The sequence below is a fragment of the Vibrio pacinii DSM 19139 genome (assembly GCF_000711795.1).
GTDB lineage: Bacteria > Pseudomonadota > Gammaproteobacteria > Enterobacterales > Vibrionaceae > Vibrio > Vibrio pacinii.
Map to the genome: position 1 here is coordinate 115,343 of NZ_JONH01000011.1, position 115,343 is coordinate 230,685.

Consider the following 115,343-nt stretch of genomic DNA (forward strand, 5'->3'; position numbering starts at 1 on the left):
GCAAAACCCATGTTAGTCAAATCTGGGATAACTAAACCTGCGGTGTAGGTCTGTTTAGACTTCAATGCCCGAGCGTAACTACTGGGCGAGTAGTTATTCGCCTTCGCAATAGCTTGCACTTTTTTGACGGTTTCTTCATTAATGCGATGCTTTTGGGCATGACCGTTGAGCACAAAACTAACCGTAGACTTGGAAACGCCTGCAAGCTCTGCGATATCTGCTAGCTTAACCTTTTTTATTGTCATTATTTTCCTGCGTTATCGCTCGTTATTTGGGTAATGATGGCGTTGCTCTTCTGCATTATTCTACTGCCATTAGGCAAGAATTCTAATGCTTTAAAAACTCAATAGCGCGTCCGCTGCAAACCAAATTAAAAAAGATCGCTTTGGATCACAACTTGTCGCTCGCTCAGAGATTATAGCGTCGATCTTGTAGCAGGCTAAACCGTTTTAGCTCTATAATTAGCTTATTGTTATTGAACATTAGAGGCAACCACATGAACAAAGTTTGGGTTACTGGCGACGCAGTCGTCGACTTAATTCCACAGTCACCATCGACTTATTTAAAATGTCCGGGGGGTGCGCCAGCAAATGTTGCGGTCGCAGTCGCAAGGCTCAGTGGGCAGAGCGCCTTTTTTGGTCGTGTGGGGCAAGACCCACTTGGGCGCTTCATGCAACAAACTCTGCGTGAAGAAAACGTCGATACACAGTTTATGTTACTCGACGACGCGCAACGCACTTCGACGGTGATCGTTGATTTAGATGACAATGGTGAACGCAGTTTTACTTTCATGGTTAAACCCAGCGCTGATCAATTTTTGGTTGAACAAGACATTCCACCTTTTAAAACTGGTCAGTGGCTACATGTCTGTTCAATCGCACTGGCTAATGAACCAAGCCGAAGCACGACACTAGAAGCCATGCGTCGCATCAAGTCAGCGGGCGGCTATGTCAGCTTTGACCCAAATCTGCGTGAAGAAGTCTGGGCTGAGCCACAGCAGTTAAAGTCGGTTGTGCATCAAGCGATTGAACTGGCTGATGTGATTAAGTTTTCTGACGATGAACTGATGTACCTTACTGATACTCATTCATTAGACGCTGGGCTTGCGGCTATCGAACCGTACCGCAACACCTTAGTGCTTGTCACTCAAGGAGCTAAAGGCGCATTGGTTGTGTACAACAACACCCAGCGCCTGATCTCAGGCCAACCAGTCAAGCCGGTTGATACCACAGGTGCTGGCGATGCCTTTGTAGGCGGCTTGCTGGCGCAATTGTCTCAATCCGACGAGTGGAAAAACGACGCAACAATCGAATTGGCCGTTCAATGGGCCAACGGCTGCGGTGCGTTAGCGACCACACAAAAAGGCGCAATGACAGCACTGCCAACTCAAGCAGAGCTCAAAGCTTATATTTAACCGCTCAGCAAAAGCCCCACGAATAATCTGGGGCTCATTGACGGTTGCATTCATGCTGGTTGTAAAGATCTAATTACTAGATTAAAGGTTAAGGTGTAACTCTTTTAACCAAATTGCCGCCTCAACGTTACAGGCAATAATCTCTTGTTCATTGACGCCGAGTTGGTGGCGAATGTGTTCTATTTCTTGCCATTGTGAGGCTTCAATTGACTGACTTAGAGCCAATAGTTCACCTAACATACCTTCACCTTGCAGTAGCGCCTGTTTAATGCTGCTATCAAGTTTAATCTTATTTAACGCGGTTTTAAGATCAACGTCGAGAATCGCATCGATCAACGATAATAATCCACACAAATAAGCGCTGTTGACTAACTCAGGCCCCTTAAGGTAAGCCATCATCAATTGAAACATCTTCGCTCGATGAAGTGACAGCAAGTAGAGGGCACTCGGCTTACCTGGTGCAAATGAAGAGATCACAGCGTAGGAGGCGAACTTCTTCAGTTTGTCTTCACCCAAATACGCTACCGCTTGTTTGAGCGACTTTATCGGCGTATTGAGAGCGCTGCACGCGTTGACAAAATTGAGTAATTGATGAGAGAGCACCGGATTGCGCGAGACAATAACACTGACTTCATCAAAATCAATTTTCGGCTCGGCCAAACATTGGGTTAAGCGGACCAGATCATTAAATGAGGTATTAATTTTTCGGTTCTTGATTATCTCGGGCTTAGTAAAAAAGTAACCCTGAAACAATTCAAAGCCAAAATCTTTAGCACGTTGAAATTCTTGATTCGTTTCGACTTTTTCAGCTAAAAAGCAGATATCGTGATCAACCAGTTTATCCATTAATCCTCGTGCCTTGAGCAATGAAGTTTGCTGGATATCAATCTTAATGATATCAACTAGTGGATAGAAACGATGCCAATCTGAGCTCTCAATATGATCATCAAGTGCGATGGTATATCCCGCTTGCTTTAGCTCAATTAATGCAGCAAACAATTTGTCATCTGGTGCGCAGGTTTCAAGCACCTCGACAACCAGCGCATCGCTTGGAAAATCGAATGGAATTCCCTCAATCAAGCAGTCATAGCTGAAATTGACAAACCCTCGGCACTCGCCAAGAACTTTTGACTGGTAACCCAACAACTGCTCAGCGAGAAGCTTTCTGGTGGCTTGGCTGCTACTGATGTCGACGGGAAAAGCGTTTTTTTCTCCATCACGATACAAAAGCTCAAACGCAATTAACTCTTGCTGCTGATCTAATATTGGCTGGCGCGCGACAAATGAGAACGCGATATTCTCTTGGTCGACAGGCTTGTGTAAGCGGGCTGTTGCCATAAGACCCTTTACCTCTTAAATTCACACCACTGGCAAAGAAAATGGCTCAGTGGATTTATTGATAGCTCGAATTTGAGCGATTCTCGGTACACCTATCAATGAAATCCCTGTTGAAGATGGTTCAACAAATACTCTCGAGGTCATGACCGCTTCTCCCTCGTTGACAAACACTTCTATTGATGAAGTATCGGCCAAGATACGCAGTTGAACACGATCACTGGCTAAATGCAATTCACGTAATTTGTCACCCGTTCTGTTTAACGTTTGCGAGCGATCTAACACTAAAAGCCGACTTTTGACTTGTGCTTCGAGGGTAAGCTGTTGATTATCTCCGGCAAACAGACAAAGTTTATCGCCCCACTCTAGCTCAATGGTCATATCAAATGCGTTGTTCACTAATCGGTGACGTTTCTCGCTGAGCAAAATCGTTTGGGCTGGTTGGTATAATCGCTCTATCTCCTTTGCAGGCCATTGAATAAGCTTACCTCGCTTTAAGGTTAGCTCCCGCATTGCGGTAAGTTGGTGTAACCAACCACTTTCTACTGACGGCTGGTCAATTTCATCTGGTAACCCCATCCAGGCACACATTATACGTCGTCCATCTGGCGTCAATAACGTCTGAGGTGCATAAAAATCAAAACCATGATCGAGATGCTCAAACTCCGTCAGGCTAAAGTGAGTATCATTATCCCACTTAGCCTTAGCAATGCCATTGTGATGAGGAACATGATGGTGCTTTGAAGGAGAGTCAATACCTTGAGGACCAATGACAACCATGGTTTGCCCGTCCAGTTCGAACATATCTGGACACTCCCACATATAGCCAAACGACCCGAACTCATCGCCATATAGGCCATCAAACTGCCATTGATGTAAGTCATCTGAGCGATATACGGCCAAACGACCATTGAGTGCAGAGGTTTGAGCACCGAGTAGCATCATCCACTGGTCATGGTTTCGTAGCACTTTTGGATCGCGAATGTGCGCCGTAACTCCTAAAGGAGGGGCATCAATCACCGGACCAAGTTTCGTAAACTGACGGCCATCGGTTGATGTAGCTAAACATTGAGTGGTGTGTCGCTCTCTCTGCTGACCAATACGCACATTGCCTGTATAAAATAGCATCAGTTCACCATTGTGACTCAGCGCATGACCGGAAAAAACACCATGAGAGTCAAACCAATCTGATGGTGTCAACGCCACTGACTGCCAATGCCAATTAACTAAATCTAAACTGGTTAAGTGCACCCAATGTTTATCTTTGTGCTCGCACGCGTATGGGTACCATTGGTAGAAAAGATGGTACTCACCATTATGGTAGATAAAACCATTCGGATCATTTAGGAGGCCTTGTGGTGGGGAAACATGCCAGTTAGGTCGGTACGGGCACGCCTGCGCTGGTAAACAAGGAGCCAAATGCTTTCGCTGTTGAGATTCAATAAGACGCCCGATCGATAACAGTTCATCAGCCCCAACGGTATTGGGCCGAATAAAAGTGACCTGATCCTCACCTAATACATTCTCAAGTAATACAATCGATTCACTATCGCTAACTAAGCGGTAATCTCGCACTGTAAAAATCAATGTGTCTTGCGGCGCTAATACGCGCTGAATATTGCTTATACCACCACAGATAGAAATATATCGTTCAACAGACATTGCCACTCACCTAAAAAATTGGGAACGTTTGCAAAAATACTCTATCTGTTTTTCAACTACAAGCTAAAACCACATCCTGCTCTTCAGTCTCGCGATCAAACCAACAAAAAAAACCTGACACATTGGTCAGGTTTTACTCAACATTAAAGGAGTACTCAGCACGTCTCGCGGTTAATATTTTGGAAAGTGAGAACGACTTTACTCATCACAGCAGGAGTACCATCAATGAGGTCCAATAGTATCTTAGCAGCACTTTCTCCTGCTTTATCAAAGGCATAATTAAATGTAGAAAGACCTGGCGAGTTGATGTAACCGAGCTCGTCATTGCCCACTCCCAACACTTTAACGCCTTGTCCAACATCAATATCCGCTTCTTTGAGAGCTTTGATAGCCCCGACCGCGATTCTATCTGTGGCACAAAACACACCGTCTACTTGCGGGTAATCTTCAAGTAGACGCCTCATATTGGCATAACCCGACTCGATACTGAATTCACCATGACAATGGAATAGTAGATCGCACTTCCCTTCCATTTCTAACGCTTGTTTAAGGCCTTCAGAGCGAAGCTTATCGACGGCTAAATCTTCGTCGTTGACACCAATAAAACCAATCTGACGACATCCAGCCGCCAACAAACGATTACCCGCTTCAAAACCGACCCTTAGGTCATCATGGACAATACTGGGGATATTAAACAACGACCCATCTTGGCCAACCAAGACGACCGGGGCTTGAGATTGATTAATGGCTTTGACTAATGCTTTGTCAATATGCGTTGCGTATAAGACAATTCCTTCAACACGCTTCTGATTAAATAATTGAATATATTGAATTTCTTTGTCATCTGATTGTTGAGTGCTGGCGAGGAGCACTTGTTTGTTAGCGTACTCAAAGATTCGACTTAGGCCATCGACACCTTGCGCTGTTGCGTGCGACGAAACACGTGGAACGATGACTCCGACCAAATTTGTTTTTTGTGATTTAAGATCCTTGGCAACTTGGTTGACCACATAGCCCACTTCCTCTACCGCCTTCATTACTTTGACTTTGGTCGCCTTTTTAACCCCATATTCATCGTTGATAACGCGAGAAACGGTCGATTTTGACACGCCTGCCAATTTAGCCACATCGTGTAAACTAGCCATAGTAGACTCATGATAAGTTATTGGGATTGTTTGCAAAAATAGCATATCCCTCAACAAAATCCACTTTGCTCAAACGGTTTAGCAAAAAAGATTAGCAGATCAATCTCACATAATTTCCCACTATTCTTTGACTGAATAGCGAGATTGGCGAAAAATCAATCTTGCAAACGTTCCCAACAAAATAAGAGCGTTAATCATCTAACATAATTAAACCTAACAACTGGGGTTTGGAATGAACTATCCAATAATTGCAAAAGAGCTGCTAGCGCTGCTTGGAGGTAAAGATAACCTTCAAGCGCTTGCCCACTGTGCGACACGTTTACGTCTTGCGCTTAAAGATGACAGTATTGTCGATGAAGATGCGATCAGCGATCTAGACGGTGTTAAAGGCCAATTTAAAGTGGCAGGTCAATATCAGATTATTTTTGGTTCTGGCATCGTCAATCAAGTTCACGCCGAAATGGCAAAGCTGACTGGCATGAGTGACATGTCGACTAACGATGTCGCAAGCGCTGGAGCACAAAAACAAAACATAGTCCAACGCGCGGTGAAAGGTCTGTCTGATATTTTCGTACCTATCATTCCTGCGATCGTTGCCGGTGGTCTGTTAATGGGTATCTTTAACCTATTAACCGCGCAAGGCTTATTTATTGACGGTCAATCGCTAATCGAGGCAAATCCTGGCCTAGCCGACCTCGCAAGTATGATTAACACTTTTGCAAACGCACCTTTTGTCTACTTGCCTGTGCTACTGGCGTTCTCAGCCAGTAAAAAATTTGGCGGTAATCCATTCCTAGGGGCTGCACTGGGTATGTTAATGGTTCACCCAGACTTACTTAATGGCTGGGGATTTGGTGGCGCAAGCGTTGCTGGCACCATTCCAACCTGGAACATTTTCGGTTTTGAGATCCAGAAAGTCGGTTATCAAGGTTCGGTTCTACCAGTACTCGTTTCTGCTTTCATCTTAGCGAAAGTCGAAAATGGTCTGCGTACGTTTATCCCTTCTGTGCTCGATAACCTGCTTACTCCAATGCTGGCAATTTTTATCGCCGGTTTTCTCACTTTTACGCTTGTAGGCCCTATTACTCGTGATATCGGTTTCCTACTTGGCGACGGCTTGAGCTGGTTGTATGACTCAGCAGGCTTTGTCGGTGGTGCGCTGTTTGGTTTTATCTACGCACCTTTCGTGATCACTGGTATGCACCATAGTTTTATTGCTATCGAAACACAGCTATTGGCTGATATCGCTGTCACGGGCGGTACGTTTATCTTCCCGATTGCAGCTATGTCGAACGTTGCTCAAGGTGCTGCTGCTCTCGCGGTTGCTTTCACCACCAAAGACACCAAACTAAAAGGAATTGCAATGCCTTCCGGAGTCACTGCCCTACTTGGTATCACTGAGCCTGCAATGTTCGGGGTTAACTTAAAACTTCGTTATCCATTTATTGCCGCTATCATTGGCGCGGCTTCAGCGAGTGCATTTATCACCCTATTTAATGTTAAAGCCCAAGCGCTCGGCGCAGCAGGTCTACCTGGTGTAATTTCCATAACTCCAGACAAAATTGCCTATTATGTCGCTGGCATGGCGATTTCATTCGCTGTCGCGTTTGGCCTAACCTTAGTATTCGGTGCTCGTGAACGAGTGAAAGCGAGTAAAGCGGCGACTGCATAACGGCACAGAAAAACTTCCCCCTCGTCGAAACATCGTTTTGACTCCTGCCCCACCTTTTGGTGGGGCTTTTTTTGGTTCATCGCGGATTCAGGTAAAAGTCTCAAAATCGAGCCAGATACCAATTAACAAGAACAAATTAACAAGAAAATAAATAAAAAAACCCGCTAAAGAGCGGGTCACTGGTACAACTAAAACCAATAAATTGACAAGAATATAATTAAACCCCGACTTAAGAAAATAAATCTAATACGATCAATTAACTAAAAACTATGGATTATTAGTTCAAAAACATTTAGATTCTCGGGATACAAAAGAAACTTACACATCACATTAAAATAAATCAAAGAAATTTATTTTAATGAAACACAACCATGAATCATGTCACGTTTAATTGGCTATTAGATGATAGATAAGATAATAAAACTTATAACTGAAAGTAAGCATGACACAGGTGGTATCAAACTCCTTTCTCAGGAAATGGGCATAAAGTATAGCACCCTTTACAGTTTGTATTCTGGCAAGAACAATAACCCCACCATTGAAACCGTTGGAAAGATTTGTGATTACTACAACATCACCTTTTCTGATCTCTCCGATGCAACAGAAGTCCCGCATCGTTTTGACACCCTGAACGCAGAAATCATCGCACTTTCTCAACGTCATGATATTGATATATTCATTACAAACAATAACTTAATTGATAATTTACCCAAATGCAGCCAGCTGATTTTTGAAAAATTTGTCTCACCTTTGAAAAACAAAAATCACTATATTTGCACCACAGAATCAGATGGTATTGTATTAAGAAAAGCGATTAAAGAAGACAATAAAGTCATATTAATATCTTCAAATCGGATTATTCACGAAAATGACAAACCAATAATGCAACTTAAGAATGTCAAAATTTAAATTATTTAAAATCAGAAAGAAAGAATCACAACTATATTCTATCGATGGATTAGTTGGCTTTATTGATAAAGAGATGTTTAGACACGCCCACATCGATAAACACGACATCAAGCTTCATCGTGGCAAGTATTTCATCTCAGACAAACGTATTCATACAATAAATATTAAGGAAAAGACCATAGAAATGGAAATTTCAGATATTCCTGTCACGGTAACGATGAAAAGCCTACTTCGTCCTGCGATCAGGCAGAAGCTAAAAATCAGTAACGAAAATTTTGTCGCTATTTATCGCCAAATGGAGCAATAAGTAATGAACGTACTAGAAAAATCGACCATGCTTGCAACTCTTGGGCTGTTCTGCTTCCTAACTGCGTCGAATATGGCCTCTGCCAAAGCGGTCGAGTTCTTTGGTATCCATCTTACGGCTGGTTTTTTTACTTATCCTTTCGTTTATCTGTTCTCTTCTGTGATTATGGCGACGCGTCCACCTGACGTCTATTTCAAGTGCATTACTTTTGCCTATTTCGCTTATCTGTCGTTCATCAGCCTTATGTACATTGCGGCAACCTTACCGGGTGTCAACGCGGAATCGAATTACAACCAGAGCTTTGATCTCGTCTACAACCTTAGTAACTACCGAGTTTACTTGGCATCACTTTGCGCCTACTTCGTCTCTATGCTCTCGTTTGGCGTGCTATTTAACTCTCTCAAAATTGACAGTGTTGCCACCAAAATCACTCTGGCTACGTTTTTTGTCGCGCTGGCCGATGTGAATCTGTTTCTCTTGTTGGCTTTCTGGGGGGTTAAAGATAGCAATCTACTCTTCGATATCATGTTTTGGGCCAGCATTAAAAAATTGGTTGCACAGCTTATATTGCTTGGACCAACCATCTTAGTCATTAACCTGATCAGGAACCGAAATGAGTACTGTGTTTCAAATTAGCGATTGTCATTTAAGTGATGAGTCTAGTTTTTATAACCTTAACAAGGCACTAATTCACGCAAATGCGGATGAGACTTGTGACACGATATTGTTGACTGGCGATATCTGTTGTAATCCGAAGCCAGGTGATTACAACAAGCTGCTGATTTTTATTGCCCGCCAAATCGAGAATAAAAAGGTGTTCGCAATCGCTGGTAACCACGATGACCTTGCTTTAATGAAAACAGAGCTCAAAGGATCATTGATTCGAGTCGTCGATAAATGCCGAATTGCTGGGCGCAACTTTATTTTCCTCGATTCAAGTCATAAAAACATCGACTCAAGACACCCGCTTGGCTCAGGCAGGGTCGACAACCGCGGTATCGCCCATCTAAAAAAACAGGTCCGTAAAATGACGCAACCGATTGTTGTTGTTCATCACCCGGTCATCCGTGTTGGCTCCGAATGGATGCAAGCCATCTGTTTGGAGAACGACCACAAAATATTCAATATTCTTAAACGTTCAGGTGTCACAGACGTGATTTGTGGTCACGGTCATGACTACATTACCTGTACCAAAGAGGGGGTAACGCAATATATGGCACCAGCGACCTCTTATGGATTTGATCATTCAATTGCTCAATACAACAGAAATGATCATATCGGCATGAACAAAATTACGCTTTCAAAACAAACAATAACTGTAAATAAGGTTGTACTATGAGGTTAAACTTGGTTCTTGATATTTCAAAAGCCGTCATCGCGATGTATGTGGGTTTATTCTGCGTACTGGTTAGCTATAACAATATGATTGACTACAATACCAACTTCCAATTTGTAGAACATGTTCTAGCGATGGATCAAATGAAGTCATTCTTCACCGGTGACAATTTGTATGGACGTGCGATCACCTCTCCAACGCTTCACTCTATGTTTTACCATTTGATTATCGCCCTTGAGTTTTTAGCCGGTGCTTTGTGTGTAATCGGTGCCGTTATCATGTTTTTCAAACGTGAAAGCGTAGGGTTTTCCAAAGGTCAGGCTTTTTATGTGTTGGGAGCGACTGTCGCACTGGGTGTTTGGTACTTCGGTTTCGGCGTGATCGGGGCAGAATGGTTTTCTATGTGGGCCAATTCGTGGAACGGTCAAATGAAGGCCTATACTTTTGCTATCTTCATCATATTGACTTTGATTTACGTCTTAATGCCTAGGCCAAACAACGACTAAAGACAGTATGTTGCAATAAAAAAAACCTGCCGATTTGGCAGGTTTTTTAGTCTAAAGCAGTGCGTTTATCGCGTGACCTTAGTCGCGCAATGCAGCGCCAAATTTTTCAGACACGTGAGCAACAATAGCATCGACCGCACCAGCGATGTCTGCATCTTCTAGCGTACGCTCAACTGACTGTAACGTCAGTGCGATCGCTAAGCTCTTCTTACCGTCTTCAACGCCTTTACCAACGTAAACGTCGAACAGTTTCGCGCCTTTTAGGAATTCGCCACCTTGCTCAAGACACGCTGCAACGATGTCGCCACAAGCAACTGCTTCATCAACAACCACTGCGATGTCACGACGGTTTGATGGGAACTTAGACAGCTGTACCGCTTCTGGAATCACTTTAGTGTTGATTGCTGACCATTCCACTTCGAACACGATAGTACGGCCATTGAGACCAAACTTACGCTCAAGCTCTGGGTGAACCGTACCGATCACACCAACTTGCTTACCATCAACGATGATAGCCGCTGATTGACCAGGATGAAGCGCAGGGTTCGCCGCTTTTTCTTCAGCAGAAAGTGCGGCAAATGAGTAAGCCGCTTCGTTTGCTGTTAGCTCAAGAACCGCCTCAAGGTCGCCTTTAAGGTCAAAGAAATCAACTGTGTTGGTTTCAATGTCCCAGTGCTCTTCGCTGCGAGTACCAGCGATAACACCCGCAAGCATAGGCTCTTGGCGCATACCGTTTTCAGCCGACTCACAAGGGATGAAACGTAGACCGTATTCGAATAGACGAACACGTGGCTGCTGACGTTTCTGGTTGTGAACCACAGTGTTTAATAGACCTTGGATTAGGCCTAGGCGCATTGCTGACATATCCGCAGAGATTGGGAATGGCAGGATTAGTGGCTCAACACCTGGAACAACCAGTTTTTGCTGCTCTGGTTCAACGAAGCTATAAGTGATCGCTTCTTGATAACCACGGTCAACCAGTAGGTTGCGAACGCGTTTTAGCGGAATGTTCGCTTCAACGTGGTCATGCATCTTAAGTGCAGCTGCTGGACTTTGGTTAGGAATGTTATCGTAACCGTAGATGCGACCGACTTCTTCAATGAGGTCTTGCTCGATAGCAATGTCAAAACGCCATGTTGGCGCAGTCGCTGTCCAACCTGCCTCGGTTGTTTCAACCGTTAGGCCAAGACGCTCTAGGATTTCAACAACATCGCTGTCTGCAATGTGGTGACCTAGTAGGCTGTCTAGCTTAGTGCGACGAAGCGCAACTGTGTTTGCTTTTGGTAGGTCAGCTTCAGACTCTACTGCAACAACAGGTGCTACTTCACCGCCACAGATCTCAACAAGAAGCTCTGTTGCACGCTCCATTGCGCTCGTTTGTAGGGCGAAATCGACACCACGCTCAAAACGCATTGAAGAATCCGTGTGTAGACCGTAGCTACGGGCGCGGCCACGGATGTGATCTGGGGCGAAGAATGCACACTCAAGTAGTACGTCTTTCGTCTCAGAGGTTACACCAGACTCTTCACCACCAAAGATACCGGCGATAGCCAGTGCTTTATTGTGGTCAGCGACAACTAGAGTATCTGCGTTTAGCTCAGCTTCGTTGCCGTCTAGAAGAGTGATCTTCTCGCCCTGCTCTGCCATACGAACCACGATGCCGCCTTCAATCTTAGCAAGATCAAATGCGTGCATTGGCTGGCCTTGCTCTAGAAGAACAAAGTTAGTGATATCAACCACTGGGTCGATAGAGCGAATACCACAGCGGCGCAGTTTTTCTTGCATCCAAAGTGGTGTTTCAGCTTGTACATTAACGTTCTTAACCACGCGACCAAGGTAACGTGGACATGCTGCAGTCGCTTTCACTTCGATAGAAACAGTGTCGTCGATAGCTGGTGCTACTGCGTTTACCGCAGGCTCAGTGACGTCAGCACGGTTTAGAACGCCAACTTCACGCGCCATACCACGGATACTAAAACAGTCCGCGCGGTTCGCTGTTAAGTCTACGTCCACGGTGACATCGTCAAGACCTAGGAATTCGCGGAAATCAGTACCGATTGCTGCGTCTTGTGCTAGCTCCATGATGCCATCAGATTCAACGTCGATACCTAGCTCAGAGAATGAACACAGCATGCCGTGAGATGGTTGACCACGTAGTTTGGCTTTCTTAATTTTGAAGTCACCTGGAAGAACCGCGCCCACTGTTGCAACGGCAACCTTAATGCCAAGACGACAGTTAGAAGCGCCACAAACGATGTCGAGAAGTTCTTCGCCGCCGATATCTACTTTTGTTACACGCAGTTTATCAGCATCTGGATGTTGACCACACTCAACCACTTTACCAACTTTAACGCCAGTGAAAGAGCCAGCAACTGGTAGTACGTCGTCTACTTCTAGACCCGCCATTGTGATTTGGTGTGTAAGCTCGTCAGTCGATACCGCAGGGTTTACCCACTCACGAAGCCATGATTCGCTAAATTTCATAGTGATGTATCCCTTGGATTACTTGAACTGTTTTAGGAAACGAAGGTCGTTCTCGAAGAACGCACGAAGATCGTTTACGCCGTAACGAAGCATAGTTAGGCGCTCAACGCCCATACCAAATGCAAAACCAGAGTATTTCTCAGGATCGATACCTACGCTGCGAAGTACGTTCGGGTGAACCATGCCACAACCTAAAACTTCAAGCCATTTGCCGTTTTTACCTTTTACATCCACTTCTGCTGAAGGCTCAGTGAATGGGAAGTAAGAAGGACGGAAGCGAACTTCAACTTCTTCTTCAAAGAAGTTACATAGGAAGTCGTGCAGGATACCTTTTAGCTGAGCAAAGTTTACGTTTTCGTCAACCAGCATGCCTTCCACTTGGTGGAACATTGGCGTGTGCGTTTGGTCGTAGTCGTTACGGTAAACACGGCCCGGCGCGATAAAACGAAATGGCGGTTTGCCATTTTCCATCGTACGGATCTGAACACCAGACGTGTGTGTACGTAGCATTAGATCTGGATTAAAGAAGAAGGTGTCGTGATCAGTACGTGCTGGGTGATCTTCTGCGATATTTAGTGCATCAAAATTGTGAAATGCATCTTCAATCTCAGGACCAGATTCAGTGTTAAAGCCTAACTCACCAAAGAACTGTTCAATTCGCTCAACAGTACGAGTAACAGGGTGCAGACCACCGTTCTCGATACGACGTCCTGGCAGAGTAACGTCGATAGTTTCTGCGGCTAGCTTCGCTTCAAGCTCTGCACGCTGTAGTGCATCTTTACGCGCAGCAATAGCTTGCTGAACCACACCCTTCGCTTTATTGATCTCTTGACCAGCTTCACGGCGCTCTTCTGGTGGTAGTTTACCTAGGCTCTGAAGTTGAGTCGTTAGCTCACCTTTCTTACCTAGATACTGAACACGCACTTCATCAAGTGCGACTAACGAACTGGCCGCTTGAATCGCAGCATTCGCGTTAGCAATGATCTCTTCTAGATGTTGCATCGTTTCCTCATCTACCTATACCTACATGCAAGGCATAAGTGGTAGTGTCCATTATGGGCAAGTTGCTCACAGCAACTACCCGACGGGGATCTTTGGTCTATAGATAGCTGTACATAGTAACGAATGACAAGATCAAATCCAAACTGAAATCAGCTTATTTACCGCCTTTGGGTAAAATTTCACCTCAACACTTGATAATTATGTTTTTTGCACCAAGTTAATCAGTATTCATACGTTGTAAAAGGAATAGTAATGACAGTCAACATAGAGCCGATCCAGTCACAGCAAGACGAAGCGATCTGCGCAATTATTAAAGCCGTTGGCGCAGAATTCGGTGCAGTAGGCGAAGGGTTTGGCCCTTCCGACCCTGAAGTGCTCGCGATGAGTCAACACTACTCGCAAGATAACAAAAGTCTTTATTTAGTCGCGACACTGAACGGAAACATCGTCGGGGGATGTGGCATTGCACCATTTGCTCAATCCAAGCAAACATGTGAATTAAAAAAACTGTTCTTGCTACCACAAAGTCGTGGTTTAGGGTTGGGAAAAGCCCTCGCCGAGCAATGCTTAGACTTCGCCAAGCAACAGGGCTATGTTCAATGCTATTTGGATACACTCACCTCAATGGCATCAGCGATCCTGTTATACGAAAAGCTCGGTTTTAACCACTTAGATAAACCACTCGATGGAACTGAACACAGCCGTTGCGATGTTTGGATGCTAAAAATTCTCTAGGGTGATGTTGTTCTCTGCTAATACGACTTTATTACGACCTTGAGCCTTAGCTTCAAAAACGGCGTTGTCGGCCGCTTTGATAAGGTCGTTATAATTTTTCATCACTGGCAACCGCTCTGCTACACCCACACTGATGCTACCGCGCCACACACTGTCTCCTACGGGGACTAACATCTGATTGACTTTATCTCGGGTCATTTCCGCAATATGAGCCCCACCTTGTAAATCGGTGTTTGGGCAAATAACAAAGAATTCATCACCCCCTAAGCGGCACACTAAGTCATCGCTGCGAAACGAGTGCTGTAATGTCTGAGCTAAATCGATGAGCAATTTGTCACCAGCATCGTGACCAGCGCTATCATTGACCTGCTTAAAGTAATCTGCATCGATCATGATACAAACAAGTGGTTCATTGCTGTGTAATGACTCTGTCCAATAAGCTTTAAGTTTACGAATCGCACAACGTCTGTTAGGCAACTTAGTGAGAGAGTCCGTCAGTGATAGCTCTTCAAGTTGTTTATTGGCTTTTGATAACTGCTTGGTGCGCTCAAGCACTTTGTCTTCCAAGCTCTGGTTAAGCTCTAACAGCTCTTTATTGCGCTCCGAGACTTGCTCAAACAAACCATTTAGCGCTTTAAGCAGAGGCTCTGTCGACTTGTCTTGCTTGGTCTGTTCATTTTGCCACGCAACTTTCGCATCTACACCTTGCTTAATCTGCTTAACTTGACGTGACATATTCTGGTCAATACCGAGAATATGATAGGCCAACCAATGAATCAGGAAATTTAATAAATGTTCTGACGATTTCTTATTTTCTTCGCTGATAAACGCCTGCATGCTAACAATATCAGCCATAAAAGTACGATGGACTTGAATATGTTCGTCGATGTGGCCTTGATAAACACCCACTTCACGCATTAAATTCTCTTCTTCCTTAAAGTGGAACTCGGCGTAACGGGACATCTCAAACAACGCCATACGGATATCATGCATAGAAATGTTGTTCTGCGCGATCAGTCCACCGTAACGATTGATCACTTCTACTAAATATTGGTGTTGCTCATCGACATCATCTAACCCCGTCTCGTAACAACTATCCCACTCGAATGAATTCATTAACCCCAGTCCATATTTCACTGCCACCTAGGTCAAATAGTCGCAATGTATAATTACCATTAATTTAATAATGATTTTACATGCATTATTAGTGATTGCTAAGTGATCAAGCAAATAATAGGGAGCTAGATCAGCCCCCATGCACATACCTTGATCGATCACCCTATCGTGCCGTTGTTCTTACATCGCATTGAGTTTTCTTTTTGATCATCTCATGCACTTTGTGCATAGAACATTTATGACCGCGGTAAATGACTTAATCTGCTAATCTGTTTTATACACGTGACAAGGAAATAACGATGAATAAACTGCTGTTCGGGTTACTGCTTGGCTTAGCCTGCCAAGTTTCGGCTTCCACGCATTGGCGTGCTGAGCCTATTGTCTCGGGGTTAACTATTCCGTGGGGGCTGAGTGCAATTGATGCAAACCGCGTGCTGGTGAGTGAGAAAAGTGGTGATATTGGTATTTTGGACCTCTCTTCAGCCTCTTACACTCGCATCGCGAAAGTTCCAAATGCGATCGAGTATGGTCAAGGAGGACTACTCGACATTGCAGCTTCACCATTCAATCCGCAGAAAATCTACGTGTCTTACTCGAAGTCTTCGGGCAAAGCGATAGAAACAACGCTAGCGGCGGCAACTTACGATAATAATCAACTGTCACAATGGCAGGAACTGTTAGTGACTCGCTCTGGATCCGATACTGGCCGACATTTTGGCAGTCGGATAACCTTTGACTCAAAGTACTTGTACCTTAGCATAGGAGATAGAGGGAAAAGAGAAAACGGGCAAAATCTCACAACCCACGCTGGCAGTATTCTTCGAGTTGATACAAATGGACTCCCTCCAGCTGACAACCCTTTTGTCGATAATGAAAATGTGCTTGATGAGATCTGGAGCTATGGGCATAGAAACCCTCAAGGCCTCTATTTTGACAATCAGACGCAGCAGCTTTGGTCAGTTGAACACGGTCCGCGAGGGGGAGACGAAATTAACTTAATAGTCAAAGGTGGCAACTACGGCTGGCCTATCACCTCCCATGGTAAAGAGTATTGGGGGCCAATTGATGTCGGTGAGTCTGAAGAAAAAGAAGGGATTGTCTCGCCAAAGAAAGTCTATATACCATCAATAGCCCCGAGTTCATTGATTCTATATCGGGGCCAAGAGCACCCCGAACTGTCCGGTAAACTGCTCGCTGGTGCATTAAAACTTACCCACATCAACATTTTGACAATAGAAGATAATCAGGTGGTTGGTGAAGAAAGGATTCTTGAAATGCTTGGCGAGCGGATCAGGGACATTGAAGCCCTACCTGACGGTAAAATTCTATTTAGTACCGATAGCGGAAAAATCTATCAGCTGTTAAAAGGCAATTAGATACCGATAAAAACTAAGCATATTAGGCTGAGGCAATGGTATAAAACTGTACATAACGGCCATTGATAAGCAGGTTGTACCATCAAGTCATTTTTTAAAAATTGTAGGCAAACTTGATCATTGGACCAAAAAAGCGATAGTCGACTTTGAGTTGGGTATGTTCAGCTTCATACCCTACGCCTAGGTCATAATAATTGAAGGAGGAAGTCACACTAAAGTCCTTTGTAATGTAATAACGAGCCGCCATCTCTAGCTCATACATCCATCCCGAAATTTCACCGTAAGACATGTAAAAGGCGTGAACATGACTTTTTAACAAAATATCATTACGAATTCGATGTTCAATCAAAAAACCCACGTTGGGTAAAGGCGCCGTTACACCAGTATCAAACTGTGCAGAGCCCACCTCACCTTTGGCTAGTGGTGTTTTGTCGAAATCAACATCGATCTTTCCTGACATTCCGAACTTTAAGTGCGTGACATGAAAACCTGACAAAAAATGCACATCTAATTTTTCTGATTGAAAAAAACGATAACCGTACCCCAAACGCATTATGTCAATATTCAATGTCGTATCTAAGTCCGCCTCGCCACCGATAGTATAGATACTATTATTAATTTTTAGCTGAAAAGGTCTTGCGACATAAGCTTGATGTCCCAAACGATCCAGTTTTCGCCAATCAAAATACACTTGATGGTTATCTTTAAACCTATATTCAAGGTCAAAATACGGCAATATCTCTCTATCTGGTAGATTTAACTCAGACTCAAAACTAAGATCAATGAACTTGTTGTGAAAAGGGTCATAGACTTCAATACTTGTTCCGGCACTTGCAAAATAGGCACCTACCTCAACTTCTAGGCCGTTGCTTGCTAAAGCAGGGTTAAACATTGTGAAACCCATCAATGCGGCCAAACGATGTAACAGTCTAAAATGTATCATACGCATAAACCTTCAATAAACATGACCGAAACGCCAATTCTATAACCAAATAACCTATTGTTAGACACGTTTGTAAGGTGCAATAGTTACAATTTATGTCTTATTTACAGTCCATTAAACGCCAAAAAGCCCCGACCAGTTAAGGCCGGGGCTTATATTTGGAGCGACACACGAGGTTCGAACTCGTGACCTCAACCTTGGCAAGGTTGCGCTCTACCAACTGAGCTAGTGTCGCATTAGATGGTGCCCCGGGCCGGACTTGAACCGGCACAGCGCGAACGCCGAGGGATTTTAAATCCCTTGTGTCTACCAATTCCACCACCAGGGCACACAAATCTAAATTTGTGATGGAGACACCATCTAGATACCGATTCAATTGAATCACTATCAAAAATATTTTGGAGCGACACACGAGGTTCGAACTCGTGACCTCAACCTTGGCAAGGTTGCGCTCTACCAACTGAGCTAGTGTCGCAAGTGGAGGCGCCTCCCGGAGTCGAACCGAGGTCCACGGATTTGCAATCCGCTGCATAGCCACTCTGCCAAGGCGCCTCAATATCCCTTAAGGCTCGCGCTGATTTCTCTGCGTTCCTCTTGGGTACGGGTTGCATTCTACGGATTCGAACTTGTTCGTCAACACTATTTTTAATTTTTTAAATCGTTTGTCTAATTTACCGCCAAAACGAACAAAAATCGTTATTTCTCATCACTCAATGATGCTAGCAACACTTAATTACCCCAACAAACCTAGGCAACAGATCGTTCTATATCGAGGTAACATCGCCCTTTCAAACTAGGATTATGCGCCTATCAATCATATCGCAAAGATTAATCTTCATTTTGTGAGCTTAACTGAAGGCGTTGAATATGAAAAAGCCCATCGGTGATGGGCTTTTTCATTAATGATGCTGTTTATCGAGCAAATCGTCTTTGGCCGCTAACAAGTATTGCGCCATCGACCAGTAGGTTAATACGGTCGCTGCATACAATGCCACGTAGCCTAACCAAATCATCCAGTCATCGTAACGCCAAATGAGTACCCACAGTGCAAACATCTGACTAACGGTCTTGACTTTACCAACCCATGAAACAGCCACACTCGCACGTTTGCCAATCTCAGCCATCCACTCACGCAGTGCAGAGATAATAATTTCTCGCGCTATCATGGTCACGGCGGGAATCGTTATCCAGATAGAATGGTAATGCTCGGTAATCAAAATCAGTGCCGTGGCTACTAACACTTTATCAGCTACTGGATCAATAAACGCACCAAAGCGAGAAGTTTGCCCCAACTTCCTAGCCAACATGCCATCTAACCAATCGGTAAAGCCGGCGACCCAAAATACCATGGCTGCGGCGAAAGGAGACCAGCTGTAAGGTAGATAAAACACAACGACAAAGACTGGAATTAAGAATAGTCGCAACAAAGATAAAAGGTTGGGGATATTTAAACGCATATTTTTTAAGGCTCTTTTGTTTGCGTATGGCTCGGTTGGCTGCTTCCAAGCAGCGTCTTATGTTGCGGGATTTTTGCTATTGTTTCAATGCTTGATAGATGTTTTCTGCCAAAGATAGACTGATTCCAGGTACTTTGGCGATTTCTTCAACACTCGCCCGCTTAAGTTCTTGTAAACCGCCCATATACTTAAGCAGCGCTTGACGACGTTTTGGCCCAACACCTTCAATACCTTCTAGTGCACTGGTTCTACGGGTTTTTCCGCGCTTGGCTCTGTGACCTGCAATCGCGTGATTGTGGCTTTCATCGCGAATATGCTGCATCAGATGCAGCGCGGGCGCGTCACTGGGTAAGTTGAACTCATCCCCTTCTAGGGTAATCAATGTTTCCAAACCTGGCTTACGTGTCACGCCTTTAGCGATACCAATCAATACTGGGCGCTTTGGCCAGTCATTCCAGTAGCGCGCGATAATCTCATGAGCGCGATTAAGCTGCCCTTTACCACCATCAATGAAAACGATGTCTGGGATTTTTTCAACATCTAACTGTTTTGAATAACGTCGCTCAAGCACCTGCCCCATTGCGGCGTAGTCATCCCCTCCGGTAATACCTGAGATGTTGTAGCGACGATATTCTTGTTTGACCGGACCTTCTTGATTAAACACCACACATGACGCAATCGTACTCTCGCCCATGGTGTGTGAGATATCAAAACACTCCATACGTAGAATATTTTCTAGACCCAACAGTTGTCGAAGCTCTTTAAAACGCTGCGAAATGGTCATCTTGTGATTAATCTTGGTCGTGATGGCGGTCAGTGCATTGGTATTGGCCAACTTAAGATATCGCCCACGTGTACCGGTTGGATTGACCTGAAATGTGACTCGGCGCCCTGCTATCTCAGACAACGCATCAGCAATAGGCTGCGTTTCGTCGGTCAACTCTTGATTTAAAATGATCCGAGTCGGAATCGTGCGCGCTTCGTTATGACTCAAATAATACTGACTAAGGAAGCTATAAAACACTTCTTGCGATGTAGTATTACTCGGAATTTTAGGAAAGTGGCTACGACTCCCCAGCACTTTGCCCTGCCGTATCATTAGAATATGAATACACGCAATGCCGTTCTCCTGAGCAAAACCGAGTACATCCATATCATCCATTGAGTCTTCAGAGACAAACTGCTGCTCTTGAACACGGCGAATTGCTTGAATTTGATCGCGAAATTTGGCGGCTTGCTCAAAGTGCAGGTTTTGACTTGCCTGCTCCATCTTTTCTACCAACGAAGCCAGCACTTGTTTGTCTTTACCTTGTAAAAACAGCCGCACATAACCCACCAACTCATCATAGTCGGAGTCGGAAATAATCGTGCTAACACAGGGGGCTGCGCAGCGGCCAATTTGGTACATCAAACAAGGACGAGTACGGTTACTGTAAACTGTATCTTCACACTGCCTTACTGGAAATATTTTCTGAATAAGGTGAAGCGTTTCACGCACCGCACCAGAATCTGGGTAAGGTCCGAAGTACTCTCCCTTGCGCTTTTTCGCCCCTCGATGCATCGATAATCTGGGGTGTTTGTGAGCGCTGATAAAGATATACGGGTAGGATTTATCATCACGTAACAGCACATTGTACTTAGGTAAGTACTGTTTTATGTAATTGTGCTCTAAGATCAAAGCTTCTGTCTCGGTGTGCGTCACCGTGACATCAATTTTAGTAATATTACTGACTAAGGCTCGCGTCTTCTCGCCGTCAACTTTAGCGCGAAAGTAACTCGAAAGACGCTTTTTAAGATCTTTAGCTTTACCAACATAGATCACCACAGCATCGGCGTTATACATACGATAAACGCCGGGCTGATTAGTGACAGTTCTCAAGAAAGAAGCAGAGTCAAATCGCGGCATGGTTATACTTTCAACAGGACCATAAAAAACATTTGGGGACTAGCCCCTTAGAGAGTCTCAGTATCTATCATGCCATGACGAATCGCGAGATGAGTCAACTCAACGTCACCACTAATATCGAGTTTGTTGAACAAACGGTAGCGATAGCTGTTGACGGTTTTGGGGCTGAGGCTCAGCTGCTCAGAGATGTCCGTCACCTTCTGACCTCTCGTAATCATCAACATAATTTGTAGTTCGCGCTCAGACAGATCAGCAAATGGGTTTTCCGATGCCGGAGAAAATTGACTTAACGCCATCTGTTGTGCGATTTCAGGTGAGATATAGCGTTGTCCGCTGTTCACCATTCGGATAGCGTTGACCATTTCATCTGGACCCGCGCCTTTAGTCAGGTAGCCTGCGGCGCCTGCTTGCATCACTTTAGTTGGAAACGGATTTTCCGTATGAACCGTTAACACGATGATTCTAACATCTGGATTAAAACGCAGAATTTTCTTGGTTGCCTCTAAGCCACCAATACCTGGCATGTTCATATCCCTTAAAATGACGTCTGCGTGGTTACTACGACACCATTTTACTGCTTCTTCACCGCTGTCAGCTTCCCCTGCTACGTTCATTCCACGGACGTCTTCAATAATACGTCGTATCCCTGTGCGAACCAGCTCGTGATCATCTACAAGGAAAACATTTATCAAACTTGTATCTCCACACTTTCTAATTGGCCCTGCACCCACAAAATGTGGTTTACAGCATAGCTGCCTAGTTTATCTAAAAAATTAAAATTTAGCTTCATCTGAATATGTGCTGAAACGCAAACTTTAGCAAGTACTTATTTTCAGAACTGACGCTTAATACGATATTAACATACCAATCAATACTTTAGTGGAAAACTTCCACCAAACATCTGATTGAAAGGGTGTCACATCTAGTCAGATTTTCACTTATTAAATGCATTGGTTTATATGTATTGATTGTCGCAGGCAATGAGCTAACGGCTTACGCTACCTATAAGCGATCAGTGGCCTGCGATAGAGTCATCGGGTGCTTATACTACTAGTCGTCAATATGTTAGACTCAAAAAGCGAAACACTGTGTTAGAATTTCGCTTTTATTTTACAGTAACTAAATGAAAATTAACCAAGGCTTCTTACTTACTCGTCAAGCACGTGATGTTTCGGCTACCACTCAAATTGATTTATGGCTTATCACTGAGCAAGGGCCAGCTCAACTGATCATTGAGGGAGAAAAACCGGTTTTTTTCATCGCACAAAGTGCACAGGCGCAAGCTCAGTTTATCGCTCAACAGCAAGGTATTGCTGCCACCTTTGTGGCACTCGAACTAAAAGACTTTGACGCAACGCCATTGACGGCGTGTTATACGACCTCAATTAGACAATCTCAATCGTTAAGCCAGCAACTCAAACAACACCATATTGTCGTTCTTGAAGATGACATTCGCTTGGCTGATCGCTTTTTGATGGAGCGCTTCATTAAGGGAAGCCTTGAATTTACTGGCAACACGCAAAATCGTTCTGGCTATACGCGAATCACCCAGCCTAAATGCCGTAGTGGCGATTTCACCCCACAACTCAACGTTGTTTCGCTCGATATAGAATGCTCCGAGAAAGGCGTGCTTTACTCGATTGGTCTCGATAGTCCGATGGACAGCAGAGTGATCATGATTGGTAGCCCACAACACGTCGACGACACTCCTATCCAATGGGTCACCGATGAGAAAGCTCTCTTGCTGGCTCTTGTGGACTGGTTTGCTCAATTTGACCCAGATGTCATCATTGGCTGGAACGTCATTGATTTTGATTTCCGATTACTGCATAAACGTGCTGAGTGGAATCAAGTTAAGCTGGCAATTGGTCGTGCAAAGCAAAACAGCTTTTTCCGCGCCTCTAAATCAACTCAGCAAGCATTTATCACCATTCCCGGCCGAGTGGTGATGGATGGCATCGACACGTTAAAAACTGCGACTTATCATTTTCGAAGTTGGTCACTGGAGTCGGTTTCTCAACAATTGCTTGGTGAAGGAAAACAAATTCATAACGTGCATGACCGCATGGACGAAATCAATCATATGTATCGTCACGACAAGCCTGCACTAGCGAAATACAATCTGCAGGACTGTGTGTTGGTCAATCGAATTTTTGATCATACCCACTTACTCGAATTTGCAATTCAACGTTCTAAACTTACCGGCGTCGAGCTCGATCGTATTGGCGGCTCAGTCGCCGCATTTACTAACTTGTATTTGCCACAGATTCATCGCGCAGGTTACGTTGCCCCGAACCTAGAGTCTGAGAACTGGGTAGCGAGCCCCGGCGGTTATGTAATGGACTCGATCCCTAACTTATACGATTCAGTGTTAGTGCTAGATTTCAAAAGCCTTTACCCCTCTATCATACGCAGTTTTTTAATTGATCCTATGGGCCTTATTGAAGGGCTACAGCTAGAGATTGGAAAAGAAGAGAATCAAGCAGTACCAGGGTTTCGTGGCGGTCAGTTTCATCGCCAACACCATTTCTTGCCGCAGATGATCGAAACCTTATGGGCGGCAAGAGATGTGGCGAAGAAGAACAACGAGAAGGCTTTTTCCCAAGCGATAAAAATCATCATGAATTCATTTTATGGTGTGCTAGGCTCATCTGGCTGCCGCTTCTTTGATACACGTTTGGCGTCGAGTATCACGATGCGGGGTCACGAAATCATGAAACAAACCAAACAACTTATTGAGCAGCGTGGCTATCAAGTGATTTACGGCGACACTGATTCAACATTTGTGTCTCTTGGCGGCGAATACTCGCAACAACAAGCTGACGCGGTTGGCAATGAATTGGTCGACTATATCAACCATTGGTGGACGACTCATTTAGCCGACATGTACAGCCTTAAATCGATATTAGAGATCGAGTATGAAACGCACTATAAGAAATTTTTAATGCCGACCATACGGGGCCAAGAGACGGGGTCAAAAAAACGTTATGCCGGGCTTATTGGTGAAGGCGCATCTGAACGGATCGTGTTTAAGGGCCTCGAAAGCGCTCGCACCGACTGGACACCGCTGGCGCAAGAGTTTCAACAAAAGCTCTACTCGATGATATTTCACGACCAAAACCCAAGTGATTATGTTCGCGAATTTGTTGAGCGGACAAAAACAGGCGAATTTGATCACAAGCTCATCTATCAAAAACGTTTGCGTCGACGATTGCATGAATATCAAAAGAACATTCCGCCGCAAGTGCGCGCCGCACGCATGGCCGATGAAATCAATGCGCAACTTGGACGACCACTGCAATACCAAAATAAAGGACGTATTGAGTATGTCATCACGATCTCAGGACCAGAGCCAAGTGAATATCAAAAAAGTGCTATCGACTATCAACATTACATCGACAAACAACTCAAACCCGTTGCCGAAGCGATCTTGCCCTTCATCGGTATAGACTTTACAACCTTAACTGAGCCACAACTCGGGCTGTTCTAATCCAGTAACGGTATAAATTAAAAACAAAATGAATACTAGCCGATTCTAAATTCTGTTTTTTTATATTGCTTAACTAACCAGTCACCAAAGCCATCCAAAATTCCTATCACCGAGCGTTTGGCGACTAGCCGCCCTGACAACAAAATGGCTAAGCGATCCACCTCGACCTTTTTGTCAGGGTAGTAGCGCAAAAAAACTTGGCCACACTCGATGGGATTTTCAAACCAACGTTTATCTTTGTACATCACTAAAGAATAGCTGGCTCTGAGTAGCTTCTTGGCGATGATTTTTTGCGCTTTAATCTGATCTTCAGGCTTATCTGCTCGAGCAATTCGATTGCGATACACCGCGACCCAATCTTCCACATCCATATTCCATTGCTTAGCAATCTCCCAACTAGGCTCATAATCACCAAAACATTCAGAAAGATCCTCACCATAGATACAGACCGCACAGTGGCGCAGTTGAAACCCCCACGAAAAAATACTATCGAGACTCGCGACTTCACTGACCAAGGCTGTTTTAAAACTAACTTCGGTGACAAAAGGATACGCTTTTTGAAAACGCCAACGAATCGAGTTGAACAAGGTGGTTTTTATGTCGCTGAAACCACCTTGAGTTACCACGATCACATCTAGGTTCGATTGACCAGGTCGAGCGGTTTTACGCGCGACGCTGCCATACAAATATAAACTATGTAGATTATCCCCCAACCCACTCACCATAAAGCTCACCAAGGCGTCAATCACTGGTTGGTACTGAGGTTGAAAGGCTTCATTGGTGTCGATGGTGGATAGATGCATTTGATTGTTAACAAATTAATCGGGAATACGTGCTTTTATGTTCGCTCAGCGCGATTGATCAATCAAGATATTCCTTCCGTTATTGTCTCGATATATAATACTCAGACTAACTCACATACGAAGGAAATTGTTCATGCCAAAGGCGAGTGAACTGAAAAAAGGTTTTGCGATTGAATCAAACGGCAAAACGCTACTAATCAAAGATATTGAAGTGACGACTCCTGGTGGCCGTGGCGGCGCAAAAATCTATAAGCTTCGCTGCACTGATTTAACGACTGGTGCGCGCGTTGATGAACGTTACAAATCTGACGATGTGGTCGACACCGTGGATATGTTTAAACGTGCATCGGCTTTCTCTTACGTTGATGGTGACGAATACATCTTTATGGACAATGAAGACTTCACACAATACACCTTCAAACAAGATGAAATTTCCGACGATTTAATGTTTATTACCGAAGAGATTCAAGGCCTTCACATTATCTTGGTTGACGGCAAGGCTGTCGGTCTTGAGTTGCCTGCTTCTGTAGAGCTGGTAATTGAAGAGACCGACCCTTCAATTAAAGGCGCTTCAGCTTCTGCTCGTACCAAGCCTGCGCGCTTTTCAACGGGCCTGACGGTACAAGTCCCTGAGTATATTGCTACTGGTGATCGTGTCATTATCAATACCACAGAACGTAAATACATGAGCCGAGCATAACGATGGCGGAATTGATCTCTTACGACGAAGCCATTGATACGGCTTACGATATCTTCTTGGAGATGGCACCGGACAACCTAGAACCTGCTGATGTTATTCTTTTCACCGCGCAGTTCGAAGAGCGTGGCGCTGCAGAGTTAGTCGAAACTGGCGATGACTGGCAAGAGCAGGTGGGCTTCGAGGTCAACAAAGAGACCTATGCTGAAGTTCGTGTAGGTTTGGTTAATGAACAAGATGATGTCTTGGATGATGTTTTTGCACGTCTGCTGATTAGCCGTGACCCAGAGAATAAATTCTGCCATGCACTTTGGAAGCGTGACTAGCCGTCAAGGTGTTAGATAGCAAAACGCCCCGGCAATAGCTGGGGCGTTTAAGTATCTAGCAGGTTTGCCGTCAAAGATTAACAAACAAACCTGTCACGTTGAGAATCGTTAGTCATTAATCTCAATGTTCTCAACGCGAGCTTTCAATTTTTGACCTGGGCGAAAGGTCACAACGCGACGAGCGCTGATTGGAATGTCTTCACCGGTCTTAGGATTTCGACCTGGGCGTTCATTTTTATCGCGAAGGTCAAAGTTACCAAAACCAGACAGTTTTACCTGTTCGCCACTTTCTAGTGCTTTACGAATTTCTTCGAAAAACGCCTCAACCGTATCCTTGGCATCCCGTTTACTGTAACCAAGCTTTTCAAACAGGTTTTCAGCCAAATCGGCCTTTGTGAGCGCCATAAAACTTTCCTCAAAGCTGTGTTAAACATTGTCACCTCAAGGCGACACCCTAACTTTCGCTAAGCCAATCAACAACATATCGGCTTTACTCTGGAAAGTGTATGACAAGCTTATGATTTTCGCCAACTTTTTTATACAATGAGCACTATTTCGCTATAAAAACAAAAGGATAGTTCACTATTAAAGCAGGATTTTAAGCGATTAGCACAATAACGAAACTTAAAAACCAGAACTTTAGTGCGCTAATGATAAAATAGTCGATACATTCTTCCAAAAAATAGTGATCATGCGAATAAGGCCTTGATGTGGAATAGAAAACTCAACTTACGCCTGACAACCCAATCACCATACAACAAGTCTAAAGAATAGAAAATAGCCGGAGAAACTTCACTTCTTCAATCTACCTACTAAAACTATTCTAGCCTCAAGTAAAAAACTGAGAATGACGAAAATATGTGCATCACATCACTGATATAAATATTGGCCTTATCAAAGTGATTCTTTTATAGAAACAGAGTTGCATAAAAACGGTTCTCCATGAATACTAACCACCTAAATTATAAAAACTTACTAACAACAGATGTATGGCTAGATTCAATAATTCAACCTCAGCTGAATACGGGGTCAAGAATGAGCAGTATGCTCTATTCGAGCAAATTGAAACACTTTTCGGTGTAGACAGTAACCACTTTTTCAAACATGTGTTGAATGAGCGCCTGTCTCAGGTTTGTGTGAAAAACAGCTCACTTCGCTCTAAAAACATCGCGACGCAACTCAAATCCCCTCATTATTACGCCTGTGTTGACCACCCATTAGTAAATACACCGACTCAATGGCACCACTTGGAAATAAGCGCTTTAAAGCTGTTCGACGATTGGGCACAAGCTTGGTGTGCTTTCAGCATATGGCAAATTGAGAAAAAATATCAACAGCAGCCTAACGCTTTACGGCTAAACGCCACACCTGATTTTAGTCAAAGTGAAGGGGATTACGTTGACTGCGTCATTGAAGAAATAGAGAACCACACAAACCTGTATTATACCCTTCACTGTCAATACGCCTTGGAATTGCCTGATGCAGCGATGCTCATTAATCTCAGTACTTTTGTTTGGGAACAACATTGGTATGAGATGCTTTACGAAATAGATGTGTCTGCACGCGGGACTCATTTTGTACTCGCACAAATGATTGCCAAACTGCCATTACCTGTGATTGTTTCAACCGCCAAAGTAAATCAGAACACTGACGCTAACAATTGGCTCTATTTCTCACCGTTCTTTCAAACCAATTGCTGGCAATTAATTAATCAAGATAGTGTAAAAAATCGATTAGTTGAGCTTAACCTCTTGTCTTCAGCAGCTTATATACCGGATACTTCCTCTGCCAATTATGAAAATGCTTTGTGGCAAAATGTCACTGACCATGAAAAATGCTGTGAGATCATCAGACTCACCGTCAGTGGCAAACAAAATCACAAAATATTCTACCTGTATTTATCGCAAAAAAGATTGATGGCGCAACTACAAACTCTCGGCTTCCAGATCGCTTTCGTTGTAATTGAACAACCACTTATGGTGCATTACTACCAGAGCATACAAGAATGCGCTTACTTGCCATTAAGCTACAGCGAAACATCGGATTCAGGTTTTGCAGCCTTTAAAGGCCTTTGGTTTATCGAGCAACTTAACCAAGCGCTATCTGAATGTAATTACCGCAATTATAAAACGGGTGCAATTACTCAACTGAAGCGACATCGCCAACATAGACAAGAGCTTAATTATGCTTAGTTACCTTGCTGAACAACTATTTTATCCTAAAGCAATCGTCTTGCTCCTAACCGCAATACTTGTCTTTGTCTGGGCTGGATACTTCTGCACGGCGTTGGCCAAAAAACAGGGAATTAATAGCTTACAGCAATATCGACACTATATTTCCTATACTCTAGGGCTCTCTATCTGGATATTGAGCAATGCGTATTTCCATACTGGACTACTTGTTGAGTGGGGGGCAGAGGTCGGCGCAAAAATGGCGATTGTGGCTAACTTGTCTGCACTGCTCGCGTTTAGCTCCGCGTATTATTTTTCTATTAAGTTGAAAAATCATTACACGAGTAAACGTTCAAGTTTTTGGCAACATGTCATCGCCGGATCAACCATACTCTTTTGTGTCGCGATTAATTTTGTTCCTGATCTTATGATCCGAGGCGTAATCATCAACGGCCCAAGTCAATTCATATTGGAATTTGGTGAATATACAAGGCCCTTTTTTATCGGACTCACGACACTGTTCGGTATGACTTTTATTAACCTTCTCTCAATTAAACAAAGTAGTAACCGCATTAGACGTACACGAATCAACTACATGATTCTTGGAATGACCATTTTCATGGCTTCCACAGCCGTCATCCAGATGGGCTTTACCTACTTCTTCAATAATTTTTCGCTGACATGGTTACCGCCCGCTTTGTCGGTGAGCGAAATGCTGTTTATGGGTTACGCGATTTTGGCTTCTCGCTTTTATAGCTTAAGGTACCTATCTCTCATTTCTCTGTCTCTGCTGATAACAGCCGCGGCTTACACCCTTGCTGTCGGGCTGTTTGTCCCACTAAATTATATCAATACTACCGCGATAGTACTGACTATCATGGCGATTGGCTTGTCTTGGCCGTATACATCAAAAATGGTTAGAACATGCCTAAGTTGTGCTCTATATGGGTCAAGAGTCTCTCCAACAGAAAAAATTGCTCAATTGGAAGATGAATTCCAAAAGTCCCCCAGCAGGGCAATGGAGTCTCTTGCAACGTACTTAGGGGTACCCAGTGACAAACTAAAGCTATTGGACGACTATCAAGGCGCGAACATATATCGCTCTTACTTTGAAAGCCACAGAACACCACTCGTTATTGACGAGCTAGAAGACGCCATCGAGCAAACGCGCAACCAAGAACTTTCTACTTTGCATAAAAACATGAACCAAATGGAATCTGCCTTAGTTCTGCCGATCTATGAAGGAAAGAACAAGTTATCTCATGTATTGGTTTCTAGTCACAAACAAGGCGGAGTTAATTTCTCATTCGAAGAACTCAAAGCCATGGAGCGTGTACTCGAAAAGGTACAAGTTCACATCAACTACGAGAGAAAAGTTCGCCAATCACAGGCATTGGCCAATTCGATCGCTCATGAAATGAGAAACCCACTCGCGCAAGTTCAATTTGAATTTGAATCACTTCACCAAAAGCTGCTATCGCCAAATAACGCCGACAACTTGCTGCAACACGTCAGTAAAGGCAAACAGGCCGTTAAACGTGGTCGCCAGCTGATTGATATTATTCTTCGGGAAGTAAATAGTTCATCTCTCGACCAAGAGCCGTCAGAAGCGACATCGATTGCTCACGCAATTAATACCGCGATCAATCAATATGGCTTCGATAATGATGATGATCTTAAGCGTATATCCATATTGACTGAACAAGACTTCGTGGTAAAAATCAATGACACCCTATTCAACTTCGTTCTGTTTAACTTACTGCGTAACGCCATTTACTATTTTGATTCCTATCCAAACAGTAAAATAGAAATTTATACAAAAAAAGCGCAGTACGAAAACTATGTAGTGTTCCGTGATTCAGGCCCTGGCATCCCTGAAAACTTACTGACTCGAATATTCGATGATTTTTTCAGCCACAACAAAAGCGGCGGTAGTGGTTTAGGGTTGGGCTATTGCCAACGTGTCATGAATGCCTTTGGTGGCTCTATCAGTTGCGAGTCCGAGCCTAACAAATATACCGAATTTACCTTGTCGTTCCCTGCAACCAATATGAGTTTGGACCAAGTCGCCCCCTTTGAACCAATCACTTATTCAAAGTCGGTCGAGAACGCCTGCATAACGCCTACTACAGTTGCAGCGCAGCCAACAAAACCAAACCTAGCCTTATCACCAATTATATTGGTGGTTGACGATAAAGAAATTCAACGCGCTCTGGTTAAGCTCTATCTGGGACAGCTAGGTTATGGTGTAATATTGGCTAACAACGGTAAAGTGGCGATTGAAATCATTCACAACAACCCTATTGATCTCGTTTTTATGGATATCCAAATGCCTGTAATGGATGGTTTTGAAGCCGCAAGTATCATCAAACAAAACTATCCAACCATTCCTATTATCGCCCTTTCTGGAGAATCGGCCGCGAAAGATATTCAACGAATGAGCGAACTTATGGATGGACGGTTGAGCAAACCAACCACCAAGCAAGCTTTGAATTCAATACTCGAGTCAATCTTCACTCTAGAAACTGATTAAAGTCAAAATCGTGGCATTTTGGGCCTCATTTTGCCACTCAAGTTGAGTCTGTCGACGAAAGAAAGCGTCCCTTGCCAAACTCTTTCTTTCGCAAGACATTGTATTTTCGAACTAAAATTAAAAGCCAATTGAGTATCACAACGTCATTATTAGAATGGCATCAAATATGCTTTAGTCATAGCTATCAAACATTAGCGGCAAACTAACAAACGGCCGCGGCATGAGAGGTACGTTATGGAAGTTCAACGCCACACCTATTACCGACTTATCCATCACGGTATTAAAAGCTTACTCGTCGAACGTGTCGGCCACTTCACTGAATTGGAATACCATCAATATCTTAGTGGTATGACGGGCAAATCAAGCTGTTTTTCGATGAGCGATGAAGAGTTACAATTTACAGTAGATAGCTTACGCGATGAGGGTTACCTAGAAGACTGCAAGCGTATCTTGAACTTTTCATCCAACTAACTCGCCATTTAAGATCAGTGAGCCCTTTGTCAATCCATACGTTTTGGTTAGACTAAGGGCTGCTTTCCTCACGTTGACCTTCACCATGAAACAACTGCTCGACTTTATACCGTTAATTATTTTTTTCGTATTGTACAAAATGCACGATATCTATGCCGCAACTGGTGCTCTTATCGTTGCAACGGCAATTCAACTTATCATCACTTATTTGATCTATAAAAAAGTCGAAAAAATGCAATTAGTCACTTTTGTGATGGTAGCAATTTTTGGTGGTATGACCTTGTTTCTACACGACGATAACTTTATCAAATGGAAAGTGACCATCATTTATTTGGTCTTTGCCTTCGGTCTGGCTATCAGTCACCTGATCGGAAAGTCTGTAGTTAAAAGCATGCTTGGTAAGGAGTTAACCCTCCCCGATGTCGTTTGGGCCAAGGTAACTTGGGCTTGGGTTGTATTCTTCACTCTATGCGCAGGGCTTAACGTCTATGTCGCTTTCGAACTTCCTCTTGATGTTTGGGTAAATTTCAAAGTATTTGGCTTACTTGCCGCTACCTTCGGCTGGACACTGGTCACGGGCATTTATATCTACCGACATATGCCTAAGCAGGACAACGAGGCTAGCTCTAGCGATTAAACTCACTTTTTTGCTACAATCTTATTTTTCTAGCGGCCAACTTAGTCGCTGTATTCTTATCGCGGATGTCAATATGAACCAAGAAAAGCAGACCCCCAAAGGACAACTACTACTACGAACCCTCGCCATGCCCGCAGATACCAATGCCAATGGCGATATATTTGGTGGGTGGATCATGTCACAACTCGATCTTGCTGGTGGCATTCTGGCTAAAGAAATATCATCAGGCCGAATCGTGACTGTCTCTGTTTCAAGCATCACGTTTAAAAAGCCTGTGCGTGTTGGCGATGTGGTATGTTGTTACGGCGAATGTACTAAAATTGGTCGCACATCGATGAGCATTGATCTTGAGGTGTGGGTTAAACCTGTCAAAGAAAACGGACTGGAAGATCGTTATATGGTCTGCGACGCAACGTTTAATTATGTCGCGATCGATAGCGATGGTAGACCAAGGCCAATCGTGTAAACCCTTAACGTTATCGCAACATCTAACGTTCAGCGCTTTTCAATCGCGTCGATTAGGGTAAAGTAATCATACAGTCACTAGTATTAGTAAAAAGGAAGTCACCTATGTGGTACGTCATCTTTTCCCAAGACGTAGAAAACTCTCTTGAAAAGCGTCTTAGTGTACGCTCAGCTCACTTAGCTCGTTTGCAAGATCTGCAAAATGAAGGTCGTTTATTAACTGCGGGGCCTATGCCAGCTATTGATTCCGACAACCCTGGGGAAGCCGGTTTTACTGGTTCAACGGTAATCGCCGAATTTGATTCACTCAAGCAAGCACAAGCGTGGGCCGATGCAGACCCTTATATTGAAGCAGGTGTTTATCAAAGTGTTATCGTAAAACCATTTAAGAAAGTATTCTAATGATCAGTTCCTCAGTCAAAACATCAGCACTATTAGCCATACTCGTCACTCTTCTCGCAGGATGTTCATCTACAGAGATGGAGAAACAACACCACCTTTCAATGGTTGCAGAAAATCGCGCCAGTTTACTCGCTTCGGAATTACCGATTGAAGCGGGCCCTCTGTCGATTCTTAGAGCAACAGCTAACCAAACAACCATTGAAATTATGATGGTATATAATCAGGAAGCTAAAGGGGCGAAACCGATCGATCAAGTACTTAAAACAAGTATTCGTGCTTACTGCGACAATCCTGAAACTAAGAAAAACCTCGACGTGGGTTTAAGTTATCGCATCAAGATGCGTAATAGCCGTGGTCAACTGATGGCCGATGAGCTCATTACGTCTCAACGATGTAGCCAACAAAGTCAGTAAGCTGTAAATAGAGAATCCTAATAGAAACCTTGTCGCGACAAGGTTTTTCTTTATTTGATAGTAAAAACATTAAAGAACAATATATTACTATTGCTTTTTAACCTCGATTTAACATTGACTCTATACTACCAAAGTAAGCTATCATAAGCATATGCTGACTAACTCTCAGCTAATCAATACAACTTCGGAGTTATTATGAAAAAGATTCTTACTGCAGTGGCTATCACAACAGCGTTAAGCTCTTCGTTTGCTATCGCCGCAACACCCGTTATGTTTTCATCACTTAACGATTTCAATGCGCCTGATAACACTCAAGTGGCAGGCGTTCGTCTATCGGCTCTTCACGGCAAAGTAGACAGTGTTAAAGGTGTCGATTTCTCTATTATTGGTTTATCTGAAACCAATACCACGACAGGTGTTAATTTTGGCCTTTTCTTAGGTGCTTCAAAAGTCAATCAAGAGATGACTGGTGCGTCTCTCGGACTACTGAACTGGAACGAAGGCCTAACAACCGGTGTCAACTTGGGAGCCGTTAACCTCACCAAAGACGTTAAAGGTGCAAACGTGAGTTTTGTTAATTATTCTGAAGGCAACACTATGGTTGACGTTGGCGCCGTAAACTTATCTAGTGAATCAACAGTACAAGTTGGTGTTTTCAATAAAACAACCAAAATTGAAGGCGTTCAAATCGGTTTAATCAACTGTGCTGACAATGGCTTCTTACCATGCTTCCCAATCATTAACTTCGGTATGTAGTCCCAACAGCGCCTCGTACAGCGAGGCGTTATTGCAACACCACTTTGTGAATTTTTTATTTCATTGTGTTACCCACCCCATCAACACAATCCTCGTCAAATCAAAACGATAGATTTCAAATTATTTCGACTGTGAATTTTTGTAACTGTCTTTTATGTCAAATTGCTCACTTTTTACTCAAAACACATTGACGCCTGCGGGTTCAACTCCTAACTTTTCATATTAGTGTCACAACTAGGAGGATCACTGCATGAAACGCGCAAGCAACTCGTACCGTCTACAAATGATTAAAGAAGTCGCCACTCGCCAACAACGGCTCAAAGGCACGGATCAGATGGCGAGTTATATTCAACACCTTCTCGATGATGAACGGCACGATGTTAAAACCAGCGAGCTCAATCACCGATTTTCTGGTTGTCACTTTGATGAACACGCTGGTGGTTGGGTCAGTGACCATTGGGGACTTAAATAAGTTGAGTAAAATCTATCGCGATGAGAGGTTCTTGCTCAAGACGAAACAGAATCTCTCTACGTTGATGCTCTGGTAGTTTATACCACTGATAACGCTCCTCTCTTGATCGACCGCAGCCAATACACATCCCCGAGCTATTCGTTTGACATACCCCAATGCAAGGGTTGTCACATGAACTTGGTATCGTCATAGTAAACCTACCAATAAAGTACACGATAATTAAGCTATAGCTAATAGAGAGGAAAGTGTAAACCTTTTGATTTTAAAAAAGATCTTGTTGCGGGTTATCATCAAGGTTAGGTGGTATGTTTTCAGCACGCTGTTGTTTTATTTTACGCAAATAACGCTGTCGACAGAGTTTAATCACATGCAGTTGCTGTGTTGGGGTCATTGCTAGCCAGTTAAAGCGCTCTTCCCGTTTGCGCATGCAACCCTGACAATAACCTTTGTCATCGACGGTACAGACGCCAACACAGGGGCTAGGGACGGTGAAAAACTCTAATTGTTCCAAACAATTTCTCACTATAGGTTGATGCGATAAAAACACTCTACGTCATGTATAACTTCATGTTTATCAATAAGTTTTAATATGTGACCCAGACCAAACTATGACTTGCTATTGACAAAAATACACTTTTATTCACTATACTGCTGTCACTGCGCCATCCATAGTGGTGTGTTTATCAATTTATTGGAGTTGACAATATGAAGCTTAGCCCAAAAATATTACTTGCCGCAATTAGCCTCCCTTGGGTTGTTACTGCGTGTACCTCGAACGGTGACAACACCCCTCAAATTACGGCACAGGACCTCCAACATCATAATTGGGAGCTAGTGAGTATTAATGGTAACCCGATTAAACTGACAGAAAACCAGACTGCGCCACGTTTAGAGGTCGGCGAAAAAATGACCGCCAATGGCAATGCAGGTTGTAATAACTTCTTCGGTCAAGCGGAACTGAATGAAAATAAATTTCGCATCGAAAAAATGGGCATGACAATGAAGATGTGCGTCGGCGATCTGATGGATGTTGAGCAAGCTTTTTCACAAACACTGTCTAACTGGAGTGATATGTCACTGACCAAGGATAGCATGGTGCTTAAAAACGACATCCATACACTGACTTTTAAACTTAACGACTGGAAAAACTGATCGTTATAAATCTCGTTTTGAAGCAGCCCAAGTGGCTGCTTTTTTGTATTCATTCATCTCTGTGCAAACATCTCTACAACATTCCTCTCAAATCTATAATAAATCACTCTTTTTTAAGTCATAATGAATAGATAACTAAACTACCCCGGTCTAGTAACCTAACCGATATAAATAACTCAATTAACAGGGACGATTATGACAAGGCTGATCACTTTACTCTCTTCCATTGCACTCTCCTTCTCTGCCATAGCAGCAGAAAGTTGGCAGCAAACGCTTGACGAAGCCAAAGGGCAAACTGTCTACTTTCACGCATGGGGAGGCAGTCAAGAAATCAATCGTTACATTCAATGGGCTGGTCAAGAGATTAAAGCCAACTATGGCGTTGAACTTAAACATGTAAAAGTCACCGATATCGCCGAAACAACCACTCGCCTAATTGCCGAAAAAGCCGCAGGAAAAAATCGCGGTGGCAGCGTTGATATGGTTTGGATTAATGGTGAAAACTTTAAATCAATGAAGGATAACCAACTATTGTTTGGCCCTTTCGTTGCAAACCTGCCTAGCTGGCAATATGTCGATAAATCACTACCTGTAGACGTCGATTTCACCGAGCCGACACAAGGGCTAGAAGCACCATGGGGGGTAGGTCAGCTGGTATTTATTCACGATAAGCTATCGCTTAATAACCCACCACGTTCGTTTTCTGAAATGCTCAGCTATGCCAAAGCGTACCCAAACCGTCTAAGCTACCCACGTCCACCTGAGTTTCATGGCACCAGTTTTCTCAAAGCGCTCCTCATTGAACTAACGGACTATGACCAAGCACTTTCAGAACCCGTTGACCCCGAGCGCTTCCAACAAGTGACGGAGCCTTTGTGGAACTACCTTAATCAGTTTCACACTGTCGCATGGCGTGGCGGTAAGCAGTTTCCAGCCGGTACATCAGAGTCAATACAACTGCTCGATGATGGTCAAATTGATCTCGCGCTCACTTTCAACCCTAACTCCGTCTACTCCGCACAAGCAAACGGAACACTGGCACCGAGCACTCAAGTCTACGCTATGGAGCAAGGAGCATTGTCGAATATTCACTTCCTTGCCATACCATGGAATACCAACGCTGCCGCGGGTGCTCAAGTCGCGATTAACTTTTTACTCAGTCCTGAAGCCCAGTCACGTAAAGGTGACCTCAATATTTGGGGAGATCCATCAGTATTGAGTAGTCAATACTTAACGGGTTCGGCGAAAGAGACGCAGCAATTCAAGTCTATTGACGAACCGCACCCAAGCTGGCAAGCCGCTCTTGAGAAAGAGTGGTTGAAACGCTACGGAAGCTAGCTCATACCATGTTAAGAACGTTGTATTGGATTCTTATCGCCGTTTGCATCCTTCCGACCATCCCGGGATTACTCGGGGTGGTTTTCTCTGCACTGGGTTACATTCCCCCGGTTGGGTTAAACCAATTCTCTTTTGACGGCTTTTATGCCGTATTCGATTGGCAAGGGGTAGAAAAATCCATTGCCATAACAATATATACCACCCTAGTGAGTTGCTACCTTGCCTGTATGATCACATTCGCTGTCTTACAGGCGACTTGGCACAGCAAGTTTTGGCGCAAAGTAGAAGTGAGCTTGGCACCACTTCTCGCCATGCCACACGTCGCGTTTGCTATTGGATTTGCGTTTCTGTTTGCCCCGACAGGCATGGGGATTCGAACCCTTAGCCAATTGTTCGATTATGACCCAAATACTCAATCCGTTGAGCAGTTAGCATGGCTAGTTAAAGATCCCATTGGCGTTGGTTTGATCGTTATGCTCGCACTCAAGGAAGTGCCATTTTTGCTATTGATGAGTATTCCTATCTTAAACCAGTTAAATGTTGATAAATATGAGAAGCTGAGTCACTCATTGGGTTACAGTCACGCTCAAACTTGGTGGAAATGCATTTTCCCTCAATGGTTGGCTAAACTTCGCTTTCCGCTATTTGCTGTGATCGCTTATAGCCTCTCGGTAGTAGACGTCGCGTTAATTATTGGACCAACAAATCCACCTACCTTTGCCGTTCTCGTTTGGCAGTGGTTTAACGATCCAGACTTATCACTGCTGCCTCGTGCTGCCTCCGGCGCTGTGGTTTTGTTTCTAATAGCCTCAATACTGATTGGTTTTACTCGCTCGGTGGAGTGGTTTATCACCAAAAGATGGCGAAGTTGGCAAACCTCTGGTCGTGGCGGCATCGCCTTACCAGGCAAGAGTCTATTTAGTATCATTACGTTATTAACGTTACTCATGGCACCGCTATTAATTATATGGAGCTTTGCCCAGCGTTGGCGTTTTCCAGATTTACTCCCAAGCCAGTACAGTTTACGCTTTTGGCAGTACGAATGGCACAGTGTCGCAAGTACCGTACAGCAAAGCATGCTGATCGCGATGATGAGTGCCAGCATCGCGTTAATACTCGGATTGGTTGCTCATGAATACCACCTTCGTCACCGTTGGCGTATACCCAGCTATGTCATTGCTATCCCCATGTTAATTCCACAACTATCGGTTTTGTTTGGTATGCAAGTCGCGACCTTGTATGTCAGTAGTGGCAACTATTTATTTTGGGTTATTTGGTCGCATGTTTTCTTCGCCTTCCCATTTGTCTATTTATCGCTTGATGGGCCATGGCGAAGTTTTGATAACGGCTTAACTCGCGTGGCTTTAAGTTTGGGCAAATCTCCACTTCAAGTCTGGTTTAACATCAAATTGCCACTGCTACTCCCTGCCGTTGCCTTTGCGTGGGCGGTTGGTATCAGTGTTAGTTTGGCACAATACCTCCCGACCCTAATGTTGGGCGCAGGACGCATCAGCACCATTACAACCGAAGCGGTTGCGTTATCAAGCGGTTTTGATCGACGTGTCACCGCCATTTACGCTCTGTGGCAAGCGTTGTTGCCTCTGCTGTTTTTCTCATTTGCGATTTTGCTTAGCCGTTTACAGGCCAAATATCGCCGATTGTCTATAAAAGGTTTACTGTCCAATGAGTCTGTGTCTCGAAAACCTCACCATCCATAAAATCAATGGTGACCCATTATTCCCTGCATTGAATATCACAGTGCCACCAGGAGAAATTGTGACCTTAATGGGGCCAAGTGGCTGCGGAAAATCAACCTTATTGGATACGATTGCAGGTCATCTGAGTGCTGAATTTCGCTATTCGGGCGCAATCACGCTGAACGACATCAAGCTAGATAGTGTTCCGGCACACAAACGTGAAGTAGGAATACTGTTTCAAGACGATTTACTTTTCCCACACTTATCGGTTTGGGAGAACCTCGCATTCGCTTTACCAGACTCCGTGAAAGGCGCCGAACGCCAACAACGGGCAACACAAGCACTCAAGAACATTAATTTAACCAAGCTTGCTTACTCGTACCCCGAACAAATTTCTGGCGGTCAACGTGCGCGAATTGCATTAACACGCATGCTATTGGCAGAACCAAAAGCGGCCTTACTTGATGAGCCATACAGTAAATTGGACAAAGATCTCAGGGTTCAATTTCGAACTTGGGTGGTAGAACAACTCAAACAAGCCAATATCCCAACGTTAATGGTCACTCACGATGAAGCCGATATTGCTCATGGCAGCCGCTGCTTAACGTGGCCATGGGAGAATAACCATGCTTGATAGAGTGAGTATCAAACTAATTCGTGCTCCCCTTGCTTTGACTGCTAAAGGACTCAACCGTTTAGGGGCTACCGCCAACCAAACCACACTGTTTGGTTTTGCACTCGGGGTATGCGCTTTTCCAGCTGTGGTCACGGAACACTATCTCGTCGCTTTGTTGTTTATCGTCTTAAACAGAATCTGTGATGGGCTGGATGGCGCTCTGGCCCGCATTCAAGGCATCACCGACGCAGGCGGATTCCTCGATATTTGCCTCGATTTCCTATTTTACTCTCTGATCCCGTTTGGTTTTGCTTTAGCCAATCCAGAGCAGAATGCGGTCGCGAGCGCGTTTTTGATTTTCTCTTTTATTGGCACAGGTTGTAGTTTCCTCGCGTTTGCGGTGATGGCAGGTAAACGCGGCATTGAAAACCCTGTGTATAAAAATAAATCACTTTATTACATGAGCGGTCTGACGGAAGGAACAGAAACCATTGGTTGTTTTGTGTTTTTCTGCCTATTTCCACACCACTTTGCCCTCATCGCCTATCTGTTTGGCGCCGCGTGCTGGTTTACCACCTTCACTCGCATCTACTCAGGGTTTCATACTCTCAACTCATAAATTTGTAGAGCGGTCAGTTTCATCTGAGCTGACCGCTCTATTTAGACCAGCAAGTTATTGATAACAAGCGTCATCAGCAACCCAGCAACAAAACTTGGCAAATGCCAACGGCTTTGCTTATGGCGATATACCTGCGTGGGCATCTCTTCTTGATAGCTCTTTACTGCTAGCTCTTTTATATAGGTATTGTGCATTTACCCTCTCCTATTGGACCTCAATAAGACCAAGATAAAAGCTCAAGTTAAGTTGAGGTCAATAGAGAATGTAGATTAATTGCCATTGATTAGGTTTATTCATCAGTATCGGCACACAAACCATTGATCGTCGTCAACCAAACATCAAACTAAATTCCATTTTGATGTTCAAATGACATCAGCTTGATAGCATAACACCATTGCTTATCAGCCAAGGATTGTCATGTCGCCCACTCTAGACCACGTTCTGCTCAATATCGCTCTTAACCTCAATTCCAGTCGTTCACACGATCAGCAATACCAGAGTTTGATTGATGGCGTTACGCAAGTCTTTCCCTGTGATGCCAGTTGTTTGTTCATTTTTGACCAAGATGGCTTTTTAACTCCAGTGGCAGTCAAAGGGCTATCCAAAGCCGTATTGGGTCGACGCTTCTTTCCTAAAGCTCACCCACGACTCGAGGCGATCATTCAAAGCCACCAGCCTGTACGTTTTGATGCGAACTCTCCTCTGCCCGACCCTTTCGATGGCAGCTTAGTCAGCCATGACACCTGTATCGATGTGCATGACTGTATGGGTTTTAGTTTATTTGTTGAAGGACAGTTAGTTGGGGCTTTAACCATAGATGCCCTTACTGTTGGTGCCTTCGATAACCTTGACCCAACGATTATCGATACCTTCGCGGCACTCGCGGCGGCGACACTGCGTAATATTTCACAAGTGAAAGCACTGAAGGCGCAGCATCGTCAGCAAAAAAACGTTACTCAGACCTTAATTCAGCAAGCTCGTTCAAAGCACAGCGAAATGGTGGGCTTAAGTCCGCAAATCAATCAGCTGCGCAACAATATTGCCACAGTTGCTAAGTCCGATTATGCCGTGCTGATCACCGGCGAGACCGGCACCGGCAAAGAGTTAGTCGCCCATGCCGTACACGCCCAATCCCATCGCAGCGATAAACCGATGATTTACGTCAATTGCGCCGCACTGCCAGAGGGCTTAGCAGAAAGCGAGCTGTTCGGACACGTAAAAGGGGCATTTACCGGAGCCAATAGTCATCGAACAGGAAAGTTTGAACTGGCCAATGGTGGCACAATATTTCTCGATGAAGTGGGAGAACTGCCGCTATTGCTTCAAGCCAAGTTATTGCGAGTCATTCAGCAAGGTGAACTGCAACGGGTCGGGAGCGACCAACATCTGTTAGTCGATGTGCGAATTATCGCTGCGACTAACCGTCAATTAGAGCAAGAAGTCGAGTCAGGCCGTTTTCGCGCAGACCTGTTTCACCGTTTAAATGTATTTCCGATCCATGTGCCAGCGCTACGACATCGTGAAGGTGACATCGAGGTGCTCGCAGGCTATTTATTGGAAAAAGTGCGCGCACAATTTAATGCGCCCAACCTCCACGTCCATCCTAAGGTGTTGAACCAGCTCGAATCACTGCCTTGGTATGGCAATGTTCGCGAGCTTGAACACACCTTAACCCGCGCGGCGTTATATGCAATTCAGCAAGACGCCAATACCATCATGCTCAATCATTTTGATACCTCGCTGACGGTCAATGATGTAAAAAACACATCAAAGCACTTACCGACGCAAAGCCAACCGATGCGTGAGTTGGTTGAATGCTATCAACGCGATTTAATTGAGCATGCCCTAAAGCAAGCTGACGGAGTCTGGGCGAAAGCCGCTGAGTTTTTGCAGATGGACCGAGGCAACCTTTATCGCATGGGTAAAAAGCTCGGGATTAAGGCCTAGCCTAGCGACTGCTCTCACCGCACCTGATTCACCATGCAGTAACAATCAACACGGATTATCGTCAACAACGCGACATATTGGCGATAATCCTTTTTAATCAGTGGCTAACAAACGCTCCATCAATATGAAAGACAACTGTCTGCTTTATCGCCAAGCTTGATTTGCGCGATGTATTATTGACATCAAGGCCGTTGTAAAAATACATCAACTCACCAAAAATAATTAAAAAAGATTATATTTTTCAACAAGATAAAACCTGGCACATAACCTGCTATCCAGTGACCCACAAACAACTAATACCACAACCACTGGAGAACCCAATATGTTCTGTATTCAATGTGAACAGACAATCCAAACCCCGACAGTTAAAGGCTGCTCTTTTACTCAAGGCATGTGTGGCAAAACATCTGAAGTTTCTGATCTACAAGACGTGTTGGTCTATACGCTGCAAGGGGTTTCTTTTTGGGCATCGAAAGCACTCGACTTTAATATCGTCAATGATGAAATTAATCAATGGGCACCAAAAGCCTTCTTCTCAACGTTGACCAACGTTAACTTTGACCCTCAGCGTGTGCTTGAATTCACTTCTATCGCAGAGACTTATAAAGCAGCGCTCAAGCAGCAAGTCATCAGCGCGGCAACGCTGAACGACGAGACACTTGGGACACTTCCTGCGGTTGCGCTATTTGAACTTCCTGCAGATGCTGAGCAAATTTTAACGATAGCACCTCAAGTAGCCGTCAATCGTGGTAAAGACCAAGTTCATGAAGATGTGATTGGTCTGCGCCTACTGTGTTTATATGGTTTGAAAGGCGCAGCGGCTTACATGGAGCATGCACGCGTCTTAGAGCAAACTGACAATGACATCTATGCCGAGTACCATGAAATTATGGCGTGGCTTGGCACCGATCCACAAGATCTTGGCCAGTTACTTGATTGTTCAATGCGTATCGGTCTGATGAACTACAAAGTGATGGAAATGCTCGATCACGGCGAAACCGCGACTTTTGGTCACCCAGAGCCGAGCACGGTTAACGTCAAGCCGGTAAAAGGCAAGTGTATTCTTGTTTCCGGTCACGACCTACACGACCTCGAGAAAATCCTTCAGCAAACCGAAGGCAAAGGTATTAATGTCTATACCAATGGTGAGATGCTTCCTGCGCACGGCTACCCTGAGTTGAAAAAATACTCTCATTTGGTGGGCAACTACGGTAGCGCTTGGCAAAACCAGCAAAAAGAGTTTGCTAACTTCCCTGGTGCGATTGTTATGACCTCGAACTGTTTGCTTAATCCTAATCTTGGCCAGTACGCAGATCGTTTATTTACACGCAGTATTGTTGGCTGGCCGGGCGTGGCTCATATCGAGGGTGACGATTTCAGCCAAGTGGTTGAATGCGCGCTCGACTTACCGGGCTTCCAACACGACGAAATTGAGCATCACATCACCGTTGGCTTTGGTCGCAACGCCCTAATGAATGCCGCCCCTGCCGTGATTGATCAAGTCAAACAAGGCAACATCAAGCACTTCTTCTTGGTCGGTGGCTGTGATGGCGACAAAGCAGAACGAAGCTACTACACAGACTTCACAGCGCAAGCTCCTGAAGATACACTGATTCTGACTTTGGCCTGTGGTAAGTTCCGCTTCAACAAGAACACATTTGGTGAGATCAACGGGATTCCACGTCTATTAGATGTCGGCCAATGTAATGACGCTTATTCTGCCATCCAACTGGCACTGGCACTCGCCAAAGAGTTCGACTGCGACATCAACGATCTTCCGCTGACATTGGTGCTGTCATGGTTTGAGCAAAAAGCGATCGTCATACTACTTACCCTATTTGCCCTAGGCGTAAAAGGCATCTATACCGGCCCGACAGCACCGGCCTTCTTAACACCGAACTTGCTAGCGATTATTCAAGACAAGTTTGATATGCGCAGCATTGGCAATGTAGAAGAGGATTTAAAAACCATCCTAGCCGCATAACACCATAGGTTGTACGCCCCCCTAATCTCAAACTGGGGGGCGATAGATAAAACCAGCAAAGAGATCCTTATGTTTTTTCAATGGCAAGACCATCACCCTGTCACACTGATCTGTATCGACAAGTACTACGAGACTAACGATGCAGTCAGTATCAAGCTGGCAGATTTATCTGAGTCGCTTCTATTTGAGTTCAAAGCCGGACAATTTATTACTCTTGGCGTCGACATCGACGGCAAGACAGAGTTTCGTGCCTATTCACTCTGCTCGCAATCAGGCGATGACCACCTCCAACTCACGATCAAACGAGTAGAGGGTGGTAAAGTCTCTAACTTCATCCTTGATAAGTTGATGGTCGGAGATACACTGCAAGTCCTTCCACCGAAGGGGGATTTTAACTGTATCGATCACCCTCCTTGCGTTCACCAAGGGCAAAAGAAAGCTTTATTAATTAGCGCTGGATGCGGCATCACCCCCGTTATGGCAATGGCAAAGCAATGGTTAAACAGTGATGAGTTGGTGGATATTGAGTTCCTGCATATTGCCCGCTCACAACAAGAGACAATTTACTTCGATTTGATCGAAACCTATCACGCTGCCTACGATCATTTTCACCTGCGCTTGCTATTGAAAAATCGCGAAGCGACGGACTACCCTGAAGGACGCTTAAACGCCGTCTGGTTACAACAGCTTGTGCCAGACTTTAAACAGCGGACGATCTATCTGTGTGGTCCAAACCAGTTTATGCAAGATGTGCGACGTTATTTCACTGATCTCGATTTCGACATGAGGCACTTTTTCCAAGAGAGTTTCACACCAACACAACAGACGCAACAAGAGGTCAGTAGTGAACAGGTCATGGTTCAAGTACCTGACTTGGCTACGTCAATTGAAGCCAATAAAGGCGATCTGCTAGCGGATGTATTGGAGAATGCTGGACTGCCTTTGATTGTAGCTTGTCGCAGCGGGATCTGCGGCTCGTGTAAATGCAAAGTCAGCCAAGGTGCGGTGACATCAACCAGTCAAGAGACACTGACTGAGCAAGAACTTGAACAAGGGTACGTATTAGCTTGCTCATCATCACTTGAATCCGATGTCAAAGTGCAACTTGGCTAGTTAAGTTTAAACGCAATAAAAAAGCGCCCTGAGGCGCCTTAATTATTTGAAACGCAACACCTTAAGCGCCGCTTCGCTGTCAATATCCGCAAACTCTGGCGGATTGTCTAAGCGTTCGACAAAACTCAGTTGAGGCGCTTCTTCTTGCATACTCTCAATCAAAAAGTCACTCGTCACCTGAGGCGAATTCACGCACGCGATCACTTCCCCACCATCGCAGAGCAACTCTGGAAGGCGACGCAGTATCCGTTTGTAATCCTTAGTTAAAGCGAAACTGCCTTTTTGAAACGAGGGTGGATCGATGATGATTAAATCATACGGCCCTAAACGCTTGATCTTGCCCCATGAACGGAAAATATCGTAAGCCAAAAACTTCACTTGGTTAAGGTTATGCTGGTTTAAATGATGATTGTCACGCCCTTTGCTCAACGACGAGCGCGCCATATCAACGTTGACGACCTGATCCGCACCACCGTCAATGGCGGCAACCGAAAACCCGCACGTGTAAGCAAACAGGTTCAAAACATTTTTTTGGCTCGCATTCACTTTGACCCAATCGCGTCCAAAGCGCATATCAAGAAACAAACCGAAGTTTTGATTGCGACCAATATCAAGCTGGTACTTAAGCCCTGACTCTTCGACGACCGGACGATTGTCAAGCTCACCCCAGATGATTTCAGAGGGCGCACCTTGTGCATATCGATGTTGTACAACAATCGCACGACCATTTTTTTCCTGCCATAGGCTGGATTGAGTCAGCTGATCAAGACCTTGTTTCAGCGCGGTAACGAATGTCTCGTCAACGCCTTTAAATACATTGACGATCAATTGGCCTTGAATCCAATCACAGGTCAATTGTTCTAATCCTGCAAAACGGCGGCCACGCCCATGAAACAAGCGGCGCACCTCATTGGGCGCAATGGCGAGTTGCTGAGTCAACTGTTGAAAAAAAAGTGGTAATTGTGACGCTTGCATTGCGTATTCAGCGTCTATTTGTTTATCGTCGGCCATGATAACTCCCATGGTTTAAGCCAGGTTTCAATGCTCTGACTGGTATTTTCTTGATGCCATTTTTCGCCCAGATCAGCATAGTTGCGAGGATCACAAACAAAACAGTACTCTTGTTGCTGATATTGAAAACGCAGCACGAAGGCGTGTAGGTAACCACGATCGGCAATATTTGACGGGTTATAAATCGGATCGCCTACAATCGCAGAGCCCACCGACTTCAGTGCGACTCGTATTTGATGAGTCTTGCCAGTATGGGGCTTACATAAAAAAAGCCTTTCTCCCGGCTCAGATGCCAAAGAGAAAAACTGTGTCACAGCAGGATTGTCATGAGAGTTGATAAGCTTCCAAGCAGAGCGGCGAGAGCGTTGCATATCGCCACTCACTAGCCCTTGCTTTTTCTTCGGTTTTTTACTGCCGATCGCCAGATAAAACTTGGCGACCTGCCGCTTGGCAAACTGCTCGCTCAATTCTCGCGCTGCTTTGTTATTGCGACCAAGTAACAAAATTCCCGAGGTCATTTTATCTAAGCGATGAATCAAATAAAGCTGCTGATCGCCGCTCTCTTTGGCGACTTCCTGCAGCAACATCGTTTCGCCATCATCTTTGTGTACTGAAACATTAGGATGTTTATTAATGACCAAAAAATCGCGGTGAGTGTGTAAAATATCAAACATTGGCATGGCTCCGTTTCGGAGGCAAGAGTATACCGTTTCTCACGCTGAAAACCAGTTCACGCTGAGGGCAACTCAGCAAAATACATCTTACTAGCGCCCATAAAAAAGCCTCCAACGAAGGAGGCTTTCGGTAACATTTTACTTGGCGAATTATAGCTTCTTAGAGAAGATACCCGCTAAAGCGATAATGCCGATACCCAGTAACATGATTTCGCCTTTACCGCTGTCGAAACCAGACTTGATCCCCATAAAGGCAACAATTGCGATTGCCACAGGAATGATGTACTTAACTAGGCTGTACCATAGACCAAAGAGTGGGAAAGAAACTTCACCATCATTGGTCACTTCTTTCTCAAGCTCAGAGCGAGATAGACGCCAGCCAGCAAAAATACATACCAACATACCGCCAACAGCTAGGAAGATCTTATCCGTCAGTAGGTCGAAGATATCAAACGCACCAGTACCAAATAAGGTAGGGCCAACACCGCCAAGCGATAGAGAAGCAAACACACACAGTGATGCCATCACAGCGCTAGCACTGATAACCGCTGTCGAACGCTTAAGACCTTTCTCATCAATTAAGTAAGAGACCACAACTTCCAACAGTGACACTGAAGAGGTCAACGCCGCTACTGTCAAACCGATGAAGAACATCAGAGCCAATAGTAGACCAATAACGCCACCCATCTCAGCAAACAGTTGTGGAACCACTACGAAGACGAGACCTGGGCCTGCCGCAGGCTCCATGCCAAATGCGAACATTGCAGGGAACATTGCCACACCAGCAAGGATAGCGACACCGGTATCCATTGCCGTCACCATACCCGTCGTTTGGACTAGGTTCTCTTTCTTCTTCAGGTAAGAACCGTAGGTCATCATACAACCCATACCAAGAGAGAGAGAGAAGAAGGCTTGGCCAAGCGCCGCTAGAACCACGTTGCTGTCAACTTTAGAGAAATCCGGCATGAATAGGAATTCTAAACCTGCCATCGCGCCCGGAAGCATCAAACCCTTGACTGATACCACGATCAGGATCAAGAACAGCAGTGGCATTAGGATCTTACCCGCTTTTTCGATACCGCCTGAAATACCTTTCATAACGATAGCGATGTTAAGCATCAAGTAAATACCCATCCACATCAGTGGTTGAACTGGATCAGAGATAAAGCCGCCAAAGCTATCACCAATCGCTTCAGGGGTACTTAATAAACCGCCGCCCACTTTGAAGATATAAGCGAGAGCCCAACCACCTACCACTGGGTAAAAACCCATAATCAGTAGGCCACTGAGAACCCCCATCACACCAGTAAATGTCCAACGACGATCGGTCGATTTAAAGGCACCTACTGCTGATAGACCTGTCTTACGACCAATAGCGAACTCTGTCAACATCACGCTAAAGCCGATAAAAATTACAAAAATGAGGTAGATTGCAACGAACGCGCCGCCGCCACTTTCACCTGCTGTGTAAGGAAATTTCCATATATTGCCCAAACCAACAGCAGAACCTGCTGCGGCCATAACGAAGCCTAATTTAGACCCCCACGTATCACGGGGCTGTGCACTTGTACTTGTAGCCACGGTTACTCCATTAAATCGTTTTTTTAAGTTGTGTTTGCTTCTGTTAGGCGTCTAAAAAATGTGCGTATAATTATTTTTACACTTAATAGAATTATCAACGACGCTAACGTTATGGCAAGTAAACCAGTTTAGGATTAAAATTGGAAGCCCATTTAGTGCATTTTCCCACCACAAATGTAATTATTATGTTTAAATGCTGCTTTTTTGGCCTTTAACATCCACTATGCACCATCATTTACATTCCTATAACATTATTGTTCTTTTTGCAGACAATTGCACTTACTGACCTTGTTCTTACAAATCATGCTTGTTCTCACCCTCTCTCGGTTCTAAGATTGAGGAGCATATTTTTATCTAGGTTACTGAATGGAAAAGTTTTATCACTTTCTAACACTGGCAAGCATTGGTTTTTACTGGATACTGGTCGCTGGGGTGACTATTCGCGTAGTGCTCAAACGACGGGCTGTCAGCGTATCTTTAGCTTGGCTGATGATCATCTACATCATCCCGATCGTCGGTGTCGCTTGCTACTTCTTGTTTGGTGAACTGAATCTTGGCCGAACCCGAGCAGAGCGCGCCAAAGAGATGCTCGCACCATTTGCGGAGTGGTTTTCCAACCTAAATGATTGCAACGCGCACTCACCCGAAAGCTTTGGTCGGCATATTTATCGTATTGATGAGCTGTGTAACAACCGTTTAGGTTTACCGGCACTGTCCGGTAATTCATTGTCACTGCAAAACTCACCTGAACAAATTCTCCACTCAATCATTCAAGATATCGAAAATGCTCAATCGAGTATTCGCATGGTCTTTTATATTTGGCACCCAGGCGGGCTTGCAGATTCAGTTGCATCCGCCCTTATTCAAGCCTCTAAAAGAGGTGTCAACGTTAAGTTATTACTCGACTCCGCTGGCAGCCCGCGCTTTTTTCGCAGTGAATGGTACAAAATGATGCGCGGTGCGGGTATTGAAGTGGTGCAAGCGCTGGAAGTAAGTCCATTGCGTATTTTTCTGCGTAGGCTCGATCTGCGCCAGCATCGAAAAATCATTGTGATTGATGAAGAAATTGCCTATACCGGCTCAATGAATATGGTTGATCCTGCCTACTTCAAGCAAAACTCAGGTGTGGGTCAGTGGATTGATATCATGGTACGGATCACAGGACCGACGGTGAACGTACTCTCGGCCATTCACTGCTGGGATTGGGAGGTCGAGACGGGCTCGCGCACTTTTCCTAAATTGCCAGAGTGTCAGATTGAAACCAATCAACCTAAACAGCCAGTACAGGTGGTTCCATCAGGACCAGGAATGCCTGAGCACCTTATTTCTCAGGTATTGACCTTAGCGATCAATCAAGCCAACCACTCGGTACGCATCACGACACCGTACTTTGTACCAAGTTCTGACTTATTGGAAACCTTAAAGATGACCGCCCAGCGGGGAATCGAGGTTGAATTGATCATTCCGCACAAAAATGACTCCATGATGGTTCAATGGGCATCACGCGCTTTTTACAGTGAACTACTCACTGCAGGAGTAAAAATCTATGAATTCTATGGTGGTCTGCTACACACTAAATCGGTGGTGATCGACAAAGAATTTTGCCTAGTCGGCACGGTTAATATGGATATGCGCAGTCTGTGGCTCAATTTTGAACTGACATTGGCGATTGACGACCCAGCATTTACCAAAGAGATGTATTGGCTACAGCAAAGTTATATTGATCAAGCTCACCCTGTCGAGCTAGCTCAATGGAAACAACGCACCATCTTTTCACGCTTCTTCGAGCGAGTCTTCTATCTATTTAATCCACTGCTGTGATCCCTCTTGCTATTGACGCGTTGCCATGTTTTAAATAAGGCAACGCGTTATTAGATAAGGACTTCCAATGTCACAAAGTAAGCAAACTAAGTATGTCACCGCAGGTCGCGACAAAAAGTGGACCAACGGTGTGGTTAACCCACCCGTGCAAAGAGCCTCAACCGTGGTTTTCGATACGGTGGCAGAAAAGCATCACGCCACCGTCAATCGTGCCAATAAAACGCTCTTTTATGGTCGCCGTGGCACCCATACTCATTTTGCCTTCCAAGACGCCATGACTGAAGTTGAAGGTGGCGCTGGCTGTGCCCTTTACCCTTGTGGTACTGCGGCTATTTCAAATGCTATTTTGGCCTTTGTTGAAAGTGGCGATCACGTATTGATGGTCGATACGTGCTATGAACCTACCCGTGATTTTTGCGAAATCATGCTGAAAAAAATCGGCGTGGAGACGACTTATTACGACCCAACGATCGGTGAAGGCATCCGCGAGCTGATTCAAGACAATACCAAAGTGCTGTTTCTTGAATCTCCGGGGTCAATTACCATGGAAGTTCAAGATGTCCCAACCTTAGCCAGTATCGCTCATGAGCATGATATTATCGTCATGCTAGATAACACTTGGGCGGCCGGCGTGAATTTTTCTCCATTCGATCACGGAGTCGATATCTCGATACAAGCAGCAACCAAATACATTGTCGGTCACTCTGATGTCATGCTTGGCACCGCGGTGGCAAGTGAACCTTATTGGGAGCAATTACGCGAGCAAAGTTATTTAATGGGTCAGTGCGTCTCACCAGACGACGCTTACCTTGGCTTGCGTGGTATTCGAACCCTCGATGTGCGCTTACGTCAGCATGCAGAAAGCAGTCTCAAGATCGCTCAATGGCTACAGAGCCGTCCAGAAGTTGACCATGTCCGTCATCCTGCTCTTGAAACGTGTCCCGGTCATGAGTTTTTTGTCCGTGACTTTACTGGTGGTAATGGCTTGTTTTCGTTCGTACTTAAAACCAGTTATCCACGTGCAACTACCGCTTTGTTAGACAGCATGCAACATTTCAGTATGGGTTATTCTTGGGGGGGATTCGAGAGTTTGATTTTGGCTAACGAACCAAAAAGCTTCACAAGTCTTCGTACTGTCGCCAATCCAAACTTTGATGGAACCCTAATTCGCTTACATATCGGCCTAGAAAACGTTGACGATCTGATCGCTGACCTCAAAGCGGGCCTAGAGCGATATAATGCCGTGATGCTAGAAAAACCCGTTAGCGTTTAACAAAGCTTATAAATCATCAGCCTCGCCTCGCGAGGCTGTTATTGCCACAATCCGCAACACCTCATCCACGTTCATGTTCAATATTGCTGTTGAATTTTGACACAAACTCATTATTTAACATCTTATTAACGCTTACTATTTCTTATCTCTCCTTTTTTCTTCTAGTTTTTAACTCTCAACAAGAGGTCTAACCAGAGGAACCTGCTTTGAAACTCACCTACTCACTTATACTTAGCTGTACACTGCTTTTGGCCCAGCCTTTTATGGCGCTTCAGGCCCACGCTGGTAATTATACGCAAACCCAATACCCGATTGTGTTAGTTCATGGCTTATTTGGTTTTGATAAGCTCGCAGGAGTCGATTATTTCTATGGTATCCCTCATGCGCTCACCAAGGATGGAGCAACGGTCTATGTCGCTCAGGTGTCTGGAACCAACAGTAGCGAAGTGCGCGGCGAGCAACTGCTATCGCAAGTAGAAACAATACTCGCAGCCACCGGTGAGGAAAAAGTCAACTTGATTGGGCATAGTCATGGTGGGCCGACAGCGCGTTATGTGGCCTCTGTCAGACCTGATCTCGTCGCGTCAGTAACGAGCATCGGCGGAGTGCATAAAGGCTCTAAGCTCGCCGACTTAGTGCGAACCAATGTTCGTGAAGGCTCTGGGCTAGAAGCGCTCGGTGTCAAACTTGCCGACGGACTCACTTCATTGATTAACCTGCTCTCTGGCGGCCAAGGCTTAGAACAAGATGCTTTGGCATCCCTTGACGCTCTAACCACTCAAGGCTCATTGGCGTTTAATCAACATTACCCTGAAGGTGTGCCAACCAGTACCTGTGGTGATGGCGATTGGCTCGCAAGTAATGGGGTTTATTATTACTCATGGACGGGAGCCGCTACGTTTACCAATTTACTTGATCCAACCGATGGAGCCATGACAGTGCTAGGATTGGCTTTTGATGAGCCTAATGATGGCCTAGTCGGCACATGCAGTACCCATTTAGGCAAGGTGATTCGCGATGACTATCGCATGAATCATCTTGATGAGATTAATGGTCTACTCGGCATTCACCACTTGTTTGAAACGGATCCGGTCACCTTGTATCGACAGCACGCTAATCGCTTAAAGCTGCAAGGCTTGTAGAGCGTTGATAATGAAAAAGATCGCATTGGTTAGCCTAGTGATTGCGCTGAGTGTTTACTTCAGCGCGATCGCCTTCTTTACTGAAGAACCACTTGTCTCAGCCCCCATCACACTTGCACCCTCTCAGTATGATATCGAACCCGATACCAGTTCTGAGAAATCTTTTTATGACTACGCATTGTCAAGCCTTGGTGAACGCAATATTGAACAAATACAACAGCATGTCAGTCAACAAGCCAACAACAATGACATGGTTTCCATTACACCCGAGCTATTTACGCTTTATTTAGACTATAAAAGTGCTTTGATGCAACTTGACCCATTGCCCTCTGACTCAATTAACGCGCTTGCACTTGAGCAGTTGGATATTGGTATCCTGACACTGCAACGCCAATTTTTTACTCCGCAACAAATAGCCTTATTGTTTACCGATGAGAACCATTTACGCCAATTGGCGATTGAAAAAGCGTGGGCGGCTGAGAGCAGTTTGAGTAATGAACAGCAACAGCAACTGCTAGAAGATAAGCTATTAACAATGCCCGACTACATTCAACGGGCCGAAAGCAATACTCAACTGTTAACTCAGTTAAATCGTTTACCTGAGCACAACAATCAACAGCGTTATACCACAAGCATCGAATTAGTCGGCCAACAAGGCGCTGAACGCTTAGCCGCTCTTGATAAACAGCGCGCAACATTCCAAACCGAGCTGACGCACTACCTGGCGATCAGGCAACAATTACTCACCAGTGCATCAATCACGGATCCATCACTTCAAGTTCAGTTAAACGAGCTTAGACAGCAACACTTCGCCACTAAACAACTCAAGCGTGTGGAAGCATTGGAGCGACTTTACGACCAAGGTTTACTCGAGGCACCTTAAGATGACTTTTTAGGGCATGTCACTAAGTGGTCATCAACCATCCCGACTGCTTGCATAAAGGCGTAACAGATGGTTTCGCCGACAAACTTAAAGCCGTTTTTCTTAAGGAACTTGCTCATCGCCTTTGACTGCTCAGTTGAGGTCGGCACATCACTCATCTTTGACCAATGATTGATCACAGGCTTGTGATCAACAAACTGCCACAACGCCTTGGATAAGCTGCCATATTGCTCGATTAACGCCTGCGCTGCACGCGCATTACTAAACACAGAGGCAATCTTACCTTTGTGTTTAACCACATCAAAACTCTCAATAATAGGCATAACCTGCGACTCATCGTACGTGGCTAACTTGGCTAAATCATACCCTTCGAACGCCGCGTGATAACCCGCTCTTTTTTTGAGAATGGTGATCCAACTCAACCCTGCTTGAGCTCCTTCAAGGGTGATAAACTCAAATAACACCTTATCATCATATACAGGCACTCCCCACTCGCTATCATGGTAGCTGCGCTCTAATGGATGATTCATTGCCCATGCACAAGTGTGGTCTTGGCTCATACTGACTCTCCTGAAAAAACGCCCCCGACAAAGTCAGAGGCGTAATCGTAGTAACTTGATTTAATTAGGTACTTTCACTTTGTGAAATAGACCATACAACACAGGCACGACAATAAGTGTCAGGACAGTAGCAAAGCCAAGACCAAACATGATTGTCACCGCCATCGGTTTAAAGAAGATATCGGGTAATAGTGGCACCATACCCAACACCGTCGTAATCGCCGCCATACAAACAGGTCGCACACGGCTGAGCGCAGCATCCACAACGGCTATATAAGGATCTTTGCCGGAGTGCATTTCTATTTCAATCTGATCGAGTAACACGATGCCGTTTTTAAGTAACATCCCCGATAAGCTTAAGAAACCCAACAGCGCCATAAAGCCAAATGGCGTATCTAAGACCAATAATCCCGTCGTCACACCAATAATCGCTAAAGGCACGGTAAGCCAGACAATGATTGGCTCTTTAACCGAATTAAACAGAAACACAGTTACTAGGAACATAAACAAGTAACCCATCGGCATGGTGGTAAACAGAGATTCTTGAGCGTCACTAGACGACTCATACTCTCCGCCCCACTCCAATGAATAACCTGGTGGAAGTTCTATCGCCTCTATCAATGGCATCAAGCGTTTTTGCAGTGTCGCTGCGGTTTCTTCACCAAGAATATCCGGATCCGCCATAATAGTCAGTGTACGTTTACGGTTCTTACGCACAATAATCGGGTCTTCCCAACGTAAGTCGTAACCTAAGGTAATTTGTTGCAGCGGAATGTATTCACTTAATGCCGGGCTCCAGATCTTCATTCCTTCAATGTTACGAATATCAATTCGCTCATCTTCAGGCAATCGCGCCACGATCGGCATTAAGGTGGTACCATCACGATAGACACCCACGGTTTTGCCCGAGAAAGACATGGCTAAGAACTCGTCGACATCGGATTTAGTGATGCCGTAACGTCGAGCTTGGCTCTCGTTAAATTGAGGCTCTAAGATCTTAGTACGCTCGCGCCAGTCGTGACGAATATTGGTCGCGCCTGGGTCTGCATGCATAATATCTTCCACTTGGCGCGCAATACCACGCAGCACCGTAGGGTCCGAGCCTATGACTCGAGCTTCGATTTTTGCTCCACCACCTGGACCGAGTTCAATCTTTTTCAGCTTGTAATTTAACTCAGGAAAGCCCTGTTCTAGGTGCTGCCTGAAATCACTCATTAAACGATCCAATTGCTCATAATTGGTCACTCGGGTCGTGATTTCACCATAGGCGGCGTAGCTTTTCTCTGGCGCGTAAGTCAGCATAAAGCGTTGCAAGCCTTTACCAGCCGTTGTGGTGATATGTTCAACGCCGTCTTGATCAGACAACCAAGACGCCAGCGCTTTAAGCTTGGTGTTGGTCGCGCGAATATCGGTTCCCTCAGGCAACCAGATATCCGTTTGAAAAATCGGCGTTGTTGACGAAGGGAAGAAAGACTGTTTGACTTGAGTAAAGCCACCAATACTGGCAGCTAAGCCTAAAACTAATACAATCACAGTCAGCCAAGCGCGCTTCATGCAAAACTCTAGGAAGTTCTTGTAGACAACAAAGATCATCCCGTTGTAAGGATCGCTCTCTTCACCAGTTTGCTTAAACTTTTGTCCTTTAAAGAAAATATCGGCAAAAAACGGGGTAAGCGAGATTGCGGTAAACCAGCTAAGCATTAAAGAGATCAGCAGCACAGTAAATAAAGTGCCACAATATTCGCCTGTCGCATCTTCAGACAGACCAATTGGCGCAAAGGCAGTCACCGCAATCACCGTTGCCCCCAAAAGCGGCCATTTGGTTTGCGTAACAATGTCAGTTGCCGCTTGCATCCTAGTACGGCCTTTCTGGGTACCTATCAATATGCCTTCGACCACCACAATGGCATTGTCTACCAACATACCTAGCGCAATAACCAATGCGCCCAACGATATACGCTGCAAATCGATGGCAAAATACTTCATGAAAATGAAGGTACCCAACACGGTAAGCAGTAAGATGAGCCCGATCAATAGCCCAGAACGTAAACCCATAAAAAACAGTAATACGATAATCACAATCGCAACCGCTTGAGCTAAGCTGACAACAAAGCCACTGACGGATTTGTCGACCTCTTTTGGCTGACTGTAGATTTCTGCAATATCAACACCCACTGGCTGCTGATACTTCAACTCGGCAAGACGTCGATCAAATCGCTTGCCGACTTCGACTACGTTCACGCCTTGCGCGAACGACACGCCCATATTCAAGGTCAGCTTGCCATTGAAAGTGATGATGTTGCTCGGTACTTCAACGTAGCCACGCTTGATTTCTGCCACATCTTTTAAATAGATCAGTCCTTGAGCACCACTCTCAGTAATGATTAAATCACCCAGTTTATCGACGCTTTGGAACTCGCCTGTTGGGTGGATACGTATGTATTCATCACCAATTCGAATCGCTCCGGCACTCGATACTACGTTTTGTGTCGACAGCAAATTAAACACCGTTTGCGGCGCAAGCCCTAAACTACTCAAGCGTTTCATCGAAATTTCAATGAACACTTGCTCTTGCTGCTGCCCAGAAACTGACACTTTACTGACGCCATCAACGAGTTCAAGTTCACGGCGCAAGTAATCCACATAATCGAGCAACTCTTTGTAGCTGTAGCCCTGCCCCGTGACCGCAAGCAAAATACCGTACACATCGCCAAAATCATCAATAACTTGTGGCGAGTTGACTCCCGGAGGCAGCTGACCTTTAAGGTCATTGACCTTCCTACGCAGCTCATCCCATATCTGGGGAAGATCATCTGGCCCGAAATTGTTTTTCATCGTAACGGTGATTTGCGACAGACCCCGACTTGAAATCGAGTTGACTTCATCGACATAGGTCAACTGTTGAATCGCTTTCTCTATTGGGTAGGTAACCTCTTCTTCTACCTGTTGAGGTGTCGCACCAGGATAAGAGGTGACCACCATGGCATCTTTGATAGTAAATGCTGGATCTTCTAGTTGGCCTAATCCAAAAAACGCCGCAGTACCACCAATCAAGAAAATCAGTGAAATCATCCAACTAATCACGCGGTTGCGGATGAAATAAGCCGCTATGCCGGTAATGTTGTCATCACTTTGAGGCGAATTGGTCTGTTGCTCACTCATTGTCTGCCTCCTGGTTTACGATTTGCACTTTCATTCCTTCCCTTAGCGGTGAGATTCCGGCAATCACGATTTTCTGATCTGGCTTTAAGCCATCCAGTATCTGCACTACATTTTGACTCACATTGCCAGTCACGACTTTTCGCTTGGTCACCGTATTGTCGGGATTAACCAGCCAGACGAACTTGTTTTCTCGCTCGATTGATGCGCCGTCATCGTTAAATAACGCCCCAACTGGCACTTGTACACCTTGCGTGAAATTGATGTCAGCTTGGCCACCTTTCGCTGTAACCTCGACCGCCATACCGTCCAGAATAAACTCTTGCTCTGGCATTGGCAGTGACAGCGTTACAGTGAAAGTACCTGTCGCAGGGTCTGGTTCGGTGGTGTATTCCTTGACGGTAGCTGGGTACACGTTACCGCTTGGCACTTTAACAAAGGTCTCGAGAGCTTCCATCTCTTGATGGCTGGGCTGACTAGTGTATAAGCGATCGGGTAGTTGGATGAGTACTTCGACGTTTTCAATACTATGGATATTGACCACTTGCTGACCAACTTGAATATTTTCAAATTGGTCAACGCTGACGCGAGAAATAATGCCATCGACTGGGGCATAAAGCTTGGTAAATGAGAGGCGCAACTTCGAGAGCTCAAGTTCAGCAAGCGCAATTTGTCGATTGGCATCAATCTCATCAAATTGAGATTTGGCTAACAGACCTTTATCAACCAAAGGTTTAGATCGCTTAAATTGACTGTCTACGACACTAAAGCGCGCCGCGGCATTATCGACCTGAAGACGATAATCAGTTGGGTCTATCTCAGCAATAAGAGTGCCTTTGGTTAAGCGTTGACCTTCTTTCACATAGATATTATTGATCTCTCCTGCGACACGAAAGCTAAGGTGCGAACGTTCCGCCGCATTCGCAACGGCAGGGAAGTAGAGTTTGTCTAACCTTTCTTCGCTGTTAGAAAGATCAACAACTTTGACTTTTGGCAAACCAAAGTCGATGTAGTCAGGCTCTCCGCCACAACCTACGATAAGCGCCGCAGTCGAGAGAGCGCAGAGTTTAAACCATTGCTTCATTTTACAATCCTCGCTCTTTGATCCACTCTCGCACTTTGATTCCCGGCTCGATACCTTCAACGCCAGAGATGATGATTTGGTCACCCTCTTCTAAGCCGCTACTCACCTCTCCTTTCTCATTAAGAGTTATCTGCGCTTTACTGACCATTCCTTGTAAATCAACACGCCAAACGTAATAGGCACCATCTTGCTCCATTAATGCTGATGGCGGTATCTTAGTTGCCCCCGTTGATTCAACAGTCACATTGACCGTTCCTGCCATGCCAGGCAAGATCCCCACATCATTCGGTCTTTCCATGATCATCGTCACTTTATAAGAACCAGTCTTTGGATCAGCTTCTGTATCGACTTCTTGAAATAACAGCTCATATTGATGATTCGGAAAGGCATCAAACGTCATCATTGCGGTTAAGTTAACCCCGCGAGAAAAACGATTCAAAAGATGGTCAGGAAGCAAAAACATGATTTTCATCAATTGGTTGGTTTGAATGTTCATCACCCCTTGCTTGGCGGCGATGTACTCATAATTCTCCGCCGGGATTAACGATATCGTGCCATCATACGGCGCAACTAATTGTGTGTATTTCAGGTTCGCCTGAGCTTGCTCAAGCGTGGCTTTAGCGGAATTATGATTGGCTTTCGCTTGGTCAAAGTCTTGCTCTGACACAACTTTATCTGCGCGCAACTTTGTATAGCGTTGATATTGGACATCGGCTAAGCGAAATTGTGCTTCGGCTTGTTTGGCTAGCAGTGAATACTCATCAGGATTGAGCTTCGCCAATACCTCTCCCTTTTGAACCTGTTGACCAGCAAGTACTTCAATAGACTGCATTTGGCCAGGCACACGAAAAGCCAAAATAACTTTATCTCCGGCTTCTGAATTCGCAGGAAAGCTGCGTTGAAATTGTGAATTGCCGAGAGAAACCGTAAACAGTTTGGCAGGACGCGAGTCAGGCTCAGGGACGGGAGGAAGTTCCTTGCCACAACCGCTCAGAGCGGCGCTTGTGGCAAGTAACAAGGCCAGTTTGTACATAGTGATTCATCCAATGGTAATGATTAGTTACAACATAGATGAATGGGCTCAGGAGTTCCACTAAACGTACGACAAATTAGTATGCAAATTAGTCATTTGCCCTTGTTCTGAGTGAAAAGTCGCATTTTTAGAACCAGCGATTATAGTGATTTAAACTCTCGGTCAACCTTAAACCTGTCCGACGTAACGTACGCCTCTAGATCACGGACTTGTCCCTCTAACTGATGAAAGTCTTTTTCTATCGTGTTAAGCAGTGAATCTGGCGTTTGACCTTGCTGCCATGGTTTGTTCTTTAGTTTATGCTCCTGCTGCACTTTAATCGACTCAACATAATTGGCTGGTTGTTTTTCAATCATTAATGTCATCGCCGCATACGTCAACAAGACTAAAAAACTGCCGCCAAGCAGAAATGCCGAGATGAACAAGATACGTACCAACCACACCTCTATCGCAAAATAGTTAGCCAACCCGGCGCAAACCCCGGAAATCTTGCCATTAATGGGGTCACGGTACAGCTCTGTTCTATTCATAGCGTCGCCTCCATGTCGGTGTTTCTGCATCTAAAATACGTTCTAAGGTGTCGACTCGCTGTTGCATCTGTTCTGCTTTTTTCGATAAAGATTCTAACCGCTCTAGATCATCTTGCGATAGGCCTGTACTGGCGTGCTTTTTACTTCGATAGTGCAAAAACACCCACAGCGGCGCGACGAAAATCATAAAGACGCTCAACGGAACGGCGATAAGAAATGAGGACATATTTGACTCCTTTAACAGACAGATAGCCATGCTCCCCGCAAGCTATCTGCCCAACTAAACTAACAAAAATTAGTGACCAACAACTGACCCAAATGGTTATTTCTTATCTTCCATTTGTTGTTTTAGTTTTGCTAGTTCTTTTTCAATTTCATCTTGTGCTTGTAAGTCAGCAAACTCTTGATCCAGTGACTTTGCATTACCGCTTTGAGCATAGACATCGGCTTCCGCTTCCATTTCATCAATTTTACGCGAGTATTGCTCAAACTTCGCCATCGCTTCACTGGTACGAGAAGTATGTAAGTGCTTTTGCACATCACGACGATTAGACGCACTTTGACCACGAATCGCTAAAGCTTGTTGCTTGGCACGAGTCTCGGTAATTTTGGTTTCTAACTTACCAATTTCTCCGGTCAACTTATCGATCGTCTCTTCAACTAGCGTTTGTTCGGTGTGCAGCCCTTTGAGCATATCTTGCAGCTTTTGCTTCTCGATTAATGCCGAGCGAGCCAGATCTTCACGCTGCTTGGTCAGTGCCAATGTCGCTTTTTGCTGCCATTCATCAATCGCGTGTTCGATTGACTCAACTTTGCGCGCCAACTCTTTCTTGTCTGCAATCGCTTTTGCTGAATTGGTCCGCACCTCGACCAAGGTGTCTTCCATTTCCTGAATAATAAGACGAATCATTTTTTCAGGATCTTCGGCTTTGTCCAAGAGAGCACTGATGTTTGAATTTACGATATCTGCGAATCGAGAGAAAATACCCATAGTGAGGCTCCTTTGTTGCTTCCCCGAGGATGGACACTTCCACCCTCATAAATTGAATCACCCTTAATTCATTTCAAGTAGCGTGCCAATTTAAAAGAACTTAAAAATCAGACATTTAAATAAATTGGCATTGCTTTTATGATTAATGTGTGATGAATTTGACCAAGGGTTGGTAAATTTCACCACGGAGTGCTTGATGCAACAAAATCTGATTGGCGAGTCGCCGCTGTTTCTATCGGTGCTCGATAAAGTTTCAAAACTCGCCGCCATTGAGCGACCGGTGCTAATTATTGGTGAAAGAGGGACAGGTAAGGAATTGATCGCTCAACGCCTTCATTACTTATCTAAGCGTTGGGATCAACCGTTACTTTCTCTTAATTGCTCAAGCTTAAGTGAAGGCTTGATTGATTCTGAACTGTTTGGCCATGAGCAAGGTTCATTCACTGGCTCAAAAGGTCGCCACAAAGGGCGTTTTGAACGTGCAGAAAACGGTACTCTGTTTCTCGATGAACTGGCCACAGCGCCTTTATTGGTACAAGAAAAACTGCTACGTGTGATTGAATATGGTCAATATGAACGAGTCGGTGGTCACCAACAACTCAGTGCTAATGTGCGCTTGGTTTGTGCAACCAATGCCGATTTACCTACCATGGCGCAACAAGGCGACTTTCGTGCCGATCTGCTCGATCGTTTAGCTTTTGATGTTATTCACCTTCCCCCTCTTAGACAACGTCGCGAAGACATCTTGTTACTGGCCGAGTACTACGCCATTAAAATGTGCCGTGAGCTTGGGTTCGATTACTTTGTCGGCTTTAGCCAACAGGCCGAGCAAGATCTACTCGATTACCCATGGCCCGGCAATATCCGCGAGCTGAAAAACTTGATTGAGCGCGCCGTCTACCAGCATGGCGCTCAGCACACACCAATCGAGCAGCTAGTCTTTGACCCATTTAAATCGAATTGGAGTGACGAACCACTGTCTTGCAATGACACGCAAACAGACGCTGAGATACGTTTTGACTTCCCACTGGATTACAAACAGTGGCAGGAGCAGCAAGATCAGCTCATACTTAAACAAGCGTTAAAGCACAGTCAATACAATCAACGTAAAGCCGCCGAGCTTTTGGGATTAAGCTACCATCAATTCAGAGGAATGGTGCGTAAATATGACTTAACCAAACTGAGTTGACGGGCAACAAGATAGGCGAACCTATAAATTCTAGGGTTTTACTTTTGTTACCACTGTGTATTAGTGGTAAATTATTAACATCTTAAGGCATAATGACCCGTTCATTTCTGCTTTGTCTCAGACAATTGTTCTTTCTATGAAAGCATTCATTCAGTTTACATTAAGTTTAGTCGGTCTCGCCCTAATCACCGGGTGTGGTGAAGAGCTCGACCACGATAAAATCCGTCAAAAGGGGTTTGTCTATTGTGGTCAAGGTGGCCCCACGACATTTAACCCTCAATTGGTTGATAGTGGCATCACTACAGAAACCCTGAGCCCGCAGATTTTTAACACCTTGTTGACGCTCGATTCTGAGAATTACCAACCAGTTCCTAGCTTAGCGAGCGATTGGACGGTCAATACTCAAGGTACTGAGTACACCTTCACCCTGCGTGACCATGTCCAATTCCAGACCACCGCGTGGTTTACCCCGTCACGACCAATGAACGCGTCTGATGTGGTATTTAGCTTTCGTCGTATTCTTGATAAGACCAACCCGTTTCACCATGTTGGTAACGGACTGTACCCTTGGTTTAGTGGGGTCGACTTTCAGAACTTAGTGATTGATGTGGTGGCACTTTCAGACAACCAAGTGCGATTTATTCTTAGCCGTCCGGATAACAGTTTTCTATCCAATATTGCTACCAGTCACGCGGTTATCCACTCTAAACAGTATGCCAATCAACTTGAGCTAAGAGATGATAAAGGCATGCTAGACAGTCACCCTGTTGGCACCGGCCCTTTCTACCTTGCTGAATATCAAGTTAACGATTTAATTCGTCTAAAGCGACATGATGGGTATTGGAAACGTGCTCCAAAAATGAATCAAGTCGTGTTCGATATTTCTCAGCGCGGCACCGGAACGTTAGCCAAATTACTGCGCAAAGAGTGTGATGTATTGAATTCTCCGCTTTCTAGCCAGTTACCTGTGATCAATCAAAACAGTGACATTGAACTGATGGCCAAACCCGCCATGAATATTTCGTTTGTTGCGGTGAATACTTCTCACCCGGCCCTCAGTGATGCCAGAGTGAGAAAAGCGCTCAATTACGCCATTAACCGACACAATATTCTGGACTCTGTTTACTATGGTACGGGGAGTCAAGCCTATTCTGTTCTGCCTCCATCCTCATGGGCTTACCAAAAGGATGTGGTACAAATTCGTTATGATCGTAACTATGCTTTGGCACTGTTGCGCGACGCAGGTTTCAGTCAAGGGTTAGAGCTCAGTATGTTGGTCCCCCTTGAACCAAGAGCCTATAACCCGAGTCCGCGTAAAACCGCAGAACTCATCCAAGCGAATTTTGCCGATATTGGCATTACCTTAAATCTCATCACAGAAGATCGCTTTGATCGAAGCGACCGTGACAATAATATCGATCTGTTTTTAACCGGCTGGATTGCAAACACCGGAGATCCTGACAACTTCCTTCGACCGTTACTTTCTTGTGAATCCAACCGCGTCGGGTTGAATGTTTCTAGCTGGTGCAACCCTGATTTCGACTTTTTGCTCGATCTTGCGCTAGAAGTCGATAAACAGCGCTATCGACTTAACTTATATAAGCAAGCACAAAATATATTGAACGAAGAGTTTCCGGTCATCCCACTCAACCATGGCATGCAACTGCAAGCTCAGCACCGATCTTTAACTGGCTTCAAGGTCAGCCCTTTCAATGTGCAACCTTTTGATAACGTCGAGAGGGTCAAATAATGCTGTTTTATAGTCTACGTAGACTCAACCTATTTATTATCACACTATTGATTCTGACCATGGTTGGTTTCAGTATTTTGCGCCTTGAACCAGACTCGCATTGGGCTCTGCAAGACTTTTGGAGCGGTTGGTTCTCCTATTTAGGCGAACTGATGCAACTCAACTTTGGCGTCACAAAAAATGGTGTGCCGATTGTTGACGAATTGAAAACCGTCTTCCCTGCCACACTTGAGCTTTGCTTACTCGCCTTTATCATTTCGCTACTTATTGGCATTCCAATCGGCACCTTAGCTGGCATGAAACAAGGTAAGTGGATTGACACCGCCATCTCATTCACTTCAATGTCGGGTTATTCTGCGCCCCTATTTTGGATTGCGTTGTTAATGATTATGGTGTTTTCACTTCACTTGGAAGTGTTTCCAGTTGCAGGTCGTTACGACTTGTTGTACCAAATCGAACATGTGACGGGATTTGCTTTGATCGATGCCTTTTTTGCCAGTGGTGAATACCGCGCCCACGCCTTACAAAGCGTGATTGAGCATTTAATTTTGCCATGTCTGGTTCTGGCTTTGGCTCCCACCACTCAAGTTATTGGTCTGATGCGCGCATCAGTATCTGAGGTCATGGGGCAAAACTATATTCGTGCCGCGCGAATCAAAGGTTTATCGACGCATGAGATTGTGACTCAACACGTACTGCGTAACGCTATTCCACCGATTATTCCAAAGATCGGCGTACAGCTGTCAAGTATGTTAACGCTAGCAATCATAACGGAGTCGATTTTTAACTGGCCGGGTATTGGCCGTTGGTTACTTGATGCGCTCTCAAACCAAGATTATGTTGCTATCCAAGCTGGGGTGATTGTTGTTGCCTCATTGGTTCTCACTGCTAATATTCTGTCTGATTTGATTGGCGCTATGGTCAACCCGCTAGTAAGGAAAGAGTGGTATGCTAACCGATAACGTTTATCAAGAAGATCGCATTCCGACTCAGTTAGAGCGTTTTTGGCGCAGCTACCGAGCCAATAACCTGGCAATGTTTGGGCTTTGGTGTCTGATACTCGTTGTGCTGTTAACCTTGGTTTCACCTTGGATTACACCACATGATCCTCAGGCTCAGTCGAGTGAACTCTTGCTACCACCCTCTTGGAACCCACAAGGTACCGTCGAGTACTTCCTCGGCACTGACGATCTCGGACGAGATATCCTGTCGCGTTTGATTGATGGCTCTCGCTTCACGTTTGGCGCCGCGCTGATTATCACTCTGATTGCCACTGTGATTGGCTGCGCAATTGGGGTTCTTGCCGGTATGACCAAGGGCTTACTTTCTAGTACCCTCAACCACTTACTTGATACGGTAATGTCAATTCCATCGCTGCTCCTTGCGATCATCTTTGTCGCTTTTCTTGGCTTTGGCGAATTCAATATTTTATTGGCTATCTGTTTAGCCTTAATTCCGCGCTTTATTCGTTCAATTTATATCGCCATTCATGCTGAAGTCGAGAAAGACTACATCATGGCGGCACGCCTAGATGGAGCGAACGATATTTATCTGCTGTGGAACTCGATTATTCCTAATATATTGGTGGTGATTGCCTCTGAAATCACCCTTGCACTCTCTGTCGCCATTCTCGACATTACCGCACTCGGTTTTCTAGGTTTAGGCGCACAAGCTCCTAGCACGGAATGGGGGGCAATTCTTGGTGACTCTGTGGAGCTTATTTATCTCGCCCCTTGGACAGTGACTCTACCTGGTTTGGCAATTATGTTTACCGTTGTGGTCATCAACCTCGTTGGTGAAGGGGTTCGCCAAGCACTTAACGCGGGGATCGAATAATGCCGCTATTAGATATTCGCCATTTAACGATTGAAATCGAGACACCGCAAGGCATGATGAAGGCGGTTGATCGTATGAGCTTAACCCTCAACGAGGGCGAAATTCGTGGTCTGGTGGGAGAGTCTGGCTCAGGTAAAAGCTTGGTAGCAAAAGCGATTGTCGGTGTATGTAAAGACAATTGGAAAGTGACTGCCGATCGAATGCGCTTGGGCAATATCGATTTACTGCAATTGACGCCAAAAGAGCGCCGACGGGTAATCGCCCGTGACATCGCCATGATTTTTCAAGAGCCATCAACCTGTTTAGACCCATCCGATGAGGTGGGTAAGCAGCTTATTGAGTCAATTCCTGCCCGCTCTTTTGATGGCAAGTGGTGGCAACGATTCAAATGGCGAAAAAAACAAGCCGCCGCCCTGCTGCATAAAGTCGGCATTAAAAACCACCAACAAATCATGAGTAGCTATCCCTACGAACTGACTGATGGGGAATGCCAAAAGATCATGATTGCTATGGCGATTGCGGCCAAGCCAAAGTTGCTGATTGCTGATGAGCCAACCAATGACCTCGACCCGATTACACAATCACAGATCTTACGTCTGTTGAGCCGAATGAATCAAGTCCATAACACCTCAATTCTGCTTATCGGTCATGACTTGAATACCATTACACAGTGGGCAACACGAATTACCGTGATGTATTGTGGCCAGTCGGTAGAATCGGCTGATACCCAAAAGATTCTGACCAAACCTAAGCACCCTTATACCTTCGCGCTACTCAAAGCGATGCCAGATTTTAATGAATGGATACCACACAAAGAGAAACTGCACTCACTACCAGGATCCATTCCACCACTGCAGCACTTACCAATTGGTTGTCGTCTTGGTCCACGCTGTCCTTATGCGCAGCGTCAATGTGTCGAAATACCACTAACCAGACGAATTAAAAACCATAAATTTGCCTGCCACTTCCCTCTCAATACGGAGAAGAAACAAGCATGAGTGCGCTATTAGAAGTCAACGATCTCTCTAAGTCTTTTGTGACTCGGCCTGGGCTATTACGCAAGAAAGTCCACCAAGCAGTCAAACCGGTCAGCTTCAGCTTAGAGGCAGGACAAACCATTGGCTTTATTGGTCAAAATGGGTCAGGGAAATCCACATTAGCGCGGATGCTCGCTGGGGTTGTAGAGCCAACCTCTGGCGAAATACGTGTTAATGGCGAGCGTTTAGAACATCGCGACTATGAGACGCGCTGCAAGCTTATTCGGATGATTTTTCAAGACCCCAACACGTCTTTGAACCCGCGTATTCAAATTGGCCAAATTCTTGATGGGCCATTGAAACGAAATACTAGCATGCCTCCTCAAGCACGCATTAAACGTATCAAAGAGACACTACTGCGTGTTGGACTTCTACCTGAACATGCCTACTTTTATCCGCAAATGTTAGCAACAGGGCAAAAGCAGCGCGTATGTTTGGCCCGTGCTCTGATTTTGCAACCCTCAATCATTGTGGCTGATGAAGCGCTCAATGGTCTTGATATGGCGATGCGTTCACAAATCATCAACCTGTTTTTAGAGCTTCAAGAAGAGATGGGGCTATCGTTTGTATATGTATCTCAGCACATTGGTATCATCAAACACATCACCGATAAAGTGATGGTGATGCACGAAGGTGATGTAGTAGAGAGCGGTGAAACTCATCAAGTTCTCACCTATCCTCAGCATCCAATCACTCAACGCTTGGTGGAAAGTCACTTTAACAAAGTGGCCCGTTTCAGGTGATCGCAATGTGGCAGACAAGATTGATTGGGCTTATTTCACTCTTGATCGCCATCAATGCGTATGGCGGTGGAAATCAAAAGACTTGGCTTGATCCCCAGTTTATCGAGACTGCTTTTATCAACGTTGCACTGCGCAATGAATACTCTGCCGGCCAAAAACCTTTGGTTAAATGGCGACAGCCAATAAAGGTATGGGTTGAACATAAGGTTGGCGATCAAGCGTTACATGATCAACTCACTAACGCTCATATTCGTCATTTAGAGCAAATCACTGGCCATTTGATACGTCGCGTCACTTCACCCGACCAAGCAAACGTCACTTGGATTTACACTCGTGAATCGACTTGGCGTCAAGATATTAAAACGCAGTTTGGTGCCTCGGCTCTTAAGCATGTCTATGGGGCGATCTGTAAAGCAGGCTATCAAGTCTCTGGCGATGGTGCTATTTTTCAAGCGGCCGTGATAATTCCAGTCGATCAAGCTCGGGAGCACGGTAAACTGCTCGCGTGTATTGTCGAAGAGATCACTCAAGTGCTCGGTCTCCCGAATGACTCTGAGTACGCTTACCCTTCAATCTTCAATGACGAAACCGCCGAAGATTTGCTCTCTCCGCTAGATGTTGTGTTGCTCAAACTTTTGTACGAGCCGCAACTCAAACCGGGGATGAACGAACAACAAGTGAGAGACGTTATCCGGCCATTAATACAGCGCTATAAAAAAGACGGCACATTAAATAGTGCCGTCTCGATATCCACCAGCGGTGAACTGTTTCAACTGATCGGGTATTAACCTTTAAGCACCGCGCTTTCTGAGCTCAGATTCAAACTCATCTGGATAGAGCACCATGCCCTCTTCGTTGTCATTTGGAAACACAACAACTGCCAATTCGTCATCTTCCAAGCCACGCGTCCAGCGGCTAAACCATTTTGCTGTCGAAATAGACTCAGCCGTGCAATGCTCCCACTCTCCTGTTGCCCATTGCAGAGCGAACTCTTGATGTGGCCATACAGGAACACAATCTTCATCTTCGGTATTCAGCATCACGCTGCCATGCTCATCGGTTAGAATCCAAACCTTGCGCTGCTGCGCAATCTCTTTAATACAGAAGTTAAAGCGTTCTTCTGGACGCATTTTATCGACTGACTCGATTTGCTCTTTCGTTAGTGGTTGTGACATAAGAACCCCCTAAATAAAACGCCCACGGCATAACCATGGGCGTTTAAAAATATCAATTGAAAACGACTTACGCCAGTTCAGCTTGTAGCCAAGGCCAGCCTTGTTTCTTGCGGCTGAGTGTGTTTTCCATCATTAGCACGCCATCTTTCTCGTGCTTAACCAGTTTATCAGCCCACTCACCTTTGTAGAGTAGACGAGTTTGCGCCGTGGTGATATCGGTAAGCATTACCGCAGCAAACGCAAGACCTTGTTCAGCGCAGCGGCGCTCAAGATCCGCTTCAAGCGCTTCGATCATGTCATCAACTTGTTCAAGTGTCGCTAGCTCTACCTGGCCGACAACAACGTCACGACCATTAAATGGATAGCCTTTTAAGTCTTTCTCAACTAGCTCAGCAGCAGACAAGCCTTCGATGTCAGTTTTCGCAATCAGTAGATCTTTAATGAAAGTATCAAGATCAGTGACACCTGCGATTTCAGCCAGTTCAGCAACGGCATCTTTATCTTTTTGAGTACAAGTTGGTGAAGCAAAACCAACGGTATCAGACAGGATTGCAGACATCATCAGCTTGGCGATTTGCGGCTTGATCTCATGGCCTTCGATCTTGAACATATTGAATAACACTGTATTAGTACAGCCTACAGGCCAGATCCAAGCTTCCATTGGGTTAACTGTCATCACATCCCCAAGGCGGTGATGGTCAACAATACCAAGAATTTCAGCATCCGCCACATCATCAGGAGCCTGAGCTAAATCTGAGTAGTCAACCAACCAGATTTTTTCACCCGCAACTGAAGTACGTAACTCAGGTACTTGTGCGTCAGCGACTTCAAGAATGTGTTGAGTTTCACGATTAATTTCACCTTGGCGAATCGGCTTTGCTTCCACACCACGCGCAGTTAGTAGCTCAGTTGCAACCAGTGCACTACAGATACTATCGCTATCAGGGTTCTTGTGACCTACAACTAGAATCATCTTTTTTCCTATCTGACTTTATTCTACCCAACTTGGGCAATTACTCACAAAGCTGATATTTTACCCTTTTTTAGCCATTTGTCATCGGCTGCTAAAGAAAATTTCGTTATAAGTCCAAGCTTATAACTCAACAAGCCCGAGCCATTGTTGCAAATAATTCTCATTACCATATAATGATAATGATTCCCATTTGCAACGGCGCGCATTATGAACAGTACCACGCCTCAGTTAGAACGCCTAGTTTGGCTAAATTTCGCTCAGTTTAGGCTGACCTATAAACGCTTATTGTTACCTATCAGTCTAATAGTATTGCTACTCGCTGAAGCTACACGAGAGATAGTGTTAATATCGCTGTCAGATGCTTTTTGGGCAGTTGCCAGTTATGTGGCCTTGACTCTGGCACTCTATCACTATCTGTCACGCTTCTTTAGCGGACAACACTATCTGGTGACTATGTATCATCGTTCTCGCCACTATCAAGTGATGTTTGCAGCGCTACTTGGGGCGCTTCCTGGTTGTGGCGGCGCGATCATTGTGACAACGCAGTTTGTCAGTGGTCGGGTCGGTTTTGGCGCTTTGGTGGCCGTGTTGACATCAACCATGGGTGATGCTGCATTTCTTTTACTCGCGAGTCAGCCTGATATTGGTATCTTGGTAGTTGCCATTGGGATTGTGGTCGGTTGCCTTAGCGGTTGGGCTATCAATGCAATACACAAAGACGACTTTTTAAGGCCAGTACAGACTCACCAGCCCTTATTAGCGCGATGCTGTCGTAATCGAGATCGCCATATCGAACAAACGGCGATAAATCTACAAGGCACCTTTTGGAAGTGGCTGCTTGTGCCCACCACGCTTATCGCCAGCGTCAATACTTTCCAAGTTGATGTAAACCAATTGCTCGCATTACCGCACCAAAGTATCGAATGGCTTGGCGCTATATTGATTATTATCAGTATGTTACTTTGGTCTGTGACAAAAGAAATTAATGACTATGAGTCGACGGTCGCTGAAGACCATAAAACAACGGCGTCTCATCCAATGCAAAAGGCTGCCCAAGACACCAACTTTGTTACCGCTTGGGTCATCGTTGCGTTTATTGCATTTGAGCTGATAACTTTCGCCGCAAATATTGATTTAGGCACAACACTAGCAAACTGCGGAGCTTGGATGCCGATGATGGGGCTTGCGATTGGCCTCCTGCCAGGATGTGGGCCACAAATATTGGTCACTAGCCTTTACCTCTCTGGCGTTGCCCCTCTTTCAGCACAACTCGCCAATGCCATTTCAAACGACGGGGACGCCCTGTTTCCTGCTATTGCTTTGGCCCCTAAAGCTGCGCTCGTCGCAAGTTTATACTCAGCCCTGCCCGCACTTTTAGTCGGTTACAGCTACTACTTCTTATTTGAACGATGAGAGTCAAAGACAACAAAAAAGCGCCCTGGTTTAGAGGGCGCAAATAAGGAGGGAGTGACCAATAATCGTGTTACGCTACTTTTTTCGTCGCAGACTTATCATTGGTGGTGGTTGCGGCTGTTTTTCTATCTGCAAAGAACTCCTCATGCAGAGCAAAAATCGCTTGCTGGTACTCTTTATCGCTGACCACAAACTGGACATTGACGTTACGCATTGATGAGTGCAGCGCAACCGGTGTGATCCCCTGATTCAGTAATACAAACACCCCTTGTGCTAGCGCTTTATTGGTATCAATTTGCGCACCGATGGCGGAAATCAATGCCACCATACGACCTTTGATTTCTGCATTTGGGTATTTTTTTTCAGCCTTGTAAAGCACCTTATTGAGGTTCTCGCTACTGCCACCTAAGTAATAAGTGATAGAGTTAGCGTTCATCTCTTTACCAATCAGACTTACGTGTGCATCAGAGATGATTTCCATCAGATCGTAGCTCACGTTATCAACGTTACCGACCATACCCTGATCGAATAAATGCAGCGCGAACACCTTTTCTTTACCAGCGATAATCTCAATTTTGTCGGCACTCGACTGGTAATCATTTGAGATTAACGTACCCGAATGATCCGGCTCGAAGGTATTTTTAATCTGTAGTTCAATACTCTTATCACGCAGCCCTGCAGCTGCATTAGGGTGAATAGCCTCCATCCCCAAGTTCGCTAGCTGATCGGCTACATCATAATTGGTTTGACCAATAGGCAGAACTTTCTCTGGGCCAACCACGCGTGGGTCGGCCGAGCTTAGATGATATTCTTTGTGAATAATGGCCAAGTCAGCGCCCGTAATGGCGGCAATGCGGCTGAAAGTAATTTCACTGTAGCCTCGGTCATAAGTTGACATCAAGCCCTCAGAGCATGACGCATATCCAGTCACAATCGGGAGCTCTTTGGTCACGTCAATATCAGCAAATGCATCTCGAATACTCTCATCTAAATTTTTTGGCGTGGTGGTGGTCCACCCCGACAAATCAACAAATCGTGCATTTAGACCAATATTTTTCAGTTTCAACACGGTGTTAAACGCACTGTGTGCTTCACCTATCGATGCTAAAAACTCTCGGATTTGCGGCAGGTAATGACGCAACGAGAACTGGCCATATTCACATGTTTCAAGAATATTGGAGATACAGTTTTTCGCTTCAGCGATGCGCGAGCGAATAAACTTATCGGCGCGATGACGGCTCATCGGGTCAGCAAACATATGTTCATTAGTTAATAACATTCGTTGCTCTAAATAGGACAGCGCTTCTTGCCAACTGTCATCGCGTTTTGCGATCAGTTGATAAACACCAGGCTTACTGGTTTTTTTACACTCAAGGAGTGAATCGGTCATACCGCCGTAAGCCGACACGACGAAGACTCGGTTATATCGTTTCTCTGGAGCGGGACGTAAAATAATGTTATCGAGAACAGCATCAAATGCTGTCATTGAAGTACCGCCGATTTTCTCTACGGTATAAGTCATATAAGAACCTTTTGGGTTTCTAAATGTGGGTTTATGGCAAATGAGTGGGGCAATTAGCCCCACTAAATTTCAGCTAGTCATTTAAGCTAGTCGACGAGAGGGTAAACACCATTGTCATCGTGCACTTCTTGCCCAGTGATAGGCGGATTGAATACACACGCCATAACCATAGGGGTATCTTTGTAGGCACGCAGATAGTGTTCATCATGTTTATCTAAGATATACAGAGTACCCGGTTTAATTGGGTAAGTTTCACCACCAACGATTTCAATTTCACCTTCACCACTCACGCAATAAACGGATTCAAGGTGGTTTTTGTAGTGTATGTGCGTTTGGGTATTTTCATAAATCGTCGTGATATGAAATGAAAAACCCATGTTGTCATCTTTAAGCAACATGCGAACACTTTCCCATGTCTCGGCGACGACTCTACGCTCACTGTTACGACACTCGTCTAATGTTCTGACTATCATCTGTTATCCTTAATCTTATGATGCTTTTTTGATGTGTTTAGCGGCAACTTGATCCACTGACTTTTCAAAGATGGCTAGGCCTTCTTCAAGCTCTGATTCCGTGATGGTAAGTGGGCAGAAGAACTTCACTACTTCGTCATTCGGGCCTGCCGTTTCAATCACCATGCCATTGTTAAAACAGGCAGTTGTGATTTCATCCGAGATCTCGCCATCATGACATTCAACGCCAATCATCATCCCGCGGCCTTTTTGCTGTAAAAACAGTTCAGGGTAGCGTTTGATATTTCGTTGAATCACGTCACTGACCTTATCAGCACACAGTCCGATATGAGATTCGAATTGGTCATCAGCCCAATAGATCTCTAAAGCTTTGGCTGCCGTGACAAAAGCGTGGTTGTTACCGCGGAATGTACCGTTATGCTCACCAGGCTTCCATTCATCAAGCTCTGGCTTAAGTAAAACCACTGCCATCGGTAAACCGTAACCACCTATCGACTTCGAAAGTGTGACGATATCAGGCGTGATACCTGCAGGTTCGAAACTGAAGAAGGTACCAGTACGACCACAACCTGCCTGAATATCATCAACAATCATTAAGATGTCATGCTGATCACAGATTTTTCGTAATCGTTGCAACCATTGATTAGAAGCAGCATTTAATCCACCTTCACCTTGAACGGTTTCGAGTAGAACAGCAGCAGGTTTGTCGATACCAGAAGAATTGTCATCAAGCATGGTTTCAAACAATTTTAAGCCATCGATATCGGCATAGCCTTCAAATGGAATTCGGGTGACATTGTTTAGACTGACTCCCGCACCCTGACGGTGGTGTTGGTTACCTGTTGCGGCTAAAGCGCCAGCAGTACAACCATGGAATCCATTAGTGAAAGCAACAATGGACTCTCGACCTTTCACTTTACGCGCCAGTTTAAGTGCTGCTTCGACAGCATTGGTGCCTGTCGGGCCAGTAAACTGGACTTTATAGTTAAGGTCACGTGGCGCCAGAATGTAGTTCTTAAGCGCGGTCAGAAAGTCAGCTTTTGCTTGCGAGTGCATATCTAAGCCATGGGTGATCCCATCCATTTCGATATAATCGAGCAAAGCGAGTTTTAATACAGGGTTATTGTGGCCGTAGTTCAGTGAACCAGCACCAGCTAGGAAATCAAGATAGCGTTCACCTTGTTCTGTCTCAAGCCAGCAGCCTTTGGCTTTATTAAACACCACTGGAAAACTGTTTGAATAAGAGCGAACTTTTGATTCCTGCTTTTTAAAAATATCCATGATGATACCGTTTCTAACTCCTGATTATTGATTTTGGTTTAGTGGGATACGATACAAATATTCACTATCGTGTTTCCCTTTGAAATGTTGATGTTCATCGAGAAATTTACTTACTTCACCGTCGAGGCCTTTTTGTTGTTCGAGCTTGTTAAATAGCGCCCAAGACGCCTGATTGTCTTTAGTAATAGTGGTTTCTATCGCCGTTATATGGCTTAAGTTATTGCGTTCAAGCAACGATGACAGCATAGTAAATGCCAACCCTTGACCACGAAAATCACGTCCGATAGCAACTTGCCAAATAAAGAGCGTGTCAGGTTGTTGCGGTTTTAAATAAGCGGAAATAAATCCAGCAACCTGCCCCTCTTTTTTAGCGATAACACAGGTATTACTAAAGTGAGTTGACTGAAGAAAGTTACAGTACGAAGAATTGACATCTAACGGCGGGCAATCCGCAATTAATTGTGCAACGCCATCGCCATCTTCAGCACAAGGCTGAGAGAGTTCCCACTCTGATTGAAGCGTATCCTGTATCTCAGGGTAGATAACCCAAGGTGCTGAAGAAATCATATATAAAAACATTTCCTTTGAACTCTAAACAATTTCTGCATTTAATATCCGCTAAACCCCACTAACAAATCAAATTCAATTCGGTTATACAGGCAAAAAATGTGACGAATATCACATAAAATGCGTAAATATTGCTTAGTGGCCTAAATATATCCTTGATGTGAATTCAGACATGGTACAGTTAGCGCCCGCGCGTTTCTGGCGAGCTTAATTGTCAAGATAACGTATTAAACCGATAACAGATTTGTTAAGGTTTATCTTGAACAAACAAATAGATAAATGGACGCGGATATGCGATTTTGGATAACTTTCACCTCTTTGCTGTGGGTTCTTTTCAGTACACCGAGCTTGGCTGAGCAAACAGCCTATTCAGATTCTGAACTACTCGACCGACCTTTAATGGAACGCTACATTCTTGATGAGTTAAAAGCGCTTCGCCAAGACCAGCAAGACTTGGAGCGCAGACTAATCGTGCAAATTACCGACCGAGAACTTAGCGTCGCTGACAAGTCGCTCAATTATGCCAACGTGACCGTGACCTATTTCTTCTACATCATTGCAGGTGTTGCTTCACTGATTGCTTTAGTCGGTTGGCAGTCATTACGTGAATTCAAAAACAACACCACAGAGATGGCCGATAAACGTCTCGACTCAATTGCAAGTGTGTATGAAAAGAAATTTGGCGCTCTTGAAAGAGATCTGAAACGCAAGACACGTATTATCAGTGAAAACAACAAAGAGATTGAGAAAATCAATGAGATCCACAACCTGTGGTTAAGGGCGCAAAGTATGCCAACCCCAGAGCAGAGAATGGATGTTTTTGATGAAATTTTAACTATCAGACCAGGTGATCTTGAAGCTTTGACCTATAAAGCTGATGCGGCAATGGAAATTAGAGAGTATCACTGGGCGCTCAGTTTATGTAACCGTGTTTTGGATCTTGATACCAGCAATGGTCCTGCGCTTTATCAACGAGCTTGTGCCTATTCACGTCTCGGAGTTGAAGAGCAAGCGATAGAAGATCTAGAAAAAGCCATTGAAGCTAGCCCATCAATTAGCGATCTTATTGATACCGAGCCCGACCTAGAAGGTCTGCATGGTAATCCGCGATTTGATGCCTTGATTCCAGTTCATAACGAGTAGCATCGATACAATTAAAAAAAAGCCCATTCAACAATGGGCTTTTTCATCATTCAAACTCATCAATGAGGGTTATTTATGGCGTTCTTTGAGTTTGTTCACCACATCATTCATCGACAAGCCTTGGTCTTGTAATAACACCATTAAATGGTAAATCAAGTCAGCGGATTCACAGACTAACTCCGCTTTATCACCCGACGTCGCCGCAAGCGCGACTTCAACGCCTTCTTCACCCACTTTCTGCGAAATACGTTTGGTGCCACGAGCATAAAGACTGGCGGTGTAAGAGGAATCTGGGTCGGCACTCTTGCGGGCAGCCAATAGCTGCTCAAGCTGATGAAGCCACACCATTTGTGACTCTTCTTGTGCATCGCCATCCCAACAGGTTGTGGTACCTGTATGGCACGTAGGGCCAATGGGATTCACTTTCACCAGCAACGTATCGTTGTCGCAATCAAGTGACATATTCACCAGTTGCAATACGTTACCCGAGGTTTCTCCTTTAGTCCAAAGACGTTGTTTAGTCCGAGAAAAAAACGTCACTTGACCCGTTTCCCCTGTTTTCGACAACGCGTCTTTATTCATATAGCCCATCATCAGCACTTGGCTTGACTGGTAATCTTGTACAATGGCAGGAACTAAACCATCCACCTTGCTCCAATCGATTCGCTCGGATAGCGAACTTACTTCGGCGGCTTTCAAACTCATAGTCGCACCTCAATGCCTTGCTGTTTTAAATACTGTTTTAGCTCACCAATATTGATGACTTGTTTATGAAACACCGACGCTGCAAGTGCACCATCGACATTGGCTTGTTGATAAGCCTCAGCAAAGTGCTCCATCGTTCCTGCACCACCAGATGCAATAAGCGGCACATGGCACACCTCTCGAACCATATTGAGTTGCTTAATATCGTAACCGTTACGCACACCATCTTGATTCATCATGTTTAACACGATTTCACCAGCACCACGTTTTTGCACTTCCTCAACCCAATCACATGTTTCCCATTGGGTTGCTTTGGTACGTTGTTCGTCGCCAGTAAACTGATATACCTGATATTTACCCGTCTCTTTATCATAGTAAGAGTCGATACCAACAACGATACATTGAACGCCAAATTTGTCGGCTAGGTCGGTAATCAACTGTGGATTCGCTAGTGCTGGCGAATTAATCGAAACCTTATCCGCACCAAACTCTAGAATGCGCGCGGCGTCTTGTGCTGATTTAATGCCACCAGCCACACAGAACGGGATATCAATGACCTCTGCAACGCGCGCAACCCAGCTTTTATCAACAACACGACCATCACTGGATGCCGTGATGTCGTAAAAAACCAACTCATCTGCGCCTTCCTCAGCATAACGCTGGGCCAAAGGAACAATGTCACCGATGATTTCATGGTTACGAAACTGAACGCCCTTCACCACTTGCCCATCACGGACATCAAGACATGGAACTATTCGCTTTGCCAACATGCAAATGCCTCCTGTGCAGTGAACTTACCATCAAGTAACGCGCGACCAACGATCACCCCTGCAACACCGCTGCCTTTCAAGGCTTCGATATCAGCTAGCGAACCAATGCCGCCGGAAGATTGAAACTCAACTTGTGGGTACTGTTTACATAGGTCAACGTAAAGTTCTACGTTTGAACCTTCTAACGTGCCATCACGAGAAATATCAGTACAAAGTACGTGGGTTAAACCCACCGTGAGGAAATTGTCGATCAGCGCTTCAATCGTAATGCCTGAATCTTCTTGCCACCCAGAAATAGCAACGTTACGAGTACCATTTTGGTCAATATTAATGTCCAGCGCTAAAACAATCTTGTCTGCGCCGTACTTTTCCATCCAACTTTTCACAAGCTCGGGCTGTTTTACCGCAGTAGAGCCGACCACAACGCGCTGAGCTCCTGCTTCTAACAGATCAACCACATCTTGCTCTGTACGCACTCCGCCACCAATTTGGATGTTAGCAGGCGTGCTTGCGAGTAGCTTTGCAATCAAATCAAGTTGGCGCGCTGTTGTGTCTTTCGCGCCGGTTAAATCAACCAAATGCAGCCAATTTGCTCCCGCTTGGTGATACAAATTAAATTGTTCTGCTGGGTCAACTTTATATTCTGTTACTTGGCCATAATCACCTTGATAAAGGCGGACCACCTGTCCTTCAATTAAATCGAGAGCTGGAATAATCACATTAAATCCCTTTTATAATTCTAAGAAGTTTTGAATCAGCTTCGCGCCCGCTTTTGAAGAACGCTCGGGGTGAAATTGCACACCGTAGTAGTTGCCACTTTGCAAGGCTGCCGTGAACGGTTGGCCATACTCACACTGAGCAATGGTATAACTACCAACAGGCATGGCAAAACTGTGGACAAAGTAGAAATACTCACCCTGTTCAATGTCCTTGAAAAGTGGATTGCCTTCTTTAGCCGAGACCGTATTCCACCCCATATGTGGCAGCGGTAAATCTCGAGTTTGCAATCGCTTTACTTCACCATCACACAAACCTAAGCAATCAACTTGCTCATCCGCTTTCTGACCTTTTTCTTGAGACACTTTGCCAAGCAACTGCATACCTAAGCAAATACCAAGTAACGGTTTTTCTACTTGTTTAACGAGCTCAATGAGGTCACGTTCTGCAAGATTTTTCATCGCCTCGCTAGCAGTACCAACGCCGGGCAGGAACAGTTTGTCAGCGCCGAGTACCACTTGCGGCTGTTTTGAAATGGTGACTTGATAGCCTAAACGTTGGATAGCAAATTTGACCGAAGAAACGTTGGCACAACCAGTATCAATAATTACAATTTTTTGCTCTGTCATAGTTTCGCCCCGCTACAGCACGCCTTTACTGCTTGGCAACTCAGTGCCTTCCACTTTGATTGCCTGACGCAATGTCCGACCAAACGCTTTAAACAAACTTTCAATAATGTGGTGGTCGTTGTCACCAGCAGACGATAAGTGCAAAGTACAAGCCAATGTATCGGTGAGAGAGCGGAAAAAGTGCACTACCATCTCTGTTGACAGGTCGCCGACTTGCTCACGACTGAACTTAGCATCAAATTTCAGATAAGGACGGCCTGATAAATCAAGCGCACATTGAGCCAAACACTCATCCATAGGCAAACTGAAACCAAAACGACCAATGCCGCGTTTGTCACCCAGCGCTTCTTTTAAAGCCTGACCAAGCGCCAAAGCAGTATCTTCGATAGTGTGGTGATCATCGATATGCAAATCGCCTTCGACCTGACAAACCATTTGAAAGCCGCCGTGAGTCGCAATTTGGTCTAACATATGATCAAAGAAGCCTAGGCCTGTAGAAATCTTATTGCCGCCTTGCTCATCTAAATTAACCTTGACGCGTATGTCGGTCTCTTTAGTGGTACGCACCACTTCAGCAACACGCGCTGTTACGGTCAAATCCTTGAGGATTTGTGGCCAATTCATCATATCAGGGTGATACTGTATACCACGAATCGCCATATTTTCGGCCAACTGCAAATCCGTTACACGGTCACCGATAACCACTGAATGTTGAAAATCAACTTTACCGCCTTGCAGGTACTCTTTGACCATGCCTAGCTTGGGTTTACGACAGGCACAGTTATCTTGTTCAAAGTGCGGACAGATAAGAACGTCATCAAATTTAACTCCCTGCGATTCGAAGATCTCCATCATCATATTATGCGGTGCATCGAAGTCTTGTTGTGGGTAGCTGTCTGTTCCTAGGCCATCTTGGTTGGTAACCATAACCAGGCGATAACCTGCATCTTGCAGAGCTAAAAGGCTTGGAATGACCAATGGCTCTAATTTGAGTTTATCTAAGCGATCGACTTGAAAATCGACTGGTGGCTCGACAATCAAAGTGCCATCACGATCAATAAATAAGATTTTTTGTTGTTTGCTCACTCGAACTTCCTTATTTCAAATTGGTTAGCACTGAGAAACATCGTCAGTGCCAAAGATTCTTTTTAGCTGTAATAATTTCTAATAAAGCCGAGTGTTTTCTCACACTCGTCTCGGCTGCCAACGCTGATCCGAACGCAATCTTCAATAGGCGAATTACGCAGAATAATCCCTCGCTCCCACGCCGCTTTAAACAAAGCATCGCCATCAGGAAATTTAACCAATAAGTAGTTACCCCACCCTTCAAAAACTTGCAAGCCAGGGATCATCATTAGCCCAACTTGTAAGTAAGCGCGATTGGCATTGAGATCCAATACTTGAAATTTGGTGCGGGCTAAACCGGCCTCAGACAGAGCTTGAATGGCAATCTCCGCCACAGGAATAGGCACAGGATATGGCGCAATAACCTTCAACAAGACGTTTATCAGTTGTTGATTTGCTAAAGTAAATCCACAACGCAACCCTGCAAGCGCGAACGCTTTTGACAACGTGCGTAAAACGGCAAGATTTGGGTACTGTGCTAGTAAATCGACGGTTGATGCCTCAGGGCAAAAGTCGATATAGGCTTCGTCCATCACGACAATGGCGCGATCTTTGGTCATTTCAAGCAAAGAGACGATGTCTTCGCGCTTTACCAAGTTCCCCGTTGGGTTATTCGGAGAACAGACAAAAACCAGTTTTACATTATCGAGATTTGCTTCGATGCTGGCCAGATCCAGTTGCCAATCTGCTGTTAATGGTATGGTTTTACGCTCAACACCGATCGTTTCAGCGCTGATGGCATACATGCCATAGGTGGGAGGGCAGTAGAGAATCGCATCTTGGCCTGGCTCACAAAACGCTCGGATCAGCAGTTCGATCCCTTCATCAGCGCCTCGAGAAGTTAAAGTCTGCTCAGGCAACACACCTGCATAAGCGGCATAGGCTTCGATCAGTGCTTTAGGTTGGCACTCGCTGTAACGATTTAAACGCGCAAAATCGGTTTTATATTCATTCGCAAAAGGTGATTCATTGGCATTGAGCCACACATCACCACTGCCACCAATTCGGCGCGCAGAAAGGTAAGGTGTTAACTGTTGTACTTGTTTACGTGCTAGCTTTTCCATCTCATTCAATCCTTACGCATTCTCTTTGGCAGCAAGTTTCTCAATACGGATCGTCACGGCTCGTTTGTGCGCATCGAGCCCTTCCGCTTCTGCCATCGTCACTACCGTAGGGGCAAGGTTTTTCAGCCCTTGTTGCGTCAGCTCTTGCACCGTCATCCGTTTAGAGAAATCCGCTAACCCTAAACTTGAGTAAGTACGCGTATAACCATAGGTAGGCAGTACGTGGTTAGTACCTGATGCGTAGTCACCCGCAGATTCTGGTGACCAATCGCCTAGGAAAATAGACCCGGCATTATCGAGCAGCGGCAATAGTTCACGCGGATTTTTGGTCTGGACAATCAGGTGCTCAGGGCCATAGTAATTAGAGATCGCTACCGACTGAGTGATAGACTCCGCGATAATAACCAGGCTCGATGCCAAGGCTTGCTGGGCAATATCTGCGCGCGAAAGCAGTTTCAGTTGACGCTGAACCGCATCGGTCACTTGGTCAGCAATAATTGGTGATGGCGTGACTAACACCACTTGCGAGTCTGGCCCGTGCTCGGCTTGGCTGAGTAAATCGGCGGCAATAAAGTCGGCATCGGCGGTTTCATCGGCAAGCACAAGAACTTCAGAAGGCCCCGCCGGCATATCAATCGCGGCGCCGCGGAAATCATTACTGACCTGACGTTTTGCTTCTGTTACGTACGCATTACCAGGGCCATAAATTTTATCGACTTTCTCGACGGTTTCGGTTCCGTAGGCCATAGACGCAACGGCTTGAGCACCGCCGACGTTATACACTTCATCAATACCACACAGTTTTGCGACATAAAGAATTTCATCGGCGATCGGTGGAGGTGAACACAACACTACTTTGCGACATCCAGCAATTTTCGCCGGAACCCCAAGCATCAGTACGGTTGATGGCAGTGGAGCACTTCCCCCTGGGATATAGAGGCCGACTTTCTGAATCGCACGAGTTACCTGTTCGCACATCACGCCCGGCTGAGTCTCGACCTTGATCGGCTGTGGTTTTTGCGCCTTGTGGAACTTAGCAATATTGTCATACGCTTGTTCAAGCGCTTGCTTCATCTTGGTGGATAAACGCAAACACGCTTCGTCTATCTCGGCACTTGAAACTCGAATCGATTGCGGCCTTACGCCATCAAATTTTTCAGTTAGCGCAAGCAACGCCGAGTCGCCATCTTGACGAACTTGACCAATCAAGTCGGCCACTGCCGCCGTAATGTTTGCGCCTTGCGTGATTGCTGGACGCTCAAGGATCGACGCTTGCTGCGATTCACTTAATGATTGCCAAACTACCGTTCTCATCGCGCTTACCCCATCATTTTTTCAATTGGTAGGACTAGAATCGAACTCGCCCCTAGCTCTTTTAACTGTTCCATGGTTTCCCAAAATAAATTTTCGGTACTGACAAGATGAATGGCGACTTTTTCTTGATCGCTCGACAAAGGCAAAACGGTTGGGTCTTCCGCACCCGGCAGGAGTGCTTTAATTTGTTCAAGCTTGCTAACTGGCGCGTGTAACATGATGTATTTAGATTCTTTTGCTTGCTGAACGCCTTGCATGCGAGTAAGCAGTTTTTCAATCAACGCGGTCTTGTCTGCATCAAACTCACCCAGTCGCTGGATTAGCGTGGCTTTTGATTCAAAGATCACTTCGGCTTCTTTGAGGCCGTTTGCTTCCAAAGTTGCACCGGTAGAGACTAAGTCAGCAATCGCATCCGCTAGACCTGCTCGCGGCGCTACTTCGACAGAGCCCGTCAACATACAAGTCGAAAATGGCACGCCTTGTTTATCCATATAGGCTTTTAGTAATTGTGGGTAGGTAGTGGCAATTCGCTTACCAGCCAAATCTTGAGGGCCCTGATACTCTTCATCTTTATCCAGTGCGATAGAGAGTCGGCAACCACCAAAATCTAAACGGCGCAGTGAAACATATTCGCTTGGCTCTCCAAGAGCTTTACGATCAAGTCGAACTTCTTCTAGCTCGTTCTCACCAATGAACCCCAAATCAACCACACCATCCATAATCAGACCCGGAATGTCGTCATCTCGCACTAATAGCAGATCGATGGGCATGTTCTCAGCGTGGACGACCAAACGCTCACCCATTACATTAAACTTCACACCACACTGTTTAAGCAGAGCTTGGCTCTCTTTACTTAGGCGACCTTTCTTTTGGATGGCGATTCTTAAGCGTTGTGTCTGCATGACTTTATCCCTGTGCAAATTTTTCAAATATGTAATTTCTAAACTGTAAAACTAAAAAACCCTCGGAAGAGTGTATCTCCCGAGGGTTCTAAATCTTGTAATTTGCGATTTTAGCCTCCGGGAGTTTCCTATCTCCCGGGTATGCGCGCATCTCCCGAAAGACTAGATTGGGTGATGATGGTGATGAATGTTCATTCCGATTAGGCGCATAGTTAATAAGCTCTTCAGTTTCGCTTGGTTGATATCCACACTAACTAAGGCGGACATTTTTTTCAACTATTTATTTAAACTTTTTTCAATTTGTATATAACAAATAAAAAGGGAGCTAACGCTCCCTTTTTATACGACTGAATGACAATAAGTTAGGCGTCGCTACACACCGCCATTTTTGATCTAGAGAGAACCGAAAGCAGTACACAAACCGCAATAAAGCTCACCGTTGCAGCCGCAAAAGAGATCGCGACCGAAGCCGTCATACCTAAGGTAATGAAGCCGATACACGATACAACCGCGACGGACAAGGCATAAGGTAGCTGAGTAGCGACGTGATCAATGTGATTACAGCGCGCCCCCGTTGACGACAAAATGGTGGTATCTGAAATGGGTGAACAGTGATCACCAAATACCGAACCAGCCAGCACCGCGCTCAACATTGGCAGCATCAGAGCCAAGTCGGTTGCGCCCGCCATGTCACCAGCGATAGGAAGCATAATCCCAAATGTTCCCCATGAAGTACCGGTCGAGAACGCCATCAAACCGGACAATAAGAACAAGATCACCGGTAACCAGTGTGGATTAATATTACCCTGAACTAGTGATGATAGGTATTTACCCGTGTTCATGTCACCAATAACCGAACCGATTGTCCATGCGAAGACAAGAATTAAAATCGCACCGAACATAGATTTTGCACCAATCCACAACGTGCGTGTGATCTCGCCTGTGGCAATCCCTTGTTTGATCACCGTAAATAGCGCAACCGCCAAGCCAACTAAACCACCGTAGATCAGTGACATGCCAACATCGGTATTTTCAAACGCGCCGAGTAGATTAAATTGATGGCCATCTGCGGCCAATGCTTGACCACCGGTGTAAAGCATCGAGGCGATAGTGGCTACAATAAGAAATACAATCGGTAACACTAGATCTGAAACTTTACCGCCTTCGCTCTCAACAATATCAAGCTCTTCATTAAGTTCATGAGCTTCTTGGGCATCATCAGCTTGCTCTTTGGCAAAGCCATGACCGCGCGAAGCGGTGATCTCATGGTCGCGCATTTTACCAATATCTAGGCCAAACCATGCAACAGCAAAGACCATCAATAGAGCAAAAATTGCATAGAAGTTCATCGGGATCAATCGAACATACGCGCCAAGCGCAGAGTACTCAGTTATACCGTGAGAAACTAAGATGCCACCGATGATCGTCATGATGTACGCACCCCAGCTTGATGCTGGCATGATCACACACATAGGCGCTGCAGTAGAATCAAGAATATACGCGAGTTTAGCTCGTGATACATAAAAACGGTCAGTGACCGGACGAGAAATCGCCCCCACAGCTAAACTGTTAAAGTAATCATCGACAAAGATAAACACGCCAAGAAACGCAGCCAAAAGCTTTGAGCCCCGCTTACTTTTAACGCGAGTTTGTGCCCATTCGGCAAATGCACGAGTACCGCCTGACAATGTCAGTAAAGCGGTCATCATTCCAAGCAGAATAAGGAAACCGACAATACTCATGTTCCAAGTGTTAATACCACCGTCTTCAATAAAAACACTCGAAACGGTCGTGCCAACGTAGCCAGCAGCATTGGTTAGCGAGTAGTCGTTAAGCAAAACCGCGCCAAGTGCGATACCAACACCAAGCGAAACCAGCACACGGCGAGTAATGATAGCTAAACTCAAAGCCACAAGTGGTGGCAAAAGAGATAAAGGAGATAATGCAAAATCAATTAAATTCATGATCTTCAAAAACCAGTAATAAATGGTTAGAGATCTACTGCAGACTAATTGCAGGAATTCATTTCCAAACAATTGAGTTGAAATAAGCGATAGGTAAGCGAATGCTTTACCCAGCCCTACAGTAGCGCTCCATAGTTTAACAAATTATAGACTATGGCAGTGTTACCCCTTTCGAGTGTAACCCCAGCAAGCACCTTTGATAGGGCAACTCACTTCGGCGAAATAACCTTTCCTGCTTGTTCATTGGCATCACCCCAACAAACATTACTTATTTATCCCGCGCCTCTACCGCGAGTGATGAAACTTTAAACTACCGAAAAATCAATTTAACAATAATTTAACCATCACAACGCATTAGGTTGCGTTCATTGTACTTAACTCAGCACTCGATTCAACAGATTATTCCAAGTTTTATTGTTAATTTTTATGGTTCAATCGCTTAATCCATTACTGAATATCTTTTGAATACTCATCCAGTTCAATAACAGCCGCTACCTTTATATGAGTGACTAAATTCACTATTTCTAATGCCACACCCTCCTTGGCAATAACAAACCTATAAGTTAAAGTGAACAATATATGCTAAGCCGCTCATATAATGATTTTTATAATAGGTTTCACATCTTTATGAAATGGATGGAACGCAGTTACCTATTTTCTAGCTTAACCACTAACATTGAATTGAAATAGTCATTTTATGTTTATCTTTTCCATCAAATATGATTATTTTATGTAAATTTATCTCTATTGGATTGTATTATTAAAAATAGAGGTTTATGATTCTTGCATCGACAACTTATATATGAAGAGATGAATAAATGTCGGAACTAACAAAAACACTATTAAATATTCGTAGTCTACGTGCATTTGCTCGTGATCTGACTCTAGAGCAGCTTGAAGAAGCACTCGACAAATTAACTACTGTGGTTGCTGAGCGTAAAGAAGCTGAAGAAGCTGAGCGCGCCGCTGCCGCTGAGCAAGAAGCGAAACTGGCTGCGATTGCAGAGCAAATTTCTAAAGATGGAATTGATGTAGAAGCGTTAATTTCTGCTCTTGCTGGAGAGTCAAAAACCAAAAGCAAGGCAAAAACAAAACGCGCTCCTCGCCCAGCTAAATATAAATATGTTGATGCTTCAGGCGCAGAAAAAACTTGGACAGGTCAAGGCCGTACACCATCATCAATCCAAGAGCAATTAGACGCAGGTAAGTCACTCGACGAGTTCCTAATCTAACCATTTTGTATTATTTAAAAAGCGCCTGAATGGCGCTTTTTTTGTGGCTGGAATAAAAAAAACCTCATAAGTATGAGGTCTAAATGAAATTTCAATCACCATTATTCTCTAAACGATAAAATTAAGTATCGTTCAAGGGGCTTCGATTTAACGCTCCCAGTATGCCTCTTCCAAGCTATCTTCACGCTCTGGCAGCCCTTTTGAAAGACGCGGGGAATGCTGTACCAAAACCTCATAGCTTGCGCGATTTGAATACTTACATACTTGAGAAAAAGATGAATAAGTCAGGTATGAGTGAGTATGTTTACTCGAATTAGGTACATTTTCTCTATGGTATTTATTAGCGGCCATATCATGCAGTAAGGCAGAGAGTGCCGCATCGCCAGCACCATTAGTGTTTTTAATTTTCTCAGGGCCCCCCATATAAGGTGAAATATGTGAGTAAACTTTAATTGCATTATCACACAGTGCTTTCGATGCGGGACGACTAAATTCGTAACGGTTAAATTCTGCGATACTACCTGGCAAAAGCGGTAATGAGGTTTCACGTTTTGCCGCCTCTTCCGTATAGCCCGCCATAAATAACCCCAGTGGCCCAGCAGTACATAATACTAAATCTACCCACTCTAGTGCTTTGTCAGAGGCAACTAATGGATCAGATTCTCCGGTTAACGCCTCCGCTTCATCCTCATTCATGGCAACAACACTGACGTGATCGCGTAAAAATGCCTGCCAAAATTCAGGATCGTCTTGAATAACAAATTTTGTGCCTAGGGTTAACACTACTGGGACATGATACTGCTTGGCGTACTCAATCGCTTTCATTGTCGCCTCGGGCATTGGATCGCCTGCTTTGCAACGGACCAAGTAAGCGGTTAAGACGAGCGCTGAAGCATTTTTGAAAATTTTCTCAGGAATACTGTCTGGGTGGAGTTGGTTCATTTGACCTTCGCTAATCGCAAAAGTACGTTCACCATCTTCAGTAATCAGTGCAAAGCAGCGTCCAATCGCACCGTTAACGCCCTGCAAATAGTTCAGATCCATACGGCTAGACGTGTTACATAAATAACGGTAGCCATAACTGCCAATCTTGATGTCTTGGCTCATTACGCCCAATAAGGTCGAACGGTCATCAGCAAGAACCGAATAGTTATGGAGTGTGTTGCCTATAGTGCCGCCCGCATATTCATTAGTAATTAAAGCGTACTCTTTTAACTCGGTATAAAGCGCTTCTGCGGTTTCATCATCGATAACTAATGAGTGTCCCTTACTCAGATTGTATTTCTCGATTAACTCACTACTCACCTTGGCTTCAATATCAACCAAAGTTTGGTCAATACCAATAATGTGCGTTCGTGACATCTTCTTGCTATCTTGCGCTTGAGTAACCAGTGGATCACGAGCATGAACCGGAAAATAGTGTTTGGATTTGCGTTGACCAGGAAATTTCATATTGCTGATTCTGAATAAGGGATGAAAGGATGCCGGATTCTACATCGCCGTTTTCAGTGCGGCAATATCAGGAATTATAGCAAACGTTTGCTGCGTTAATTTATTATCCACGGTTCAAGGCTTCACCGTAGTTGCTCCAATATGCAAAAATGAGTCTACTGGCTGTAAACTCATAATAATCGGCAAATAAAGGCTCTTACTCACCTTCCATAAAGCTTAAGTCAGGTAAACGGTCTAAGTTGTCACTGTAGCGTTTTAAGTTGAACTGGCCGTCATTTTTTGACACATCAAATATTTCAATCGCCACGGCACAAGCCATCATAGCCACTGCATCTTCTTTTGAATTACCCGTCATCATCAGGCGCATCAAGGTCTCTTTAACTTTAACCGGATTGCCATCTTCAAGTTGATTTTCAATCACTTCGATCAACTGAGCTTCTTCGATTATCGAGTTCTCATCACTCATTGTATTTACCTTGCCTATCTTGAATTTTGCTTACTATGCCATATATACAAACTCTATAGACAATAAAGCGTGATTTTGTCGTGTTACTTGATCAAACAATGGCCGTTGGCGAAATGTGAGGATGATCTCGGATCTGTCCCCTCGTTATGCTTTCTGATAGAATTTGCGTCCGGTTAATTTAAGTGGTGTTTAGTAATGTCTGACAACTGTACTGATAACAGTCAAAAGAAAGTCATCGTGGGTATGTCCGGTGGTGTTGATTCATCCGTTTCGGCTTATCTTCTTAAGCAACAAGGCTATCAAGTCGAAGGGTTGTTTATGAAGAACTGGGAAGAAGATGACAACGAAGAATACTGTACAGCAGCAGAAGATCTTGCCGATGCTCAAGCGGTTTGTGACAAGCTAGGCATTCACCTTCATACCATTAACTTTGCCGCAGAATACTGGGACAATGTATTTGAGTACTTCCTTGCAGAATACAAAGCAGGTCGTACACCGAACCCTGATATTTTGTGCAATAAAGAGATCAAATTTAAAGCTTTCTTGGAGTTCGCAGACGAAGTTCTCGATGCTGATTACATTGCGATGGGTCACTATGTACGCCGTTCATTTCCACAAAATGGTGAAAAACCGCAAATGCTACGCGGCGTTGATGGCAACAAAGACCAAAGCTATTTCTTATACACGCTTAGCAGCGAACAAATTGGCCGTAGCTTGTTCCCAGTCGGAGAGCTTGAGAAGCCTGAAGTGCGCCGCATTGCTGAAGAACAAGATTTGATCACGGCCAAGAAGAAAGACTCGACTGGTATCTGCTTTATTGGTGAACGTAAGTTTACCGACTTCCTTTCGCGCTACCTACCCGCTCAACCAGGTAAGATCGAAACCCCTGAAGGCAAAGTTATCGGTGAACACCAAGGCTTGATGTACCACACTTTAGGCCAGCGTAAAGGTCTGCATATTGGCGGACAAAAAGGCGGTGGCGGTCACGAAGACCCTTGGTACGTTGCAGAGAAAGACTTAAAACGCAACGTGTTAATTGCCGTTCAAGGCGCTGACCACCCGTTACTGAAGTCACAGGGGCTGCTCGCATCTCAGTTGCATTGGGTAGATCGCGAAGTAATTAAACAACCGTTACAATGCAGTGTAAAAACGCGCTACCGTCAGACAGATATCCCATGTACTATCATCCCAATTGACGATGAAAACATTAAAGTTATCTTTGACCAGCCGCAAGTTGCCGTAACACCAGGACAATCCGCTGTCTTCTATCAAGGCGAAGTCTGTCTAGGTGGCGGTATCATTGAAGCGCGCATTTAAGTAACCATCAGGAGTAGAACTACGTGGCTAACACACTTTATGACCGTACTATCGCCTTTGCTGGAATCTGCCAAGCGGTTGCCTTAGTGCAACAAGTCGCCAAAAACGGTCACTGTGACTCTGACGCGTTTGAAACTTCATTAAAAGCAATCTTAAACACCAACCCTCCTAATACCGTTGGTGTTTATGGCCGAGAATCAGATTTAAAACTCGGCTTAGAATGCTTAGTGAAAGGGATCGACAGCACCCCAAGTGGCAGTGAGATTACTCGCTATATCATTAGCTTACTGGCATTGGAGCGTAAGCTGCAAAGCCGTAATGACGCGATGTCGCAGCTTGGTGATCGTCTGCAAATGCTTGAACGCCAACTGGAACACTTTGAGTTGCTTGATGAGCAAATGATCAGCAACTTAGCCAGCGTTTATCTTGATGTGATAAGCCCAGTAGGCCCAAGAATTCAAGTCACTGGCACCCCTTCAGTGTTGCAACAAACCTCAAGCCAACACAAGGTTCGTGCTTTACTGCTTTCAGGCATTCGCAGTGCTGTGCTATGGCGACAGGTCGGTGGTAAACGTCGTCATCTCATCTTTGGTCGTAAAAAAATGGTAGAACAGGCACAGATCCTGTTAGCTCGCATGTAAACTTTATAAAAAACAGCTCGTGATAACTCTCGAGCTGATTTTTTTTGCACAACATCAAACCCGCGCAAACGTTTGCGCAATATTCGTGACAATTGCCGTAGTTATTGGTATAAAGCTCACGAAATTTAGAAACCCAATTCAGGAGAACATCATGGAACTGTCAGCATTGACTGCTGTTTCACCAGTAGACGGCCGTTACGGAAGCAAGACAATTGCGTTACGCGAGATTTTCAGTGAGTACGGTCTATTAAAGTACCGTACTATCGTTGAAGTTCGTTGGTTACAAAAGCTTGCTGCTACTGCTGAAATCGCTGAAGTGCCCGCATTCAGCGCACAAGCAAGCCAATTCCTAGACGACCTAGCTGCCAACTTTTCTGAGGAAGACGCGCGTCGTATCAAAGAGATCGAGCGCACCACCAACCACGATGTAAAAGCGGTTGAGTATTTCTTAAAAGAAAAAGTGGCTGATGTTCCTGAGCTGCATGCCGTCAATGAGTTCTTCCACTTTGCATGTACTTCTGAAGATATTAACAATACCTCGCACGCTCTGATGCTAAAAGAAGCGCGTGAGACAGTAATTCTTCCAGAAATTCGTACTCTCATTGATGCGATTAAAGCTCTTGCTGTTGAGTACCGTGACATCCCACTGCTCTCGCGCACTCATGGTCAGCCAGCTTCTCCATCAACGATGGGTAAAGAGATGGCTAACGTGGCGTACCGTATGGAGCGTCAATATAAGCAGATCGAAAATGTTGAGATTCTAGCTAAAATCAATGGCGCTGTGGGTAACTACAATGCTCACCTTTCTGCCTACCCTGAGCTAGACTGGCACCAGTTCAGTGAAGAGTTTATTACTCAATCTCTTGGCGTTAATTGGAACCCTTACACCACTCAAATCGAACCTCACGATTACATCGCAGAGCTGTTCGATGCTGTTGCACGTTTCAACACCATCTTGATTGACTTCGACCGTGACGTTTGGGGTTACATTGCTTTAGGTCACTTCAAACAAAAGACTATTGCTGGTGAAATTGGCTCATCAACCATGCCACACAAAGTCAACCCTATCGACTTTGAAAACTCTGAAGGTAACTTAGGTCTTGCCAACGCTGTCTTTGGCCACCTTGCGCAAAAGCTACCAATTTCTCGCTGGCAACGTGACCTTACGGACTCAACGGTTCTTCGTAACCTAGGTGTGGGTGTTGGCTACGCGGTGATCGCTTACACTTCAACCTTAAAAGGGATCAGCAAGCTTGAAGTTAACCGTGAAGCACTTCTTGCCGAGCTAGACAAAAACTGGGAAGTACTTGCTGAACCAGTACAAACGGTTATGCGTCGCTATGGTATTGAAAAGCCATACGAGAAACTCAAAGAGCTAACTCGTGGTAAGCGTGTCGATGGGGAAGCTATGCGTGTCTTCATTGATGGTCTTGAGCTCCCTGAGCATGAGAAAGCTCGTCTAAAAGAGATGACGCCAGCAAACTACATTGGCCAAGCCATCGAGCTGACCGATAAGCTGTAATAAAGCTTAAAAGCTAGCATAAGGTTGACGTCAAAGCGTCAACCTTTTTTTTGCGCCTTGCCATCATCATGACAAAGCTCAATCACCTTATTGCTTTTGAAAAAACAGCGTAATGCGTCCAACTTCTAACCCAAACTTCTTAATTTTGGTTAAATTAAAAATATGCTGTTCGTCTTGACGATAGAGCCAGTCATCAAAGGTTACCACCACCGATGAGTCTTCCATCTTGAGCTCAAAATCGTACTGCCATTGCAACGCGTTACCGACTTCTCGCCCCTTGGCAACACCAATGATGTCATCAGCCTGACCTTGATATTGACCATCACCCAATCGCTCAATTGTCCAAATTCGTTGGCTTTTTTCTCCATCATCAAAGATAAAATCCTCGACGAGAGTGAGTGTATTTCCCTCAATCGTGCCAACAATGTCAACTTCAAAACGACGGGTCTGCTGATGAGTGTAGTCTTGCACCATGCCCCAAGCGGTCGACGTTCCTTGAAAATACTCAAATAAGTCAAAACGAGGCTGGGCTTGATGATAATCATCAATATCCGCCGAACAGCCTAGTAAGCCAATCATCATAGCGACTGAAGCGAGTAAGTATGACATCCACTTTTTCATTGATTGTTTCCTATTAAGCTTGCTCGTAAACTCGGGTACTGCGTTTGTGGGGAAAGCCATATAGCCACGAACGCATCGTTAAAAGATTCATCGGCGATCTGGCCAATGAGCTGCGAACTTGATTGTGGACCGGCATAATAGAACTGCCCCTGCTGACCATCCGTCACATAAGTCAGATTAGTGCCTTGGGTTATGTTGGGGAAAATTGTCGTCAACTCATCGATCCATTGTTTGGTTTGCAGCGGATCAAAGCCTAACTTTTGCCACTGCTCTCGGGTTGCTTCCAATAGTTGTTTTTGACTAATGTCGCGTTGATAAGTAATCGATAAAGCAAGAGGATGCGGCGTGACATCTTGACTGAGTTGATATTGACCGTTAGGGGTTAAAAGCTGTGACTGGTAAATATCAAAGAACAGCATTGATAACTGCGCCTGACCAACTTCAGGCCATGCTCGCCAGTCACTTTTAGACGATAAAACGGTAGAAGCGAGTGCACTATTCATCCACACCAAATACGTCGCTATTAGTATCGCGATTCTCATGACCCAACACCTTCATAATCACATAGACCACTGCGAACCATTGCAAAAACAGGATCGCAAGCATATAAGGTAAAGGCAGACCAAAAGTCACAGCGCCAAGATTCGCCCCTGCAACATAGCTCAATGCTCCGCCAACACCTCCAACTAGTGATACGAGATAAAGTGGATAACGGGTCAAAACAGAGTGTAAATAAAACGCATACCAAGCAAAGATGCCCCACAATCCAACTAACCAGAGAGGAAAACTTGTTGCACCAAACTCAAATAGCCCTACTGACAAATTAAGGTAATCGAGGGTGATACCAAGTAACACCAAAAAGGCCGGTTTGAGCAGGCGCAAACCGGCGTACAGATAGCTGATAACAATAGTTAGAGTTACTAGACTCAAGGTTAGCCACTGCCAATTGTCATTACCAACAACGGCCAATAACCAGATGATTTGAAACCAAGTTGATACCAATAACAGTCGCTTAATAGACACTGGGGTCTCTACCTTATGGTCGTTCAAAAGTCATGTGAACGGTACTGATTGAACGCGCTTTAAAACCGCCTTCACAGTAACAAAAGTAATAGTTCCACATTCTGACAAAACGTTGATCAAAACCTAATTGCGCCACCCTCTCGTGCTGTTGATTAAACCGGATATACCACTGTTTTAACGTTTGGGCATAATCTTGGCCTATATCGAATAGATCACGCATCACTAAGTCACTATGCTTAGTCGTAGCTTGGGTCACAGCAGTAATTGAGGGCAAAAAACCACCAGGAAAAATGTACTTTTGAATAAAATCGACATTGTTACTGTAGTAATCGTAACGCTGATCAGCGATGGTAATGGCCTGAATCGCCATCAAACCACCACTTTTAAGTAATGACTGGCACTTCTGAATATAAGACGTTAAGTACTGCTTACCCACGGCTTCTATCATCTCTATTGAAACCAGTTTATCAAAACGGCCTTCTAACAGACGATAGTCTTGCTTGAGTAAGGTAATTTGCTCGCTTAAACCTTTGCGCTCAATTTGCGCTTTGGCATATTGATATTGCTGCTCTGATATTGTGGTTGTCGTGACCTGACAGCCATAGTTCTCGGCCATATAAATCGCCATGGCTCCCCAGCCAGTGCCTATTTCGATCACGTGATCATCTTTTGTCAGTTTTAACTGTTGGCAAAGTCGCTCCATTTTGTTGACTTGGGCTTGCTCTAACGAATCATTTGGATTGGTAAACACTGCCGATGAGTACAACATTTTTTCATCGAGGAACGTTTGGTAGAGTTCATTGCTTAGATCATAATGCGCTTCGATGTTTTTCGCCGAGTTAACAAGTGTATTACGGTTGAGCCAATGGGTAACTTGATACATCAGCTTCGACAGCAAGCTTGAACGGCTCTCAATCGAATCTAAAGCTGAGAGGTTAAGCGCCATTAGCTCCATAAGCTTGGTTAAATCTGGGCTTTCCCACCACCCATCCATATACGCTTCACCGGCAGCGATACTACCGCCTTTGAGCAAACGAGCGTAAAAAGCGGGGTTCTTAACTTCAATGATCGCGCTTGGCTGACCATCTTGAGGCTTACCGAAGTTTTCTCTTACTCCCTGACTGGCATCATCGACGAAATTCTCGATAACCGTTAGAGAGCCAACTTGCAATTTGCCAAGGCATGAGAATACGATATTCCTAGCGGTCTTTTGTACTGATGTCAGTTGACGGGGAAACGGTAAGGTTTGCGAGTTTATCATCTCCAAAGCTCCTTGTTATTGTTCTGCTTCGTGCTTTTCTGAGCCTTTACTCGTACCTGGTTGGTATTTAGGGTGCGAGTAAAATGGGGCTTTCTTAATCCAAAGTTTTAGCGCATGCCAGTAGATGCCGATGGTTACTTTTACTGCCATAATGGGTGTTGCGATCAACTGCTTTAGTAATACTTTCGAGTTAAAGGGGTGTTTACTCATTTTAAGCGTAGCATCAAACTCTTTAATGTCTCGATGACATTCTAAATGTATCGATAATCGCTGTTTGAGCGGCTTTATTTTCCACTGATATTGTTGGTCAATTGGATTGAACGGCGAAACATGGAAGGCCTTTTGATGGTGCCATGTCGACTCATCATTGGCATTGAGTAAATAGTAATGACGTTGGTTCCATGGCGTATTACTAACTTCAGCCAGTAAATAGCGCCACTGATTGTTGTCGTCGTACACATAATAGAAATTAACGGGACTGAAATAGATACCGAAATAACGCAGATGAATAACCGCTTCAACCCGCCCGGTTAATCGCTCTCCTGACAAATCAAAGACTTTTTCAAACACAGCGCTTTTTAAGCTGCCGTCACCGAGGTAGTCGCTACGCTTGAATCGAGCCCAATGCCACCAGCGACGGCCAAACCCCCACACTTGCTGTTCGAGCAATTCGATTTCATCGAGATCCAAACATGGCATAAACAACCCATACTCTAATGCGTGCTCAACAGGCGTAAAACGTCTGTGGCGCACGTTACCGACCAATAATCGACTATGGGATTGCTGTGACATGTTAAGCCGCTCCCTGCGTGTTAAGCTCACTTTGCACCAGCTCAATACCGCGCACGACATCTAATGCACTGCGTACACCGTCTTCATGAAAACCGTTATACCAGTAGGCGCCGCAGAACCAAGTTCGTGACATACCATTAATTTCATCGCGTCTTGCTTGCGCTTCAATTGACTCGCGATTAAACACAGGATGGTGGTAGACAAAGCTACGCAACACTTTGTCGGCATTAACCTGTTCACGACTGTTTAATGACACGCAGAAGGTTTGTGGTGCGTCGATGTGTTGCAATATATTCATATTATAGGTCAAGGTTGGCGCGCGCGATTGCTCGTCATCGCTTCCCTCAAGCCAATAGTTCCATGCCGCCCACGCCGCTTTACGTTTGGGTAGCAAGCTGTCGTCGGTGTGTAGGATGACCTCATTCGCCTGGTAAGCCAAATTGCCGAGGATTTGCTGCTCTATTGCCCCTGCATCGGTTAACAATTGTTTAGCTTGGTCGCTATGACAAGCAAAGATCACTTGATCAAAGCGTTCAGACTGACCATTAACATGCAGTGTCACCCCCGCAGCATCACGAACCACGGCTTCCACGGCGCTATTGAGGCGTATACGCTCAGAGAAACCTTGAGTTAACGGTTTAATATACTCTCTTGAACCGCCTTTAATCACATACCACTGTGGACGGTTGGTGACGTCAAGCAGCCCATGATTGAGAAAGAAGCGAGCAAAGAATGGCAGCGGGAAAGCACGCATGTCTGCCAAAGTTGAAGACCAGATCGCCGCGCCCATTGGCAAAATGTAGTTATCGCAGAAAAAGTCACTAAAACGGTGTTCTTGCAAGAAGTCGCCGAGCGTTTTCTCGCTTTGCTGTTTCTGATTGGCGATCTCTTTAACCATACGGTTAAAGCGTAATATCTCGAAAATAAACGAGTAAAACTTGGGATTTATCCAGTTACGTTTCTGCGCAAACAATGTACTGATCGTATGTCCATTGTACTCAAGGCCGTTAGCATCATTACGAACGCTAAAACTCATCTGACTCGGGATGCCTTCTACCCCAATTTCCTTCATCAAGGCAATAAAATTAGGATAGGTTCTGTCATTGTAGACAATGAAGCCCGTATCAACGGCGTATTGGGTGCCATCAAGGTCAATATCAACGGTGGCAGTATGTCCACCGATGTAGTTATTGGCTTCAAAAAGAGTAACATCGTGCTGCTTATGCAGATAATAGCCACACGTCAAGCCAGAAATTCCTGTTCCTATAATTGCTATTTTCATCGAGTAAATCCTAACCTTGAGCGAGTAATTTTGTCGTTAGTGCATTTTGCCAACGGTAAGGTAAAGCACCAATCAAACGCAGAATAAGTGTAAATCGTTTGGGGAAGTAGATATGCGATTTCCCTTTAGCTAACCCTGTGCGAATGGCTTGTGAGGCCTGTTCGGTGGTGATCAGCATCGGCATCTCAAACGTATTTTTTTCAGTTAGCGGTGTTTGAACAAAACCGGGAAAGATTATCGACACGTTAATACCACGCGGTTTCAAATCAACTTGCAACGCACGCGCTAAATAGCTGACCGCAGCTTTTGATGCACCATAAGCTTCAGCCCGCGGCAAGGCCACTTCACTGGCTATCGACCCCACAATGGCTAAGCGATGTCCTTTCTTAAACTGATCTTGGCACGCTGAGATGGCATTGGTTAAGCCGAGCACATTGATGTCCATGACACGTTTGAATAACGCAGCGTCAATTTGCCCATCATCGATATACTCGCAATCACCTGCATTGAATATCCATAAATCTGGTACGTTTTCCAGTCCGCTCAGCGCCTGCTTTGACTGTTCTAAATCCGTCAAATCGAACGCTAACGCGCTTACACAGGCGAACTTTTGAGTGAGTTCATTGAGCACATCGGTGTTGCGACCACACGCAATAACGTGTGTGCCCTGTTTAGCGTAATCTTCGGCTAACTGCCGACCGATCCCGGATGTTGCCCCAGTGATAAGTACGCTATTCATTGCCCTAGCCTCTGTTTGATTGTCTTAATCACCGAACCGAGAACCGGTAAATGTTCATATAACATTTCGCCAAGGTCGAAATAGTCACGGTGGTAAATGACTCGGCCTTGATGAAACTTTAGATGACTGACGCCGTTGACTTTGATCACCGCCCCTTTCGACAGTTTTGGATGCTCCAACGCCATCTGCCAAGTAATAAAACCGTTGTCGCCACTTTGCTGATGCTCAATAACATCAAAGTCACAGCGCTTGACGTTGGTGTATAAAGCGTCGAAGTAACGTTCTAATGCATGCCAACCTTCCAAACGATGTGCTGCGTCTTCAAATACCACCTCTTGGTGATAAACGTCTGATAATAAATGCAGGTTCGATTTGTTAAGCTGCTGATAAACTTGACTCACCGTTTGAACATCCATTCACGCTCTCCTTACAAGGTTGTACAGACATTTTTTTTGTACAACCAATAAACCATAGATGACTTTTAAAAGTTGTACAAATATTTTTTTGTATAACTTTTGTGATTTTTGTACGTTGAGAACTTTAAAACAGATCAAAAAAGGCTTGGTTATAAACCAAGCCTTTTCAATATATTAGACGATAAGATTACGAATTGCGTAGTGCGTTAATACGTTTATCTAATGGTGGGTGACTCATCAGTAGTTCAGTCATTGAGCGCTTACCATTGATACCAAAGGCCATCATAGATCCCTCGAGTTGAGATTCATGACTCATTTTCAAACGCTCAAGTGCCGCAATCATCTTATGCTTACCAACCAGTTGTGCCGCGCCTGCATCGGCATGAAACTCACGATGGCGGCTGTACCACATCGTGATGAAACTTGCTAAGAAGCCAAAGACGAGTTCGAGCACCATACTGACGCCAAAGTAGACCATCATGTTGCTACCGCCTTCTTCTTCATTATCGTTCGAGGCCACAATATTGGCGATAAAACGAGATAAGAAGATGACAAAGGTATTTACTACCCCTTGCATCAGCGTCATGGTGACCATGTCACCATTGGCAATATGGCTCACTTCATGGGCTAATACCGCTTCTGCCTCGTCTCGGGTCATGTTATGCAGTAATCCCGTCGAGACAGCCACCAACGAGTCATCACGCTTGGCACCAGTGGCGAAAGCGTTGATATCCGCCGAGTCATAAATAGCAACCGTTGGCATGCCAATCCCGACTTGTTCTGACTGACGACGAACCGTATGCAATAGCCAATGTTCGGTTTCATTGCGTGGGCTCTCAATCACTCTTGCACCCACAGAGCGCAGCGCCATACCCTTAGACATCATTAACGAGATGAACGAGCCACCAAAACCAAACACGGCTGCCATCACAAGTAACCCAGACAAACTTCCCGGCTGCATACCTGTCATTGCGTATACAATATTTAGGACAACACTCAGTACCAGCACAACCGCTAGGTTTGTTGCCAAAAATAACATAACTCGCTTCATTTACTTTTTCTCCAAATACGCAAGTATTTAACTGCCCAAGCAAGATCGCTTAGGTTTGACGTTTATTTATAGATATAGTGTATTCCCTTTATTTACAAGGTTAAGCAGTAAATTGAAACATTTGTTTTCTAGTTAGTTCAATAAGATGTGTTTCTTTTACCTATAAGTACCATTGAGCTTCATTCGTGTTGGCTAAACTTAAACCACTTATCGTTAGACTTTGGTCGTATTGCCAGTCACACCAAAGCTGCTAAATTTGGGCTAGATGAGAAATTCCAAGGGATAAGGAACAAAATCATGGTTGAAACTAACGACTATCAAATGGCAATTGATCTGTTGCGCTGTCATCTCGGTATTTCTGAAGAAGAAGCGAAGCAACAACTTGGTATTTCTGCCGACAATACAACTCAACAGCGTATAGCAGAAACTCAACAAGCGTTGATGGGGTTGAGTCAAGAGCGATAGCCCACCTCAACACAAACAAAAAAGGGCTGCCAGATTTTGGCAGCCCTTTGCATGTGTAATAAACAGGATTATTTGATAAGTGGTGTCACATCAATGTATTTTGCCAAATCCTTGCGCTTAACACTCGGTACATAAGGAATCTCGCCAATTTTCGGCGCATCAATCTTATGTTCTAACATAGCGATGATTTCCGCGTAGTGCTCGGTGCCTGGATTGATTCGGTTTGCCACCCACCCAACCACAGACAACCCATCGGCTTTAATGGCATCTAACGTTAATAGCGCATGACTTAAACAGCCGAGCTTTATTCCCACCACTAACACTACTGGCAGTTGTTCTTGTTGCACCCAACTTGATAAACACTCGGTGTCAGAGACGGGTACACGCCATCCCCCGGCCCCCTCAACAAGCACAATGTCTGAATTACGCTTGTGCTGAGCCAACTTGTCACTCAGCCGCGTGTAATCAATGCTGATACCTTCACGCTTAGCAGCAATATGCGGCGAAGCTGGCAGCGCTAGTGCGTATGGGTTGACATCATCGTAGTCGACGTCAACGGTCGCCGCATTTTGCAAATAAAGCGCATCAGAGTTACGAAAGCCCAGCTCTGTTTCATCACTTCCTGCCGCAACAGGTTTATAGCCAATTGTGCGCAGTCCTTGCTGAGCTAAAGCATTAAGAATCGCCTTTGAAGCGACTGTTTTTCCAACATCGGTATCCGTACCCGCAATAAAAAATGCATCTATCATAGATGTATAACCCCTAAACAAACCTGATATGTTGCAGGTAGAAGACCTTGACGGTTTCGAAAAACTTGGTACTCACGTTCAACACCCAATAATGAACGTCGACTGGTTAGCCCTTGCGCACGACCATGAACATAGGTGGCACCAATGCCTTTTAGATCGCGCATCAATGCAAACGCTGAGTTGTACCAAACGGTAATAGCGGGTAAGTCTAGTTGATGGGTAGTACACCCAGATTGCGCTAACGCAACTTTTATCTGATTGATAGAGGCAAAGTCATTGACGTGTTGATGTGAATCAATTTTTCCCCAAGCCTGTTTGAGTTCACATAGTGAGCCCTCAAGCAAAGTAGAAATGTACGCTTGTCCCCCTGGTTTTGTCACCCTAGAAACTTCCCGCAATGGCAGCGACAGATCCTCACACCATTGCAGGGCAAGACTGGAAAAGACCAAATCAACACTATTATCAGTCAATGGCAGAGATTCCGCATCTGCTTGTAGATAGCTCACGCCATCATCACCACAACGCTGCTTTGCGCTCGCCAACATTTGCCCAGACAAATCACAACAGATAACTTTAGCGCCGCGTTTAAGCAGCTCTTGCGAAAAATATCCCGTTCCACAACCTAAATCGATGACCGTCTTATGACTCAAGTCGAGGGGTAAATACTCAAGTAGACGCTCGCCAACATCGCGTTGAAAAGCGGCGTGCTGGTCATACGTTTTTGCAGCGCGACTAAAGGCTTCTGCAATTGGGGTTTTATCGCTGTGCGGTGACAACTCTATTAATAGCGCCGTTTCCATTAGTCACTCTCCTTACCGATGCGCTTTAGCTGCTCAGTTAACAGCAAGATATCTTGTTGGTTATGCGCGGCGGTTATCGTCACCCTTAAGCGCGCACTACCCTTAACGACCGTGGGGGGGCGAATCGCACTTACCCAAAGCCCCTTTTGCTTAAGTTGCGCTGAACATTGAACCGCGCTATCGGCATCACCAATAATGAAAGGTTTGATCGCGGTTGGCGTATAACGATATCCGGCAACATTAGCGAGTTGCTGATCGTAATAATGCGACAGCTCTAGTAACTTTTCTCGCCGCCAATCTTGCTGTTGTATCATGAGAGCCGCGGTTTGCAGGGCATAAGCTTGAGCTGGTGGCATTGCTGTTGAATAGACATGATGACGTGCAAATTGGGCTAAATAGTCCCCCACAGACTTGCTACACATGATCGCAGCTCCAGACAGTCCAAAAGCTTTACCAAAAGTAACGACCAAGATATCGGGCTTTATTCCAGCTTGAGCGCAGCTACCAGCACCTTCTTTTCCCAACACACCAATGCCGTGTGCATCATCAACAGCTAGCCAAGAGTGTGGTTGAGTAGCAAGAGAAATGTCAGCTAAGGGAGAAAGGTCACCATCCATGCTAAACACCCCCTCAGTCACCACCAAGGAGTTAGGTTTCAGTAACTGTTTAAGGTGCTCAACATCATTATGACGAAAGCGCCGCATTGTCGCAGGCGACAACACCCCAGCTTCAAGCAAAGAGGCATGATTGAGCCTATCTTGCAGTAACAAGTCGTGTTTTTCTAACAGTGTGAATAGTAGTGCTTGATTGGCCGAAAACCCTGAGCAAAATAAAACCGCGCGCTCAAAACCCAACCACTGACACAGTGTTTCTTCTAGTGCTTGATGAGCGGAGCAAACCCCCGTCACCAATGGAGAAGCTCCGCTGCCATTACCATATTTATCGAGCCCTTGCTGCCAAGCTTGAGTTAACTGCTTATCGCTTGCCAAACCGAGATAATCGTTATTGGAAAAATTGAGATATTCTCTATTAGCTTGTGACAACTGCCGTGAGTTACCGCCCTCTACACAGCCGATCTTACGCTCTAGCCCTTGATGTTGCCTTTGAGATAATGCGCGCTCTATTCGTTGATTAAGCGCCGACATCGTAGAACAAATCATCCTTAGTTGGTCTTGCTGCGACACGTTCCACAACACGTTCAAGCAACTCGTTTTCTTCTATCTCATCGGGTTTTTGCGATACTGACTGACGATTAATTCCTAGCTTGTTAAATAGCTGCAAATCTTTGTCCTCAGAAGGATTAGGTGTGGTTAATAGCTTACAACCATAAAACACCGAATTGGCCCCTGCCATAAAACAGAGTGTTTGCATTTGCTCATTCATCTGTTCACGGCCAGCAGAAAGGCGCACTGCTGACTTGGGCATCATAATGCGGGCAATCGCAATCAAACGTATAAAATCGAATGGCTCAACATCCTCGACCTTTTCTAATGGTGTGCCTTTAACTTTGACTAACATGTTGATCGGCACACTTTCAGGGTGAGTTGGCAAGTTCGCAAGCTCTACCAATAGCCCAGCGCGATCGCTGCTGCTTTCACCCATACCAATTATTCCACCAGAGCAAACTTTCATACCGGCATCACGTACATGAGATAAGGTATCAAGCCTATCTTGGTAGGTTCGGGTGGTAATAATATTGCCGTAAAATTCAGGTGAGGTATCCAGGTTATGGTTGTAGTAATCTAACCCAGCTTGTGAGAGATCTTGCGCTTGCTGCGGCGTTAGCATACCGAGCGTCATACAGGTTTCGAGGCCCATCTGTTTGACCCCTTTGATCATTTCGGTCAGATGTGGCATGTCTCGCTGTTTAGGATTTTTCCACGCGGCGCCCATACAAAAACGCGTTGATCCTGCTTGCTTCGCTTTTTGTGCGGCATCCAGAACCCGCTCAACCTCCATCAGACGCTCTTTCTCAATATCTGTGGTATATCGTGCGCTTTGAGGACAATACTTGCAATCTTCCGGACACGCGCCGGTTTTTATCGACAATAAGGTGCTGACTTGTACGTGATTATGCTGCTGATAATGACGATGAACTTGCTGCGCTTCAAAAAGCAGATCCATAAAAGGCTTGTCCATAAGCGCTCGAACTTGCTCAACGGTCCAGTTGTGACGAACTTCCACTTGTCTTCCTTTGATTATTGTTAGTTTGACTGCTTGGCTAGTCTACCGCCGAGATGTAAACTGTCAACAAATCAAAAACACCAACATTGACAAGTGGTCATTAATTAACCACAAGTAATTTAGGATTTATCATGGATCTCGACTTCGATCGCCGTCATATCTGGCATCCTTATACTTCGACCTTAACACCTCTGACCTGCTATCCAATCACTTCAGCCCAAGGTGTTTTTCTTAAGTTAGAGGATGGCAGAGAACTGATAGACGGCATGTCGTCATGGTGGTCAGCAATTCATGGCTACAATCACCCACACTTAAACCAAGCCGCTCATCAACAAATAGACGCTATGTCTCACGTGATGTTCGGCGGTATTACTCACCAACCTGCGATTGATCTATGTAAAAAGCTGATTGGACTCACTCCAGGGAGCTTGCAACATGTATTCCTTGCAGATTCTGGATCCGTGGCGGTCGAGGTGAGCTTAAAAATGGCCCTGCAATACTGGCATGCCAAAGGCGAATCTCGACCAAAATTTCTAACTTTACGAGATGGCTATCACGGTGACACCTTTGCTGCCATGTCGGTCACCGATCCCGACAACTCAATGCATTCACTGTACAAAGGCTTCTTACCGGAACACATTTTCGCACGCTCTCCCCAAACGAGTTTCTGGCAAGAGTGGAGCGAGAAAGATATTGAGGACTTCGAGCATAAGATAGCAGAGCATCATCGCGACATTGCGGCTGTAATTCTAGAACCGATTGTTCAAGGAGCCGGAGGGATGAGGATCTACCACCCTCAATTTCTAAAACGTGTGCGTCAACTTTGCGATGAATTTAACGTATTGTTGATCCTTGACGAAATCGCAACAGGATTTGGCCGCACTGGTAAAATGTTTGCTTGTGAACATGCTCAGATAGAACCAGATATTTTGTGTGTGGGTAAAGCGCTGACGGGCGGCTACATGACCTTGTCGGCAACGTTAACCAGCAGTGAAGTGGCAAATACGGTCTGTGGTGGTGAAGCGGGCTGCTTTATGCACGGCCCAACATTTATGGGAAATCCACTGGCCTGCGCTGTTGCCGCCGCAAGTATGGCGTTACTAGAACAAGGTAAGTGGCAACAACAAACCAAACAAATCGAACAGCTATTTTCACAACAGCTTCCTAAACTCAAAAAATATCAATTGGTTAAAGATGTACGTTGGCTAGGTGCAATCGGCGTTGTAGAAACAACGACCCCAGTCAACATGGAAGCCATCCAAGCTCATTTTGTTGACCAAGGTGTTTGGATTCGACCGTTTGGTAAGCTGATTTATTTAATGCCGCCCTATATTAGCCAACCCGAGCATATTGAAAAACTGGTTAACGTAATAGAAAGTGCGCTAAATAAACCTAAATGCTTTCTCTAAATACAAAATCGGCTTCCGAAAAGAAGCCGATTTTTAAAATTCTTTAATACGCTCTATTACTCTTGGTCAATCATCCAACGACGGAACGCTTTGCGCTCATCTGTCGAAGATTTTAAATACCAAGCTTTGAGTTGCTCAACATTTGAAGATGACGAAGATACGTGGGACTCACCGACTTCTTTGTTCTCGGTCATTGTAGGCTTCACAGTTGAAGAGCTTACTGCCACCGCTGATGTTGTCGCGATTACTACCGCCTCTACTGGCTTATCAACTAATTGGCCGTTATCAAAGTAGATTCCATTGTGGTTATTATACTCTAACACCAACTCATCTAAATCCATGTATGGAAAAAGCCCTTGTTTGCCAGGTAACATTTGCTGAGAAAACTCTAACGCCTTACCATCTTGTTCTAGAATCCATTTCGGCTCAGATTCCGCAAACGCTTTCTTGGCTTCCGCAATACTTCTTGCGGTCGGGTGATTGATTTTAACGACATCACCAGTTACATCGAAGGATATGACATAAGGTTTAGAGGTAAACACTTTATTGCCGCTACCACGCCCTACTTCCTTGTCCATTCGAACAACAATCTGATTAAACCCATCATTTAACGGATTCGAACCAAGTTTGCTTTCAGCCTCTTGGCCATTTACAGCAAGTACTGATACACCCTTCATCGACGTCAACTCCGCCGCGGAAAGCGGCAATGATAGCAACACGAGCATTAAAGTTGATAGTTTGTTCACTTCATATTTCCTTTTTAACAACCTGGGAACGGATAATATCCAAAAAATGTATCTACGTTAATAACGCTAAAAATAAAAAGCCACCCATAAGGGTGGCTTTCTAATCTTTATGTTAGCCAGTTCAAATTAGAAGCTAGCTTTAACACCTACAGCAACACCAGTTTCGCTGTTGTCTGCGTCAGTACCACCAACTTCTACGTAAGCTGTAGTGTTTGGTGCGAAGCCCCAACCTGCGTTAACAAACCAGTTGTCTTCTTCTAGAGCTTTAACATCGCTATCACCGATGCTGTAACCACCAGCGATAGTCACTGCGTCGATTGTGTAGTCTAGGCCAAGTGCAATTGCAGAAGAATCAACTTTCGCAGAACCTGCAGCATCAATTTCAACACCGTAGTAACCAAGTTCAATATTTAGGTTTTCAACTTGGCTGAAACGTAGTTCTAGAGCGTAAAGAGTTTCGTCAGTTTGAGCGTGACCTTTAACAAGAGCATCACCATATGAACCAACAGTATTACCGTTGTCTAGCCCCTTAGTAACATCATCAGCAGTAATTAGACGCCACTCAGATGAAGCACCTTTTGCACTAAGATCAGCTTGAGCGTAGTAAGCTGTAATGTCGAAACCAGATACACGGTAACCAATCTTACCATCTACGTAACCACCATCTTTACCCATGCGGTCAGCACTTTTCTGGTCTTGAGCAAGAGCAACAGTCGCGTAGAAAGAACCGTTGTCGTAGTCGTAACGAATCATTTCGTCAGCACAGAAAGAGCTGTCGTTGTTGAAGAAAGACGTTACACCGAACTGGAAATCTGCACCAACACCAGCGTCATCTAGAGCGCCACATGTGCGACCGAACTTAATAGTACCGCCTTCAGTTGTGTAGAATGCAATGTAAGCATCACCAACTTGAGCGTAAGTATCTTTACCGTCAGTTACGTCGCTAGATGCACCATCAAATTCCCAGTAACCGCCAAAGCTAACTGCGTCATTTACAGCGTAACGAACGTCAAAGCCAAAATCTGCATCTTGGATTTCTTGAGTGAACTCAGAACCGTCTGCTGTGTCTTTAACGTAAACAACTTCGATGTCACCTGTAACGCTAACTGACACTTTGTCTTGGTTGTAAAGTTCGATACCAGCTTGCGCTGAACCTGCTGCAAGTACTGCTAGAGCTACTAGAGTCTTTTTCATAATAATCCACTGCCTTTTCTATAGAATGGGAATTCCTTGTCCGGTTCCCTTATGTTTTTTGATGATAACTCTTACTTCTTGTGAGTAGGATGTCATCGCCACTAAATTCGAGGTCTAGATTGCAAAAGATTATCCTGCGTGTCAAATGTTCTAAAATTACAACATAAAAAAACATAAAAACATTTAAAAACAATAGCTTACATTGTTACATGCGTAAATTTCGACCAACTTCATGTCATTTTCCACCTTATTCAACCAAATGCGGCACAACGCAAAAACAGGATAAAACACCAAAAAAAAGTGTTATATATTATAATTACAACATATTTGAACGGCAAATCATGACCAGTGGCGTGATATATTTTTTATATTTAGAATTAATTGTAAGTAACTGAAGGTTCAGTTTTTTTTTGTGAACAAGATCCACCTTTGGCAATAAAGGATTCTATTTCGTGAACTAAGTAGTGTTTAGCAAACTGTGCTATGATGCCGCACTCGTTATTTAGGCCACCGTATGATTACCAGTAAAGCCCAGCAAGCCATTCGTGCTAGTTATCAAAACCTTCAATTTCAGCTCGATAACTTTGTACCTCGTCGAGCTCAGAATTATCTTGTTGCAGAGATAGCCAAAACATTATGCGGGGAGTATCACAAATCAACCCGTATTATCGTTGCCGAAGCAGGCACCGGAATTGGTAAGTCTATCTCTTACTTAATGGCAACGATTCCTGTTGCCGTGCTCAGCAAACGTAAAGTCGTCATTTCAACCGCGACGGTCGCTTTGCAAGAGCAGTTGATCAATAAAGATTTACCTCTATATAGAAGGTTGACTGATTTTGAGTTCTCTTTCTTGCTTGCCAAAGGTCGCCAGCGTTATTGCTGCGCTGAGAAGTTGGCGTCAGTCAGTGGCGTTGACGGTGGTCAGCTCGCTATGTTTGAAAGCAAACCGAAGAAGAAGGATATCGAACAACTCGAAACCATGTACAAATCGCTTGCGCAGGGTAAGTGGGATGGTGACCGCGACGCTTGGCCAAAACCGATAAAAGATGAAATTTGGCAGAACATTGTGAGCGATAAACATAGCTGTAATAACAGCATGCCTGCGCACCGTGATTGTCCGTTCCAAAAAGCGCGCGCCGAGATAGATAAAGCAGACGTCATTATTGCGAATCACAGTTTGGTGATGGCCGATGCCGATTTAGGTGGGGGCGTGATTCTGCCTGAACCAGAAAACACCTTCTATATATTTGACGAAGCGCATCATCTTCCACATGTTGCGCGCGACCACTCGTCAGCCTCTGCTAGCCTCAAAGGTGCGGCCAGCTGGCTTGAACGACTCAACCAGTCGGTGAGTAAATTTGCCAATATGGCCGAGGAAAAGCGCGTCGCGAGATTTCGCAATGAATTACAAGATTCGGTGCAGCAACTGATTCCTTCGTTATCTCAACTCGCCACACGCTTTGATCCCACTCATTTCAACGACAATATCTATCGATTTGAAAATGGTGAACTGCCGAGTTGGCTTGACGAAGAGGCGAAAGATCTCAAAAAGTTAACCAGTAAAGGCGCTCAAGCGGTGGCGAAAGTTGCTGATCTTATTGCCGAGCGTGTAAAAGATGGCGAATTATCGAACCGACTTGCAGAACCGGCGCTCGCCGAGTTGGGATTCTACATTCAGCGTATGGATAACCTTGCGCAGGTTTGGCGATTAATGGCGGAGCCCATGCGTGAAAAAGGTGCCCCACTGGCACGTTGGTTGGAAGTTAGCTCTGAACGTGAGGGTGATTTCACCGTCAACGTTTCGCCATTAGAAGTCGGTTGGCAACTCGATCAACAACTGTGGAGCCGCTGTGTTGGCGCTGTACTTACCTCTGCAACTTTACGCGCCTTAAACTCATTTAGCTTTTTCTGTCGCCAAGCTGGCATCAGTGAAAAAGCGGATGACGGTGTGCGCTTCTTAGCTCTTGCATCACCGTTCGATTATGCCGCTCAAGCAGAGTTACACCTGCCCAAAACTAAATGTGAACCCCAAATGCCCCAGTTCACTGATTATCTTATTGAGGCGTTGCCTGATCTAATCGAAGATAAGAAAGCCAACTTAGTCTTATTCGCTTCCTATTGGCAGATGAATCAAGTCGCGCAAGCCTTGTCGAATCCTATGCAAAAAAAAGGTTGGACACTTCAAGTACAGGGACAACAATCTCGCTCAGAAATACTAAAAAAACATAAAACCTTGGTTCAATGTCAAAAGACTAGCGTACTTTTCGGTACTGGGAGTTTTTCAGAGGGATTAGATCTGCCGGGAGAGCTGCTCGAAAACTTAATCATTACCAAGATCCCTTTCGCGGTTCCGACATCCCCTGTAGAACAAGCTCATGCAGAGTATATCGAAAGTCGCGGTGGTAACCCGTTTATGCAAATCAGCGTACCGGAAGCGAGCAAAAAGTTAATCCAGTCGGTAGGTCGTTTGCTGCGTAAGGAACGGGATTCTGGTAAAGTCATCATTCTCGACCGTCGCTTAGTGACCAAACGTTATGGCAGCGCTTTACTTGACTCTCTGCCACCTTTTAAACGCGTGATTGAATAACACTCCGAAGACATAAGTAGAAGAATTAAATATGGAATTATTTGAGCCAAGCGTACTTGTCGTGTTGGCACTAGTGGCGTTTGCTGCAGGCTTTATCGATGCGGTTGCTGGCGGAGGAGGCATGCTCACGGTCCCAGCACTGCTATCGTTAGGTTTGCCACCGCACATTGCCCTTGGCACCAATAAACTTGCGGCTACTTTTGCCTCATCAACGGCCGCTCTCACTTATTACCGAAAACGACTGTTTAAACCACGATGCTGGAAGCGCGCCTTTGTCTCCACCTTAACTGGAGCGATTTTAGGTACCCTAGCGGTCGATTTAATTGCAACGGAGTGGCTTGAAAAAATATTGCCATTGGTTATCTTGGCGGCCGCTATTTATACTATTTGGCACAAAACGCCAAATACGACCGATAACGCCACCCCTCAACCGTGTCCGACACTAAATAAGAAGCAATATATCCAAGGTTTGTCGCTGGGATTTTATGATGGCGTGGCTGGGCCTGGCACTGGCGCATTCTGGACGGTCAGTTCTATGGCGCTTTATCGGCTCAATATTTTGCTCGCATCAGGCTTAGCCAAAGCAATGAATTTTACCAGCAATTTCACATCACTAGTGACCTTTGCGCTACTCGGCCATATCGACTGGCTACTTGGTTTAACCATGGGTGTGTGTTTAATGGCTGGCGCCTTTGTCGGTGCTCATTCAGCAATACGATTCGGCGCGACGTTTATTCGGCCGGTTTTTGTCACTGTCGTGAGTATTCTTGCCGTCAAGCTTGCCTATGAAGCCTGGTTTGTTTCACTGTAAAGGGAGTCTCTGCAATGAGTAATATTCGTCAACTACAATCGACATTAGAACGACTCGCTATTGACGCTGCTGCCCTTGACCGTCAGCGTGGTGAACACCATCTTCCGCTGTTTGATGAACGATTGTTTCACTCGAAAGCAAAACTATTGGTTCCCTGTGTTAAAGAAACACAAGCAACCTTGAGCAGTATTGTGCGTGAAGAAGATGCGAAAAAACTGACACCAATGCGCGCTGAATATTTAACGGAACGGTTACTTGCTCAAGTGTCTGCCATCCAGCGCGAGCTTGCGACAACAAACATTCGTAAGCACGAGCCGAAACACAAAAGCTATTTTCTAAAGCCGATCAATGAACTGTATCAGCAACTGTCGCAACATCAAGAATGGGAACGTCGACTATTAGAAATGGTCAGGGATAAAGAACTCGCGATGCAGTACGCGCCTCCTTTCCAGCAACAAGAAGCGCAGCAATCGTTACTTGCCACCGAGCAAAGACTCAAACGTTGCCAAGAATCTAAATTAAAGATTGAAAAGCAGATCACTTATCGAGAAAGGAATCAGCCATGACAACAAACAATACTGGCTTAGAAAATGCCCCGACTGAAATAAAGCTCGCGGTTGATCTTATCTACTTACTAGAAAGTAATGACGTTGACCCGCAGGTCGCTTTGGCCGCAATAAAAATTGTCAGCGCGGATCTGGAAGAGAAACTGATCCAGCAAAACAATAAATCTTAATAAAAAGGCGCTTCGATGATTTCGAAACGCCTTTTTTGTTACGTAAACGATCAGACTTTAAATTGACTCACTAACTGCTGCTGTTTATTGGATAAAGCGCCAATTTGTGAGCTAACCGTTTCTGATTCTTCTGCTTGAGAAAGGATCTGCGCGCTAAGGTCACGGATGTTACTAACGCTCTGATTGACTTCCGCCGAAACCGATTGTTGCTCTTCAGCGGCTCTGACAATTTGTGAGTTCATATCGTTGATAGAGGCGATCGCTTCAAAAATATGATTGAGCTCTGCAGCGGCTCTTTTCACATGACTGGCTGAATCATTGGCTAAATCATTGCCCTCTTGAATCGCCTGCACCACATCTCGAGTCCCTTTTTGCACATTTTCAATAACGTGGCGAATCTCACCAACCGAGTCTTGTGTTCGACTGGCTAAGTTACGAACTTCGTCAGCCACCACCGCGAATCCTCGCCCTTGCTCACCTGCCCTAGCAGCCTCTATCGCGGCATTGAGGGCAAGCAAATTGGTTTGCTCAGAGATCCCCTCAATCACTGACAAAATCTCAGTGATATTGGCGTTATTATTCGCTAGCTCTTCAACAACCGGCACTGCTGCGGTCATGCGCTCAACCAAGCGAGCCATTTCTGTTTGCGACTGCTCAACCACATTTTGTCCACTACCCGCGGCTTCATTTGCCAGCTCCGCAGCATTCACCGCGGTTTCGGCATTCTGAACCACTAGACTGGCGGTTTGCGTCATCTCTTCCGCCGCGGTGGCAACCAAATCCACTTCTTTGAATTGAGAGTCGCTACTTGCTCGCGTTTGCTGAGCCGCAATCGTCGACTGTTGTGAAGTGGTGCCAATCTGTAACGTGGTATCAACGACATCACTAATGATCGACTGCAGTTTGTCTAAGAACTTATTAAACCCTTGCGCTAGCTGACCAATTTCATCTTGTGATGACACGTCTAGACGCTGAGTAAGATCGCCCTCTCCCGATGCGATATCTTCTAATCGAGTCACCACCTGACGAATTGGCTTAACCAATCTTGATGCAGACACGGCAATTGTCGCCAAGCCAAATAAGACTAAGATTATTCCAGCCAATAGCTCAGTCGCGATGCTCGATTCAACCTGCTGGCTAATTGTTGCATCCAGCGCGAGAGCGTCAGCTAATACACTATCACGTGGCATATCAAATAATATCCCCCAAGTCTGATTCGCAATCACGATAGGGGCAAACACCTGCAACCATTGACCGTCTTTACTCCACTGAGTGCTGACCTCTTGGCCAAACAATAAATCGGTCAGTTGTTGATTAGATAACGTATCAGTAACAAATGGCTGGCCAACTTGAGTCTTGCTCGAATCACTCGCGATCAGCGTCCCATTTAAGCTCATTAAATTAACGCTACCATTACCCGAGAAAAGTTCTTTATCCGAGTTCGCGACCACATTGACGAGACTATCTAGGCGTAAATCAATACCAAAGAAGCCAATCGCAATATCATCGATCAACAGCGGAACTGAAATTGAAGTTGCAAGAAACCGTCCGTTATCTTGGTTAACAATACGAGGCGAGGTAATACAAGTGGTTGCGGAAGCGATGGGACAAAAGAAACGCTCACTGTTAGAGTTATCTGTAAGGGTTGCCTCAGAAAGAACGTTCGCAACCACATTCTCACCGTTTTGAGCAATCATCCAATATGGCGCAAAACGACCGATTTCATTTGAACCAACGTATTCAGCATCTATATAGTTGCTATCTTCTGAGTCAAGCAAGTCTGGCTTAAACACCAGATAGGCACCTTGAATTGCATCAAAATCGACTACCGCTCGCCTGACCATTTCATCAAGCGCAGTTCGCAATGTTTCGCTATCGCCAAAGTTCTCTTCGCTGAGGGTCTTTTGGAACATCGCACTCGACGCCAACATTTCGGCTCGATATAACGCTTCATTCAAGTATTCCGACACTTCGGTCGCATTCAGTAGTGCCCGCGTCTCCACAATCTGCTCAGATTTGTCACTGACTGACTCAGCGCTTTGCGCTTTGATTTGATCCTGATTCGTCACTGCGTTATACACAGAGAATCCAATTAACGATAGAGAAGTGACGAGCAGACAGAATCCTGCCAATAAGGTAATTTTCCATTGCACCGATAAGGTTCGCATACTACATCCTTTTAGCAAACGTGGTTGATGGCTTTTGTATCAAAGCTAAATAACATCGTGAATTACATCATAATTCGCCGATTTATCAATCGAAAGTTTAAATAATGTTAACAAAAGCGTTGTCTTGACGCCGAGTTTCACTCGCTTAATTAATTGATGTTAGTATGACATCAGCTAAAAAACGAACCGTCAGTAAAAAAGGAATCTAGATGAAATTCATCTCTTTCAATATCAATGGCCTACGTGCTCGCCTTCACCAACTTCAAGCTATTATCGATAAGCACCAGCCTGATGTGATTGGTTTACAAGAAATCAAAGTTCATGATGAAGCCTTCCCTCTCGACGCAGTCGAAGCGATGGGTTACAAGGTTTACTTTCATGGTCAAAAAGCGCATTACGGCGTTGCTATGCTGTGTAAACAAGAGCCGATCTCTGTTCAAAAAGGCTTCCCGAGCGATAACGATGAACATCAGAAACGTATGATTATGGTGACGTTGCAAGATGAGCATGGTGAAAAAGTCACGGTTCTAAACGGGTATTTTCCACAAGGTGATAACATCAATCACGAGACAAAATACCCTTATAAGCGCCAATTCTACAAAGATTTGATGGCTTACCTGAACGAGTACCACAGCAACGATGAACAACTAATCGTGATGGGAGACATCAACATTAGCCCACTCGACAGCGATATTGGTATTGGCGAACCAAACCGTAAGCGTTGGCTCAAAACAGGCAAATGTTCATTCCAACCAGAAGAACGTCAATGGCTAAAAACGCTACTAGATTGGGGGTTTGTCGATACCTTCCGCCACATTCACCCCGAAGCAAGTGAGCGTTATTCGTGGTTTGATTATCGTTCACGTGGTTTTGATGACAATCGCGGCCTGCGTATCGATGTCGTGCTGGCAACACCACCTCTGGCCGCTAAATGCATTGAGTCGGATATTGACTATGAGCTACGCGGGATTGAAAAGCCGTCAGATCACGCCCCAATATGGTCAACGTTTAAGTAAACGACAACGCTCGATTGCCATTATTATAAATAAAAAATCCGGTGTCAGTGCACCGGATTTTTTTAGACTTCATCATCAATTAGATGGTAATAAAGTCGTGTTCAATTGCTGGATTAACATCAGCATCGTAATCGACGCCTTCAATACCAAAACCAAATAATTTCAGGAATTCTTCTTTGTACTCAACGTAGTCGGTGAGTTCTTTTAAGTTTTCCGTCGTGATTTGTGGCCATAGCTCACGACAATATTGCTGAATATCATCACGCAGTTCCCAATCATCAAGACGCAGGCGATTGTGATCATCCACCTCAGGTACACTGCCATCTTCTTTATATAGACGCTGACTAAACATACGGAAGATCTGCTCCATACACCCTTCGTGTACCCCTTCTTCGCGCATCTTCTTGAAGACCATCGCAATGTAAAGTGGCATAACAGGAATCGCAGAGCTTGCTTGAGTCACAACCGACTTCAGTACTGCAACATTTGCGCTGCCACCTTTAGCGGCTAACTTCTCGTTTAGCGCTGATGCGGCGCGGTCCAAGTCCATTTTGGCACGACCCAGTGCGCCGTCCCAGTAGATTGGCCACGTCAGCTCAGTACCGATGTAGCTGTATGCCACGGTTTTACAACCGTCTGCAAGAACACCCGCTTCAGAAAGTGTGTTGATCCACAGTTCCCAATCTTCGCCGCCCATGACGGTGATGGTGTCTTTGATCTCTTCTTCTGTTGCAGGCTCAACACTCGCTTCAATGATTACATCTTTATTGGTGTCAACCGCTGTCGAAGTGTAAGTTTCACCAATCGGTTTTAGTGCAGAACGCACTAGCTCACCTGTTTCTGGCATTTTACGTACTGGAGATGCCAGCGAGTAAACCACCATATCAATCTGGCCAAGATCTTGTTTAATCAGATCAATGGTCTTTTGCTTGGCTTCATTTGAAAACGCGTCACCATTTAAGCTTTTGGCATACAAGCCCTCTTCACGAGCCAGTTTTTCAAATGCCACTGAATTGTAAAAGCCTGCCGTGCCGGGCTTTTTCTCTGTGCCTTCTTTTTCAAAGAACACACCGATAGTTGAAGCACCACCGCCGAATGCAGCCGCGATACGAGAAGATAGACCGTAGCCACTTGATGCGCCAACCACTAGCACACGTTTTGGTGCATTCTTGATTGGACCTTGCGCTTTAGTGTAAGCGATTTGTTCTTTTACGTTAGCTTC

General features: G+C 44.9%; 113 protein-coding genes, 4 tRNA genes, 1 riboswitch and 1 other annotated feature (2 of these 119 running past the window's edge). Of the genes, 53 read left to right on the forward strand and 64 right to left on the reverse strand.

The window, feature by feature from the left end; all coding sequences use genetic code 11:
• Nucleotides 1-245: the 5' end (the start) of a substrate-binding domain-containing protein gene (locus BS19_RS07600; protein WP_038174414.1), read on the reverse strand. The gene continues 769 nt to the left of window position 1, outside the view; the window shows 245 of its 1,014 coding nt (coding positions 1-245); it begins with the start codon at nt 243-245; the stop codon falls past the left edge of the window.
• Nucleotides 246-496: 251 nt separating this feature from the next.
• Between BS19_RS07600 and BS19_RS07605 the strand changes: the two genes are divergently transcribed.
• A complete protein-coding gene (locus BS19_RS07605) occupies nt 497-1,414 on the forward strand; it encodes an aminoimidazole riboside kinase (RefSeq protein WP_038174415.1) in 918 nt (305 codons plus the stop codon).
• Between the two features lie 81 nt (nt 1,415-1,495).
• On the opposite strand, the gene BS19_RS07610 is transcribed toward BS19_RS07605, so the two are convergent.
• From BS19_RS07610 to BS19_RS07620, 3 genes are all read right to left on the reverse strand, one after another.
• Nucleotides 1,496-2,752, reverse strand: coding sequence for an EAL and HDOD domain-containing protein (locus BS19_RS07610; RefSeq protein ID WP_084185948.1), 1,257 nt, complete (start codon nt 2,750-2,752; stop codon nt 1,496-1,498).
• Between the two features lie 21 nt (nt 2,753-2,773).
• Nucleotides 2,774-4,411 carry a glycoside hydrolase family 32 protein gene (locus tag BS19_RS07615; protein ID WP_038174417.1) on the reverse strand — a complete coding sequence of 546 codons (1,638 nt, stop codon included), beginning with the start codon at nt 4,409-4,411 and terminating at the stop codon, nt 2,774-2,776.
• A 155-nt stretch (nt 4,412-4,566) separates the two neighbouring features.
• Nucleotides 4,567-5,556 carry a LacI family DNA-binding transcriptional regulator gene (locus tag BS19_RS07620; RefSeq protein WP_038174418.1) on the reverse strand — a complete coding sequence of 330 codons (990 nt, stop codon included), beginning with the start codon at nt 5,554-5,556 and terminating at the stop codon, nt 4,567-4,569.
• 232 nt (nt 5,557-5,788) lie between these two features.
• Between BS19_RS07620 and BS19_RS07625 the strand changes: the two genes are divergently transcribed.
• From BS19_RS07625 to BS19_RS07650, 6 genes are all read left to right on the forward strand, one after another.
• On the forward strand, nt 5,789-7,228 hold the full coding sequence (locus tag BS19_RS07625; RefSeq protein WP_038174420.1) for a sucrose-specific PTS transporter subunit IIBC: 1,440 nt from the start codon (nt 5,789-5,791) through the stop codon (nt 7,226-7,228).
• A gap of 402 nt (nt 7,229-7,630) precedes the next feature.
• Entirely contained in the window at nt 7,631-8,137 is a 507-nt protein-coding gene (locus tag BS19_RS07630; protein WP_038174421.1) for a helix-turn-helix domain-containing protein, read from the forward strand.
• Nucleotides 8,124-8,444, forward strand: a complete 321-nt coding sequence (locus BS19_RS07635) for a hypothetical protein (protein WP_038174422.1) — start codon at nt 8,124-8,126, stop codon at nt 8,442-8,444. Before BS19_RS07630 ends, BS19_RS07635 begins: the two co-directional genes overlap by 14 nt.
• A 3-nt stretch (nt 8,445-8,447) precedes the next feature.
• Nucleotides 8,448-9,080, forward strand: coding sequence for a queuosine precursor transporter (locus BS19_RS07640; protein ID WP_038174423.1), 633 nt, complete (start codon nt 8,448-8,450; stop codon nt 9,078-9,080).
• On the forward strand, nt 9,058-9,783 hold the full coding sequence (locus BS19_RS07645) for a metallophosphoesterase family protein (protein ID WP_038174424.1): 726 nt from the start codon (nt 9,058-9,060) through the stop codon (nt 9,781-9,783). Before BS19_RS07640 ends, BS19_RS07645 begins: the two co-directional genes overlap by 23 nt.
• Nucleotides 9,780-10,286 carry a DUF2165 family protein gene (locus tag BS19_RS07650; RefSeq protein ID WP_038174425.1) on the forward strand — a complete coding sequence of 169 codons (507 nt, stop codon included), beginning with the start codon at nt 9,780-9,782 and terminating at the stop codon, nt 10,284-10,286. Before BS19_RS07645 ends, BS19_RS07650 begins: the two co-directional genes overlap by 4 nt.
• 78 nt (nt 10,287-10,364) lie before the next feature.
• Here BS19_RS07650 and pheT read toward each other — a convergent pair whose 3' ends face one another.
• Together pheT and pheS are read right to left on the reverse strand one after the other, a co-directional pair.
• Nucleotides 10,365-12,770 carry a phenylalanine--tRNA ligase subunit beta gene (pheT, locus tag BS19_RS07655; RefSeq protein ID WP_038174426.1) on the reverse strand — a complete coding sequence of 802 codons (2,406 nt, stop codon included), beginning with the start codon at nt 12,768-12,770 and terminating at the stop codon, nt 10,365-10,367.
• Between the two features lie 18 nt (nt 12,771-12,788).
• Complete coding sequence (pheS, locus tag BS19_RS07660) at nt 12,789-13,772, reverse strand: phenylalanine--tRNA ligase subunit alpha (protein WP_038174427.1); 984 nt, start codon at nt 13,770-13,772, stop codon at nt 12,789-12,791.
• Nucleotides 13,773-14,024: 252 nt separating this feature from the next.
• Between pheS and BS19_RS07665 the strand changes: the two genes are divergently transcribed.
• On the forward strand, nt 14,025-14,507 hold the full coding sequence (locus tag BS19_RS07665; RefSeq protein WP_038174429.1) for a GNAT family N-acetyltransferase: 483 nt from the start codon (nt 14,025-14,027) through the stop codon (nt 14,505-14,507).
• Here the strand turns inward: BS19_RS07665 and BS19_RS07670 are convergent.
• Nucleotides 14,493-15,623, reverse strand: a complete 1,131-nt coding sequence (locus BS19_RS07670; protein WP_038174430.1) for a GGDEF domain-containing protein — start codon at nt 15,621-15,623, stop codon at nt 14,493-14,495. The genes BS19_RS07665 and BS19_RS07670 overlap by 15 nt on opposite strands.
• A gap of 299 nt (nt 15,624-15,922) precedes the next feature.
• Between BS19_RS07670 and BS19_RS07675 the strand changes: the two genes are divergently transcribed.
• Nucleotides 15,923-16,999 (forward strand): PQQ-dependent sugar dehydrogenase, encoded by a 1,077-nt coding sequence (locus tag BS19_RS07675; RefSeq protein WP_038174431.1) that lies wholly within the window; start codon nt 15,923-15,925, stop codon nt 16,997-16,999.
• 94 nt (nt 17,000-17,093) lie between these two features.
• On the opposite strand, the gene BS19_RS07680 is transcribed toward BS19_RS07675, so the two are convergent.
• The 8 genes from BS19_RS07680 to uvrY form a co-directional block, all read right to left on the reverse strand.
• On the reverse strand, nt 17,094-17,891 hold the full coding sequence (locus BS19_RS07680) for a hypothetical protein (RefSeq protein WP_245609261.1): 798 nt from the start codon (nt 17,889-17,891) through the stop codon (nt 17,094-17,096).
• Between the two features lie 210 nt (nt 17,892-18,101).
• Nucleotides 18,102-18,177: transfer RNA gene (locus tag BS19_RS07685), tRNA-Gly, on the reverse strand.
• Between the two features lie 6 nt (nt 18,178-18,183).
• Nucleotides 18,184-18,270: transfer RNA gene (locus BS19_RS07690), tRNA-Leu, on the reverse strand.
• A 71-nt stretch (nt 18,271-18,341) separates the two neighbouring features.
• Nucleotides 18,342-18,417: transfer RNA gene (locus tag BS19_RS07695), tRNA-Gly, on the reverse strand.
• 3 nt (nt 18,418-18,420) lie between these two features.
• Nucleotides 18,421-18,494 (reverse strand) — tRNA-Cys (locus tag BS19_RS07700).
• Between the two features lie 347 nt (nt 18,495-18,841).
• A complete protein-coding gene (gene pgsA / locus BS19_RS07705; RefSeq protein WP_038174433.1) occupies nt 18,842-19,399 on the reverse strand; it encodes a CDP-diacylglycerol--glycerol-3-phosphate 3-phosphatidyltransferase in 558 nt (185 codons plus the stop codon).
• Between the two features lie 76 nt (nt 19,400-19,475).
• Complete coding sequence (uvrC, locus tag BS19_RS07710) at nt 19,476-21,305, reverse strand: excinuclease ABC subunit UvrC (RefSeq protein ID WP_038174434.1); 1,830 nt, start codon at nt 21,303-21,305, stop codon at nt 19,476-19,478.
• Between the two features lie 47 nt (nt 21,306-21,352).
• Nucleotides 21,353-21,997, reverse strand: coding sequence for a UvrY/SirA/GacA family response regulator transcription factor (uvrY, locus tag BS19_RS07715; RefSeq protein ID WP_038174436.1), 645 nt, complete (start codon nt 21,995-21,997; stop codon nt 21,353-21,355).
• Nucleotides 21,998-22,428: 431 nt separating this feature from the next.
• On the opposite strand from uvrY, the gene BS19_RS07720 reads away from it, so the two are divergent.
• Entirely contained in the window at nt 22,429-24,795 is a 2,367-nt protein-coding gene (locus BS19_RS07720) for a DNA polymerase II (protein WP_038174437.1), read from the forward strand.
• A gap of 35 nt (nt 24,796-24,830) precedes the next feature.
• Here BS19_RS07720 and BS19_RS07725 read toward each other — a convergent pair whose 3' ends face one another.
• Nucleotides 24,831-25,598, reverse strand: a complete 768-nt coding sequence (locus BS19_RS07725) for a nucleotidyltransferase domain-containing protein (protein WP_038174439.1) — start codon at nt 25,596-25,598, stop codon at nt 24,831-24,833.
• 133 nt (nt 25,599-25,731) lie between these two features.
• Here BS19_RS07725 and yeiP point away from each other — a divergent pair, with 133 nt between their 5' ends.
• Nucleotides 25,732-26,298 (forward strand): elongation factor P-like protein YeiP, encoded by a 567-nt coding sequence (gene yeiP, locus BS19_RS07730; protein WP_038174440.1) that lies wholly within the window; start codon nt 25,732-25,734, stop codon nt 26,296-26,298.
• A 2-nt stretch (nt 26,299-26,300) separates the two neighbouring features.
• A complete protein-coding gene (locus BS19_RS07735; protein WP_038174441.1) occupies nt 26,301-26,621 on the forward strand; it encodes an HI1450 family dsDNA-mimic protein in 321 nt (106 codons plus the stop codon).
• Between the two features lie 108 nt (nt 26,622-26,729).
• Here the strand turns inward: BS19_RS07735 and ihfA are convergent, their stop codons facing one another.
• Complete coding sequence (ihfA, locus tag BS19_RS07740; RefSeq protein WP_038174442.1) at nt 26,730-27,026, reverse strand: integration host factor subunit alpha; 297 nt, start codon at nt 27,024-27,026, stop codon at nt 26,730-26,732.
• 584 nt (nt 27,027-27,610) lie between these two features.
• On the opposite strand from ihfA, the gene BS19_RS07745 reads away from it, so the two are divergent.
• The 9 genes from BS19_RS07745 to BS19_RS07785 all read left to right on the forward strand — a co-directional run bounded on the left by BS19_RS07745 (nt 27,611) and on the right by BS19_RS07785 (nt 34,941).
• Nucleotides 27,611-28,813 (forward strand): acyl-homoserine-lactone synthase, encoded by a 1,203-nt coding sequence (locus BS19_RS07745; protein ID WP_038174443.1) that lies wholly within the window; start codon nt 27,611-27,613, stop codon nt 28,811-28,813.
• Complete coding sequence (locus BS19_RS07750; RefSeq protein ID WP_038174445.1) at nt 28,806-31,325, forward strand: hybrid sensor histidine kinase/response regulator; 2,520 nt, start codon at nt 28,806-28,808, stop codon at nt 31,323-31,325. The genes BS19_RS07745 and BS19_RS07750 overlap by 8 nt, the downstream gene beginning before the upstream one ends.
• 234 nt (nt 31,326-31,559) lie before the next feature.
• Nucleotides 31,560-31,796, forward strand: coding sequence for a hypothetical protein (locus tag BS19_RS07755; RefSeq protein WP_038174446.1), 237 nt, complete (start codon nt 31,560-31,562; stop codon nt 31,794-31,796).
• Nucleotides 31,797-31,881: 85 nt separating this feature from the next.
• Nucleotides 31,882-32,433 carry a septation protein A gene (locus tag BS19_RS07760; protein ID WP_038174447.1) on the forward strand — a complete coding sequence of 184 codons (552 nt, stop codon included), beginning with the start codon at nt 31,882-31,884 and terminating at the stop codon, nt 32,431-32,433.
• Nucleotides 32,434-32,506: 73 nt separating this feature from the next.
• On the forward strand, nt 32,507-32,899 hold the full coding sequence (gene yciA / locus BS19_RS07765; RefSeq protein ID WP_038174448.1) for an acyl-CoA thioester hydrolase YciA: 393 nt from the start codon (nt 32,507-32,509) through the stop codon (nt 32,897-32,899).
• Between the two features lie 104 nt (nt 32,900-33,003).
• Entirely contained in the window at nt 33,004-33,300 is a 297-nt protein-coding gene (locus BS19_RS07770; protein WP_038174449.1) for a YciI family protein, read from the forward strand.
• Complete coding sequence (locus BS19_RS07775; protein ID WP_038174450.1) at nt 33,300-33,713, forward strand: GspS/AspS pilotin family protein; 414 nt, start codon at nt 33,300-33,302, stop codon at nt 33,711-33,713. Before BS19_RS07770 ends, BS19_RS07775 begins: the two co-directional genes overlap by 1 nt.
• Nucleotides 33,714-33,908: 195 nt before the next feature.
• Nucleotides 33,909-34,469 (forward strand): VC2662 family protein, encoded by a 561-nt coding sequence (locus tag BS19_RS07780; RefSeq protein ID WP_038174451.1) that lies wholly within the window; start codon nt 33,909-33,911, stop codon nt 34,467-34,469.
• Nucleotides 34,470-34,719: 250 nt separating this feature from the next.
• Nucleotides 34,720-34,941 (forward strand): hypothetical protein, encoded by a 222-nt coding sequence (locus BS19_RS07785; RefSeq protein WP_038174452.1) that lies wholly within the window; start codon nt 34,720-34,722, stop codon nt 34,939-34,941.
• Here the strand turns inward: BS19_RS07785 and BS19_RS19775 are convergent.
• Together BS19_RS19775 and BS19_RS07795 are read right to left on the reverse strand one after the other, a co-directional pair.
• Nucleotides 34,934-35,131: a DUF1289 domain-containing protein gene (locus tag BS19_RS19775; RefSeq protein WP_038174453.1), complete on the reverse strand. Its 198-nt coding sequence runs from the start codon at nt 35,129-35,131 to the stop codon at nt 34,934-34,936. The genes BS19_RS07785 and BS19_RS19775 overlap by 8 nt on opposite strands.
• A gap of 72 nt (nt 35,132-35,203) precedes the next feature.
• A complete protein-coding gene (locus BS19_RS07795) occupies nt 35,204-35,452 on the reverse strand; it encodes a DUF1289 domain-containing protein (protein ID WP_038174454.1) in 249 nt (82 codons plus the stop codon).
• A gap of 194 nt (nt 35,453-35,646) precedes the next feature.
• On the opposite strand from BS19_RS07795, the gene BS19_RS07800 reads away from it, so the two are divergent.
• From BS19_RS07800 to BS19_RS07820, 5 genes are all read left to right on the forward strand, one after another.
• The gene (locus BS19_RS07800) at nt 35,647-36,093 is read left to right on the forward strand and encodes an META domain-containing protein (protein ID WP_038174455.1); all 447 of its coding nucleotides are present in this window, start codon (nt 35,647-35,649) and stop codon (nt 36,091-36,093) included.
• Between the two features lie 195 nt (nt 36,094-36,288).
• Nucleotides 36,289-37,431 (forward strand): ABC transporter substrate-binding protein, encoded by a 1,143-nt coding sequence (locus BS19_RS07805; protein WP_038174456.1) that lies wholly within the window; start codon nt 36,289-36,291, stop codon nt 37,429-37,431.
• A gap of 8 nt (nt 37,432-37,439) precedes the next feature.
• Nucleotides 37,440-39,149 (forward strand): ABC transporter permease, encoded by a 1,710-nt coding sequence (locus tag BS19_RS07810; protein WP_038174458.1) that lies wholly within the window; start codon nt 37,440-37,442, stop codon nt 39,147-39,149.
• On the forward strand, nt 39,115-39,762 hold the full coding sequence (locus tag BS19_RS07815) for an ATP-binding cassette domain-containing protein (protein WP_038174459.1): 648 nt from the start codon (nt 39,115-39,117) through the stop codon (nt 39,760-39,762). Before BS19_RS07810 ends, BS19_RS07815 begins: the two co-directional genes overlap by 35 nt.
• Nucleotides 39,755-40,363 carry a CDP-alcohol phosphatidyltransferase family protein gene (locus BS19_RS07820; RefSeq protein ID WP_038174460.1) on the forward strand — a complete coding sequence of 203 codons (609 nt, stop codon included), beginning with the start codon at nt 39,755-39,757 and terminating at the stop codon, nt 40,361-40,363. The genes BS19_RS07815 and BS19_RS07820 overlap by 8 nt, the downstream gene beginning before the upstream one ends.
• Nucleotides 40,364-40,404: 41 nt before the next feature.
• Here the strand turns inward: BS19_RS07820 and BS19_RS20380 are convergent, their stop codons facing one another.
• On the reverse strand, nt 40,405-40,557 hold the full coding sequence (locus BS19_RS20380) for a hypothetical protein (RefSeq protein WP_169739007.1): 153 nt from the start codon (nt 40,555-40,557) through the stop codon (nt 40,405-40,407).
• 223 nt (nt 40,558-40,780) lie between these two features.
• On the opposite strand from BS19_RS20380, the gene norR reads away from it, so the two are divergent.
• The 3 genes from norR (at nt 40,781) to BS19_RS07835 (ending at nt 45,407) form a co-directional block, all read left to right on the forward strand.
• The gene (norR, locus tag BS19_RS07825) at nt 40,781-42,310 is read left to right on the forward strand and encodes a nitric oxide reductase transcriptional regulator NorR (protein ID WP_038174461.1); all 1,530 of its coding nucleotides are present in this window, start codon (nt 40,781-40,783) and stop codon (nt 42,308-42,310) included.
• 322 nt (nt 42,311-42,632) lie between these two features.
• Nucleotides 42,633-44,294: a hydroxylamine reductase gene (gene hcp / locus BS19_RS07830; RefSeq protein WP_038174462.1), complete on the forward strand. Its 1,662-nt coding sequence runs from the start codon at nt 42,633-42,635 to the stop codon at nt 44,292-44,294.
• A gap of 69 nt (nt 44,295-44,363) precedes the next feature.
• A complete protein-coding gene (locus tag BS19_RS07835; RefSeq protein WP_038174463.1) occupies nt 44,364-45,407 on the forward strand; it encodes an FAD-binding oxidoreductase in 1,044 nt (347 codons plus the stop codon).
• A 42-nt stretch (nt 45,408-45,449) separates the two neighbouring features.
• On the opposite strand, the gene BS19_RS07840 is transcribed toward BS19_RS07835, so the two are convergent.
• From BS19_RS07840 to BS19_RS07850, 3 genes are all read right to left on the reverse strand, one after another.
• The gene (locus BS19_RS07840; protein ID WP_038174564.1) at nt 45,450-46,382 is read right to left on the reverse strand and encodes a class I SAM-dependent methyltransferase; all 933 of its coding nucleotides are present in this window, start codon (nt 46,380-46,382) and stop codon (nt 45,450-45,452) included.
• A gap of 14 nt (nt 46,383-46,396) precedes the next feature.
• Complete coding sequence (locus BS19_RS07845) at nt 46,397-47,092, reverse strand: TIGR01621 family pseudouridine synthase (RefSeq protein ID WP_038174464.1); 696 nt, start codon at nt 47,090-47,092, stop codon at nt 46,397-46,399.
• 150 nt (nt 47,093-47,242) lie between these two features.
• Nucleotides 47,243-48,673: a sodium-dependent transporter gene (locus tag BS19_RS07850; protein ID WP_038174465.1), complete on the reverse strand. Its 1,431-nt coding sequence runs from the start codon at nt 48,671-48,673 to the stop codon at nt 47,243-47,245.
• Between the two features lie 366 nt (nt 48,674-49,039).
• On the opposite strand from BS19_RS07850, the gene cls reads away from it, so the two are divergent.
• From cls to BS19_RS07870, 4 genes are all read left to right on the forward strand, one after another.
• The gene (gene cls, locus BS19_RS07855; protein ID WP_038174466.1) at nt 49,040-50,494 is read left to right on the forward strand and encodes a cardiolipin synthase; all 1,455 of its coding nucleotides are present in this window, start codon (nt 49,040-49,042) and stop codon (nt 50,492-50,494) included.
• Between the two features lie 67 nt (nt 50,495-50,561).
• A complete protein-coding gene (locus BS19_RS07860) occupies nt 50,562-51,767 on the forward strand; it encodes a cystathionine beta-lyase (RefSeq protein ID WP_038174468.1) in 1,206 nt (401 codons plus the stop codon).
• A gap of 263 nt (nt 51,768-52,030) precedes the next feature.
• On the forward strand, nt 52,031-52,909 hold the full coding sequence (locus BS19_RS07865; RefSeq protein WP_157631155.1) for a lipase family alpha/beta hydrolase: 879 nt from the start codon (nt 52,031-52,033) through the stop codon (nt 52,907-52,909).
• 10 nt (nt 52,910-52,919) lie between these two features.
• Complete coding sequence (locus BS19_RS07870; protein ID WP_038174470.1) at nt 52,920-53,792, forward strand: lipase secretion chaperone; 873 nt, start codon at nt 52,920-52,922, stop codon at nt 53,790-53,792.
• Here the strand turns inward: BS19_RS07870 and BS19_RS07875 are convergent.
• The 7 genes from BS19_RS07875 to pspA form a co-directional block, all read right to left on the reverse strand.
• A complete protein-coding gene (locus BS19_RS07875; RefSeq protein ID WP_038174471.1) occupies nt 53,789-54,352 on the reverse strand; it encodes a DNA-3-methyladenine glycosylase I in 564 nt (187 codons plus the stop codon). The genes BS19_RS07870 and BS19_RS07875 overlap by 4 nt on opposite strands.
• 60 nt (nt 54,353-54,412) lie before the next feature.
• Nucleotides 54,413-57,514, reverse strand: coding sequence for an efflux RND transporter permease subunit (locus BS19_RS07880; protein ID WP_038174472.1), 3,102 nt, complete (start codon nt 57,512-57,514; stop codon nt 54,413-54,415).
• Complete coding sequence (locus BS19_RS07885; RefSeq protein ID WP_038174473.1) at nt 57,507-58,595, reverse strand: efflux RND transporter periplasmic adaptor subunit; 1,089 nt, start codon at nt 58,593-58,595, stop codon at nt 57,507-57,509. Before BS19_RS07885 ends, BS19_RS07880 begins: the two co-directional genes overlap by 8 nt.
• A gap of 1 nt (nt 58,596) precedes the next feature.
• Nucleotides 58,597-59,628 carry an efflux RND transporter periplasmic adaptor subunit gene (locus BS19_RS07890; RefSeq protein WP_038174474.1) on the reverse strand — a complete coding sequence of 344 codons (1,032 nt, stop codon included), beginning with the start codon at nt 59,626-59,628 and terminating at the stop codon, nt 58,597-58,599.
• A gap of 140 nt (nt 59,629-59,768) precedes the next feature.
• Nucleotides 59,769-60,158, reverse strand: coding sequence for an envelope stress response membrane protein PspC (pspC, locus tag BS19_RS07895; protein WP_038174475.1), 390 nt, complete (start codon nt 60,156-60,158; stop codon nt 59,769-59,771).
• Nucleotides 60,151-60,384, reverse strand: a complete 234-nt coding sequence (gene pspB / locus BS19_RS07900) for an envelope stress response membrane protein PspB (RefSeq protein WP_038174476.1) — start codon at nt 60,382-60,384, stop codon at nt 60,151-60,153. Before pspB ends, pspC begins: the two co-directional genes overlap by 8 nt.
• A 96-nt stretch (nt 60,385-60,480) precedes the next feature.
• Nucleotides 60,481-61,149, reverse strand: a complete 669-nt coding sequence (gene pspA, locus BS19_RS07905) for a phage shock protein PspA (RefSeq protein WP_038174477.1) — start codon at nt 61,147-61,149, stop codon at nt 60,481-60,483.
• A gap of 196 nt (nt 61,150-61,345) precedes the next feature.
• Here pspA and pspF point away from each other — a divergent pair, with 196 nt between their 5' ends.
• The 7 genes from pspF (at nt 61,346) to BS19_RS07940 (ending at nt 68,492) form a co-directional block, all read left to right on the forward strand.
• Nucleotides 61,346-62,338 (forward strand): phage shock protein operon transcriptional activator, encoded by a 993-nt coding sequence (gene pspF / locus BS19_RS07910; protein WP_038174478.1) that lies wholly within the window; start codon nt 61,346-61,348, stop codon nt 62,336-62,338.
• 136 nt (nt 62,339-62,474) lie between these two features.
• On the forward strand, nt 62,475-64,088 hold the full coding sequence (locus BS19_RS07915; RefSeq protein WP_038174479.1) for an ABC transporter substrate-binding protein: 1,614 nt from the start codon (nt 62,475-62,477) through the stop codon (nt 64,086-64,088).
• Complete coding sequence (locus BS19_RS07920; RefSeq protein WP_038174480.1) at nt 64,088-65,050, forward strand: ABC transporter permease; 963 nt, start codon at nt 64,088-64,090, stop codon at nt 65,048-65,050. Before BS19_RS07915 ends, BS19_RS07920 begins: the two co-directional genes overlap by 1 nt.
• A complete protein-coding gene (sapC, locus tag BS19_RS07925; RefSeq protein WP_038174482.1) occupies nt 65,037-65,924 on the forward strand; it encodes a putrescine export ABC transporter permease SapC in 888 nt (295 codons plus the stop codon). Before BS19_RS07920 ends, sapC begins: the two co-directional genes overlap by 14 nt.
• The gene (locus BS19_RS07930) at nt 65,924-66,922 is read left to right on the forward strand and encodes a peptide ABC transporter ATP-binding protein (RefSeq protein ID WP_038174483.1); all 999 of its coding nucleotides are present in this window, start codon (nt 65,924-65,926) and stop codon (nt 66,920-66,922) included. The genes sapC and BS19_RS07930 overlap by 1 nt, the downstream gene beginning before the upstream one ends.
• Nucleotides 66,919-67,704, forward strand: coding sequence for a peptide ABC transporter ATP-binding protein (locus BS19_RS07935; protein ID WP_038174485.1), 786 nt, complete (start codon nt 66,919-66,921; stop codon nt 67,702-67,704). The genes BS19_RS07930 and BS19_RS07935 overlap by 4 nt, the downstream gene beginning before the upstream one ends.
• A gap of 5 nt (nt 67,705-67,709) precedes the next feature.
• Nucleotides 67,710-68,492 carry a DUF2927 domain-containing protein gene (locus BS19_RS07940; RefSeq protein WP_038174486.1) on the forward strand — a complete coding sequence of 261 codons (783 nt, stop codon included), beginning with the start codon at nt 67,710-67,712 and terminating at the stop codon, nt 68,490-68,492.
• Nucleotides 68,493-68,495: 3 nt separating this feature from the next.
• On the opposite strand, the gene BS19_RS07945 is transcribed toward BS19_RS07940, so the two are convergent.
• Together BS19_RS07945 and BS19_RS07950 are read right to left on the reverse strand one after the other, a co-directional pair.
• A complete protein-coding gene (locus BS19_RS07945) occupies nt 68,496-68,879 on the reverse strand; it encodes a DUF2750 domain-containing protein (RefSeq protein ID WP_038174488.1) in 384 nt (127 codons plus the stop codon).
• A gap of 67 nt (nt 68,880-68,946) precedes the next feature.
• Complete coding sequence (locus BS19_RS07950; protein WP_038174489.1) at nt 68,947-69,852, reverse strand: manganese-dependent inorganic pyrophosphatase; 906 nt, start codon at nt 69,850-69,852, stop codon at nt 68,947-68,949.
• A 207-nt stretch (nt 69,853-70,059) separates the two neighbouring features.
• Here BS19_RS07950 and BS19_RS07955 point away from each other — a divergent pair, with 207 nt between their 5' ends.
• A complete protein-coding gene (locus BS19_RS07955; RefSeq protein WP_038174490.1) occupies nt 70,060-71,265 on the forward strand; it encodes a putative manganese transporter in 1,206 nt (401 codons plus the stop codon).
• Between the two features lie 70 nt (nt 71,266-71,335).
• On the opposite strand, the gene BS19_RS07960 is transcribed toward BS19_RS07955, so the two are convergent.
• The 4 genes from BS19_RS07960 to ectA all read right to left on the reverse strand — a co-directional run bounded on the left by BS19_RS07960 (nt 71,336) and on the right by ectA (nt 75,108).
• The gene (locus BS19_RS07960; protein WP_051686509.1) at nt 71,336-72,787 is read right to left on the reverse strand and encodes an aspartate kinase; all 1,452 of its coding nucleotides are present in this window, start codon (nt 72,785-72,787) and stop codon (nt 71,336-71,338) included.
• A gap of 86 nt (nt 72,788-72,873) precedes the next feature.
• Nucleotides 72,874-73,260, reverse strand: a complete 387-nt coding sequence (locus BS19_RS07965) for an ectoine synthase (protein WP_038174491.1) — start codon at nt 73,258-73,260, stop codon at nt 72,874-72,876.
• A gap of 15 nt (nt 73,261-73,275) precedes the next feature.
• Nucleotides 73,276-74,541: a diaminobutyrate--2-oxoglutarate transaminase gene (gene ectB, locus BS19_RS07970; protein ID WP_038174493.1), complete on the reverse strand. Its 1,266-nt coding sequence runs from the start codon at nt 74,539-74,541 to the stop codon at nt 73,276-73,278.
• Between the two features lie 24 nt (nt 74,542-74,565).
• Nucleotides 74,566-75,108, reverse strand: coding sequence for a diaminobutyrate acetyltransferase (gene ectA / locus BS19_RS07975; protein WP_038174494.1), 543 nt, complete (start codon nt 75,106-75,108; stop codon nt 74,566-74,568).
• A gap of 291 nt (nt 75,109-75,399) precedes the next feature.
• Here ectA and BS19_RS07980 point away from each other — a divergent pair, with 291 nt between their 5' ends.
• Entirely contained in the window at nt 75,400-76,251 is an 852-nt protein-coding gene (locus BS19_RS07980; protein WP_038174495.1) for a tetratricopeptide repeat protein, read from the forward strand.
• Nucleotides 76,252-76,320: 69 nt separating this feature from the next.
• Here the strand turns inward: BS19_RS07980 and hisIE are convergent, their stop codons facing one another.
• The 9 genes from hisIE to BS19_RS08025 form a co-directional block, all read right to left on the reverse strand.
• Complete coding sequence (gene hisIE / locus BS19_RS07985; RefSeq protein WP_038174497.1) at nt 76,321-76,956, reverse strand: bifunctional phosphoribosyl-AMP cyclohydrolase/phosphoribosyl-ATP diphosphatase HisIE; 636 nt, start codon at nt 76,954-76,956, stop codon at nt 76,321-76,323.
• Nucleotides 76,953-77,726: an imidazole glycerol phosphate synthase subunit HisF gene (gene hisF / locus BS19_RS07990; RefSeq protein WP_038174498.1), complete on the reverse strand. Its 774-nt coding sequence runs from the start codon at nt 77,724-77,726 to the stop codon at nt 76,953-76,955. Before hisF ends, hisIE begins: the two co-directional genes overlap by 4 nt.
• A complete protein-coding gene (gene hisA, locus BS19_RS07995; protein ID WP_038174499.1) occupies nt 77,708-78,445 on the reverse strand; it encodes a 1-(5-phosphoribosyl)-5-[(5-phosphoribosylamino)methylideneamino]imidazole-4-carboxamide isomerase in 738 nt (245 codons plus the stop codon). Before hisA ends, hisF begins: the two co-directional genes overlap by 19 nt.
• Nucleotides 78,446-78,457: 12 nt before the next feature.
• The gene (gene hisH, locus BS19_RS08000) at nt 78,458-79,072 is read right to left on the reverse strand and encodes an imidazole glycerol phosphate synthase subunit HisH (protein ID WP_038174501.1); all 615 of its coding nucleotides are present in this window, start codon (nt 79,070-79,072) and stop codon (nt 78,458-78,460) included.
• Between the two features lie 12 nt (nt 79,073-79,084).
• Nucleotides 79,085-80,158 carry a bifunctional histidinol-phosphatase/imidazoleglycerol-phosphate dehydratase HisB gene (gene hisB / locus BS19_RS08005; protein WP_038174502.1) on the reverse strand — a complete coding sequence of 358 codons (1,074 nt, stop codon included), beginning with the start codon at nt 80,156-80,158 and terminating at the stop codon, nt 79,085-79,087.
• 62 nt (nt 80,159-80,220) lie between these two features.
• Nucleotides 80,221-81,261, reverse strand: a complete 1,041-nt coding sequence (gene hisC, locus BS19_RS08010; RefSeq protein ID WP_038174503.1) for a histidinol-phosphate transaminase — start codon at nt 81,259-81,261, stop codon at nt 80,221-80,223.
• Nucleotides 81,262-81,273: 12 nt separating this feature from the next.
• Nucleotides 81,274-82,575, reverse strand: coding sequence for a histidinol dehydrogenase (hisD, locus tag BS19_RS08015; RefSeq protein WP_038174505.1), 1,302 nt, complete (start codon nt 82,573-82,575; stop codon nt 81,274-81,276).
• Nucleotides 82,576-82,580: 5 nt separating this feature from the next.
• Nucleotides 82,581-83,477: an ATP phosphoribosyltransferase gene (gene hisG / locus BS19_RS08020; protein ID WP_038174506.1), complete on the reverse strand. Its 897-nt coding sequence runs from the start codon at nt 83,475-83,477 to the stop codon at nt 82,581-82,583.
• A gap of 50 nt (nt 83,478-83,527) precedes the next feature.
• Nucleotides 83,528-83,664: a sequence feature (His leader region), on the reverse strand.
• A gap of 175 nt (nt 83,665-83,839) precedes the next feature.
• The gene (locus BS19_RS08025; protein WP_038174508.1) at nt 83,840-85,441 is read right to left on the reverse strand and encodes a Na+/H+ antiporter NhaC family protein; all 1,602 of its coding nucleotides are present in this window, start codon (nt 85,439-85,441) and stop codon (nt 83,840-83,842) included.
• Nucleotides 85,442-85,555: 114 nt separating this feature from the next.
• A riboswitch (Lysine riboswitch) is annotated at nt 85,556-85,737 on the reverse strand.
• Between the two features lie 522 nt (nt 85,738-86,259).
• Between BS19_RS08025 and BS19_RS08030 the strand changes: the two genes are divergently transcribed.
• Nucleotides 86,260-86,673, forward strand: coding sequence for an H-NS family histone-like protein (locus BS19_RS08030; RefSeq protein WP_038174509.1), 414 nt, complete (start codon nt 86,260-86,262; stop codon nt 86,671-86,673).
• Between the two features lie 147 nt (nt 86,674-86,820).
• Here the strand turns inward: BS19_RS08030 and BS19_RS08035 are convergent, their stop codons facing one another.
• The gene (locus tag BS19_RS08035; protein ID WP_038174510.1) at nt 86,821-88,125 is read right to left on the reverse strand and encodes an inosine/guanosine kinase; all 1,305 of its coding nucleotides are present in this window, start codon (nt 88,123-88,125) and stop codon (nt 86,821-86,823) included.
• Between the two features lie 196 nt (nt 88,126-88,321).
• Nucleotides 88,322-88,591 carry a hypothetical protein gene (locus BS19_RS08040; protein ID WP_038174511.1) on the reverse strand — a complete coding sequence of 90 codons (270 nt, stop codon included), beginning with the start codon at nt 88,589-88,591 and terminating at the stop codon, nt 88,322-88,324.
• 195 nt (nt 88,592-88,786) lie between these two features.
• Between BS19_RS08040 and mnmA the strand changes: the two genes are divergently transcribed.
• From mnmA to purB, 3 genes are all read left to right on the forward strand, one after another.
• Nucleotides 88,787-89,908, forward strand: a complete 1,122-nt coding sequence (gene mnmA, locus BS19_RS08045) for a tRNA 2-thiouridine(34) synthase MnmA (RefSeq protein WP_038174512.1) — start codon at nt 88,787-88,789, stop codon at nt 89,906-89,908.
• 23 nt (nt 89,909-89,931) lie between these two features.
• A complete protein-coding gene (gene hflD, locus BS19_RS08050) occupies nt 89,932-90,549 on the forward strand; it encodes a high frequency lysogenization protein HflD (protein WP_038174513.1) in 618 nt (205 codons plus the stop codon).
• 151 nt (nt 90,550-90,700) lie between these two features.
• Nucleotides 90,701-92,071 (forward strand): adenylosuccinate lyase, encoded by a 1,371-nt coding sequence (purB, locus tag BS19_RS08055; protein ID WP_038174515.1) that lies wholly within the window; start codon nt 90,701-90,703, stop codon nt 92,069-92,071.
• A gap of 87 nt (nt 92,072-92,158) precedes the next feature.
• Here the strand turns inward: purB and BS19_RS08060 are convergent, their stop codons facing one another.
• From BS19_RS08060 to htpX, 9 genes are all read right to left on the reverse strand, one after another.
• Entirely contained in the window at nt 92,159-92,692 is a 534-nt protein-coding gene (locus tag BS19_RS08060) for a DUF3833 domain-containing protein (protein ID WP_051686510.1), read from the reverse strand.
• Nucleotides 92,689-93,234, reverse strand: a complete 546-nt coding sequence (locus BS19_RS08065; protein WP_038174516.1) for a chalcone isomerase family protein — start codon at nt 93,232-93,234, stop codon at nt 92,689-92,691. Before BS19_RS08065 ends, BS19_RS08060 begins: the two co-directional genes overlap by 4 nt.
• Complete coding sequence (locus tag BS19_RS08070) at nt 93,188-93,715, reverse strand: DUF2878 domain-containing protein (protein ID WP_038174517.1); 528 nt, start codon at nt 93,713-93,715, stop codon at nt 93,188-93,190. The genes BS19_RS08065 and BS19_RS08070 overlap by 47 nt, the downstream gene beginning before the upstream one ends.
• A 13-nt stretch (nt 93,716-93,728) precedes the next feature.
• Nucleotides 93,729-94,976 carry an SAM-dependent methyltransferase gene (locus BS19_RS08075; protein WP_038174519.1) on the reverse strand — a complete coding sequence of 416 codons (1,248 nt, stop codon included), beginning with the start codon at nt 94,974-94,976 and terminating at the stop codon, nt 93,729-93,731.
• Between the two features lie 15 nt (nt 94,977-94,991).
• Nucleotides 94,992-95,768: a DUF1365 domain-containing protein gene (locus BS19_RS08080; RefSeq protein ID WP_038174520.1), complete on the reverse strand. Its 777-nt coding sequence runs from the start codon at nt 95,766-95,768 to the stop codon at nt 94,992-94,994.
• Nucleotide 95,769: 1 nt separating this feature from the next.
• Nucleotides 95,770-97,050: an NAD(P)/FAD-dependent oxidoreductase gene (locus BS19_RS08085; RefSeq protein ID WP_038174521.1), complete on the reverse strand. Its 1,281-nt coding sequence runs from the start codon at nt 97,048-97,050 to the stop codon at nt 95,770-95,772.
• 10 nt (nt 97,051-97,060) lie between these two features.
• A complete protein-coding gene (locus BS19_RS08090) occupies nt 97,061-97,789 on the reverse strand; it encodes an SDR family oxidoreductase (RefSeq protein ID WP_038174522.1) in 729 nt (242 codons plus the stop codon).
• Nucleotides 97,786-98,205, reverse strand: a complete 420-nt coding sequence (locus tag BS19_RS08095) for a nuclear transport factor 2 family protein (protein ID WP_038174523.1) — start codon at nt 98,203-98,205, stop codon at nt 97,786-97,788. The genes BS19_RS08090 and BS19_RS08095 overlap by 4 nt, the downstream gene beginning before the upstream one ends.
• Nucleotides 98,206-98,392: 187 nt before the next feature.
• The gene (gene htpX, locus BS19_RS08100) at nt 98,393-99,256 is read right to left on the reverse strand and encodes a protease HtpX (protein WP_038174524.1); all 864 of its coding nucleotides are present in this window, start codon (nt 99,254-99,256) and stop codon (nt 98,393-98,395) included.
• A 297-nt stretch (nt 99,257-99,553) separates the two neighbouring features.
• Here htpX and BS19_RS20175 point away from each other — a divergent pair, with 297 nt between their 5' ends.
• Nucleotides 99,554-99,721 (forward strand): hypothetical protein, encoded by a 168-nt coding sequence (locus tag BS19_RS20175; RefSeq protein WP_157631152.1) that lies wholly within the window; start codon nt 99,554-99,556, stop codon nt 99,719-99,721.
• A gap of 68 nt (nt 99,722-99,789) precedes the next feature.
• Here BS19_RS20175 and bioD read toward each other — a convergent pair whose 3' ends face one another.
• Genes bioD through bioB form a run of 4 tightly spaced genes read right to left on the reverse strand, consistent with a single transcriptional unit; the run spans nt 99,790 to nt 103,454 of the window.
• Nucleotides 99,790-100,470, reverse strand: a complete 681-nt coding sequence (gene bioD / locus BS19_RS08105; RefSeq protein ID WP_038174527.1) for a dethiobiotin synthase — start codon at nt 100,468-100,470, stop codon at nt 99,790-99,792.
• A complete protein-coding gene (bioC, locus tag BS19_RS08110; protein ID WP_038174528.1) occupies nt 100,467-101,270 on the reverse strand; it encodes a malonyl-ACP O-methyltransferase BioC in 804 nt (267 codons plus the stop codon). Before bioC ends, bioD begins: the two co-directional genes overlap by 4 nt.
• Nucleotides 101,270-102,415: an 8-amino-7-oxononanoate synthase gene (gene bioF, locus BS19_RS08115; RefSeq protein ID WP_038174529.1), complete on the reverse strand. Its 1,146-nt coding sequence runs from the start codon at nt 102,413-102,415 to the stop codon at nt 101,270-101,272. Before bioF ends, bioC begins: the two co-directional genes overlap by 1 nt.
• Nucleotides 102,402-103,454, reverse strand: a complete 1,053-nt coding sequence (gene bioB, locus BS19_RS08120) for a biotin synthase BioB (RefSeq protein ID WP_038174531.1) — start codon at nt 103,452-103,454, stop codon at nt 102,402-102,404. Before bioB ends, bioF begins: the two co-directional genes overlap by 14 nt.
• Nucleotides 103,455-103,585: 131 nt before the next feature.
• On the opposite strand from bioB, the gene bioA reads away from it, so the two are divergent.
• Complete coding sequence (gene bioA, locus BS19_RS08125; RefSeq protein ID WP_038174533.1) at nt 103,586-104,863, forward strand: adenosylmethionine--8-amino-7-oxononanoate transaminase; 1,278 nt, start codon at nt 103,586-103,588, stop codon at nt 104,861-104,863.
• 56 nt (nt 104,864-104,919) lie between these two features.
• Here bioA and BS19_RS08130 read toward each other — a convergent pair whose 3' ends face one another.
• Together BS19_RS08130 and BS19_RS08135 are read right to left on the reverse strand one after the other, a co-directional pair.
• Entirely contained in the window at nt 104,920-105,609 is a 690-nt protein-coding gene (locus BS19_RS08130; RefSeq protein WP_342665218.1) for a DUF2057 family protein, read from the reverse strand.
• 126 nt (nt 105,610-105,735) lie between these two features.
• Nucleotides 105,736-106,803 (reverse strand): porin, encoded by a 1,068-nt coding sequence (locus BS19_RS08135; protein WP_038174534.1) that lies wholly within the window; start codon nt 106,801-106,803, stop codon nt 105,736-105,738.
• A 514-nt stretch (nt 106,804-107,317) separates the two neighbouring features.
• Here BS19_RS08135 and dinG point away from each other — a divergent pair.
• From dinG to rsmS, 4 genes are read left to right on the forward strand one after another with little or no spacing between them, the layout of a single operon-like run.
• A complete protein-coding gene (gene dinG, locus BS19_RS08140) occupies nt 107,318-109,390 on the forward strand; it encodes an ATP-dependent DNA helicase DinG (RefSeq protein ID WP_038174535.1) in 2,073 nt (690 codons plus the stop codon).
• Nucleotides 109,391-109,421: 31 nt separating this feature from the next.
• A complete protein-coding gene (locus BS19_RS08145; protein WP_038174537.1) occupies nt 109,422-110,201 on the forward strand; it encodes a sulfite exporter TauE/SafE family protein in 780 nt (259 codons plus the stop codon).
• 14 nt (nt 110,202-110,215) lie between these two features.
• A complete protein-coding gene (locus BS19_RS08150) occupies nt 110,216-110,767 on the forward strand; it encodes a primosomal replication protein (RefSeq protein ID WP_038174538.1) in 552 nt (183 codons plus the stop codon).
• On the forward strand, nt 110,764-110,937 hold the full coding sequence (gene rsmS, locus BS19_RS08155) for a pleiotropic regulatory protein RsmS (protein WP_038174539.1): 174 nt from the start codon (nt 110,764-110,766) through the stop codon (nt 110,935-110,937). Before BS19_RS08150 ends, rsmS begins: the two co-directional genes overlap by 4 nt.
• Nucleotides 110,938-110,987: 50 nt before the next feature.
• On the opposite strand, the gene BS19_RS08160 is transcribed toward rsmS, so the two are convergent.
• Nucleotides 110,988-113,105, reverse strand: coding sequence for a methyl-accepting chemotaxis protein (locus BS19_RS08160; RefSeq protein ID WP_038174540.1), 2,118 nt, complete (start codon nt 113,103-113,105; stop codon nt 110,988-110,990).
• Nucleotides 113,106-113,314: 209 nt separating this feature from the next.
• Between BS19_RS08160 and xthA the strand changes: the two genes are divergently transcribed.
• Nucleotides 113,315-114,121, forward strand: a complete 807-nt coding sequence (xthA, locus tag BS19_RS08165; RefSeq protein WP_038174541.1) for an exodeoxyribonuclease III — start codon at nt 113,315-113,317, stop codon at nt 114,119-114,121.
• Nucleotides 114,122-114,200: 79 nt separating this feature from the next.
• On the opposite strand, the gene fabV is transcribed toward xthA, so the two are convergent.
• Nucleotides 114,201-115,343, reverse strand: partial view of an enoyl-ACP reductase FabV gene (gene fabV / locus BS19_RS08170; protein WP_038174542.1) — the 3' portion only. Its footprint extends 60 nt past the window's final position; 1,143 of the gene's 1,203 nt are visible here — the last part of the coding sequence; its start codon lies off the right edge, out of view; the stop codon is at nt 114,201-114,203.

Bases quoted from the DNA above. Each gene is read 5' to 3' on its own strand.
- BS19_RS07605 (WP_038174415.1), top strand. From the start codon at position 497: ATGAACAAAGTTTGGGTTACTGGCGACGCAGTCGTCGACTTAATTCCA.
- BS19_RS07610 (WP_084185948.1), bottom strand. From the start codon at position 2,752: ATGGCAACAGCCCGCTTACACAAGCCTGTCGACCAAGAGAATATCGCG.
- BS19_RS07615 (WP_038174417.1), bottom strand. From the start codon at position 4,411: ATGTCTGTTGAACGATATATTTCTATCTGTGGTGGTATAAGCAATATT.
- BS19_RS07620 (WP_038174418.1), bottom strand. From the start codon at position 5,556: ATGGCTAGTTTACACGATGTGGCTAAATTGGCAGGCGTGTCAAAATCG.
- BS19_RS07625 (WP_038174420.1), top strand. From the start codon at position 5,789: ATGAACTATCCAATAATTGCAAAAGAGCTGCTAGCGCTGCTTGGAGGT.
- BS19_RS07630 (WP_038174421.1), top strand. From the start codon at position 7,631: ATGATAGATAAGATAATAAAACTTATAACTGAAAGTAAGCATGACACA.
- BS19_RS07635 (WP_038174422.1), top strand. From the start codon at position 8,124: ATGTCAAAATTTAAATTATTTAAAATCAGAAAGAAAGAATCACAACTA.
- BS19_RS07640 (WP_038174423.1), top strand. From the start codon at position 8,448: ATGAACGTACTAGAAAAATCGACCATGCTTGCAACTCTTGGGCTGTTC.
- BS19_RS07645 (WP_038174424.1), top strand. From the start codon at position 9,058: ATGAGTACTGTGTTTCAAATTAGCGATTGTCATTTAAGTGATGAGTCT.
- BS19_RS07650 (WP_038174425.1), top strand. From the start codon at position 9,780: ATGAGGTTAAACTTGGTTCTTGATATTTCAAAAGCCGTCATCGCGATG.
- pheT (WP_038174426.1), bottom strand. From the start codon at position 12,770: ATGAAATTTAGCGAATCATGGCTTCGTGAGTGGGTAAACCCTGCGGTA.
- pheS (WP_038174427.1), bottom strand. From the start codon at position 13,772: ATGCAACATCTAGAAGAGATCATTGCTAACGCGAATGCTGCGATTCAA.
- BS19_RS07665 (WP_038174429.1), top strand. From the start codon at position 14,025: ATGACAGTCAACATAGAGCCGATCCAGTCACAGCAAGACGAAGCGATC.
- BS19_RS07670 (WP_038174430.1), bottom strand. From the start codon at position 15,623: ATGAATTCATTCGAGTGGGATAGTTGTTACGAGACGGGGTTAGATGAT.
- BS19_RS07675 (WP_038174431.1), top strand. From the start codon at position 15,923: ATGAATAAACTGCTGTTCGGGTTACTGCTTGGCTTAGCCTGCCAAGTT.
- BS19_RS07680 (WP_245609261.1), bottom strand. From the start codon at position 17,891: ATGTTTAACCCTGCTTTAGCAAGCAACGGCCTAGAAGTTGAGGTAGGT.
- pgsA (WP_038174433.1), bottom strand. From the start codon at position 19,399: ATGCGTTTAAATATCCCCAACCTTTTATCTTTGTTGCGACTATTCTTA.
- uvrC (WP_038174434.1), bottom strand. From the start codon at position 21,305: ATGCCGCGATTTGACTCTGCTTCTTTCTTGAGAACTGTCACTAATCAG.
- BS19_RS07720 (WP_038174437.1), top strand. From the start codon at position 22,429: ATGAAAATTAACCAAGGCTTCTTACTTACTCGTCAAGCACGTGATGTT.
- BS19_RS07725 (WP_038174439.1), bottom strand. From the start codon at position 25,598: ATGCATCTATCCACCATCGACACCAATGAAGCCTTTCAACCTCAGTAC.
- yeiP (WP_038174440.1), top strand. From the start codon at position 25,732: ATGCCAAAGGCGAGTGAACTGAAAAAAGGTTTTGCGATTGAATCAAAC.
- BS19_RS07735 (WP_038174441.1), top strand. From the start codon at position 26,301: ATGGCGGAATTGATCTCTTACGACGAAGCCATTGATACGGCTTACGAT.
- ihfA (WP_038174442.1), bottom strand. From the start codon at position 27,026: ATGGCGCTCACAAAGGCCGATTTGGCTGAAAACCTGTTTGAAAAGCTT.
- BS19_RS07745 (WP_038174443.1), top strand. From the start codon at position 27,611: ATGGCTAGATTCAATAATTCAACCTCAGCTGAATACGGGGTCAAGAAT.
- BS19_RS07750 (WP_038174445.1), top strand. From the start codon at position 28,806: ATGCTTAGTTACCTTGCTGAACAACTATTTTATCCTAAAGCAATCGTC.
- BS19_RS07755 (WP_038174446.1), top strand. From the start codon at position 31,560: ATGGAAGTTCAACGCCACACCTATTACCGACTTATCCATCACGGTATT.
- BS19_RS07760 (WP_038174447.1), top strand. From the start codon at position 31,882: ATGAAACAACTGCTCGACTTTATACCGTTAATTATTTTTTTCGTATTG.
- yciA (WP_038174448.1), top strand. From the start codon at position 32,507: ATGAACCAAGAAAAGCAGACCCCCAAAGGACAACTACTACTACGAACC.
- BS19_RS07770 (WP_038174449.1), top strand. From the start codon at position 33,004: ATGTGGTACGTCATCTTTTCCCAAGACGTAGAAAACTCTCTTGAAAAG.
- BS19_RS07775 (WP_038174450.1), top strand. From the start codon at position 33,300: ATGATCAGTTCCTCAGTCAAAACATCAGCACTATTAGCCATACTCGTC.
- BS19_RS07780 (WP_038174451.1), top strand. From the start codon at position 33,909: ATGAAAAAGATTCTTACTGCAGTGGCTATCACAACAGCGTTAAGCTCT.
- BS19_RS07785 (WP_038174452.1), top strand. From the start codon at position 34,720: ATGAAACGCGCAAGCAACTCGTACCGTCTACAAATGATTAAAGAAGTC.
- BS19_RS19775 (WP_038174453.1), bottom strand. From the start codon at position 35,131: ATGACGATACCAAGTTCATGTGACAACCCTTGCATTGGGGTATGTCAA.
- BS19_RS07800 (WP_038174455.1), top strand. From the start codon at position 35,647: ATGAAGCTTAGCCCAAAAATATTACTTGCCGCAATTAGCCTCCCTTGG.
- BS19_RS07805 (WP_038174456.1), top strand. From the start codon at position 36,289: ATGACAAGGCTGATCACTTTACTCTCTTCCATTGCACTCTCCTTCTCT.
- BS19_RS07810 (WP_038174458.1), top strand. From the start codon at position 37,440: ATGTTAAGAACGTTGTATTGGATTCTTATCGCCGTTTGCATCCTTCCG.
- BS19_RS07815 (WP_038174459.1), top strand. From the start codon at position 39,115: ATGAGTCTGTGTCTCGAAAACCTCACCATCCATAAAATCAATGGTGAC.
- BS19_RS07820 (WP_038174460.1), top strand. From the start codon at position 39,755: ATGCTTGATAGAGTGAGTATCAAACTAATTCGTGCTCCCCTTGCTTTG.
- BS19_RS20380 (WP_169739007.1), bottom strand. From the start codon at position 40,557: ATGCACAATACCTATATAAAAGAGCTAGCAGTAAAGAGCTATCAAGAA.
- norR (WP_038174461.1), top strand. From the start codon at position 40,781: ATGTCGCCCACTCTAGACCACGTTCTGCTCAATATCGCTCTTAACCTC.
- hcp (WP_038174462.1), top strand. From the start codon at position 42,633: ATGTTCTGTATTCAATGTGAACAGACAATCCAAACCCCGACAGTTAAA.
- BS19_RS07835 (WP_038174463.1), top strand. From the start codon at position 44,364: ATGTTTTTTCAATGGCAAGACCATCACCCTGTCACACTGATCTGTATC.
- BS19_RS07840 (WP_038174564.1), bottom strand. From the start codon at position 46,382: ATGCAAGCGTCACAATTACCACTTTTTTTTCAACAGTTGACTCAGCAA.
- BS19_RS07845 (WP_038174464.1), bottom strand. From the start codon at position 47,092: ATGTTTGATATTTTACACACTCACCGCGATTTTTTGGTCATTAATAAA.
- cls (WP_038174466.1), top strand. From the start codon at position 49,040: ATGGAAAAGTTTTATCACTTTCTAACACTGGCAAGCATTGGTTTTTAC.
- BS19_RS07860 (WP_038174468.1), top strand. From the start codon at position 50,562: ATGTCACAAAGTAAGCAAACTAAGTATGTCACCGCAGGTCGCGACAAA.
- BS19_RS07865 (WP_157631155.1), top strand. From the start codon at position 52,031: ATGGCGCTTCAGGCCCACGCTGGTAATTATACGCAAACCCAATACCCG.
- BS19_RS07870 (WP_038174470.1), top strand. From the start codon at position 52,920: ATGAAAAAGATCGCATTGGTTAGCCTAGTGATTGCGCTGAGTGTTTAC.
- BS19_RS07875 (WP_038174471.1), bottom strand. From the start codon at position 54,352: ATGAGCCAAGACCACACTTGTGCATGGGCAATGAATCATCCATTAGAG.
- BS19_RS07880 (WP_038174472.1), bottom strand. From the start codon at position 57,514: ATGAGTGAGCAACAGACCAATTCGCCTCAAAGTGATGACAACATTACC.
- BS19_RS07885 (WP_038174473.1), bottom strand. From the start codon at position 58,595: ATGAAGCAATGGTTTAAACTCTGCGCTCTCTCGACTGCGGCGCTTATC.
- BS19_RS07890 (WP_038174474.1), bottom strand. From the start codon at position 59,628: ATGTACAAACTGGCCTTGTTACTTGCCACAAGCGCCGCTCTGAGCGGT.
- pspC (WP_038174475.1), bottom strand. From the start codon at position 60,158: ATGAATAGAACAGAGCTGTACCGTGACCCCATTAATGGCAAGATTTCC.
- pspB (WP_038174476.1), bottom strand. From the start codon at position 60,384: ATGTCCTCATTTCTTATCGCCGTTCCGTTGAGCGTCTTTATGATTTTC.
- pspA (WP_038174477.1), bottom strand. From the start codon at position 61,149: ATGGGTATTTTCTCTCGATTCGCAGATATCGTAAATTCAAACATCAGT.
- pspF (WP_038174478.1), top strand. From the start codon at position 61,346: ATGCAACAAAATCTGATTGGCGAGTCGCCGCTGTTTCTATCGGTGCTC.
- BS19_RS07915 (WP_038174479.1), top strand. From the start codon at position 62,475: ATGAAAGCATTCATTCAGTTTACATTAAGTTTAGTCGGTCTCGCCCTA.
- BS19_RS07920 (WP_038174480.1), top strand. From the start codon at position 64,088: ATGCTGTTTTATAGTCTACGTAGACTCAACCTATTTATTATCACACTA.
- sapC (WP_038174482.1), top strand. From the start codon at position 65,037: ATGCTAACCGATAACGTTTATCAAGAAGATCGCATTCCGACTCAGTTA.
- BS19_RS07930 (WP_038174483.1), top strand. From the start codon at position 65,924: ATGCCGCTATTAGATATTCGCCATTTAACGATTGAAATCGAGACACCG.
- BS19_RS07935 (WP_038174485.1), top strand. From the start codon at position 66,919: ATGAGTGCGCTATTAGAAGTCAACGATCTCTCTAAGTCTTTTGTGACT.
- BS19_RS07940 (WP_038174486.1), top strand. From the start codon at position 67,710: ATGTGGCAGACAAGATTGATTGGGCTTATTTCACTCTTGATCGCCATC.
- BS19_RS07945 (WP_038174488.1), bottom strand. From the start codon at position 68,879: ATGTCACAACCACTAACGAAAGAGCAAATCGAGTCAGTCGATAAAATG.
- BS19_RS07950 (WP_038174489.1), bottom strand. From the start codon at position 69,852: ATGATTCTAGTTGTAGGTCACAAGAACCCTGATAGCGATAGTATCTGT.
- BS19_RS07955 (WP_038174490.1), top strand. From the start codon at position 70,060: ATGAACAGTACCACGCCTCAGTTAGAACGCCTAGTTTGGCTAAATTTC.
- BS19_RS07960 (WP_051686509.1), bottom strand. From the start codon at position 72,787: ATGACTTATACCGTAGAGAAAATCGGCGGTACTTCAATGACAGCATTT.
- BS19_RS07965 (WP_038174491.1), bottom strand. From the start codon at position 73,260: ATGATAGTCAGAACATTAGACGAGTGTCGTAACAGTGAGCGTAGAGTC.
- ectB (WP_038174493.1), bottom strand. From the start codon at position 74,541: ATGGATATTTTTAAAAAGCAGGAATCAAAAGTTCGCTCTTATTCAAAC.
- ectA (WP_038174494.1), bottom strand. From the start codon at position 75,108: ATGATTTCTTCAGCACCTTGGGTTATCTACCCTGAGATACAGGATACG.
- BS19_RS07980 (WP_038174495.1), top strand. From the start codon at position 75,400: ATGCGATTTTGGATAACTTTCACCTCTTTGCTGTGGGTTCTTTTCAGT.
- hisIE (WP_038174497.1), bottom strand. From the start codon at position 76,956: ATGAGTTTGAAAGCCGCCGAAGTAAGTTCGCTATCCGAGCGAATCGAT.
- hisF (WP_038174498.1), bottom strand. From the start codon at position 77,726: ATGTTGGCAAAGCGAATAGTTCCATGTCTTGATGTCCGTGATGGGCAA.
- hisH (WP_038174501.1), bottom strand. From the start codon at position 79,072: ATGACAGAGCAAAAAATTGTAATTATTGATACTGGTTGTGCCAACGTT.
- hisC (WP_038174503.1), bottom strand. From the start codon at position 81,261: ATGGAAAAGCTAGCACGTAAACAAGTACAACAGTTAACACCTTACCTT.
- hisD (WP_038174505.1), bottom strand. From the start codon at position 82,575: ATGAGAACGGTAGTTTGGCAATCATTAAGTGAATCGCAGCAAGCGTCG.
- hisG (WP_038174506.1), bottom strand. From the start codon at position 83,477: ATGCAGACACAACGCTTAAGAATCGCCATCCAAAAGAAAGGTCGCCTA.
- BS19_RS08025 (WP_038174508.1), bottom strand. From the start codon at position 85,441: ATGAATTTAATTGATTTTGCATTATCTCCTTTATCTCTTTTGCCACCA.
- BS19_RS08030 (WP_038174509.1), top strand. From the start codon at position 86,260: ATGTCGGAACTAACAAAAACACTATTAAATATTCGTAGTCTACGTGCA.
- BS19_RS08035 (WP_038174510.1), bottom strand. From the start codon at position 88,125: ATGAAATTTCCTGGTCAACGCAAATCCAAACACTATTTTCCGGTTCAT.
- BS19_RS08040 (WP_038174511.1), bottom strand. From the start codon at position 88,591: ATGAGTGATGAGAACTCGATAATCGAAGAAGCTCAGTTGATCGAAGTG.
- mnmA (WP_038174512.1), top strand. From the start codon at position 88,787: ATGTCTGACAACTGTACTGATAACAGTCAAAAGAAAGTCATCGTGGGT.
- purB (WP_038174515.1), top strand. From the start codon at position 90,701: ATGGAACTGTCAGCATTGACTGCTGTTTCACCAGTAGACGGCCGTTAC.
- BS19_RS08060 (WP_051686510.1), bottom strand. From the start codon at position 92,692: ATGAAAAAGTGGATGTCATACTTACTCGCTTCAGTCGCTATGATGATT.
- BS19_RS08065 (WP_038174516.1), bottom strand. From the start codon at position 93,234: ATGAGAATCGCGATACTAATAGCGACGTATTTGGTGTGGATGAATAGT.
- BS19_RS08075 (WP_038174519.1), bottom strand. From the start codon at position 94,976: ATGATAAACTCGCAAACCTTACCGTTTCCCCGTCAACTGACATCAGTA.
- BS19_RS08080 (WP_038174520.1), bottom strand. From the start codon at position 95,768: ATGTCACAGCAATCCCATAGTCGATTATTGGTCGGTAACGTGCGCCAC.
- BS19_RS08085 (WP_038174521.1), bottom strand. From the start codon at position 97,050: ATGAAAATAGCAATTATAGGAACAGGAATTTCTGGCTTGACGTGTGGC.
- BS19_RS08090 (WP_038174522.1), bottom strand. From the start codon at position 97,789: ATGAATAGCGTACTTATCACTGGGGCAACATCCGGGATCGGTCGGCAG.
- BS19_RS08095 (WP_038174523.1), bottom strand. From the start codon at position 98,205: ATGGATGTTCAAACGGTGAGTCAAGTTTATCAGCAGCTTAACAAATCG.
- htpX (WP_038174524.1), bottom strand. From the start codon at position 99,256: ATGAAGCGAGTTATGTTATTTTTGGCAACAAACCTAGCGGTTGTGCTG.
- BS19_RS20175 (WP_157631152.1), top strand. From the start codon at position 99,554: ATGGTTGAAACTAACGACTATCAAATGGCAATTGATCTGTTGCGCTGT.
- bioD (WP_038174527.1), bottom strand. From the start codon at position 100,470: ATGATAGATGCATTTTTTATTGCGGGTACGGATACCGATGTTGGAAAA.
- bioC (WP_038174528.1), bottom strand. From the start codon at position 101,270: ATGGAAACGGCGCTATTAATAGAGTTGTCACCGCACAGCGATAAAACC.
- bioF (WP_038174529.1), bottom strand. From the start codon at position 102,415: ATGTCGGCGCTTAATCAACGAATAGAGCGCGCATTATCTCAAAGGCAA.
- bioA (WP_038174533.1), top strand. From the start codon at position 103,586: ATGGATCTCGACTTCGATCGCCGTCATATCTGGCATCCTTATACTTCG.
- BS19_RS08135 (WP_038174534.1), bottom strand. From the start codon at position 106,803: ATGAAAAAGACTCTAGTAGCTCTAGCAGTACTTGCAGCAGGTTCAGCG.
- dinG (WP_038174535.1), top strand. From the start codon at position 107,318: ATGATTACCAGTAAAGCCCAGCAAGCCATTCGTGCTAGTTATCAAAAC.
- BS19_RS08145 (WP_038174537.1), top strand. From the start codon at position 109,422: ATGGAATTATTTGAGCCAAGCGTACTTGTCGTGTTGGCACTAGTGGCG.
- BS19_RS08150 (WP_038174538.1), top strand. From the start codon at position 110,216: ATGAGTAATATTCGTCAACTACAATCGACATTAGAACGACTCGCTATT.
- rsmS (WP_038174539.1), top strand. From the start codon at position 110,764: ATGACAACAAACAATACTGGCTTAGAAAATGCCCCGACTGAAATAAAG.
- BS19_RS08160 (WP_038174540.1), bottom strand. From the start codon at position 113,105: ATGCGAACCTTATCGGTGCAATGGAAAATTACCTTATTGGCAGGATTC.
- xthA (WP_038174541.1), top strand. From the start codon at position 113,315: ATGAAATTCATCTCTTTCAATATCAATGGCCTACGTGCTCGCCTTCAC.